Here is a 112,710-nt window from a genome sequence, read left to right on the forward strand (position 1 = left end):
GGCGTGTGGGCGGTCGGCGACTGCGTGCGCGGCCCGATGCTGGCGCACAAGGGCTTCGAGGAAGGCATCGCGGTGGCTGAGCTGATCGCCGGCCTGCCGGGCCACGTCAACTTCGACACCATCCCGTGGGTCATCTACACCGAGCCGGAACTGGCCTGGGTCGGCAAGACCGAAGCCCAGCTGAAGGCCGAAGGCATTCCGTACAAGGCCGGCAGCTTCCCGTTCGCCGCCAACGGCCGTGCAGTGGCGATGATCGAGCCGGCCGGCTTCGTGAAGATCCTGGCCCATGCCGAAACCGATCGCATCCTCGGCATGCACCTGGTTGGCGCCAACGTCTCCGAACTGGTGCACGAAGGCGTGCTGACCATGGAGTTCAGCGGCTCGGCCGATGACCTGGCCCGCATCTGCCACGCCCACCCGTCGCTGTCGGAAGTGATCCACGACGCCGCGATGGCGGTCAGCAAGCGCGCCATCCACAAAGCGAACTGATCTGCATCATGGTAGGTGCCGACCGTTGGTCGGCACTCACCTGCAGAAGAAAAACCCCGCCTCGGCGGGGTTTTTTTTGTTGGCTGCCCTGGTGTAGAGCCGAGCCCACGCTCGGCTGCGCATTTGGTGGTCCGTGATGGCCTAGCCGAGCATGGGCTCGGCGCTACGCCTTTCCAGCCGGCTTCTTCGGTGGATCCTCACAGACCCGATGCTGCACCACCGTCTCGCCGACCTTCCATTCCTTGGTGACCCGGCAGCGCTCCCTGGCCTCGGGTACCGCCAGAGGCTTCGCCCCCGCAGCATTCGCTTCGTCGGCACCGGCTGCCTGCTGGCGCTCCAGCCACACCGAAGGCAGTGCTGGAGGTGCGGCCAGTACCGGGCCGGCCAACAGGGCCAGACCGACCAGCACCACCGCCCTCATGCGGGCACCGCCCGGCCACCAAGCAGGCGCGCGGGCAGCATGAACAGCGCGCGCAGGAACGCGAACAGCGCCGAGAAGGTGATGCCGACCAGTCGGAACGGCAGGCTCAGCAGCCACACGAACGGCCAGGCGATCAGGGCGAGGATCGCCAGCGGCCAGCACAGTACGAACAGCAGGCACCACACGCCGAGCGCGAACAGGGTCTTCATCACGGTCTCCTTGGGGCGGCACCCTGCCGCCTGCGGACACCTTGGCGCCCTGCCCTGGCGCCGGCAAACGGTTTGCGACGAAACCGGGCTGGGGGCGATGAAACCGATCCAGCGCAGTGCAACGCCAAGCCCACGCCCGGCTGCGCTTCGTGGCAACCGCATGGAACCCGCGCTGACAGTGGCTCCTGCCGGTGCCTTGGCTCTCAGCGCCCGGTGGCGGTTGCCGGCCAGCGGCCGGCGTGACTGTTATTCGAACGAACCGACCGAATCGTGGGCCAGGTTGTCGAAGCGGGTGTACTCACCGAAGAACTTCAGCTTGCACGAGCCAGTCGGGCCACCACGGTGCTTGCCGATGATGATTTCGGCCAGGCCCTTGTCCGGCGAGTTTTCCTTGTTGTAGTAGTCGTCGCGGTAGATGAACACGATCATGTCCGCGTCCTGCTCGATTGCGCCCGATTCGCGAAGGTCGGCCATCACCGGGCGCTTGTCGGTACGCGTTTCCAGCGAGCGGTTGAGCTGGGAAAGCGCGATCACCGGCACGTTCAGTTCCTTGGCCAGTCCCTTCAGCGAACGCGAGATTTCCGAGATTTCGGTCGCGCGGTTCTCGCTGTTGCCCGGCACGCTCATCAGCTGCAGGTAGTCGATCACCACCAGGCCCAGGTCATGCTCGCGCTTGAGGCGGCGGCACTTGGAACGCAGCACTTCAGGCGACACGCCCGGCGTGTCGTCGATGAAGATCTTGGTCTCCTTCAGCATCTTGATCGCGCTGGTGACGCGGCTCCAGTCCTCGTCTTCCAGCTGGCCGGTACGCAGGCGCTGCGCGTTGATGCGGCCGTTGGAGGAAATCAGGCGCATCGCCAGCTGCGATGCCGACATTTCCATCGAGAACACCGCCACGCCCTTCTTCGACTTGATGGCCGCGTACTCGGCGATGTTCAGCGCGAAGGTGGTCTTGCCCATTGCCGGGCGCGCCGCGAGGATGATCAGGTCGGTCGGCTGCAGGCCAGCGGTCATCGCATCGAAATCGTTGTAACCGGTCGGCAGGCCGGTGATGTTGCCGCCGTTCTCGAAGCGGTTGCGCAGCTCCTCGAAGGCATCCTTCAGTGCACCGGGCATGGCCACGAAATCGGTACGGCCACGCGCACCCTGTTCGGCGATTGCAAACACGCTCTTTTCCGCCGAGGCCAGCAGCTCGCTGCTGTCACGCCCCTCCGGCTGGAAACCGTCGTTGACGATGTCGGTGCCGACCTGGATCAGCTGCCGCAGCACCGCCTTGTCGCGCACGATCTCGGCGTAGGCCACGATGTTGGCAGCTGACGGCGTGGTACTGGCCAGTTCGATCAGGTAGGCGCCGTCCCCCACCAGTTCCATCTTGCCCTGCGATTCAAACCACTCGCCCAGCGTTACCGCATCGAACGGCCGTTCGCGCTCGGACAGCTCGCGGATCGCACGATAGATCATCTGGTGATCGCGACGATAGAAGTCGCTTTCGGTCAGCTGGTCGTTGACACGGTCATACGCCTCGGGCGCCAGCATCAGGCCACCCAGCACCGCCTGCTCGGCTTCCACCGAATGGGGTGGTACCCGCAACTGGTCGATGCGCGACTCGTCGCGATCGCGATCGAAGCCATCACCGCGCTCTCTGCGGTTGGAACGGAAGCCGGGACGAGCGGACATGCTGCGGTGTTTCCTGCAAAAGTGGACCAGATGAGTGTAGGCATGTGCCGACCCCGGCAGCCATGGACAAACCTGTGGATAAGCCGTGGGAAAACGGGGGATATCCGCCGGTACCTGGCCAGACTGGCGTGAGGGCGTCGCACTGCCTGCGACGGACGCCGTTGCGGCGCCCGAGCGGGACATTATCGCAGATCAACGCTCGGGGTCGGATCCCCTTCGACGCAGGGGACTCTGACCCCGCAGGCGTCAATCGCCCTTGACGTGCACTGCGATCAACGCCAGGAACCGGTCCACGTAACCCTGCAGGAACTTCTGCGTGCCTTCGTTGTGGATCTTGCCGTCGGCATCGATCAGGCCGTCCTTGAAGTGGATGAATGCCTCGGGCTGGCCCAGCACATGCATGTCCAGGAAGGCCAGGCAGTTGCGCAGGTGCTGCTGGGCCACGGCGGTACCGATCTGGCCGATGGAGGCGCCGATCACCGCCGCCGGCTTGCCGGCAAACGCACTGTCACCGTACGGGCGCGATCCGATATCGATGGCGTTCTTGAGCACGCCAGGCACCGACCGGTTGTACTCGGGTGTCACGAACAGCACCGCGTCGGCGGCGCGCACCTGGTTCTTCAGCCGGGTGCCCTGCGGCGGATAATCGGCGTCGAAATCCTGGTCGTACAACGGCAGATCGCCGATCTGCACGTACTGGAAGCGCGCGCGATCACCGGCGAGCTTCTCCAGCGCATGGGCCAGCTTGCGGTTGCAGGAATCCCTGCGCAGGCTGCCAACGAACACGGCGATGGTGGGGACGGACATCGGGACATACTCCTCACGGTGCGGGAGGCCCAGCCTAGTCGCCAGGCCCGTGCCATCCGGTGAAGATCAGCCGCCGGTCACGCCGGTCACGCCGGTCACGCCGGTCCGCGCCTGCCGCCAATGCGCCTGCCAGGCCTGGAACATCAGCACGTTCCACAGGTGGGTATGCCACTTGCGCTGCCCCCCCAGGAACTGCTGCCACAGCGGCTGCACCGCCGCCGCCGACAGCACGCCCTCACGCTCCAGCCGCGCCGGCTGCAGCAGGTCCTCTGCCCAGGGTCGCAGGTCGCCCTTCAACCAGTCACTGACCGGTGCGCCGAAGCCGCGCTTGGGACGGTGCACCATTGAATGCGGCACGTAACGGCCCAGCACGCGCTTGAGCAGCACCTTGCTGGTCGTCTCACTGCGCTTGAAGCCCAGCGGCAGCGACCAGGCGAACTCGGCCACGCGCCAGTCCAGCAATGGCGCGCGCGCCTCCAGACTGACCGCCATCGAGGTCCGGTCGACCTTGCACAACAGGTCATCGGGCAGGTAGGTCACGAAATCGGCCAGCATCATCGCATCGGCCGGTGTCCCCGCGCCGTGCAGCGGATCGGCCAGGTCGTAGAAGCTGCCGGCGGCCTGCGCGCCGGGCACCGCCGCGGCCGGGTCGCGCCAGCGCGAGATGCGGTTGCGGTAGACGTCGCCGATGCCACGTGCGCCGGTCTCGGCCAGCAGCGCCGCCAGGCCACCTGTCCGCGAGGCCTCGCCCTGCTGCTGCGAGCGTGCGCCCATCCAGCGCCGCAGCGGCCCCGGCACGCGTCCGAGCATCTGCCAGTTGCGCAGCGCGCGTACATACCGGGTGTAGCCGAAGAACAGCTCGTCGCCACCGTCGCCGGACAGCGCGACGGTCACGCCCTGCCGCGCCAGCCGTGCGACCAGCGCGGTCGGCACCTGCGACGCATCGGCAAAAGGCTCATCGAACATCGCCGGCAACTGCGGCACCACGGCCAGCGCGTCGGCGCCACTGACGTACAACTCGGTGTGATCACAGCCGAGGTGAGCCGCCAGCTCCCTGGCCAGCGGTGCTTCGTCATGTCCCGAGTCGGTGAAGCCGATACTGAAACTATGCACCGGCTGTCCGCTCTGCGCCTGCATCAGCGCCGCCACCAGCGATGAGTCCGTGCCGCCGGACAGGAATACGCCGACCGGCACGTCGGCCACCATGCGCAGCGCCACCGCATCACGCAGCAGCGTGTCCAGCTGTTCCTCGGCCTCTTCGATGCGGCCCTGGAACGGGGCGGCCAACGCCGCCTGCATGCGTGCGCGCGCATCCCAGTACGGGCGCTGTGCCTGCTCCGGGCGGTGTGCCGCGGCGCCTGCGGCCACAGCCGCTGCATCCAGCCGCAGCACCCGGCCCGGCATCAGCTTGTAGCAGCGCTGGTGGATGCTGTGCGGCGCCGGGATGTAATCCAGCCGCAGCAGCAAGGTGAGCGCATCGCGGTCGATGTCGTTGTCGAACGCCGGGTGTTGCCAGAGCGCCTTCAGTTCCGAACCGAACACCAGCGTGTCGCCGGCCCAGCCGTAGTACAGCGGCTTCTTGCCGACGCGGTCGCGGGCCAGCCACAGGCAACGCTCCTGGCGGTCCCACAGCGCGATGGCGAACATGCCGTTGCAGCGCTGCAGGGTATCTTCCACGCCCCACTGCAGGATCGCCGCCAGCAGTACTTCGGTGTCGGAATGGCCGCGGAAGGTGTGCCCCAGCGGCTCCAGCTGTTCACGCAGAGCCGCGAAATTGTAGACCTCGCCGTTGTAGGCCATCACGTAGCGGCCGTCCGCCGAGGCCATCGGCTGGTGGCCCAGCGGGGACAGATCAAGGATGCTCAGGCGCCGATGCGCCAGCGCGATGCCCGCCTCGGCATCGACCCAGCTGCCGCCATCATCCGGCCCGCGATGGTGCAGCGCCTGGCCCATGGCCAGCGCCTGCGCCTGCAGCGCCTCGGCCGACGCCAGCGGCGCCGGCAACAACATTCCCGCCAATCCACACATGCATCAGGGTTCCTGCGCCAGGTCGAGGGCGGCGCCAATCACCGCATTGTCGCTTGGAAGCCCGAACATTGCTGCCCCTGCCAGTGGCGTGTAGGTGTCGGCGCCACAGACGCGGCGCAGCGGCAGGTGACCAAAGCCGGCCTCGACCAGCGCCGTGACCACGCCCTCACCCACTCCGCCGCTGTGGCGGCCTTCGTCCAGCACCAGCACCCGCCGCGCGCTCGCGGCCTGGGCCGCGATGAAGCCGGCGTCCAACGGTACCAGCCAGCACAGGTCGACCACCCGCACCTGCCAGCCCAGCTGCTGCTCGATCGCCCGCGCCGCGCGCAACGCCATCGGCACGCCATTGCCATAGGTGTAGATCACCAGGTCTCCGGCCTCCGGTGCATAGACCCGGCCCTCGCCCAGCACCAGCGCCCGGCCCTGTGCCGGGTAGTCGAACAGCCACTGGCCATCCCCCGCTTCGTGCAGGTCCTTGCTCATGTACAGCGCGATCGGCTCCAGGAACACCGCCACGCGCCCATCCACCCGCGCCAGTGCAGCCAGCGTGCGCAGCATCATCACCGCATCGTCGCCGCGCGAGGGGCAGCCGACCACCAGCCCGGGGATGTCGCGCAACGCGGTGATCGAGTTGTCGTTGTGGAAGTGCCCGCCGAAACCCTTCTGGTAGCCCAGCCCGGCCACCCGCACCAGCATCGGGTTGCGGTACTGGTCGTTGGAGAAGAACTGCAGCGAACAGGCTTCACCACGCAGCTGGTCGATGGCGTTGTGCAGGTAGGCCAGGTACTGGATCTCCGGAACCGGCAGCATGCCCAGGTTGGCCAGGCCCTGCGCCATGCCCAGGATCATGGTTTCATCCAGCAGCGTGTTGAACACCCGGCGTGGGCCGAAGCGGCGCAGCAGATCCTTGGTGACGGTGTACACACCGCCCTTCTGAGCCACGTCCTCGCCGAACAGCAGGCTCTGCGGATACTTCGCAAGCAGTTCCTGCAGGCCGTGGTTGATCTGGATCGCGAGATGCCGTGGCGCCTGTCGTTCCGGCAAGGCCTCGGCACCGCCATAGAGTGCCTCGCGCGCTTCGTCGGCGACCTCGCGCCGGGCTTCGGCCTGCACCGCCGCGGGCGTATAGGGTGCCAATGGCGCCATGACCTCCTGCAGCGACTGCAGCTTCGCACTGCCTTCGGCATCGGCAGCGGCGGCCATGCAGCGCGCGCGCATCGTCTCGTAGGCCACTTCGATGGCGGCTGCATCCATCCAGCCCGATTCCAGCGCGATCTGCGCCGAGCGCAACAGCGGATCCTGCGCCTCGGCCGCGCACAATTCCGGCAATGCACGCCATTCCACCTCGAAGTCGGTGCCGGCGTGGCCCATCAGGCGCGTGGTGCGCAGATGCAGGAAGGTCGGTCGCCGCGTCCGCCGGCAGTGGTCCACTGCGGCCTGCACCTGGGCGTGCCCGGTGGCCAGGTCGAGGCCATCGGCAAGGAAATAGTCCAGCCCCGGCTGGTGGCTGAAACGCTCGGCAATCCAGCCGTCCGGCGTCTTCACCGAGATGCCCAGCCCGTTGTCCTCGCAGACGAACAGGATTGGCGCCGGCAGTTTCTGGTAGGCCGCCCACATCGCGGTGTTGAATGCGGTCTGCGCAGTGGCATGGTTGGCCGAGGCGTCGCCGAACGAGCACAGCACGATGCTGTCGGCCGGAATGGGAAGCGCATGGCCCAGCCGCTTGCCGCTCTCGATGGCCAGCGCGGTGCCCAGCGCTTTCGGCAGGTGCGAGGCGATGGTCGAGGTCTGCGGCAATACCCACAATGGCTTGCTGCCCCACACCTTGTGCCGGCCGCCACTGGCCGGGTCATCGGCGCTGGCCGCGAATGAAAGCGCCGCATCGCGCAACGGGTCGATGCCCGGCACCTGGCGCGAGCGCTCGAGCATGAAGGCGCCGGAGCGATAGTGCAGGAATGCGGGGTCGGTATGCCGGCAGGCCCGCGCCAGCAGCGCGTTGCCTTCATGGCCGGACGACCCGATGGTATAGAAGACCTTGTTCTGCACGCGCAATACGCGCGCCATCAGGTCCAGCTGGCGGCTGGCCAGCTGCGAATCGAACAGCTCACCGAAGGCCGCAGCGCTGAGCGTGCTGCCCGGCAGGATCGGCGCGTCCGGCGCAGGACATGCGCGCGGTGTGCCTCGCCAGCCACGCACCGCGTCGAGGAAATTGGCGTCGCACACTTCGGCGCGGTTGAGCACGCGCATGCGCGCAGGAATCGGATCTGGAACCACAGCAAACATCGAACACCCTCCGTGTCGTTGTTGCGTTCCACCCGGCAGCGCCGGGCGCTATCCTGTGGGATCAGGCGGCCTCGAAGCGCGCGCGCACCTCGGCGGTCACCGCTGGCATCGCCACGAAGCGCGGCTGCGCACGCACGCGCTGCAGCCAGGCGCGCACTTCCGGGAAGGGCGCCAGGCTGATGCCGCCCTCGCCTGCCACGTCGGTATAGGCGAACAGCGCAATGTCGGCGATGCCGTATGCGCTGCCGGTGAACCACTGCGCTTCGCGCAGGTGCTGCTCCATCACGGCCAGCGCGGTGGCGGCACGCTCGTGCAGGCGTGGCAGTTCAGAACGGCGCGGTGAATCGGGCGGTGTCCAGCCGCGGATGAAGCGCGCTACCGCCACGCATGGCTCGTGCGTGTACTGCTCGAAGAACATCCAGCTCAATGCCTGCGCGCGTTCCCAACCGTCGGTAGGCAGGTAGGGCGTCCCTTCGGCCAACCAGAACAGGATCGCATTGGATTCAGTCAACACGCGGCCATCGTCGCGGACGATCAACGGCACCTTGGCGTTGGGATTGAGCGCAAGGAACTCGGCGGTGTGGGTCTGGCCATGGGCACTGTCCACTTCCACCCAGCGGTAGCGGCTGCCGAGCTGCTCCAGCAGCAGGCGGACCTTGTGGCAATTGCCGGACACCGACATGCCATGCACCGTCAACGGGACGCGCTCTTCCACCATTGCCTGATTCCTCGGATCCGGCCGGCGGCCAGCTGCACGCAGTCTGGCAAGCCCGCCGGTGAATGCCAAGCGCGGATGCAGCATGCGGACAATCTGTAGAGCCGAGCCCATGCTCGGCTGCTGTGCGCCAAATGCAGCCGAGCATGGGCTCGGCTCTACAACGGCGAACGGCGCTGGCGCCATTGTTCGCGCGACTGGCCCCAGATCTGCATCGGCTTGTCGTTGTACGGCGGCGGCAATTCACCCATGCGCAGCAGCGTGCTGCCGAGCTTGCGCGCGACCGCCCTCGAGTTGTCGTTGTTCTCGGCGATGGTGTGGATCACCTCGTCCCAGCCCAGCGTGTCGAATGCCCAGTCGATGGCGGCAACCGCCGCTTCCGGTGCATAGCCCCGGCCCCAGCTCGCATGCCGAATACCCCAGCCGACCTCGGTTCCAGGCCAGTCCTGCGGCTGCCACGGTCCCATCCGGCCGATCCAGTCACCGCTGGATTTCTCGATCACGCTGAACATCGAGAAGCCGAACAGCTGCCAGGCGCCGGCCAGGCTGCAGAAGCCGCGCCATGCCACCGAGGGCGGTTGAACACCCCCCAGGGTGCGCATCGTTTCCTCGTCGGCACAGAATGCCAGGTACGGTTCGTAGTCCTCGCGCAGCAGCGGGCGCAGGATCAGCCGCTCGGTTTCCAGGCGCAGGTCGAAGATGCTCATGCCGACTCCTTGTCGAAGGGGGGCATCCATCATGGTCGATTCCCTTTCCCCACGGATGAATGCCCGTGCGCACAACGAAACGGGCCGGCATGAGCCGGCCCGTCGGGTGCAGCAGGGTGTTCTGGATTACTGGCGCGTGGCCGCAGTGGCGCCGGCAGCAGCGGTCTGCGTGACCAGCTGGCCATCGACCACCGGCAGGCGATCGCTGGCCGGCTTGTTGTCCATGCGCACGGTCTTCTCGGCGCCATCATAGCGATAGGTCACGTTGTAGCCCTTCACCACATCATTGGTACCCATGGCGATGCGGCTGCCCGGCTTGCTGGCCATGCGCATGGTGCCGGTGGTGCCGTCTTCGTTGCGATAGGTCACGTTGTAACCGGTGACGCGGCTCGACTCGGACGTTGCGGTTTCGGTGTGGCACTGGCGCTCGGTACGATTGACCACGCGACCGCCCACATGGCGCTTGTCGATCTGGTTGCCGATGAAGCCACCGGCCACCGCACCGGCTGCGGTCGCGGCCTTCTTGCCGTTGCCGCCACCGACCTGGTTGCCGAGCAGGCCACCCACCACCGCGCCGACCACGGTACCGCCGACGTTGCCATCACGCTCCGGCAGGCGTTCCTGCACCGTCACGTCCTGGCAGACCTCGTGCGGGGTCTGGGTGGTGGAGGTCTCGCGCACCGGATCGGTGCCGATCACGGTGGCATAGGCCTTCTGCTTCTCGGTGATCGGGTCGACCTTGAGCACATCGGCATATTCCAGCCCGCGCGGCGCCGACGGGTCGAGCTTGTCACCACGTACGCCATCGTCGGTGGCGTTGCCATCGACCAGGCGCGACTCGCCATTGGGGGTTGCGGCGCTGATGGAGTCGGGCGATTTGTCGCCACTCTTCATGAAGGCGGCGGTGGCGATGCCACCCACCAGCAGCGCGCCCGCTGCGACCAGGACAGTTGTAGTTGTGCTTTTCATGACCTGCTCCTTGCGGACCATCCGCAACGTTCTCGGGACAGATTGCAGCATGCGCTGCCTGAACGGAATCTCCACATTTCCTGCTCATTCCTGTAACCCATTCAGCATCGGGAAATGCAGGGCCCGTGGTAGCGTTTGCATATTCCCCACGAGGATCCCCGCCATGGCCAACCCGATGCTGCTGCCAGTACTGCAGTGGGCGCGCCGGCTGCGCTACCCCACCCTGTTCAAGCTCACCGCCGGCCTGTTCGTGCTGACGCTGTTCATCCCGGACCCGATCCCGTTCATCGATGAGCTGGTGCTGGGCTTCGGCACGCTGCTGCTGGCCAACTGGAAGAGCCGCAACGCCACCACGCCACCGCCGCTGGAACAGCGTTGAGCGTGCTGGTCGACAGCCACTGTCATCTCGACGCGAGCGCGTTCGACCCTGACCGTGCCGCGGTGATCGAGCGGGCGCAGGCCGTGGGTGTGCGCCAACAGGTGGTGCCAGCGGTCACCGCTGCCAGCTGGCCGAAACTGCGCGAGGTCTGCCAGCAGGCGCCCGGGCTGTACCCGGCCTTCGGCCTGCACCCGATGTTCCTGGCCGATCACCAGCCTGGGCACCTGCCACTGCTGCGCCAGTGGATCGAGCGCGAACGCCCCTGCGCGATCGGCGAATGCGGCCTCGACTTCTTCGTCGAAGGACTGGATGCCGAGGCTCAACAGGCGTATTTCATCGGCCAGCTGGAACTGGCCCGAGAATTCAATCTGCCGGTGATCGTGCACGCGCGACGCGCGGTGGATGCGGTGATCGCCGCGATCCGTCGCGTCGGCGGCCTGCGCGGCGTGGTGCACAGTTTTTCCGGCAGCCCCGAACAGGCCGCGCAACTGCACAGGCACGGCTTCCTGCTGGGTCTTGGCGGTCCGCTGACCTACGAGCGGGCGCAGCGCCTGCAACGGCTGGTACGCGGGATGCCGCTGGAGCAGCTGCTGCTGGAAACCGACGCGCCCGACCAGCCCGACGCAGGGGTCCGCGGCCAGCGCAACGAACCGGCACGGTTGGCAACCATTGCCCGGCACGTGGCCGCGCTGCGCGGAATAGAGCTGGAGGCCCTGGCACAGGCCACGACAGAGAATGCACGGCGGCTGTTCGCGCTGCCGGCAACGTAAAGGCGGGGGCCAACCTTGGCCGGCACGCTGTAACGACCGCGACGAACCCGATGCCGGCCAGCGGCCGGCACTACCGTCACGCGTCGGCGTAGGCCTCTGTCACCTCGGTTTTCGCCTTCTTCGGCTCCAGCAGCATCTCCAGCGCCTTGCCCACCGCCGCAAAGGCGAACGCGCCGGTGATGTGGGTCGCCGCGCCCAGACCGGCGCCGCAGTCCAGCTTCAACGCCGCATCGGCACCCAGGTTCGGACGAATGCCGCAGACGCTGCCATCGGCCTGCGGGTACTTCACATTCTCCAGCGAATACACCGCCGGCACGCCGAAATAGCGCTTGGCGTTCTTCGGGAAGTTGAACTCGCTGCGCAGCTTCTTGCGGATCAGCGCCAGCATGGCGTCGTGCTCGGTGCGCGAGACATCGCGGATACGTACCAGGGTCGGGTCGGTGCGGCCACCGGCAGCGCCGACGGTCAGCAGCGGCAGCTTGCGGCGACGGCACCAGGCGATCGTCTCGACCTTGACCCGGAAGCTGTCGCAGGCGTCGATCACCAGATCGAACCCGCGGTCCAGCAGCTCAGCCATGTTGGACATCGTCAGGAATGCCTGCACGGCGTCGACGTCGATCCCCGGGTTGATCGCACGGCAGCGCTCGGCCATCGCCTCGGCCTTGTTGCGCCCGTAATTGCCTTCCATCGCCGGCAGCTGCCGGTTGGTGTTGGACACGCAGATGTCGTCGGCATCGATCAGGGTCAGATGACCGACCGCCGAACGGGCCAGCGCCTCCACCACCCACGAGCCGACGCCGCCCATGCCGACCACCGCCACGCGACTGCCCTGCAGGCGCTCGAGCGCACCCACGCCATACAGCCGTTCGATGCCGGCGAAGCGTTGTTTGACCTGTTCGTTCATCGGGCTATTTTAACGTGCAGGTGCCAGCGCCCAAAGCACGTCGGCGTCGAACCCACCGTTGCACGCCTGGAGAGCCCGCATGAACGCCAGCCCGCCCCGCCGCCTGTCCCCTGCCCATCGCTACCTGTTCGTACTGTGCCTGGGCCTGCTGATCGGCTTGGTCGCCACGGTAATGGTGGGCCGCGCCCTGCAGGCGCGTCGCGACCCGTTCCCGGACAGCCTGATGCAGGTGATGCAGCGGCAGTCGCAGCTGCTGCAGCCTGGCCGACAGCGTGCCGCGGCTGCAGGCACTACGCCTGTTGTCCAATGACCTGGACCTGGCGTTCCCCGGGCTGAAGGACAGCACGCAGTTCCAGCAGCACGCCAGCCGACTTCGCGGCAACCTCAACACGGCGCTGGCTGCACCGCCAGGCGACTGCAGGGCCTTGGCCCAGCTCGTGGAAACGCTGCAGGCCGATTGCCGGGCCTGCCACCAGGATTTCCGCTGAGGCGCGTTCATCCTGCAGCCGGGCATCGGGTGCGTGGTTGGCGCGTTGTTCACGTTCAAAGGGAGAGGATTCGTCCACCCTGCTGCATGACGCAGTACCACCCAACATACCCGCCTTCACGGCCAGGAGACGCCCCATGAAGATCCAGCTCATCGCCGCCAGCGCCATCGCTACCCTCGCGCTGGCCGGTTGTGCCACTTCGCCCGGTTACAGTGGCGGTGGTTACAACAACGGCTACAACAACGGCGGCTACGGCAACAACGGCGGCTACAACCAGGGCCGCTGCGCGGACTGTGGCATCGTCACCCGCATCAACACCGTGCCCTCGGGCCGCACCGCGCCCAGTGCGACCGGCGCGATCCTCGGCGGCATCGTCGGCGCCGTGGCCGGCCATGAAATCTCCGACCACACCGGTGGCAGCCGTGGCAACAAGAACATTGCCGCCGCTGCAGGCGCGGTCGGTGGCGCCCTGGCCGGCAATCAGATCCAGAAGAATGTGACCAGCGATACCTACGACATCAGCGTGCGCATGGATGATGGCCGCACCATCGTGGTCAACCAGCGCGACCTGGGTGGCATCCGTGAGAACACCTATGTGCGCGTGGTCAACGGCAAGGTCATCCTGCGCTGACCTGCAGCGGGCCAAAGGCCAAGAAAAAGGCCCGCTTGCGCGGGCCTTTTTCGTGCCGGAGGACGGCAGGTGTTACATCGGCTGGACCTTGTCAGCCTGCAGGCCCTTCTGGCCCTGCACGACTTCAAAGCTCACACTCTGGCCTTCCTTGAGGCTCTTGAAGCCTTGGGTCTCGATGGCGCGGAAGTGCACGAACACGTCCTCGCCATTCTGGCGGCTGATGAAGCCGAAGCCCTTCGCATCATTGAACCACTTTACGGTACCGGTCTCGCGATCAGCCATCTCACTAACTCCCTTTGACTCTCTCTTGTTGTTGGAAACGCCTGGTGGGCGGCTGACAAGCAAGGGGGAAGCGAGGTGCATCGATGCAGCGGATCGGGAAGATCTTGCTTCATCAGGCCACGATCCACGGTGACCTTGCCAAGCTCAGCGACTGCAACTTAACCCGGCCAAAACGAAAAAGCAACTGGCAAAATCTTTCACTGTCAACCCCAAAACGGACTCCATACGGGACAGCATGGGACTCTCATTCATCTTGTATCTGCTAGCGGTCATTTTTGTCCTGATAGGCATCGCCGGCATCATCCTGCCGGCCCTCCCGGGCATCCCGCTGGTGTTCATTGGACTGCTGCTGGCCGCCTGGGCCGACGGCTTCGCCCACGTCGGCTGGCCCACCCTGGTCGCGCTCGGGGTACTGACCCTGCTTTCGCTGCTGGTGGACGTGCTGGCCACGGTTGTCGGCGCGCAGCGTGTCGGCGCCAGCCGCAAGGCGCTGTGGGGAACCTTCGTCGGCAGCATCGTCGGCCTGTTCTTCATGCCCATCGGCCTGTTCGCGGGACCGCTGGTCGGTGCCCTGCTCGGCGAGTACTGGCACACCCGTGAACTCGGCCGCTCAACCAAGGTCGGCCTGGCCACCTGGCTCGGCATCCTGCTTGGCCTGGCACTGAAACTGGCGGTTGTGATCGCGATGCTGGGCCTGTTCGCGTTCGCCTGGTTCTTCTGAGCCACTTGGCCTTCACGCCACGCGCACGCTGTGACCGTGCATAAACCGTGGGGCTGGCCGCGATCCGGCACAGCCGCCACACTGTGTGATTCCCGAATTCATCGAAGGGCCTGCTGCAATGACCCTCCCCACGCTGTTTCCCCGTCTGGCGCCGCTGGCGCTTGCCCTGGCCAGTGCACCGCTGGCTGCGCAGGAGTTCGCGCCTACCGCCGATGCCTCACCGGCCGCCTGCGCGGCAATTACCACCGACGCGGCCCGGCTGGCCTGCTATGACCGCCTGTTCGGGCATACCCCGGAGGCTACCGCCGCCGCTGATGCTGCCGCCGAAGCGGCTGCGCAGGCCCGCCGCGAAGAACGGCAGACCGCGCGCGTGAGCCAGGGCGAGGAAAAGCTGCGCGAGCGGGTGAGCGACCTGTTCCGCCCGGCAACGCCGGACAGCGCGCTGGCCAACGCCGGCCGCGGTTCGCTGCTGGACAGCCGCTGGGAACTGGCCGAGGACTCCAAGCTGGGGCCGTTCCAACTGCGCGCCTACAAGCCGGTGTACCTGCTGCCCGCCTTCTGGACCAGCGATCGCAACACCATGCCGCACTCGCCGAACCCGGCCAACAGCGTGACCACCCCGCAGGTACTCGACAGTGCCGAGCTGAAGTTCCAGATCAGCTTCAAGACCAAGATCGTCGAGAACCTGTTCGGCGACAACGGCGACATCTGGGCCGGCTACACCCAGAGTTCGCGCTGGCAGGCCTACAACAGCGAGGATTCGCGCCCGTTCCGCGAAACCAATTACGAGCCGGAAGTGATGATGGTGTTCCGCAACGGCTACTCGATCGGTGGCTGGCGCGGGCGCATGACCGGTATCGCGCTGAACCACCAGTCCAATGGCCGCGCCGACCCGCTGTCACGCAGCTGGAACCGGGTCATGCTCAACATCGGCCTGGACCGCGAGAACTGGGCGCTGGTGCTGCGTCCCTGGTACCGCATTCCCGAAAGCCGCAGCGAAGACAACAATCCGGACATCGAGGATTACATGGGCCGCGGCGACGCCACCCTGACCTGGAACCGCAATGGGCATGAGGTCTCGCTGATGGCGCGCCATTCACTGCGCACCGGAAGCCGTTCGCACGGTGCGCTGCAGCTGGACTACGGCTTCCCCATCAGCAACCTGCTGCGTGGCCATGTGCAGGTCTTCGACGGCTACGGCGAAAGCCTGATCGACTACAACCACAAGGCCACCTATGTGGGTGTGGGCGTGTCTCTGCTGGAGTGGTTCTGATGGACGTGACGATCTGGCACAACCCGGCCTGCAGCAACTCGCGCGGCGCACTGAAGCTGATCCGCGATGCGGGCTTCGAGCCGGTGGTGATCGACTACCTGGGCAACCCGCCGGACGCAGCCACGCTGCGCCAGGTACTGGCCGAATCCCGGCTGCACGCACAGGAACTGGTACGCAGCAAGGAGGCGCTGTTCGCCGAACTGGGCCTGGACGGCGCCGACGACGCCACGCTGCTGGCGGCGATGAGCGAACACCCCCGTTTGATCAATCGCCCCGTGGTGCGCACGGCCAAGGGCACGCGGCTGTGCCGCCCACCGGAAACAGTGCTGGAGATCCTGTAACCCGAAAAAGGGGACGGAGGGAATTAAGTCGTATGTGCACAAACGACTTAATTCCCTCCGTCCCCTTTTTTGGTTACCGCCAGTCGGTGATGCCTTCGCGGCGGTAGACCTCGGCGAACGCCGGGCGCGCCTTCATCGAGGTGGCATGCGCCTTCAGCACTGGCCAGGTGTCGCTGGGCCTGGGCATGTTGCGCGACCAGCGCATCAGCATCACCAGCATGTAGTCGACCACGCAGGGCGTGGCGCCCAGCAGGTACGGGCCGTGCGCCTGCAGGTGAGCGGCAACGTGCTGCCAGGCCGCTTCGAGCCGCTGACGCGCCCTCTCGCGGCTGGCCTCGACGTTCGCCTCGCCGGCCATTTCATGCGGATAGAACCAGGCCCGATAGGCCGGCTGCAGCGTATTGGCACACCAGAACATCCAGCGGTAGGCATCGCCACGCTGCGGCGTGCCCGGCACCGGGAGCAGGCCGGCCTCCGGGTGGCGATCGGCCAGGTACAGGGCGATGGCCGCCGCTTCGGTCAGAACCAGGCCATCGATCAACAGTGTCGGCACCACACCGGCCGGATTGAGCGCCAGGTACTGCGCCGACTTGTGCTCGCGCGCGTCGAAATCCAGCAGCACCAGTTCATGCTCGATGCCGAGCTCGATCAGCAGCCAGTGCACGACCAGCGCGGCGGTACTGGTCGAACCATACAGCGTGGTGCTCATGCGGAAGATCCTGTGCGGGTGGATCAGCCGATTATGCGCCCACGCGCGCGATCATTGCTCAGCCGCAGCTGCTCATGCAGGAATCCCGGCGCTCGCCACAGGACATCATCGGCGCGCGCATCGCGCAGTCGTGCGTCTTCAGTTCGCAGGCACGGCGCAGGTCCGGATTGTCCACGTCCTTGCAGCGCTTGTCCGGCGCCGGCACCACCTGCTGCTCGCAGTTGCTCTGGCGGCTGCCGAGGGAGTCATTCTGCGCCATGCAGCTGCGATAGCCGGCCTGGCACTGCACGCGGCATTGCGCCGATGCGGGGAAATCCGCGCCTTCGTACGACGCCGGGGTGCTGCAACCGGCCAGGGCCAGCAGCACGCCTACCACGATGAACCGATGCAGGGCCATGGACACGTCCTGTGCGAGGGTGTTCCGACCGTAGCAGAACAACCGCTACCGGAACATCAATATTTTTGCCCATACAACAACGGCGCCACAGGAGCGCCGTTGTCTGGTCCGGGATGGAAGGCTTACTCCACAACCACCGGAATCTTGCCGATGCGGGCCTGCCATTCGCGCGGGCCGGTCTTGTGCACCGATTCGCCGGTGGAATCCACCGCCACGGTCACGGGCATGTCCTGCACGGTGAACTCGTAGATCGCCTCCATGCCCAGGTCGGCGAAACCAACCACCTTGGCGGCCTTGATGGCCTTGGACACCAGGTAGGCCGATCCACCAACGGCCATCAGGTAGGCCGACTTGTGCTTCCTGATCGCCTCGATGGCGGCCGGGCCGCGCTCAGCCTTGCCGACCATGCCCAGCAGGCCGGTCTGTGCCAGTACCTGCTCGGTGAACTTGTCCATGCGGGTCGCCGTGGTCGGGCCGGCCGGGCCCACCACTTCGTCGCGCACCGGATCGACCGGGCCGACGTAATAGATGAAGCGGCCCTTCAGGTCGACCGGCAGTTCCTCGCCCTTGTTGAGCATGTCGACCATGCGCTTGTGCGCGGCATCGCGGCCGGTCAGCAGCTTGCCGTTGAGCAGCAGGGTCTGGCCCGGCTTCCAGCTGGCCACATCTTCCGGGGTGATCGTGTCCAGGTCCACGCGGGTGCCCTTGGACGCGTCATAGGTCAGCTTCGGCCAGTCTTCCAGCGACGGCGGGTCCAGCATCACCGGGCCACTACCATCCAGGGTGAAGTGCGCATGGCGGGTGGCGGCGCAGTTCGGGATCATCGCCACCGGCAGGTTGGCCGCATGGGTCGGATAGTCGTTGATCTTGATGTCCAGCACAGTGGTCAGGCCGCCCAGGCCCTGCGCGCCGATGCCCAGCGCATTGACCTTCTCATACAGCTCCAGGCGCAGCTCCTCGATGCGGTTGGAGGCACCACGGGCCTGCAGCTCGGTGATGTCGATCGGTTCCATCAGCGCCTCCTTGGCCAGCAGCATCGCCTTCTCGGCGGTGCCACCGATGCCGATGCCGAGCATGCCCGGCGGGCACCAGCCGGCGCCCATGGTCGGCACGGTCTTCAGCACCCAGTCGACGATGGAGTCGGACGGGTTGAGCATGGCGAACTTGGTCTTCGCTTCCGAACCACCGCCCTTGGCGGCAACGATGACGTCGACCTTGTTGCCCGGCACCACCTTGACGTTGACCACGCCCGGGGTGTTGTCCTTGGTATTGATCCGCTTGCCGGCCGGATCAGCCAGCACCGAGGCGCGCAGCTTGTTGTCCGGATGCATGTAGGCGCGGCGAACGCCCTCATTGGCCATGTCTTCCACGCCCATGGTGGCGTCATCCCAACGCACGTCCATGCCGATTTCCAGGAACACGGTGACGATGCCGGTGTCCTGGCAGATCGGGCGGTGGCCTTCGGCGCACATCCGCGAATTGATCAGGATCTGGGCCATCGCTTCCTTCGCGGCCGGCGACTCCTCGCGCTCGTACGCGGCGGCGAGGTTCTTGATGTAGTCGACCGGGTGGTAGTACGAGATGTACTGCAGCGCGTCGGCGATGGACTGGATGAGGTCTTCCTGCTTGATCGATGTCACGGCTTGCTCGCTTGCTCGAGGCTGGCGGGGGTAATCCGCCCATTTTACCCCCTCCCCCGGCCCCGGGGTGGTCGTGCTGGCCGCTGGCCGGCAAGATTCCCCCGACGCTCTGTCACGCCACGCGCCACTGCGGCGTCCTTGCCCACATGAACGCCGAAACCGTTTTCCAGACCCACCGCCCGCGCCTGATGGCGCTGGCCTATCGCCTGCTCGGCAGCCGCGCCGACGCCGAAGACGTGGTCCAGGACGCCTGGCTGCGCTGGTCCGGCGCCGGTCCGGCCAGCGTCCGCGACCCCGAGGCGTGGCTGGTCACCACCACCACCCGGCTCGGCCTGGACCGCCTGCGAGCGGCCAAGCGCGAGCGCGCGCACTACGTCGGCCCATGGCTGGCCGAACCGCTGGCGGTCACCCTGGAGCCGGATCCGGCGCCCGGTCCGGCCCAGCTGCACGCGCTGGCCGACGATGTGTCGGTCGCCTTCCTGACCCTGCTCGAACAGCTCGGCCCCGAAGAACGCGCCGCCTTCCTGCTGAAGGAGGCCTTTGACCACGACTACCGCGAAATCGCCGACCTGATCGGCCACAGCGAAGCCAACTGCCGGCAGCTGGTGCATCGCGCCCGGCAGCGGTTGCAGGCCGGGCGGCCGCGCTTCAACGCCGACGCCATCCAGCACCGGCAGTTGCTGACGCGCTTCATGGATGCCTCGCAGCGCGGCGACAGCGAGGCGATCCAGGCCCTGCTGCACGCCAACGCGCTGCTGGTCTCCGACGGCGGCGGCGTGGTTACCGCCGCGATCCGCCCGCTGCTGGGCGCCGAGCGCATCGGCCGCCTGTTCTGGGCCATCGCCCGCCGCGGCGCGGTGCATCCGGCGCAGCTGGGCTACGTCAACGGCGAACCGGCGATCCTGCGCTTCCACGGCGAGCGCCTGCACTCGGTCACCACCATCGAAGTGGTCGATGGCCGCATCGCCAACGTGTACAGCGTGCTGAATCCAGAAAAATTGCCGAAGGTTGTCACGCACCACAACGCTGCGGCGTCCTTGTGATGAAGGCGGCCATCGTGGCCGCCGCGGAGCCCACGATGTCCGATCACACTTCTCCCCGCGTCCCCTACACCCGCCTGGCTGCCGATGCCTTCAAGGGCCTGCTGGCCACCAGCCAGGCGGTGCATGACAGCTCGATCGATCCGACCCTGATGGAACTGGTGTTCCTGCGCGTGTCGCAGCTCAACGGCTGCGGCTACTGCATGGACATGCACGGCACGGCGCTGCGCAAGGGTGGCATCGAGCCGCGCAAGCTGGATACCCTGCCCGCCTGGCACGAAAGCCGCTTCTTCGATGCGCGCGAACGCGCAGCACTGGGCTGGGCCGAGGCGCTGACCCGCTTGACCGACGGAGCGCCGTCGCAAGCGGCGTTCGATGCACTGGAACCGCACTTCGATGCGAAGGGCATCAGTGACCTGAGCATGGGCATCGCGGTGATCAACGCCTGGAACCGCCTCGGTGCGGGGTTGCTGCCGCCACTGCCGTAACGGGGGGCTGGCCGGGATGCCGCCCGGCACCCCAGAGGCAACAACCAGAGCAACATCAAAAGCCGGCGCTACTGTGGGTTGGCGGGGTGGGTCCACGCCACGCGTGGATGCGGGAGGGTCGGATCCCTTCGCTTCGCGAAGGGCTCTGACCCGATCCAGGCTGGTGGGGTCAGATCCCTTTGCGTGGCAAAGGGATCTGACGCCGGTGCCGGCCACACGGCTGCACTGACCCCCTCTGCACGTAGCAGGCGCGCACAATACGCGCATGCCTGCTCCCCCCACCGCTGGCGCTGCCGCCGCGAAGAAACCCAGCCTGCGCCAGCGCTTCAGGGCGATGCGCAATCTGCCCCCTTTCCTGCGCATGGTCTGGAAGACCAGTCCGGCGCTCACCCTGGCCAGCCTGGGGCTGCGCCTGATCCGTGCCCTGCTGCCGGTGGCGATGCTGTACGTCGGCAAGTTGATCATCGACAGCGCCCTGCACCTGAGCCAGCACGATGCCGGCTTCCCGCCGCTGGGCGAGGCGCTGTCCAGCGGCCTGCTCAATCCACTGCTGGGCCTGCTGGCACTGGAATTCGGCCTGGCCATCGCCTCGGACCTGCTCGGCCGGCTGGTCAGCTACGCCGACGCTCTGCTTTCCGAACTGTTCGCCAACGCCACCAGCATCCGCCTGATGGAACACGCCGCGACGTTGGACCTGGAGGATTTCGAAGACCCGGACCTGCAGGACAAGCTGGACCGTGCGCGGCGCCAGACCATGGGCCGGATGAACCTGATGAGCCAGCTGTTCGGCCAGGTGCAGGACGCGATCACCGTGGCCAGCCTCGCCGTCGGCCTGCTGGTCTACGCGCCGTGGCTGATCCTGCTGCTGGCGCTGGCACTGGTGCCGGCCTTCATCGGCGAATCGCACTTCAACGCGGCCGGCTACAGCCTCAACTTCCAGTGGACGCCCGAGCGCCGCCAGCTCGACTACCTGCGCCAGCTGGGCGCCAGCGTGGAAACGGCCAAGGAAGTGAAGATCTACAACCTGCACCGCTTCCTGGTGGAGCGCTACCGGCGCCTGTCGGTGGCATTGTTCCAGGCCAACCGCGCCCTGGCACGGCGCCGCGCGTTCTGGGGCACGCTGCTGGCTGCGCTGGGCACGCTGGGGTATTACACCGCCTACGCCTACATCGCATGGCGCACGGTGCGCGGGGACTTCTCGATCGGCGACCTGACCTTCCTCGCCGGCAGCTTCCTGCGCCTGCGCCAGCTGCTGGAAGGCCTGCTGATCGGCTTCTCGCAGGTGGCCAGCCAGGCGCTGTACCTGGATGACCTGTTCTCGTTCTTCCAGATCCAGCCGGAAATCCACTCGCGCGATGGGGCCGTGCGCGTGCCGCAACCGATCCGCCAGGGCTTCGTATTCGAGAACGTCGGCTTCCGCTACCCCGATGCCGAACAGTGGGCGGTGCGCCATCTGGATTTCCAGCTGCACGCCGGCGAAGTGCTGGCCCTGGTCGGCGAGAACGGCGCCGGCAAGACTACCCTGGTGAAGCTGCTGGCGCGGCTGTACGAACCGGACGAAGGCCGCATCCTGCTCGATGGCCGCGACCTGCGCGATTACGACCTGGATGACCTGCGCGCCAACCTCGGGGTGATCTTCCAGGACTTCGTGCGCTACAACCTCAGCGCCGGCGAGAACATCGGCGTCGGCCAGGTCGAGGCGATGGACGACCAGGCACGCATCGCTGACGCGGCGCGACGCGGCATGGCCGAGGAAGTCATCGACGACCTGCCCGGCGGCTACGACCAGCAGATCGGCCGCCGCTTCAAACAGGGCGTGGACCTGTCCGGTGGCCAATGGCAGAAGATCGCCATTGCCCGCGCATGGATGCGCAATGCGCAGGTGATGATCCTGGATGAGCCAACGGCAGCGCTGGATGCCCGCAGTGAGTTCGAGGTGTTCCAGCGGTTCAGGGAACTGGCGGATAATCGCACCGCAGTACTGATTTCCCACCGCTTTTCCTCGGTACGCATGGCCGATCGCATCCTGGTGCTGGCCGATGGCCGGATCGAGGCCAGCGGCACCCATGCGCAGCTGATGGCGCAGGGCGGCCGCTATGCAGAGCTGTTCGAGCTGCAGGCGGCGGGTTACCGCTGAGAACGCCTCTCGTTCCGCCCAATGAGAACTTGTCTCATTTGAGATAGAATCACCCCCGACGACTTTCGATAGATACGCCCATGTCCTCCGCTTTCGGCGCCGAAACGGTGCTTGAGGTCCGCCACTGGACCGATGCCTACTTCAGCTTCACCACCACCCGCGACAGCGGTTTCCGCTTCGAGAACGGCCAGTTCGTGATGATCGGCCTGGAAACCGAGGCGCGACCGCTGCTGCGCGCCTATTCCATTGCCAGTGCCAACTGGGAAGAACAGCTGGAGTTCTTCAGCATCAAGGTGCAGGACGGACCGCTGACCTCGCGCCTGCAGCACATCAAGCCGGGCGACAAGGTACTGGTCGGCAAGAAGCCCACCGGCACCCTGCTGATCAGCGACCTGCATCCCGGCAGGAACCTGTACCTGCTGGGCACCGGCACCGGCCTGGCGCCGTGGCTGTCGGTCATCAAGGACCCGGAAACCTACGAGCGCTTCGAGAAGGTGATCCTGTGCCACGGCGTGCGCTACGAGAAGGACCTGGCCTATCGCGATTACTTCGAGAAGGAACTGCGTGAGCACGAGTTCCTCGGCGAGATGATCGGCGACAAGCTGCTGTACTACCCGGCCGTCACCCGCGAGCCGTTCGCCAACCAGGGCCGCCTGACCTCGCTGATGGAAAGCGGCGAGATGCAGCGCACCCTCGGCCTGCCGGAACTGAGCCCGGAAAACGACCGCGCGATGATCTGCGGCAGCCCGCAGATGCTGGCCGACCTTCGCACCGTGCTCGATGCCCGGGGTTTCCAGGTTTCGCCGCGCATCGGCCAACCGGGCCACTACGTGTTCGAACGCGCGTTCGTCGAGAAATAACCCATCGCATCTGTAGAGCCGAGCCCGCGCTCGGCTGCTTTTCCGGCTGACTTCGAGGGCGCGCGCTGCGCGCAAGCCGAGCGTGGGCTCGGCTCTACAGCAGCGCTTCGATCGCGCTGCGCAACTGCTCCGGCCGGGTGGTGGGCGCATGCCGCGACACCACCTGCCCCTGGCGATCGACCAGGAACTTGCTGAAATTCCACTTGATGCGGGCACTGCCGAGCAGGCCACGCTTTTCGTGCGTCATCCAGGCCCACAACGGATCAGCGCCCTCGCCGTTGACCTCGATCTTCTCCGACAGCGGAAAGCTGACCGGATAGTCCAGCGAACAGAACTGGCGGATCTGCGCCGCGTCCCCCGGCTCCTGCGCGCCGAACTGGTTGCACGGGAAGCCGATCACCACCAGGCCGCGTTCGCGGTAGTCCTGCCACAGCTGTTCCAGCCCGGTGTACTGCGGGGTGAACCCACAGCGGCTGGCGACGTTCACCAGCAGCAACGGGTGGCCCTGATAACGGGCCAGCGCCTGTGGATGGCCGTCGAGGTCACGGAAGCTGAAATCGTAGGCGGTGGTCATGGTGGCGGGCCGAGGGCGGTGAATGCATGGTACCCGCGCCCGGAGCCGGCAACATGCCTTTTGACACAAGTGCGGGCGCCGCCGGCCGGGTTACCCTCGGGCCCTTGTTTGCCTTACCGGAGTTCCTGCCTTGACCACCCGCCTTGCCCTTGCCGTGGCCATGTCCCTCGGCCTTGCCCTGCCCGCCTTCTCGGCCAGCGCCGTCACCCCGGCTGCCAGCACCCATGCCCAGCAGGCCAATCCGTTCTTCGCCGAAAGCCCGCTGCCCCTGCATTATCCGCAGTTCGACAGGATCAAGGACAGCGACTTCGCCCCGGCCTTCGACGCCGGCATGGCGCAGCAGCTGAAGGAAGTGGAGGCCATCGCCAACAACAAGGCCAAGCCGACCTTCGACAACACCATCATCGCCCTGGAAAAGAGCGGTGACATCCTCGACCGTGCGACCACCGTGTTCTTCAGCCTGGTCGGTGCCGATACCAATGACACCCGCAAGAAGTTGCAGGCCGACTACTCGGCGAAGTTCGCCGCGCACAGCGATGCGATCGCGCTGAACGGCAAGCTGTTCGCCCGCATCCAGGCGCTGTACGACACCCGCGGCCAGCTGGGCCTGGACGCCGAAGGCGTACGCCTGGTCGAGAAGTACTACGACAACTACGTGCGCGCCGGTGCCAAGCTGTCCGAGGCCGACAAGGCCAAGCTGAAGGAGATGAACGCCGAGCTGGCCAACCTGGGCACCAGGTTCAGCCAGAACGTGCAGTCGGAAGTGAACGCTTCGGCGATCACCGTCGACGACGTCAAGGAGCTGGACGGCCTGTCCAAGGAGCAGATCGCCGCCGCCGCCGAAGCTGCCAAGGCCCGCGGCCAGGACGGCAAGTACGTGATCACCCTGCTCAACACCACCGGCCAGCCGCCGCTGACCAACCTGGCCAACCGCGCCCTGCGCCAGAAGATCTACGAAGCGTCGGTCAGCCGTGGCAGCCGTGGCGGTGAGTTCGACAACACCGCGCTGGTCTCGCGCATCATGCAGCTGCGTGCCGACAAGGCCAAGCTGATGGGCTTCCCGAACTTCGCGGCCTACAACCTGACCAACCAGACCGCCAAGACCCCCGAAGCGGTCAACGCGATGCTGGGCAAGCTGGCTCCGGCCGCCGTGGCCAACGCCAAGCGCGAAGCTGCCGACCTGCAGGCGATGATCGACCAGGAACAGAAGGCGGCCGGCAAGCCGACGTTCAAGCTGGAACCGTGGGACTGGGCCTTCTACAGCGAGAAGGTGCGCCAGGCCAAGTACAACTTCGACGAGTCGCAGCTGAAGCCGTACTTCGAAATGAAGAACGTGCTGGAGAACGGCGTGTTCCATGCCGCCAACCTGGAATTCGGCCTGACCTTCAAGCAGCGCACCGACCTGCCGGTCTATCACGATGACGTCACCGTCTACGACGTGTTCGATGCCGACGGCAGCCAGCTGGCGATCTTCATCTTCGACCCGTATGCACGCGCCTCCAAGCGCGGTGGTGCGTGGATGAACTCCTACGTCTCGCAGTCCAAGCTGACCGGCTTCAAGCCGGTGGTCGCCAACCACCTGAACATCCCGAAGCCGCCGGCCGGCCAGCCGACCCTGCTGACCTGGGATGAGGTGAACACCACCTTCCACGAGTTCGGCCACGCCCTGCACGGCATGTTCTCCAACGTGAAGTACCCGTACTTCTCGGGCACCTCGGTGCCGCGTGACTTCGTCGAGTTCCCCTCGCAGGTCAACGAGATGTGGGCTGACAACCCGGTCATCCTGAAGAACTACGCCAAGCACTACCAGAACGGTTCGGCGATGCCGCAGGCGCTGCTGGACAAGGTGCTGGCGGCGGCCAAGTTCAACCAGGGCTTTGCCACCACCGAGTACCTGGGTGCAGCCATGCTTGATCAGCGCTGGCACCAGATCGGCGCCGACCAGGTGCCGGCGGCCAAGGACGTGATGGCCTTCGAGCGCGCCGCGCTGGAGAAGGACGGCATCTACTACGCGCCGGTTCCGCCGCGCTACAAGACCCCGTACTTCAGCCACATCATGGGTGGCTACTCGGCCGGCTACTACGCCTACATCTGGTCGGAAGTGCTCGACGCCAACACCCAGAAGTGGTTCAAGGACAACGGCGGCCTGAGCCGCAAGAACGGCGACCACTTCCGCGCCACCCTGCTGTCCAAGGGCGGCAGCGTCGACGCGATGCAGCTGTTCCGCGATTTCGCCGGCCACGAGCCGCAGATCGAACCGCTGCTGGAAAAGCGTGGCCTGACCGGCGCCGGCAACTGATCGCCTGCGCGCTAGCGTGAAACGAAAGCCGCCCGGGAGACCGGGCGGTTTTTTTGTTGTGGTTGGGGTCAGAGCCCTTTTCTGTGAAAAGGGATCTGACCCCGGGGTCTCCGACCCCGCGCTGGCTTCATCGTGGCGCCACGTATCCGCCCGGCACGCCTTCCGGCGATAGCACCAGCTGCCACAGCTGCGCGTGCCGGCAGCGGAAGGTGGCCATCGACCCGGCCAGGTAGAAGCGCCACATGCGGCGGAAGTGCTCGTCATAGCGCGCATCCAGCCGTGGCCACGCTGCTTCCACGTTGCGCCGCCATGCCTGCAGGGTCAGGTCGTAGTCGGTGCCGAAGTTGTGCCAGTCTTCCAGCACGAAACGGCCTTCGAACGCCCGGGTGATCTGCGCCGCCGACGGCAGCATCGAGTTGGGAAAGATGTAGCGCGCGATCCACGGATCGGTGCGATGCCGGGAGATGTTGGTGCCGATGGTGTGCAACAGCAGCAGGCCGCGCGGCGACAGGCAACGCTTGGCCACCTCGAAGAAGCCCGCGTAGTTCTTGTCACCGACGTGCTCGAACATGCCGATCGAGAAAATCGCATCGAACGGTTCGTCCAGCTCGCGGTAGTCCTGCAATCGGATCTCGATCGGCAGACCCGCGCACAGGTTCCGCGCGAACTCGGCCTGCTCCTGCGAAATCGTCACGCCGACGCCACTCACACCGTAGCGCTCAGCGGCGAACTTCAGGGCTTCGCCCCAGCCACAGCCGATGTCCAGCACACGCTGACCCGGGCGCAGCCCCAGCTTTCGGCAGACCAGGTCGAGCTTGGCTTCCTGTGCGGCGTCGAGATCATCGGCGTTGCGCCAATAGCCACAGCTGTAGACCAGGCGCTGGCCGAGCATGGCCTGGTAAAGATCGTTGCCCAGGTCGTAATGACGGCGCCCGACCTCGTAGCTGCCCTGCCCCGCCTGCAGGTTGAACAGGCGCGCCTTCAGCGCATCGGCCACTTCGCGCCAGCCGTGCACCCGTTCATCCAGGTGCGCCTGCATCAGGTGGACGAGGAATTCATCCAGGACGTTCGCATCCCACCACCCTTCCATGTAGCTCTCGCCCAGGCCGAGCGAGCCTTGGCCCATGACCCGCGCGAAGAAGCGCGGGTCATGCACCTGGATGTCCTGTGGCTGGGTACCGCCGATGCGGACCCCGGCTTCGTGGAGCAGGCCGGCGACCCGCTCCTGCAACCCTGTATCCACGTCACCTCCTCGACTGCGGTCAACCGCGTGCGAACAGCTCCACGTAGTCCTTGGCCACGTGCGGCAACAGCACCGCCGCCGGTACATCGGCGGTCTGGGTGCCGTCCGAGTATGGACCCACCTGGTACGGAGGGAAAACAAAGCGCAGCGCGGTGATCTGCCCCTTGTCGTCGGTCAGTGGCTGGAACTGGCTGAAATTGTCGGCCTGCGGGCCAGTACCGTCGGCGATCATGCGCGATGCGTTGCGCAGCGATTCCTGCAGCTGGGCCGGGTCCATGTCCTCGCCGCTGAGCCGCGTGGCCACGCGTTCGCGCAGCTGGTCGGCGACGAACTCACTGATCACCTTCCAGCCCTTGGCATCGGCCACCAGCTTGTCGGCGCTGAGCATCTGCTGCTGCGCCGGCAGCCACACGAAGCGCGCCACCAGCGGTTCGCCATGGGCGCCACCGGTATAGCGGCTGCCATCGGCACTGACCACCACCAGCTGCGGCGTTTCCAGCAGCTTCTCGAAGCTCAGCGACAGCTCGTAGGGCATGGTCGGCTTGTCGTTGCCAAGCCCGTCCAGCGCCTGCTGCAGGTCGCTGCGTGCGCTGGTGGCATAGTCCTGCAGCGCGCGCGCCAGGCCGGGGTAGCGGTCGATACCCGCCGGGTAGCTGATGCCCACCACCTCACGCTCGTTGTTCTCGATCACGTCGCGCAGGTCCAGCGGCGCTTCCGTGGCCGGCGTCTCGCCGGCGGCGGTGGCTTCGGCGGCGGGCGCCGCGGCGGGCGCCGGTGCCGGCTCGCTTTCACGCTGGCAACCGGCCAGCAACAGCACGCCCACCACGCCGGCCAGCACGCTGCCGTGCAATGGCCGGTTGTTTCCAATCTTCATCGGGATCCCCTGTTCATGTTTGTACATCATCGCCTGCCATGGCTGAAGCGTGGCCCGCTGGCACTCAGCCAACGAGCAGGTCGTGGTACTCCTCGTGCCGCTGCAGGAAAGCCTCGGCGTAGGAACATGCCGGCACCACCTTGTACTTCTGCTCGCGGGCGAAACGCAGTGCCACGCGGGTCAGCTCACCGGCGATGCCACGGCCGGCGATCGGCTCGGGCACCTCGGTGTGGGTGATCACCATGCGCTTGCGCTTGATCTGGTAGTCCAGCACCGCCAGCTGTCCTCGCACACGGGCGGTGAAGCGGTGGTTGGCCAGGTCGTGTTCGACCTCGTAGGCCAGACCGGGGGGCGTGACCGAAGCCATGGAACTGTCTCCTGCGGCGACTGCGTGGATGGTGCGCAGCCGGGCGCCATGATCGCGTGAAGCCTGAACAGGGGCAAGTCCAGTCCATTCACGTCAGTTTTCGCCCTCAAGCTGGAGGCGGGCCGGCCGCTATCGCCTATGGAGGGGTACGGCCAGGCTGGCACGACCCTTGCGACCGTTGACCATGCGCACCACCGTGGAGGCTCCCATGCACGCCAGCAATTCCCATTCCGATACCGACCGCGCCCTGCTGGAGGGCCTGCTGCAACTGGCGGTGGAAGGGCAGACCGAGGATCAGGATTTCCAGCGCATCGGCGAGGAAGTGTTCGCCCGCCTGCTGGATACCTACGGCCACACGACCCAGGCCTGAAACCGGATACGCCGGGGCCGGATCCACAGGATCCGACCCCGGCACGCTTCAGCCGCCCAGGCGGAAGGTCGGGTTGGAGAGTTCGCGCAGGAAGTGGTTGAAGATGCTCGGCTGCATGGCCAGCATGAAGATCACGCCAAACGCCGCACCTGCCAGGTGCGCGCTGTGGTTGATGCGGTCGCCGCCGCGCTTGTCCATCCAGATGCTGTAGCCGACGTAGAACGCGGCATAGATGATCGCCGGTGCCGGGATGAAGAACACCAGGATGATCGACCACGGCTTGATCAGGATGAAGGCGAACAGCACCGCCGACACCGCACCGGATGCCCCGAGGCTGAGGTAGTTCGGATTCTTCTGGTTCTTCAGGTAGCTGGGCAGGATCGAGACCAGCAGCGCGCCGATGTAGAACGCCGGGTAGGTCAGGTAGCTGCCGGTCAGCTGCACCATCACACTCTCGATGAATCCCCCGAAGAAGAACAGGGTGATCATGTTGAAGATCAGGTGCGACCAGTCGGCGTGGATGAAGCCATAGGTCACCAGCCGGTCGTACTGGCGATGGCGGTCGACGGCCGGCGGCCACAGGATCAGGCGATCGGCCAGCTTGCGATTGTTGAACGCCATCCACGACAGGATGGCGGTGATGGCGATCAACAGCAGATTGACAGGGGTCATGTCAGGCTCAGGCGCTACGGTAGTTGTCGACCATACGATAGCGTTTCGCGTACCAACCGAAGGCCAACGCCGCGACGAAGGCGAAACCGGCGAAGAAGAACATCAGGAACGCCGCTTCGCTCAGGCCCGTACTGGCAATCCTGTGGGTCACGGCATCGTTGCGCACGGCAGCGTTCGACAGCAGCACCCACAGGTTGCCGATGGTGGTGGTCAGGTTCCAGAAGCTCATCACCACGCCCTTCATCGCCTGCGGCGCCTGGCTGTAGGCGAACTCCAGGCCGGTGGCCGAGACCAGCACCTCACCGAAGGTCAGCAGCGCATACGGCAGCATCTGCCAGAAGATCGACATGGCATTGCCGCCGTCCATCACCACCTGGATGCCGCCGACCACGATCCAGGCCAGGCCGCTGAAGGCGATGCCGGCGGTCATGCGGCGCAGCGCGGTCGGCTCAAAGCCGAAGCGGCGCAGGGCCGGGTACAGCACCAGGTTGTTGAACGGAATCAGGATCATCACCAGCAGCGGGTTCAGCGCCTGCATCTGCGAGGCGGTGAACCAGCTCGGCATCTGCATCTGCTGGCCCTGCAGGACCCAGGTCGAGGCCTTCTGGTCGAACAGCGAGAAGAACGGCGTGGTCAGCGCGAAGATCACCAGCACGCGCAGCACCGAGCGCACGCCTTCCACGGCTTCGGCCGGATGCTGGCCGCGGGCGCGATCGAGCTGCAGCCAGGTGCCACCGCCGATGCCCGCCAGGATCGACACCAGCGCCAGGCACAGGCAGATCACGATGCCCAGCGAGCCGACCAGGCCGAACGAGGCCGCCGCCAGCGCCAGGCCGAGCGCGGCGATCACCAGGCCCGGACGGCCCTGGCCGGCCACGCGCGTGGTCAGCGCGGTACGCACCACGTTGGCGAACGAATGCGGATCCTTCGGCGGCAGCGGCACCAGCACGTAGCGCTTGCGGCCCAGCCAGAACACGAAGGTAGCAATGAACATCAGGATGCCCGGGATACCGAACGCCCACTGCGGACCCCAGTTCTTCAGTGCCAGCGGGATCAGCAGCGAGGCGAACAGCGAGCCGAAGTTGATGATCCAGTAGAAGGCGTCGAAGACGATCTTGGCCAGGTGCTTGTTGCTCTGGTCGAACTGGTCGCCCATGAACGAGGCCACCAGCGGCTTGATGCCACCGGCACCCAGCGCGATCAGGCCCAGGCCGAGGAAGAAGCCCTCGCGGCTGTTCTCGAACAGCGCCAGGCACAGGTGGCCGGCGCAGTAGACCAGGCTGAACCAGAGGATGGTGTGGTATTTGCCGAAGAACCTGTCGGCCAGCCAGCCACCGAGCAGCGGGAAGAAATACACGCCGATCATGAAGCTGTGCATGATGTCCTTGGCTTCACCGGCACGGCCTTCCGCAGTGATTTCCTGCAGCAGCAGCGAGGTGATCAGGAACTGCACCAGGATGTTGCGCATCCCGTAGAAACTGAACCGTTCGCAGGCCTCATTGCCGATGATGTACGGAATCTGGCGCGGCATCTTTCCTTGGCCGGCGATGGGGGCGACTGCGTCGTGGCTCATCCTGTAAGGCATTCCTGCAAAGCGAAAGGCGCAAGGTTACCGGAACCGGGGCTTGCGAAGCACGCTGCAGGGCTGCATGACAACGGTGCCAATCCATGGCAGGCAGTGCAGGCCCTGCCGGAAGTCACGGCACCTGCACGACAAAAGCGTAAACTTATCGTTATGTGCCCCCTCGCCCCCGCCCGCCTCCTGCTCAGCTGCCTTGCGCTGTTGCTGGCATTGCAGGCGCAGGCACGACCACAGGCGCCGGCCGCCGTTGCCAGTGAGAGCGAACCTCGGCAGCTGACGGTCGCCGCGCTGGAGCTGCCCAGCCGCGATGACGCGCAATGGAAGCAGCGCCGCGAGCAGGTCGCACAACTGCTGACTGACCTGCAGCCGGACGTGATCTCGGTGCAGCAGGTGCTGCAGCAGCAAGGCCGCAACCCGGCCTGCTGGCTGGCCAGCCGGCTGCGCTACAGCTGCGACTTCGTCACCGCCGACCCACCCAGCCAGCCACTGCGCCATGGCAATGCCATGCTTACCCGGCTGCCGGTGAGCGAGGACGGCGTGACCCTGCTGCATCCTCCCGGCACCTTCAGTGCGGCCGGCATGATGCGGCTGAAGCTGGGCGAGGCGCTGGTCAACATCTATGTGGCGCGGCTGCGCCCGGACCCGGACGAGGCCACTGCCCGCCAACACCAGACCAGCGACCTGATGACCTGGATCGGCGCCACCGCCGAAGGCATGCCCAGCCTGATCGCGGGCGACTTTTCGGCCAGCACGGTGGAGCTGGTGCGGAGCACGCCCGGCTTCCAGCCGGCACGGCGCAATCCCGGCGGCCGCCCCGAGCCGCCTGCGGCCAGTGGCGGCGGCGCCAGTGGCCACGGCTTGGACGTGCTGTTCCAGGTCAAGCACTTCGGCGGCATCCGCCAGCAGCCGATCCTGCTGCCCGCCGACGGCGACCTGCCCGGACTGCGCCTGGGCGTGTTGGCAACCCTGCGCCTGCAGGACGCTACGGCCACGGCGGAATAGGTCGTGCCGGGATCCTGCAACAGAAAAGGCCGGGGTCTCCCCCGGCCTTTCCACTCATCCCGTCACCGCGATCAGGCGATCGCTTCCTGGTAACGGCGCTCGACTTCATTCCAGTCGATGACGTTGAAGAACGCGCCGATGTATTCCGGGCGGCGGTTCTGGTACTTCAGGTAGTACGCGTGTTCCCACACGTCCAGGCCGAGGATGGGGGTGTTGCCTTCCATCAGCGGGCTGTCCTGGTTGCCGGTGCTCTCGACCACCACCTTCTTGTCCGGGGTCACGCTCAGCCACGCCCAGCCGCTGCCGAAACGGGTCAGCGCCGCCTTGGTGAAGGCATCCTTGAACTTGTCGAAACCGCCCAGGTCCTTGTCGATGGCCTTGGCCACGTCACCCACCGGGTTGCCACCTGCGTTCGGGGCCATCACGGTCCAGAACAGCGAGTGGTTGGCATGGCCACCACCGTTGTTGCGAACCGGACCCTGCAGGTTCTCCGGCAACGACTTGAGCTTCTTCACCAGCTCTTCGACCGGCAGGTCAGCGTATTCGGTGCCTTCCAGCGCCGCGTTGACGTTGTTGATGTAGGTCTGGTGATGCTTGGTGTGATGGATTTCCATCGTCGCCGCATCGATATGCGGCTCCAGCGCGTCGTAGGCGTAGGACAGCTTGGGCAGGGTGTAGGCCATGATGCATCTCCTGATTGCGAGGGCACCCGACGATGTCGGGCGGTGCGCCGTGAATGATGGGGACAGACCCGCAGATTACCAAGGGGGATGTAAAGGAAATTGCGTCCTGCCAGTGAGCACGACGGCAATTGTTACGCAGCAGTGACGCGGCGCCCTCCTCATGCGCCATGCAGCGCGCAGGCGCTACAGTGCGTGTACCACCCTCGCCCGCCCCTGCCCATGCGCAACCCCCGGCTGCTGATCACCGCCATCGCCCTGCTGCTGCTCGGCCTGGTCGCCAACCATTTCCTGCAGCGGCCGCCGGCGCCACAGTTCGCACCGGACCTGCAGGGAACACCGACCGCACGGGCCCCTGCCACGGCCACGCCCGGACGGGACAACGGCCTGCCCGCGTTCCTGCCCACCGAAGCACGCCAGACCATTGCCCTGATCCAGCGAGGCGGTCCATTCCCGCACCGCCAGGACGGCACCACCTTCGGCAACCGCGAGCAGCAGCTGCCGCAACGTCCGCGTGGCTACTACCGCGAGTACACCGTCGACACCCCCGGTGCACGCACGCGTGGCACGCGCCGCATCGTCACCGGCGGCGATCCGCCGGAGGCGTGGTACTACACCGACGACCACTACGAATCGTTCCGCAGCTTCACCGTACCGGCCCAGGGAGCGCAGTGATGAGCCACGATGATTTCGGCCTCGGCCTGCATGACATCAACAATGCCGGCGTCTATGCCATCGACAGCGATGACATCGGCGCACTGGCCGCAGCGATGCGCGATGCCAGCCTCAAGGTGATCCGCATCGATCTGGAGGGCGTGACGGACAAGCGCACCCTCCTCGCCCGGCTCGCCGCGCAACTGGATTTCCCGGCCGGTTTCGGCGGCAACTGGGATGCACTGTCGGACAACCTGCGTGATCTGCAATGGCTGCCGGCCAACGGCTACGCGCTGTTCCTGTGCGATGTGGACGCGCTGCGCGCCGCCGCACAGAGGGACTTCGACACCCTGCTGGACGTGATGGATGAAGCCAGCCGCGATTGGGTCGGCCGCGACGTCCCGTTCTGGGTGTTCCTGTCGCAGAGCGCGTAAGGGCAACGCCCTGATAGAGGCTGACCTTGGTCGGCATGGGCGTGCCCCCCATGGATCATCCACGCATGGCGTGGATCTACCCGGCGCAGCTGGATGCACAGTAGATCCACGCCATGCGTGGATGCGCCGTCCTAGCGGCTCCCGTTGTCTTCCTGCAGTTCCTTCTTGAACGGGATGTCCGGCGGTGGTCGTGCCACGGCCGGCTGGTCCTGCATGTTGGGGTTGGTCAGGCCGCAGCCGCCACCGGCCTGCAGGATCGAAATGACGCAGGAGATCTTCGAGTTGGTGCCCGGCAACGGAATCTCCATCGCCTTGACGCCCTTGCGCACCCATTCGGCCAGCAGCGATTCCTGTGGCACCCAGTACTTGTCGAACGACGTCGGCGTGTAGTCGTACGGCGGACGTTTCAGCCATGTGCCCGATTGCGCGATGCGCTCCTTGCTCCAGCCGTCGTTGGCGCCACCGGGCGCACCGCGCTCGGCATGGCCATCGCCGTCCTGGCCTGGCACGCGCACGCTGCCATCGGCATTGAACAGGCCATTGCCCTTGCCGGCACTGCTGGCCTGGCGGGCGCCACTGCTGGCACCGTCACGGTTACGGCTGGAGGAACCCCAGTCGTCGCCCTTGGCAGGCGTGGCCCAGTTGCCTGGATTGGGCGCCGGGCGCGCTCCGGCGTTTGCCGGTGTGCTGCCGGAGGCCGACGGACGCGTGCTGCTGCTCGTCTGCGCCGCGCTGCCTTGCGCCGCAGCCGCAGGCGTCACGGAGGCACTGCCACTGGAGGATGCCGGTGCCGCCGCCGGTGCCGGGGCCACTTCACGCTCCCGCACCTGTACATCACGACCGGTGGGCGCGCGTACGGCGGGCTCACGCCCGGCCACCGCCGCCATCCGCACCTGCGGATCGGCCACGGCCTGCACTTCACGTTCACGCACCTGCACGTCCTGCTGTGGCACGCGCACCTGCATTTCAGGGCTGCGCAGCGGTTTGGGCGCGACGGGCGCTTCGACGATGCTGACTTCGCGTTCGCGCACCTGGATGTCACGCACCTGCGGCGTGCGCACGGCCAGTTCCGGGCTGCGCATCTGGCTTGGCGTCGGCGGCGCCTGCACCGGCTGCACGCTGCGCTCGCGCACAGCGGGCGTGCTGTCACGTGGTACGACGCTGACTTCGGTTCGCGGCACGCTGACCGGCGGCACCACGAAATCCGTGCTGGCCTGCGCCACCTCGGTGGCCTGGACCGGTGAAGGCGGCGGCGCGGCAACCGGCGCCGGCTCGGCTTCGGCTGGCGGAGGAGGAACACTGGCGGTCGGCGCGGATGCAGGGGAAGATGCGGCGGCTTCGGCAGCCGCCGGACGCGGGGCAGGAGCTGTGGCGGCGTCCGCCTGCTGCCCCGTCGCAACCCGACCTGCCGCAGCGGCCGCAGCGACTTCGGCGCCGGGCTGATCACCCCCGCCTTCCTGGGTCGCGCGGCCGACGAACTCCACCTGCACGCGCTCGCCCTCGGCGCCCTCTTCGTCTGGCGCAGTGGTGCGGATCACCGCCACCCACAGCAGCAGCATGAAGAACAGCAGGTGCAGCAGTGCGCTGATCAGCGCCGAGGTCCAGCGCATCCAGCGCTGGTCGCGCGGCGCAGCGTCCCAGTCCTGCCAGAACAGACGGCGCAACGCCTGCCACGGTGACAACTGCGGCGATTGGCCTGGCCGGCCGGGCAGCGGACGCGGCAGCAATACCGCAATCACTTCGCTGGCATGCAACGGCCGCGGCAGCGGCCCCAGCGAGCGCAGCCACAACGCCCAGCCATAAGGCAGGCGCGTGGTCTTCTCAAGGACGGCGCGGGGCTGCTGGCGCGCCAGCAGCAGATCGATGAGTTGCTCGGCCCGGGTCAGAGGCACGCGTCAGCGATCAGGCGACGTTGTCGCGCGGGATGTACGGCGCGTGGCCGCTGTCGTGGTCGGTCGCGTCGCGCACGGCGGTCACGCCCGGCACGCGGCCCATCAGGGTCTTTTCGATGCCCTGCTTGAGCGTCACGTCGGCCATGCCGCAGCCCTGGCAGCCACCACCGAAGCGCAGCAGCACCACGCCGTCGGCCGAGACTTCCTGCACGGCCACCTTGCCGCCATGCGAGGCCAGCTGCGGATTGACTTCGTTCTCCACCACCCAGTGCACGCGCTCGACCAGCGAGGCCGCATCACCGGGCGCTTCACCCTTGATGCGCGGCGCCTTGATGGTCAGCTGCTGGGCACCGGCGGTGCCGGCGACGATGTCGATCTCGGCACCGTCGAGCCAGCCAACGCTGCCGGCATCGACATAGAGGGTGAAGCCATCGCAGTCCACCGCCCACTCGTCGCCCAGCAGGTCGGCGGGTTCGGCGAATTCCAGCCGGGCGTCGGCGCGCGGGGTACCGGGGTCGACCGCGCTCAGGCGCACGCCCATGCCAGGCACGCCCTCGCGTTCGATCAGCTTGCGGAAATGGGTCTGGGCAGTGTCGGAGATCTGGATCATCAGGCTATTCTAGCCAAGTAAGCGTCAGCCGCTCATTCGGTTTATACACCGTCCGGCGCATTGTTCAGTCAACACGAGGTGGAGATTCCCATGGCCGACCTGATTCCACTGGCCCAGGCCCGTTGCGTGCCACGCAAAGGCAGCGACCACAAGCTCGGCGAAGCCCGCCTGGCCGAACTGCTGCCGCAGGTTCCCGGCTGGGAACTGAGCGAGGGCGGGCAGGCCCTGACGCGCACCTTCCGCTTCAAGGATTACTACGCCACCATGGCCTTCGTGAACGCGCTGGCCTGGATTGCCCATCGCGAGGACCACCATCCGGACCTGGGCGTGCACTACGACCGCGCGGTCGTGCGCTTTTCTACCCACGACGTGGGCGGTCTGAGCGAGAACGACTTCATCTGCGCGGCAAAGACTTCGGCCCTGACGGAGCAACTGCCATGAACGTACGCTTGCTGAGCCTGTCCCTGATCGCTGCGACCGGCCTGGCCGGCTGCGGCTCGTCCGAACCGCCGGCACCACCGCCGCCACCGCCGACCGAAGTCGCAGCGGTGAAGACGCCGCCGCCGCAGTACCCGCTTGAACTGGCCTGCATGGGCGTGGGCGGCACCAGTACGTTCAAGGTGACCATCGGCACCGACGGCAAGCCGAGCGAGGTCGCCCTGCTGACTGGCGCGGGCAACCCGCAGCTGGACGAACTGGCCAAAACCGCCGTGCAGGGCTGGCAGTTCAAGGCCGCGACACGCAATGGCCAGCCGGTGCCGGCCACCATCCAGGTGCCGGTCAGCTTCAACCCGCCGCAGCCGAAGCCGGACCAGTGCTTCGCCATTGAAGAGCGCCTGCGTCGCGGCGGCTGATCGCACGCACCCGACGAGGCCAGCCGGCGCCCGCCTCGCCCTCGCCGCCCCGGCCCTGTCCGGGGCGGTTGTCTGTTGACCAGGACTGCGTCGGTAGATGCTGCAGATTCCCCCCGAAAACATCTGGATTGCGCTGGCGGTCACCCTCGCGGCCGGCCTCGCCACTGCGATCGGCAGCCTGCTGGTGCTGTTCTCGCGCCGCCCCAACCCGCGCCTGCTGGCCTTCGGCCTGGCCTTCGCCGGCGGCGCGATGGTCTATGTGTCGCTGTCGGAAATCCTCAACAAGTCCATTGCTTCGTTCGCACTGGCCCATGGCGAGCGCACCGGTTTCACCTACGGCACCCTGGCGTTCCTGCTGGGCGTGATCGTGATCGTGCTGATCGACCACTTCATTCCCAACCCGCATGACAGCCTGGACAAGCAGGATCCTGCGTTCCGCGAGAACAGCCGCGAGTACCTGAAGCGGGTGGCGCTGCTGACTTCCGTCGCGATCACCGCGCACAATTTCCCGGAAGGGCTGGCGACCTTCTTCGCCACGCTGGAAAGCCCGTCGGTGGGCATGCCACTGGCCTTTGCGATTGCCATCCACAACATCCCCGAGGGCATCGCGATCGCGGTGCCGGTGTACTTCGCCACCCAGAACAAGGCCTATGCGTTCAGCGCCAGCCTGCTGTCGGGCCTGGCCGAGCCGGTGGGCGCCGCGCTCGGCTACTGGTTGCTGTCCGGGTCGCTGTCGCACGCCACCTTCGGCTGGGTGTTCGGGCTGATTGCCGGCGTGATGGTGTTCCTGGCGCTGGATGAGCTGCTGCCGGCCGCCAAGCGCTATGCGAAGGGCCACGAGACCGTTTATGGGCTGGTGGCGGGCATGGGCACGCTGGCGATCAGCCTGGTGCTGTTCAAATGGTGAGGGGTTTGCGGCCGACGGGCTGAGCCCCCTCGCGGCTGGTACGTCCCACAGTATCGACAGGTCACGGGCGGGTATGGGCCTACGCTGCGGATGTCCGGGTCCGCCTTGTAGCGAGCCGAGCACCGCAGGTCCGGCGAGGGCGAAGAGGCGCGGGTGTCTGAGCGCAGCGAGTTCCGCGCCGTCCCTCGGCGGACCGAGGAGCGCAGGGCACCGGCGCGCGGCGCCGGCTCGCGGATGGCGGCGTGTTTCTTTGGTTACTTTCTTTGCACGAGCAAAGAAAGTGACAAGCCCACTCTCCGCAGGGAAGCGACGGCGCCGACCGAGCACCCGGCGCCGCCGAACCGCCGTCAGCGCAGGCGGTCCAGCGCCTCGACCAGCTCATCCGCCAGCGGCGCGTTCAGCACGTACGGGCTCTTCCCGTCGTCCAGTGCAAACTCCAGCGAGGCCGCGTGCAGGAACAGGCGCTTCAGCCCGATCTGCTCACGAAGCCGCTTGTTGACCGCAGGATCGCCGTATTTGTCGTCACCGGCCACCGGATGGCCCAGATGCTGGGCATGCACGCGGATCTGATGGGTGCGGCCGGTTTCGATGCGCACCTCGCAGTACGACTGGCCGCCGCGGCGCTCCAGCACCCGGAAGTGACTGATCGATTCCTTGCCGATGGCATTGACCTGTACATGGCGCTCGCCGCCCTGGCGCAGGCCCACGTGCAGCGGCGCGTCGACGGTCATCACGCCGTCCGGCATGCGGCCGGCCAGCAGGGTCAGGTAGCGCTTGCGGATGCCGGCGCCGTGGTCTTCACGCAACAGCGCCTGCAGTTCGCTCAGCGCCGAACGCTTCTTGGCCACGATCAGCAGGCCCGAGGTGTCGCGATCCAGCCGGTGGACCAACTCCAGTGTCTGTCCCGGGCGCAACGCGCGCAGGGTCTCGATGGCACCGAAGCTGATGCCGCTGCCGCCATGGCTGGCCACGCCGGAGGGCTTGTTCAGGGCCAGCAGCCGGGCGTCCTCGAAGACGATGGCCTGCTCCAGGCGCCGCATGAACGCCTCTGGCGGGCCGGCCTTGTCTCCTTCCTCACTGAGACGGACCGGCGGCACACGCACCTCATCGCCCGCCTCCAGCTTGCGCTCGGCCTTGGCGCGGCCGCCGTTCACCCGAACCTGCCCGCTGCGCACCAGCTTGTACACCAGGCTGCGCGGGGCTCCCTTCAGCTGGCCGAGCAGGAAGTTGTCCAGGCGCTGGCCGGCGCGGTCGGCGGGAACGGTGATCATGCGCACGGAAGGCTTGTCGCCAGCGGGTTTGGTCGGGTCTTGGGCGGTCATCAGGCTGTTTATTCTGTTACACTCGGGGGGGCGAGATAAGGGATTGATTTCGTTGGAAGTTACTCAGGGCCAGAAGCCCAGCTTCCGACGAATCCGGCACAGTGCGCGACCACCGCCCGCGGGGCGGCCATGTTAGCGGCTCACCGGCCTTCCCGGCCATCGCCGGATGCCTGACACGCAACCGTGCTGAACATGTCCCGCGTGGCGCTCCAGCCTGGCTGACAGCTGCCTGCGGCCCTGCAACACCCAAAACCCATAAGAGTGAAGCGCTCCCGCGGCCTGCCGTGGTGTCGTAGCGCTGGAAACCCAAGCCGCCCTCCCCGCGCTTGCGCGAATGGGCGGCGAGCCGTGTCCAGAGGCGAAACCCCATGGCGTTCCGCGCGGTAGCCGCTTGCGAGGAACGCAACAATGAAGCGAATGCTGATCAACGCCACGCAGGCTGAAGAGCTGCGTGTTGCCATCGTGGATGGCCAGTCGTTGTATGACATCGACATCGAACAGCCGTCGAAGGAACAGAAGAAGTCCAACATCTACAAGGGCCGGATCTTCCGCATCGAGCCCTCGCTGGAAGCCGCCTTCGTCGAGTACGGCGGTGGCCGCCATGGCTTCCTGCCGCTGAAGGAAATCTCCCGCGACTACTTCCAGGCCGGTGTCGACCACAACAAGGCCGGCATCCGCGAGCTGCTGAAGGAAGGCCAGGAGATCGTTGTCCAGGTCGACAAGGAAGAGCGTGGCAACAAGGGCGCCGCCCTGACCACGTTCATCTCGCTGGCTGGCCGCTACATGGTGCTGATGCCGAACTCGCCCAGCGCCGGCGGCGTGTCCCGCCGCATCGAGGGCGAAGACCGTGCCGCGCTGAAGGAGGCCCTGGACAAGCTGAACATTCCCGACGACATGGGGGTGATCATCCGTACCGCCGGCGTCGGTCGCGATGCGGAAGAGCTGCAGTGGGACCTGGACTACCTGCTCAACGTCTGGCGCGCCATCGCCGAAGCCGCGCTGAGCAAGCCGGCCCCGTTCCTGATCTACCAGGAATCGCGCCTGATCGTGCGCGCCCTCCGTGACTACCTGCGCGCCGACATCGGCGAGATCCTGGTGGACACCGAGGAGATGTACGAGCACGCCCGCGAGTTCATGCAGCAGGTGATGCCGCAGACCCTGCGCAAGCTCAAGCACTACAAGGACGACATCCCGCTGTTCAACCGCTTCCAGATCGAGTCGCAGATCGAAGGTGCCTACGAGCGCAACGTGCGCCTGCCGTCGGGTGGCTCGATCGTGGTCGACCAGACCGAAGCACTGACCGCAGTCGACGTGAACTCCTCGCGCGCCACCAAGGGCAGCGACATCGAGGACACCGCGTTCCAGACCAACCTGGAAGCGGCCGAGGAAGTGGCCCGCCAGCTGCGCCTGCGCGACCTGGGCGGCCTGGTGGTGATCGACTTCATCGACATGGCCTCCAACAAGCACCAGCGCGAGGTCGAGAATCGCCTGGCCAACGCGCTGAAGTACGACCGTGCCCGCGTGCAGGTCGGCCGCATCTCGCGCTTCGGCCTGCTGGAAATGAGCCGCCAGCGCCTGCGCCCGAGCCTGGGCGAATCCAGCCAGATCGTCTGCCCGCGTTGCGACGGCCACGGCCGCATGCGCAGCGTCGAGTCGCTGTCGCTGTCGATCATCCGCGTCGCCGAAGAGCACGCGATGAAGGAGAACACCGGGCAGGTGCTGGTCCAGGCGCCGGTGGAGATCGCCAACTACCTGTTGAACGAGAAGCGCAGCGCCCTGCGCGAGATCGAGCAACGCCACGAAGCGCCGATCGTGATCGTCGCCGACGAGCAGCTGCACACCCCGCACTACGCGGTCACCCGCCTGCGTGAGAACGAGCTGGGTGAAGAGAGCAGCAAGCCCAGCTACCAGCGCGGCACCCCGCGCAAGCTGCCGGTGCACGCCCTGACCAAGGGCCAGCTGAACATCCCGCCGCCGGCAGTGACCCAGGTCAAGCACACCTCTCCCGCCCCGGTGCGCGAGGAAGCGGCTCCGGCTGCAGCCGCTCCGGCTGCGGTCGTGGCAGCGCCCGTGGCGCCGGCTCCGAGTGGCGGCGTGATCGGTTGGCTCAAGCGCGTGTTCGGTGGCGAGCCGGCACCGGCGCCGGCTCCGGCCGCCCCGGCTCCGCGCCAGCAGCAGGACGGTGGTCGCAAGGACCGCAACAAGGATCGCAACAAGGATCGCAAGGACCGTCGCGACGAAAACCGTGGCAACGGTGGCAACGGCAACGCGCAGCAGCAGAAGGATGGCGGCAACCGCAAGGACCGTGGTGAGCAGCGCAACAAGGACGGCCGCAACGGCAACAACGGCAATGCCCAGCAGCAGCCGCAGCAGGGCAGGCAGAAAGAGCCGCAGCAGAAGGATGGCCAGACGCAGCCGCAGCAGCAGAACAAGACGCGCAACGAGCAGCAGGGCCAGAACCAGAACCAGCCGAAGCTGAAGCAGCCCAAGCAGCCGCGCCAGCAGCAGGACGGTGACAAGCCGGCCGAGAAGCCGCAGCGCAACGTCGCCGAAGCCCCGGTTGAAGGTGTGACCGCGGCAGCAGCCGTGGCCGCCACTGCCGTCGCCGCCAATGTGGTGACCGCGCAGGAAGCCACTGCACCGGTCGCCCCGGTTGCCCCGGTGGCCGCCGCTCCGGTGGACGCAGTACCGGTCGAGAACGCTGCCGGCGAGGCCGAGGTGGTTGCGGTTGCCGGTGAAGAGACTGCAGCCGACGCCCATGGCGAGCAGGCTGGCGAAGGTGCAACCCGCCGCCGTCGCGGCCGTCGTGGCGGCCGTCGTCGTCGTCGCGGTGGCGCCGAGAACGCTGCCGGTGGTGACGGCCTGGGCGATGACCAGGACGAGGGTGACGAGGGTGATGACGCCGAGGGCGTCGAGCCGAACGTCGACAGTGCCGCCCCGGCCACTCCGGTCGCCGCCGCACAGCCGACCCGTGCGCAGCCGGAATTCGATTTCGATGACGAAGCCGAACCGGTTGCTGTCGAAGCCGAGAAGCCGGTCCGTACTGCCGCCGCTGCTGTCGCCGCACCGGTGGCGGTGGTGAGCAGCGCCGTGGTCGAGACTGCCGCACCGATCACCGCCGAAGTGCCGGCGGCGGTTGAAGCCGCAGCCAAGGCAGAGCCGGTGTCCTCGCCGGTGCAGACCAGCATGCTCGATGCCATCGACGCAGCAACCCCGGCGCAACCGGTGGCTGTTGCCGCACCGGCGGTCGAAGCAAAGCCGGTCGCGGTGGAAGCAGCCCCGGTGGCTGAAGTCACTCAGGCGATCGAAGCGAAGCCGGCGGCAGTCGAGGCTGCACCGGTGGCTGAAGCCAAGCCGACCGCTACCGAAACCGCTCCGGTGGTAGAAGCCAAGCCGGAGAGCGTTGACGCTGCTCCGGTGGTTGAAGCCAAGCCGGTCGTCGAGACCGCGCCGGTGGCCGAACAGCCGGTCGCTCCGGTGGCAGTTGAAGCTGCACCGGTGGAAGCTGCGGCCCCGGTCGCCGATGCAGTGGTGACACCGTCGATCGATCCGGTCGCCGATGGCCACGCCGATGCGGCAGCCCAGGCGGCCGAAGCCAAGGCCGACGAAGAAGACGAAGAAGGCGCCAAGCGCACGCCGCCGGCGAACTGATCGCGCTTTGATCGCGTGAAAAAACGGCGGGGATCGATGATCCCCGCCGTTTCTGTTTTTGCGCCGGGCGCGTGCAGTGCTCTGGTAGAGGCCAACCCTGGTCGGCGCCGTTGTTGGAGCGAACGCGGACACGTCCGTGCCAACCAAGGGTGGCACCTACCAGGACATCAGTGCGCCGGAGCGAATTGCAGGCGGGTCCACACGCCATAATGGTCCGAGGCCCAGCGACCGCTGTCATCGGGCTGGTCGAACAGGAGCTTGGCCTCACGTGCGACCATCGCGTCCTGCTGGAAGAAGATGTGGTCGATCCGCGAGGCCACCGGGTAGTAGTGCCTGTTCAGCGTACTGGCCCTGGCCAGGTCGGTGTTGACGTGCACGCTGCCGTAGCTGTCACCGTAATGGCTGCGCAGCTCGCTCAGGTCACTGGCATCGACCAGCGCGTTGAAGTCGCCCGCGATCACCACCGGTGCGCCGGCCGAGGTGCTGGCGATGAAGCGCTGCAGGTCCTCGACCTGGGTGCGACGGATGCGCTGGCCATTTTCGTCGCTGCGCTCGTTGAAGTGGGTGGCATAGACGTTGACCGCCTTGCCGTCCACATCGATGCGCAGATGGGCGACCGTCCGGTAGTCGTCCAGCGGCTGTAGCAGGTGCTCACCCTGGGCGAGGATCGGCCGCCGGGTCAGCAGCGCATTGCCGTAACGTTTCGGCGCACCCACCGGATCGGTGGACACGAATACGTACTTGTAGCCGAGTTGGCTGGCCAGCCACTGCGCCTGGTTGCGCACGTTGCGGCGCTGGATCACCTCCTGCAGGGCAACCGCATCCGGCTGCAGGCGCTTGAGCTCGGCCAGGATGGTGCGGCGGCGGCTCGGCCAGTCCTCGCGGTCGTGATGCAGGTTGAAGGTCACCATGCTCATGCCTGGTGCGCTGGCGATGTCAGCCGCTGCCGCGGCGGTTGGCACGGCTGCCATCACGGCACCCGGCAATGCCAATGCAATGGCCAGTCCCAAGGCACGCACGGCCGTGCGTACCCTTCCCCCCTGCTGCTTCATCGTTACTGCCCCTTGCGTTCGGCGCGGCGCACCGCGCCCGGTACATCGATCTCGACCCGCGCCGGCAGCTGGCGCACGTGCAGTTCCCTGTCGGTCCATTCGGCCGCTTCGCCGTTGATGGTCGCCTCGCCCGGATCACCGGCGTACGGCCACGGCAAGACCACGCCACCGACAGGTGGCACCAGACCCGGCTGCACCTCCAGCACCAGCTGCTTGTCGCTGCGCTGCAGGCGGTAGTTGAGCTGGCCCTGCGGCGTGCGCAGGCCCTGCACAGCGATGCCCTCGCCCTGCAGCCAGGCGGTCGGAATGCCGGCGGCCAACACCAGCGCATCGTCCATGTCACGGCTGTAGGCGAACATGTCCAGGGCCGAGCGCACGAAGTCCGAGGCGACCCAGGCATGCGGCAGGTCACCGACGAAGAACGGCTTGCGCGGCGTGCGCGAGACCACTTCGGCCCACTGGTTCCAGGCCTGCGGCGCACGGTCCTTGAAGAAGAACTCAGTCGCCTGCCAGGCGCGATCGCGCCAGCCAAGGCGGACGAAGGCGGCCACGTTGCGCCACTCGTAGGGCGTGTAGTCCTTCCACTCGCGCTTGCCGTCCCGACGGGCCACGAATTCCTTCCAGTAGCGCTCGAAAGTGGCACCGAGCGCCTGCTGCGGAAGGCGCCCCTGTTCACCGCCCGGAGCCAGCGCAATGGTTGTCGAGGTCGCATCGAAATCGCCCAGCTCGGCCGAGCCCGGCAGGTAATCGATGTTGTGCTGCTGCATCGCCGACAGCAGCGAGGCCTGCAGGTCATCACGGAACTGGTCACGCGATTCGGCAATCTGCATGGCTTCGACCTTGCCCAGCTGGGCCGCCAGCGATGCCGCATCCTTGTAGCCGCGCAACGCCCAGAAATTGTCCCAGTACGAATGCATCGGCTTGGCCGAATAGCCTTCGTGGCTGATCGAGGCCGGCATCATGCCGTAGAAGGCCGGGTTGCGCGCACGGTTCTCTTCGGTACGCTCGCTGGCGCGCAGCTGCTCCATGTAGTTGTAGGCGCCCTGCACATGCGGCCACATCAGTTCGGCGAAGGTGCTGTCACCGGTATAGCGCCCATACTCGGCAATGCTGTAGATCAGCTCGCCATGGCTGTCGTTCTCCGGCACCGGATCGCTGCCACGTGCATCGACACAGCACGGCACCTTGCCGTTCTCGAACTGGAACGGCGCATACCAGTTGATGTAGTCACGTACCGCGTCGCTGCGGCCCATGCGCAGCAGGCCTTCGGAAATCATCGCGCCATCGCGGATCCAGCTGCGTGCGTACGAGCGCGTGCCCGGCTGCAGGCGCGGGCCGACCCGCGAGATCAGCATGTGCGCCACGGCGGTGCGCAGGGTATCGACCAGTGCCTGGCCCGCAGCCGGTACCTGCAACGAGACCACCCCCAGCTTCTGCCGCCACTGCTCTGCGACCTGTGCCTGCGCCTTGGCCACATCCAGCGCCTGCGGCGCCCAGCCTCCGGTCTGTGGCAACACCACCGCCACTTCTCGGCTCTGGCCAGGCTCCAGCTTGATCGTATACAGCAGCGCACCGGACGCCATGCCGGTGCTGTCCTTCACCGCCGTGCTGGCCGGGTATTTCCCGGAGGCCAGATGCATCGCGTCGAGCTTGCCATCGAACGTGCTGGCAAAGCGCGCATCCGGCACCTGCAACGGATAGATGCGCGGCTCACCGTTGATGCGCACCAGCTGTTCGCCCACATCCAGCGCATCGATGCGACTGAAGCCGCCGACGGTATTGAGGAACTGGGTCGGCGGGTTCACCTGCCACGGCCGGATCGCCAGCGCCAGGGTGTACTCGTGCGCCACCTTGTCCGGATTGCTCAACCGGTAGCGGCCGATCAGCTGCGCGCGCTCCGGCGTGCCCTGCACGAAGCTGGTTACCGCCAGGCCGGCCTTCTCATGCACCCAGTCGACATTGGCGATGGGCAGGTAGCGATCCTGCAGCGACTGGGTGATGGCCACCGTCGACCAGTCCAGCAACTTGCCGTCCACGCGGATGAACGGCTCGATGCTGAAACTGCCCTTGGCCGGTTCCAGCGCACCGTCCTCGCTGATCAGTGCCTGCTCCTGGCCGCCATCGAGGCCGAGCAGGGTCCAGTACGGCTGTTCGCCCACATATGCACGCGGCAGCAAGCCGCGCGGCAGGTCGGCCGCCACCGAGGACAGGAATGCGTTCGGCGTGGCCGCGAACGCCAGCGGCTTGAGCGTGATGTCACGGATGCCATAGCGCCAGTTCGGGCCATCGTGCAGATCGAAGCGCACGTAGCGCGCGTCGGTATCCGGCAGCGCCAGCCAGTCGCGGCCGCCCGCACCGCCGGTCACCTCGCGCACGGTGCGCCAGTCCCGGCCATCCTCGGACGTCCGCACGGTGTAGCGATTGGCTTCCAGGTTCGGCAGCCAGTCAATCACCGCACCGCCGATCTCGCGGCTCTTGTGCAGGTCCAGGCTGATGGTCTGCTGCTTGACCCCGCCACTGATCCAGAACGTATCGCTCTTTCCGTCAATCATCCGGTCCTGCAGCGCGGTGGCGGTGTCGGCGATCACCGATGGCACCAGCGCCGAATCATCCTGCGGCGGCAGGCCCTGCAGGGTCAGCTTGTCGAAGCACACCGTGCCGCGGCCGCCGACCTTGCTGTAGATCGTGAACTCGACCGCAGCGCTGCGCGCCATCTCCTTCTCCGGCGATGGCCCCCATGCCTTGTCGATCTGGCGACGGCGGTATTCGGCCGGCGTCCACGCCTTGGGGAAGCTGTAGCCCGGACGGTTGACCCACCAGACATTATCGCCGCTGGCATCGATCAGCTTGAACTGCAGGTCGTTGCCCGGCGAATCTCCCCGCAGCTGGAAGCCGAAGCGGTAGTTGGCCGGGTACTCGATACCGAGCGCGCGGCGGATGCCGACGTAGCCCGACACCTTGTGGAAATCGTAGTCCAGGCACAGCGCGCGGCCGCCACCGGCACCGCTCACCGGCCGCAGCGAACCGCTGACCTGGTCTGACAGCACCAGCTTCCAGGCGCCGATGTCGTCGAAATCGTCCAGTACCTTCGGCGCCGGCAGTGCCGGTGGTGCGGCGATCGCCAGGGAAGTCCACAACAGGCCCAGTCCAACGGCGATCGCTCGCTTCATCCCTTGACGCTCCCCAGCAAAAGACCTTGGATGTAGTACCGCTGCAGCACCAGGAACAGTGCCAGCACCGGAACCACGGTGACCACCGCGCCAGCCATCATCATTTCCACGTCCATGATGTGCTCGCGCGAGAGGGTGGCCAGCGCCACCGGCAAAGTGTAGTGCTCCTGGTCGGTCAACACGATCAGCGGCCACATGAAATCGTTCCACGCACCCATGAAGGTGAAGATCGCCAGGGTCACCAGTACCGGCTTGAGCATCGGCAGCACGATCTGGAAGAAGATGCGCAGCTCCCCCGCGCCGTCTATGCGGGCCGCTTCAAGCAGCTCGTCCGGGATCGAACGCGCGTACTGGCGCACCAGGAAGATGCCGAACACGCTGGCCAGCGCTGGCACGATCACGCCGCCAAAGCTGTTGACCAGGCCCAGCTGCTTCATCAGCAGGAACAGCGGCAGCATCGCCACCTGCGCCGGGATAACCAGCGCTGCCATCAGCACCTGGAACAGGCGTTCGCGGCCAACGAAGTTGAGCTTGGCGAAGGCGTAGCCGGCCATGGTGTTGAGCAGCAGCGAACCCAGCGTGATAGCCAGCGACACCAGCAGGCTGTTGGCGAAGTTGCCGCCCATGCCGGTGCGCGCGAACAGCTCGTGGTAGTTGTGCGTGGTGATGCTCGAAGGCAGCAGTGGCGGCGGGAAATGACTGGCCTCGCCCTGCGGCATGAACGAGACCGAGAGCATCCACAGCAGCGGTGCAAGGCTGACCAGGGCCAGCACCAGCAACGCACCATTGATCATCCACGGATACCAGCGCGACTGGCCGATTTCACGACTCATACCAACTGCCTCTTGCGGCCGAAACGCAGCATCACGGTGGTCACCGCCAGGATGATCAGGAACAGCAGGAACGCCACCGCGGAGGCGCGCCCCAGGTTCCACCACTTGAAGCCTTCCTCGAACATGAAATACAGCACGCTGACGGTGCTCTGCAGCGGATCGCCACGGGTCATGACATACGGCTCGGCGAACAGCTGGAAATAGCCGGACACGGTGATCACGCCGACCACCAGCAGTACCGGGCCGAGCATCGGCAGGGTGATGTGCAGGAACTGCTTCCAGCGCGAAGCGCCGTCGATGCGCGCGGCTTCGTACAGGTCATGCGGGATCGCCTGCAGGCCGGCGAGGAAGATCACCATGTTGTAGCCGAAGTTCTTCCACACCGCGAACAGCATGATGGTCGGCATCGCCCAGTTGGGATCACCCAGCCAGTCGATCGGACTGATGCCCAGATGGCCCAGCCCGTAGTTCACCAGCCCATAGCTGGTATGGAACAGGTAGCGCCAGATCACCGCCACCGCCACCAGCGTGGTCACCACCGGCGCGAACAGTGCCGTACGGAACAGGGCCTTGAAGCGTGCGGCCGGTGCGTTGAGCAGCATGGCCGCGCCCAGCGACACACCGATCGACAACGGTACGCCGATCAGCACGAAGTAGGTGGTATTCCACAGCGACTTCCAGAACATCGGCGTCTGCAGCAGGTCGATGTAGTTGCCCAGGCCGACGAAGCGCAGGTTGCTGCTGTCGGCCAGTGCATAGAGGTCGAAGTCGGTCACGCTCAGCGCCAGCGCCGAGGCGACCGGCAGGCCGAAGAACACGCCCAGCACGATCAGCGAGGGGCCGGCGAAGATCCAGCCGGCCAGCGAAGTACGTTTCATTGCGCGCTCCCGGCGGCCACTGCGCTGCTCGATTGCGGCGACGGCGCGCGCTCCTGCAGGCGTTGTTGTTCATGCATCCAGCGGCGCTTGGCCAGCACCTTGTCCACGCGCTGGTCCAGTTCGGCCACGGCCTTGTCCTGCGGCAGGCCACCGCGCACCACCTTCTCGGTGACAATGCGCATTTCCTGCACGATGCGCTCCCATTCGAGCACCTTCGGCGTCGGCTTGACCCGCTCCAGCTGATCGCGGAACGCGGCGGCCAGCGGGTCGTTGGCCAGCGACGGCGCGTTCCAGGCGCTGCGGCGTGGCGGCAGGTCGCCGATGATCGAATGGAAGCGCGCCTGGATCTGCGGGCGCGACAGGAATTCGATCAGCTTCCAGGACGCCTCCTTCTGCTGCGACTTGCGGAAGATCACCAGGCTGGTGCCACCGGCGATGCCCGCGCCCGGACCGTCGGGCCCCGGCAGCGCAGCGGTGCCCCACTGTCCTTCCAGTTCCTTCGGCTGCAGTTTCTTGAACTCGCGGATGTTCCAGGGGCCGGAGATGTAGAACACGTTGAAGCCGCGGAAGAATTCATCCCAGACGTTGGAGATCTGCGTCTCGGACATCTTCGGCGCCCAGCCCTGCTCGAACATGTTGGCGTAGAAGGACAGCGTGCGGCGGAATCCCGGGCTGGCGAAATTGCCACGGGTATCGTCGTCGCGCAGCAGCGGGTCGGGCTGCTGCAGGGCCAGCGACAGCTGCTGCTCGAACTCGTTGATCGGCATCAGCACCGCGTAGCGGTTCGGACCCTGCATGCGTTTGATCGCCGCCATCTGCTCGTCCCACTCGGCCCAGGTACGCGGCGGGTGGTCGTAGCCGGCCTTGGCCAGCAGGTCCTTGCGGTAGTAGATCAGGCGCGTATCGACGTACCACGGCACGCCGACCAGCTCGCCGTGGATCACGTTGGTATCCCAGATGCCCTGGAAGTAATCTTTCGGATCGACCACAGTGGAGCGCTGCACGAACGGCTGCAGCGGGGTCAATGCATCGAGTTCGGCGAACTCCGGCACCCAGGTGTTGCCGAGCTGGCACACGTCCGGCAGGCCGTCGGCGGCGAACGCGGTCAGCAGCTTTTCGTGCGCGGCGGTCCACGGGATGTTCTGCACATCCACCTTGATGCCGGGATTCTCGGCCTCGAACTCGTGGATCAGCTCGCTGACCACCTCGGCTTCGCGGCCCATCGCCCAGAAGCGCACGGTGGTGGTGCCCGGTTCGGTGCGGGCGCAGCCGGCCACGGCCAGGGCGGCCAGGGCAGGCAGCGCCCAGCGGCGCAGGCGGTCGATCCAGTTCGGCATCGGGTTACTTGCCCTGGCCTGTGGTGCGGTTGGCATTGTTCTTCTGTTCCTGCGCGGCAGCCGCGCGTGATTCGGCGATACCCACCGCGCGTGCTGCCGCGGCCTTTTCGTCCTTCTGCAGTTCCAGCGGCTGGAACGACCCTTCCGGCGCCAGCCAGCCACCGCTGAATCCGGCCCGCTCCAGGCCCTTGCGGATGTACGGATTCTTCTTCATCACTTCCCAGACGAAGTCGTTGCGGTAGTTGGCGATCATGGTCAGGATCGGCCCCTGGTCGATGGCGATGTAGTCGCTGGCGACCCAGCCGCGATCCGGCACCAGGCGACCGGTCTTGATCGGGATGTCGTAGTTGAAGCTGGGATTGAACGAATCCAGGAAGCCGTAGCTGGAATAGATGTAGTCGCCGTAGCGTTTGTGCATTTCCAGCGTGGCCGGGATCACCTGCTCGGGCGCGAACACCACCGAGGCGATCGCCGCAGTCGGGGCAATGGTGCCGTCATCGAAGTTCTCACGCAGGCCGGCGCCGCGCGAGGAGTAGTGGCGGAACTGGCGCTGTTCGCCGCGGTACTCCTGCGTGGTGTTCTGCGGGCCATCGCTGGCGGTCAGGCCCCACACGTTCTCGCCATAGTCCTTCCACTGCATCGGGTTGGCGATGGCGTACTCGCGCTGGGCCAGCGCGGCCGAGCGGCTGTTGAGGAAATAGGTGCTGCCGCGCTCGCGCATGTACGCGTCCTGGATATCGCGGAAATCGATCCAGACGTGGCTGTACTGGTGGCCGAACAGCGGGCCGAAGGACAGGTATTCCTGGCCCTGGTAGACACCCCAGTCGTTGTCATAGGTGCGCGTCCACACCGTCCACGCGTCCGGGCTGACCGGGTGCGTGGGCGAGCCCAGGGCGAGGATGTAGACCATCATCGCCTCGTTGTAGCCCATCCAGTCGTGGTCGATGAAGCCGCTCTCCGGGAACCAGCCCATCGAGATCAGCGGTGCACGCTGCTGCAACCACGGCCAGTCGACCTTCTTGTACAAGGTATCGGCGATCTGGCGGATTTCCTTTTCGCGCGGATCGTCACCGTCGTAGTACGACTGCGCGAACAGCACGCCCATCATCAGCAGTGCGGTATCCACCGAGGACAGTTCGACCCAGCTGTCGTAGCGACGGCCTTCCTGCATGTCCAGGAAGTGATAGTAGAAACCCTTGTAGCCCGCCTTGCCGGTGCGCTGCGGGCCCATCGGCACGTCGCGGAAGAACTTCAGCGTGGTCAGGGTCCGGTCGATCGCCTGGTTGCGGCTGACCCAACCGTTCTCGATGCCGATCGGATACGCGGTCAGCGCGAAACCCACCGACGCGATGCTGGCGAATGGCCGCGACGGATAGCGATCCGGGGTCAGACCATTGATCTCGTTGGTGGTGTCCCAGAAGAACTGGAAGGTGCGGCGCTCGATGTCATCGAACAGCGGCGGCAACTCCGGCTTCATCGGCCGCGGCGGTGCATCGGCCTCGATCAGGATCACCGGCGGGCGCGGCTTGGCAGGTTCCTGCTGGGCCGGCTGGCAGGCGGCCACCGCCAAGCACAGCATTGCGGCGGACAACAGATGGCGTGCCTGCATGGCGCGGTTCCTCCGGTGGTCTGATCGATGGGAAAGCATACCGTCCAATGATCTGAAATCGTTTACAAGATGCGCTCTTAAAAAACCACGAAAAACGTGGTTTGACACCGCGATCATTGCCCACGCCGCTGCCCCCCCCCTGCCCGGCAGCGGCGTGGGCAATGGACCGGCACGGGGCCGGCCATTGCCGTTCTCACACAATCGATGCCGCCGGCGGACCGGCGGCATCGGATACAGCAGCAGGCGGCGCCGCTTAGAAGCGGAAGCCCACCTCGGCCTTCACCTGGCGCGGAGTGCCGATGATGTCGCCGGTCTCGTTGTAGCTGGCCTGCAGCTTGCCGTTGGTCTTGACGTAGTTGTAGGTGGAGAAGTTGTCGAAGTTGAACACGTTGATGATGTCCAGACGGGCGTACAGCTCGGTGTTGCCCGCCAGCTTGAACGTCTTCGTCGCCTGCAGGTCGACCGAACGGTAGCCGAAGATCTTGCCACCCACCAGGAACTTGCCGGTTGCGTTGGGCACGGCCGCCTGCGGGGTCGGCAGGGTGTAGCCGCTGGCCTGCATCACCGGGTACCAGTCGTTGACGGCGGTCGGGGTGGCCAGGGTGATCTTGCCGCCGAAGGTGATGCCCCAGAAGCCCGCGTACGAACCGGTCACCACCAGGCGGTGGCGCGGTGCGCCGTTGGAGCGGATGGTCGGGTAGTCACCGATCAGGCCGCGATCGAACGCATACTTCTCGTTGATGTCGCGGTTATGGCGCGCGGTGGTCCAGGTGTAGGCGATCGAGGTACCCCAGCCGCTTTCCTTGGTGAACGGCTTCTGTGCCGACAACAGGACCTGGGTGGCACGGGTCTTGATGCCCTGCTGGCCGATGATCAGGCTGCCGAAGCCCGGCACGTTGCAGCTCCAGGCCTGGCTCAGGCCCGGGGAGGTGCCACCACACAGGCGCGGATCATCGAAGAACTGGCCGGTCGGGTAGCGGTTGCCCAGGGTGAAGGCGAAGCCGTCGTAGCTCAGGGTGCGAGCAATGGTGGCGTCGGTCAGCCAGTCGCCGATCTGGTTGCTCATGCCCAGGCTGAACTGATCCGAGTACGGCGCCTTCAGCTTGTTGTTCAGCAGGTCCACTTCCAGGCCGGCATTGCTGGTCGCGCCGACCAGTGCCTGCAGGTTGCCGATCCCGTTGAGCAGGTTCGGGTTCCAGTCATAGCAGGCGGCCTGGCCGTTGATGCAGGCGCCGGTGGCCGGATTGCGGAAGTAGATGGTCGGCTGCGGCAGGGCCAGCTTGGTGGTTTCCAGCTGCAGGTTGTCGAACAGGTCACGGTCGTAGGAACGGCCGGCACCACCGTGGATCACGTGCTGCTCGTCGGCGTTGATGTCATACGAGAAGCCCAGGCGCGGCTGCCAGGCGTCCTTGAACGCCTTGCGGTTGTGGCCGTTGCTGATGTAGTCGCTGATGTCCAGGCCGCCCAGTGCCAGCGAATCGGCATAGGTCTGGCCAGCGGGGGCGCGCGGATCCTGCGAATAGATGGCGTCGACCACCTGCTGCGGGGTCACGAAGTCCAGGTAGGACGGGGTCTTTTCGTAGTCCCAGCGCAGGCCGATGTTCAGCTGCAGGTGATCGTTGACCTGCCAGTCGTCCTGGATGAACACGCCGTACTGTTTGGACTTCGAACGCACTTCACCGGACACGCCGGTCACGCCGGTCACCGGCTTGACGAACTGCGCCTTGTACGGAATGGAATCGGGGAAGTCCGGATCGCCCAGCGAGTAGGTGAAGGTCGGATTGATCTGCGCCGCATCGGACGCGTACAGATCGATCGCCTTGTACTTCACGCCCATCTTGATGGTGTGGTCACCGGCCCACTGGATGCCATCCAGGGTCAGGTTGTCTTCGATCGACCAGCCCTTCTGGCCCTTCACCTGCGAATCCAGTGCCGAGGCGCCACCGATCTTCACGATCGTGCGGTCTTCGGGGCCGTCCGGTGCGGTGTAGGTGATGCCGTTGGCCAGCGTAAGCGGGGTCGGGTTGTTGAACGAGTCTTCGTGGGTGACCATCAACTCGTTGTAGTAGCGCTCACCACTGTGGTTCCAGCGCAGGGCATAACGACGGTCGGTGTTGACCACTTCACGGCCGGCTTCCGGCGAGGTCTGGCCACTGAACTGCGACTGGGTTTCGTCGCGGTCCTGGAAGGTCAGCTCGATGCGGTCGTTGTCGGTCGGCTCGAAGTCGATCTTGCCGAAGATCAGATCCTGCTGGAACGGCTGGCTGGCCGGGCCGAGGCCGGCGGCACCGGCCGGCGGCAGCAGGCCGGCAGCGCCGGTGACCGCGCCATCCGGCGCGATGGTGACCGGCAGGTCGAAGCGCTTGGCTTCGTAGGTCACAAAGAAGTGCGCCTTGTCCTGGATGATCGGGCCGCCCAGGGCGAAGCCGTATTCCTTCTCGGCCGAGACCATCTTCTCCTTGCCGCCCTGGCGCTCGGCCGGGGTCTTGGCACGCATGTCTTCATCGGTGTAGCGGTAGAACGCCTCACCCTTGAACTCATTGGTACCGGACTTGGTCGCAGCCGTCACTGCGGCGCTCGACACCTGGCCATACTCTGCCTTGTAGTTGCCGCTGATGACCTTGTATTCGCCGATGGCCAGCTGCGGGAACGGGTTACCGGCGCTGCCGGACTGGCCGGCCACGCCGCCGCCCTTGACGTAGCTCTTCTGGCCGACGCCGTCGATGTAGACGTTGGTGCCATCTGCATTGGTGGCGCCGCCGCGCAGCGAGGTGTTGCCCTTGGCATCGCGGGTGAAGATCAGGCCCGGCACCGCGTCAGCGAACTCCAGGAAGTTGCGCGACACCTGCGGGGTGGTCTGGATCTGCTGCAGGCTGACGGTCTTGCCAACTTCGGAGGTGCGCACTTCCTGCAGCAGGGTCGGCGCAACAACGTTGACGGTGTCCAGGTTGGTGGCCGCGGTCGAGCCCGGGGTGCTGCTGGCTGCGCCAGCGAAGTTCAGCGTCGCGGTCGAAGCCACGGTGACGGTGACCTTCTGGGTCTGGCCGTTGGCGACCACGTTGTACGTGCCCGGATCAAGGCCCATCAGCGAGTAGCTGCCGTCGGCGCGGATGGTGCCACGGCGGACGGTACCGGTGGCCACGTTGGTGGCGGTCACTTCGGTGCCGGCCTGGGCACCGGCAACCTGGCCGCGCAGGCTGGCGTTGGCCGACTGCGCCATGACGTTCGGGGCGGCAGCCAGCATCAGGCAGCTGACCAGAGCGGTGCTCAGCAGCCGGCGCGCCGGCATGCGGAAGGTGGTATGCATCATCAACTCAATCTCCGGGTGGCGGTAACCGCTTGCGCGGTCCCTGCGATCAGTCAAAAAAAAGAAGAAACGCCTCTGGCTTCAACGGCCGGATGGCGGAGTGGTGGAATCGCGAACAATCAAGCGGGGAACCAGGGTCTGCTTGTCCCCTGCCCCATCCGTGGAGGTGCCGTCCATCAACTGCATCAGGCGCGTCATGGCCCGGTCGCCGAGCTCGGCGATGCTGACCTGCATGGTGGTCAGCGACGGGTGGACGAAACGCGCCAGTGGAATGTCATCGAAACCCGCCAGGGCCACATCGGCCGGCACACGGACCCCTGCCTGCGTGAACGCATACAGGCAGCCCAGGGCCATCATGTCGTTGGCGGCGAATACGGCATCGGGCAGCGCTCCGGCTGCCAGCAACTCCTGACCGGCACGATGGCCGGAAGCTTCGTCGAAATCACCGGGCAACTCGATGCCTTCGGCGCCACCGCCAGAAGCCGCCAGCGCGTCACGGAAGCCGCGCAGGCGCTCGCGCGCGTCGAAGTTGAGGTCCGGACCAGAAATGAAGGCAATGCGGCGGTGGCCGGCATCCAGCAGGTGGCGGGTCATCGCCATTGCGCCGGCGTGGTCGTCGATGCTCAGCACCGGGTGGTCCTGCCCGGGCAGATAGGTGTTGATCAACACCGTCGGCAACGACTGCGGCAGGTTGTCGGTCAGGAAGCCCGGACTCTCGGCATAGGGCGAAAGCACCAGCAGGCCGTCGACGCGGCCGCGCATGGCACGCAGGGCGGCGCCCTGCTGTTCCTGGTCACCGTGGTAGCTGGACACCAGCAGGTGCTGGCGGCGATTGCGGGCCACCCCGTCAATGCCGCGCATCAGCTCGGAGAAGAACTCGCCGTAAAGGTCAGGCAGCACCACGCCCACCGTATTGGTGCGGCGGCTGCTCAGGCTGCGGGCGGCGGCGTGCGGGGTGTAACGCAGCCGTGCGGCCACCTCCAGCACAAGCTGGCGGACCGGTTCGGCGACATTTTCATGCCCGTTGAGCGCGCGGGAAACCGTGGCCACGGAGACCCGGGCTTCGCGTGCGACGTCTTTGATTGTGATAGCTGCCTTGTTCACGAAGCCGCCCTCCACGGCTTGGACCTACCAGCATTGGCGCGGAATGTAAGCGTTTCCATCCAGGCTTGTAAACAGTCCGTTAGGCGAATGTCCCGAAATGGACATGAAAACCTGTCCGTGGCGAGGCCATGAAGGACCCGCCAGGACGGCGTGGGACAAGGGCTCAGCCCTGTTCTGACGGGGTCTGCGCGCGGATGGACAACGCGTGGATATCGGTCTCCATCATCGACCCCAGCGCGGCATAGACCGCGCGGTGCCGGGCAAGCGGCCCCAGCCCGGCGAAGCGCTCACTGACCACATGCACGTTGAAATGGCCGCGCCCGTCGCGCGCACCGGCATGGCCGGCGTGACGATGGCTGTCGTCCTCGATCTCCAGCACGCTCGGCGCCAGCGCCTGCTGCAGCGCATCACGGATCCGCTCGATCCGTTCCGCGTTCACGGCAGCACCTTGCGGAACGGCCGGACCTGCACGCGGGTGTAGACGCCTGCAGCCACGTACGGGTCGGCATCGGCCCAGGCCTGGGCCTGCGGCAGCGACTCGAACTGCGCGATCACCACCGAACCGCTGAAACCGGCCGGGCCCGGGTCTTCACTGTCCACCGCCGGGCATGGCCCGGCCAGCAGCAGGCGTCCCGCGTCGCGCAGCGCATGCAGCCGCGCCAGATGCTCCGGCCGCGCCTGCAGCCGCTGCGCCAGCACATCCCGGCCGTCATACCCTTCGATCACATACCACACCGGCATTTCCTCGCTTGCGTTGTCGGGTCCGCCGATTCTAGCCAATGCAGCCCCTGCCCCGGTCCGGCTGGACACTGGCGCAGCAAAGGCTTACCCTAGACTCCATTGCACGTGGCTGGATGCAGCAACCCGTCGGATTCTGCGGCCACGCAGCCCCCGACGACAGATCCGCTGCTTCAAACCGGACCACCTGGCCGGGCCACGTAGACGACCTCCCCGTAGTTCTGTCGCTGCCGTTTACTGCGGCGCGTCCTGCTGTTTGATATGTGTGGAATCGCGCCGATCCCGGCGTGTCTGGTGCCCTGGGGCTCCGTGGCGTTGGCCCGGCGAACCCGGTGCCGCGACTGGTCCGTTGCAATCCTGATGTCCATTAGATGACTTCCGAACTCGCGCTCGACGCGAACCCGCCAACCCGGCCGCCCGCCCCCCAGCAGCAGGAAATGCCGCTGGCCGTGGTGCATGGGCAACCGGTCCTGCAGATCCCGCAGGACCTGTACATCCCGCCGGACGCGCTGGAAGTCATCCTGGACGCCTTCGAAGGCCCGCTGGACCTGCTGCTGTACCTGATCCGCCGCCAGAACCTGGATGTGCTGGACATTCCCGTGGCCGAAATCACCCGGCAGTACGTGGAATACATCACCGTGATGCGCGAGCTGCGCTTCGAGCTGGCGGCCGAGTACCTGGTGATGGCCGCGATCCTGGCCGAGGTGAAGTCGCGGATGCTGCTGCCGCGCCCGGTCAGCGAGGAAGGCGATGAGGCCGACCCGCGCGCCGAGCTGGTGCGCCGGCTGCAGGAGTACGAACGTTTCAAGCAGGCCGCCGAGGACATCGACGCCCTGCCCCGCCAGGACCGCGACACCACGGTGGCGCATGCCTTCATGCCCGAGCGCGCCACGGTGAAGCTGCCGCCGCCGGTGGACCTGAAGGAAATGCTGCTGGCCCTGCACGACGTGCTCAAGCGCGCCGAGCTGTTCAGCGGCCACGCCATCAAGCGTGAGGCACTGAGCGTGCGGCAACGCATGGGCGAAGTACTGGGTCGCCTGGAAGACGGAAAGTTCTATCGTTTTGAAGGGCTGTTCACCGCCGAAGAAGGCAAGCTGGGCGTGCTGGTCACGTTCCTGGCGGTGCTGGAACTGGCCAAGGAACAGTTGCTGGACATCGTCCAGGAAGAACCGCTGGCGCCGATCTACGTGAAGTCGCTGGCCGCTGGAAACACCAACGCGCCGCTGCAGTTCAGCAGCGAGTTCGACGACAACGACGTCGCCAATGCCAACGAGTGAGCGCTGACTGCCGATGGATCAATCGCTGATCGACCGCATTGTCGAGGGTGCCCTGCTGGCCTCCAGCCAGCCACTCACCCTGGCCCAGCTGAAGGACCTGTTCCCGGAAGAGGAACCGGCACCGCCGGGCAGCATCGAACGTGCGCTGGAGCGCCTGCGCGAGGCCTGCGAAGGTCGTGGCGTGGAACTGGTCGAGGTCGCCTCCGGCTTCCGCTACCAGGTCACCAGCGAAGTACATGGCTGGATCAGCCGGCTGTGGACCGAACGCAAGACCCGCTACACCCGCGCCACCCTGGAAACCCTGGCGCTGATCGCCTACCGGCAGCCGATCACCCGCGGCGAGATCGAGCAGGTGCGCGGCGTGGCGGTCAGCAGCAACATCATCCAGGCACTGGAAGAACGCGAATGGATCCGCGTGGTCGGCCACCGCGACGTGCCCGGCAAGCCGGCGCTGTTCGGCACCACCAAGGGCTTCCTGGACTACTTCGGGCTGAAGCGGCTGGACGAACTGCCGCCGCTGTCGGAACTGAAGGACCTGGGTGAGCTGGAACCGCAGCTGGCCCTGGACCGTGATGCACCGGCCGTGGCCGGTGCCGAGGGTCCGGACATCTCGGCCGGCGCCGATGGCGTTGCCGCGAACGATGACGCCGACCTGGCCGGCAGTGACACCCCCGATTCCGCCAATGCAGCCCCTGCATCGGCCTCCGATGAGCAAGCACCTTCGCCCCTCGATGATGGGCACCCCGATTCCGCGCCGGGCGAGCGCGCGGTGCCAGTGAACGAACGCGAAGACAACGCCGTCGCGATGACGACCGTGGCTGTTGACCAAGCCGATTCCGAACCAGAGGCCGACCTCGAAACCGTCGGCCGGAGCAAAACTGATGAGTGACACCCCCCGTAACAAGCTCTCGCTGAAGCGCGAAGCCACCTCCGAACAGTTCAAGCTGGAAGAGCGCCTGCACAAGGTGCTGGCCCAGGCCGGCCTCGGCTCGCGCCGCGCGCTGGAACAGCGCATCGCCGAAGGCCTGGTCAAGGTCAACGGTGAAGTCGCGCAGACCGGCATGTCGGTCAAGAGCGGCGACAGGATCGAACTGGATGGCCGTGGCTTCGTCGCCACTGCCCTGGCCGAGCCGTCGCGCGTGCTGGTCTACAACAAGCCGGAAGGCCAGGTGACCACCCGCGAAGATCCCGAAGGCCGCCCGACCGTGTTCGAGTCGCTGCCGCCGCTGAAGGGCGCGCGCTGGATCGCGATCGGCCGCCTGGACATCAACACCACCGGCCTGCTGCTGGCCACCACCGACGGTGAGCTGGCCAACGCCATGATGCACCCGTCGTTCGAGGTCGAGCGCGAGTACGTGGTGCGCGTGCGTGCACCGGAAGGCGAGGAAAAGGTCTCCGACGCCATCGTCGACCGCCTCAGCCGTGGCGTCGCACTGGAAGACGGTCCGGCCAAGTTTGATGAGATCGAACGCATCGGCGGCACCGATTCCCACGACTGGTTCCGCGTCGTGGTGAAGGAAGGCCGCAACCGCGAAGTGCGCCGCCTGTGGGAATCGCAGGGCTGCCAGGTCAGCCGCCTGAAGCGCACCCGCTATGGCAAGGTGAGCCTGCCGCGCGAACTGGCCCGTGGCCATTCGGTGGAACTGGGCACCGCTCAGGTGGAAGCGCTGCGTGCGCAGCTGAAGCTGGAAGAAGGCGCTCCGTCGGCATTGACGCTGCAGCCGGTGATCGGCCAGCGCCGCGCCGCAAAGACCACCGTGCGCGTGCGCGAAGGTGGCCGCGGCAATGCCTATGTCAATGGCCACAACACCGCTGACGAAGGTCGCGAGCTGCGCCGTTTCGACAACGTCCGCGAAGACCGCGGCCGTGGTCGCGGCGGCAAGGGTGGCGGCTTCAAGGGCGGCCTGACGGTCAGCGGTGAAGCAGCAGCCAAGCAGTCGCAGAAGCCGTTCAAGCAGCGCGCGCCGAAGAATGACCGTTCGCTGCCGGAAGGCAATCCGGCCGCGTTCCGCACCTGGTACGTGCCCGATGGCGTGAGCACTGGCCCGAGCGGGCACCGCAATGCCGGCCCGGGCGCACGTGGCCCGGGTGCCCGTGGTCCGGGCGCGGGCGGCCAGGGCCGTCCGTACGGCAAGCCGAAGGGCCCGGGCGCCGCCGGCGGCCAGGGCCGTGGCGGTTTCGGTGGTGAAGGCCGTGGCGGCGCAGGCGGCCAGGGTCGTCCGGCCGGTGCCGGCAACCGCTCGCAGGGCCAGGGCAACAAGCACCCGTACGGTCATCCGGGCAACGCTCCGAGCTTCCCGTCCGACCATGCAACCCCGGGTTTCAACCCGTATGGCAGCCCGAAGCCGGCACAGGGCGCCCGTCCGGGCGGTCGTGGTCCGGGTGGTGGCAACCGTGGCCCCGGAGGTAACCGCGGCCCCGGCGGTCCGGGTGGCAACCGTGGTCCCGGCGGCAACCGCGGCCCGGGCGGCCCGCGCCGTAGCGGCCCACGCGGCGGCTGATCACAGGCCACGCTGAAATGAGAAACCCCGGCCCAGGCCGGGGTTTTTCTTTAAAAAGGGGACGGAGGGGATTAAGTCGTTTTCGCCACGCCATGTGTCGAAGGGGCGAAAACGACTTAATCCCCTCCGTCCCCTTTTGCGTGGCGCTGGAAAGCGGCGGGCGTGATGCCGGCCATGCTGCGGAAGAAGGCGATGAACGGGCTCTCGGCGGAGAAGCCAGTGTCCTGCGCCACATGCGCGACGCGATGCCCGAGCAGCAGCAGCTCCATGGCCCGCATCAGGCGCCATTGCTGGCGCCAGGCCTGATAGCCCATGCCGGTATCACGTTGCATCAGCCGGCCAATGGTGCGCACGCTCAGACCCGCGCGCTCGGCCAGCTCGCCCAGTTCGGGCGGCAGCTGTTCGGCCAGCGGCAGGCAACGTGCAATGCGTGGATCACGCGGCAAAGGCAGGTCCATCGGCGCCACCGGTGCAGCGGCGATTTCCAGCACGCACAACGCCAGTTGATGGTGTGCGCGCGGCAATTGCCAGTCATGGTCGAATGGTGCCTGCGCGATCGGCTCCAGCAAGGCCTGCAACAGCGGACCTACGCCGATGATCGCCGGTTGCCGGGGCAGCTGGGCCGACAGGGTGGCGTCGAAGTACAACGAACGGTAGTCGACCGCCTGGCGCATCTGCGCGCGATGGCGCAGCCCGCCCGGAATCCACGCCGCGCGCGCAGGCGGCAGCAGGCTGATGCGATCACCGTAGGTCAGGCGCGTACAGCCCTGCCGGGTGTAGAGCAGCTGCGCACGTGCATGCTGGTGCCAACCCGAATCGTGATCCGCCAGTGACGCCGCGATCCCCAGCACCGGAGCGCTCCAGGCATCAGCGTCGAAGGGCGCGTCCGGCTGCAACCAGGCCATGTCCGATTTCATATATCCAATGACAGGATGGAGAGAGTGCGCCATTGCAGGCACGACCACAATGCGCGGCCCTGTTCGTGGAGCGCCCGCATGTCGCGTCGCCTGTTGTTGCTCACCATCGCGCTGCTGATGTTTCCCCAGCTGGCGCAGACCCTGTACAGCCCGGCCCTGGCCGATCTGGCCAAACGCTTCGCCCTGCCGCCGGGTACCGCAAGCCAGGCCATGAGCCTGTATCTGTTCGGCTTCGCTGCAGGCGTGCTGCTGTGGGGGCGCCTGGCTGATCGTATCGGTCGTCGCCCAGCCCTTCTCTGTGGCCTCGGCGTCTTTGCCGCGGCTGCACTGGGCGGCCTGCTGGCTGGCAGCTTCGGCCCGGTGTTGCTGGCCCAAGCGCTGGCTGCGGTCGGCGCCGCCGCCGCTTCGGTGGTCACCCAGACCGTGCTGCGCGACCATCTGCAGGGGCCGGCGTTGCCGCAGGCATTCTCCTGGATCGGCATGGCCCTGGCCCTGAGCCCGGCCATCGGCCTTGCACTGGGCACGCTGCTGGTCGCCGCCCATGGCTACGTCGGCGTACAGTCCGGCCTGCTGCTGATCGCTGCCCTGCTGGCAGTCGCATGCCTGGCGGGCCTGCGTGAAAGCCGCCCTGCACATATCCCGCACACACCCATGCTGCCGCTGTTGCGGCAACTGCTGCGCGATCGCTGGATCTGGTCACACGCGTTGCTGGTGATGGCCTTCAACGTGGCGATGTACAGCTGGTATGTACTCGGCCCCTTCGTGTTTGCGCGTCTGCACTGGCCAGCCGTCTGGTTCGGCACCAGCGGCGCGGTGCTGGCACTGGGCTCGGCACTCGGCGCGTGGAGCAATGGCCGCCTGCTGCGTGCAGGCGTTGCCACAACCACGCGCATCCGCATCGCCGCAGGCCCGGTCCTGACGGGAGGCTTGCTGGCGGCGCTGCTGCATGATCACCCTGCCCTGGTCGCGGCGATGGTGCCGGTAGTGACGGGTTTTGGCCTGGCCATTCCCAATGTGCTCGGCCAGGCCCTGCGCAGCTATCCACACTGTCTCGGCAGCGCAGGCGCGCTGTTCGGCCTGCTCTACTACCTGTTGATCGGTGCGGCAATGGCGCTGGTCGGTGCAGTGCAGATGCTGGCACCGACCGTTATCGTGTGTGGCCTGCTGGCCTTGTGGCTGCAACGGCGGCGTCCCGCTGCGACCTAGGAATTGCTGCAAATGGAGCGCACTGTGCGCGGCTTCCAGGAACGGCTTTGATTCGCTGGCTATCGTGCGCGCTGTCCTACCCAAGGCAGATGCCCATGATCACCATCACCGCCGAGCAGGCCCGCGCCAATGCTGGCGCCGCCAAGCGCCCGATCGAACTGTTCTACCGCGACCTCGACAACGCCATCCAGGCCGGCTCGGAAAATGGCCGCCGCTACATCGTGTTCGGCTTCAGCCAGGTAATGGCCAGCGAGCAGCTCGTCGAAGACGCGGTCGCACAATTGCTGAAAAATGGTTTCGATGTCGAACGGCTGTTGAGCGACTCCGAACAGCACTACATCCGCATCAGCTGGGGAACTGCCGAGCCGACGCGCCTCAGCGCCGGCTGATGGTGAAGGCGGCGCCGTCCACGCCCAGGTCCCAGCCCTTGCCGGTACCGGACAGGGCCAGCGAGATGTCACCCTTGGTCATCACCTGCGCGTTGCTGGACTTCACGGCACCCGCATGCGCACCAACCGAGGCGTAGGTGCCCAGCAGTTCGTTGACGCTGACGGCGCCAGTGAAGCTGCCACGGCCATTGGTGATCTTCGACTTGCCCACGGTCAGGCCGCCGCCCTTCACTTCGATACGTACCGGCATGCTGGCGCCATTGCTGCAGGTGACGGTGCCGTTGCCGGAGGCGGTCTTGTAGATCAGCGACCAGCCGGACAGGTTGTAGCGCAGCTGGCAATCGAGATTGCCGGCAGCGTGCGCAGCCGGGGCCAGCGTTGCAGCAGACAGGGCCAGCAGCACGGCGAAAGGCTTGTTCATGGCAGGACTTCCAGTTCGGTCGGACTGACGGCGAATCTAGCAGCGCGCGCGTGCACGTTGGATGCAGGCGCGCGCGCTGGTGCGGCGTTGTTCAGGCCGTGGCTCAGGCCTGTTCGTCCAGGTGGAAGGCATCGGCATCGAGCATCGCCGGGAAGCGCGCGCGATGCGCGGCCAGGGCATCGGCCGAGATGGTGGTGGTCACCACCTGTTCGCGTTCGCGGATCTCCACCTGCGGCTGGCCGAGGAAGTCGATCACCGCGCTGTCGCCGGCGTAGTGCAGCTGGTTGCCGTCCACGCCGACGCGGTTTACCGCCGCCACGAAGCACAGGTTCTCGATCGCGCGCGCGCGCATCAGGGTCTTCCACGCATAGGCGCGCGCCGACGGCCAGTTGGCCACGAAGATCTGCAGATCGAAGTCCAGCTGCTGCGGACGCTCGACGTTGTAGCGGTTGCGGCAGAACACCGGGAAGCGCAGGTCGTAGCAGACCTGCGGATTGATCCGCCAGCCCTTCCATTCCACGCTCAGGCGCTCACGGCCGGCGGCATAACGCTCGTGCTCGCCGCCGTAACGGAACAGGTGGCGCTTGTCGTAGTACTCCAGCGTGCCATCGGGCGTGGCGAACAGCAGGCGGTTGTAGACGCCTTCGCCATCACGCAGCTGCACGCTGCCGATCACCGCCGCGTTCAAGGCCCTGGCCTGCTCGCGCACCCAGGCCACGGTCGGGCCGTCCATGCCTTCGGCCTGGGCAATGGCCTCGTTGGAGAAACCACTGGTGAAGGTCTCCGGCAGGATCACCAGGTCAGTGGTGCCGGCCAGCGGTGCCAGCAGCGCGCCGTAGTAGGCGCGGTTGCCGGCCGGGTCGTGCCAGCGGGTGTCGCCCTGGACGAGGGAAATGCGCAGGTCCTGCATGTCCACGCCTCCGCTCACAGCAGGCGCAGGCGTTCGATCGCCGCGTCCATGGTCGCTTCGTTCTTGGCGAAGCACAGGCGCACCAGGCGCTGGCCGGCCGGAGAAGTCTCGTAGAACGGCGACAGCGGGATGGCGGTCACGCCCTTCTCGATGGTCAGCCACTTCACGAACTCATGGTCCGGCAGGTCGCTGATGGCCGAGTAGTCGACCAGCTGGAAGTAGCCGCCCGGTACCGGCAGCGCCTTCAGGCGGGTGCTGGCCAGCTGCTCGCGGAAGCGGTCGCGCTTGGCCTGGTAGAACGCGCCCAGTTCCAGGTGGTGTTCCGGCTCATCGCGGATCATCGCGGCGAAACCGTACTGCGCCGGGCCGAAGCTGGTGAAGGTGTTGTACTGGTGCACCTTGCGGAACTCGGCGGTCAGCGCCGGCGGGGCGATCGCATAGCCGATCTTCCAGCCGGTGCAGTGGTAGGTCTTGCCGAAGCTGGAGATCACGAACGCGCGCTCGCGCAGTTCCGGGTAGCGCAGCGCTGACTCATGGCGACGGCCGTCGTAGATGATGTGCTCATACACTTCATCGGAAATCAGGTAGATCTGCGTGCCGCGCAGCAGTTCGGCCAGCGCCTGCATGTCCTGCGCCGACAGCATCGCGCCGGACGGATTGTGCGGGGTGTTGACGATCAACATGCGGGTGCGCGGGGAGATCGCTGCACGCACGCGATCCCAATCGACGGCGAAAGTCTGCGGATCGAGCGACACATGCACCGCCTTGGCGCCGGCCAGGTCGATCGCCGGCTCGTAGCAGTCGTAGGCCGGGTCGAGCACGATCACTTCCTCGCCCGCACGCACCACGGCGTGGATGGCGTTGAAGATGGCCTCGGTGCCGCCGCTGGTGACGGTGATCTCGCTGTCCGCATCCACCTGCGCGCCGTAGCAGTCCAGCGCCTTCTGGGCGATGGCCTGGCGCAGCGGGGCCACGCCGGTCATCGGCGGGTACTGGTTCAGCCCGGCGGCCATCGCCTTGGCCGTCTCATCGATCAGGCGCTGCGGCGCGGAAAAGTCCGGGAAACCCTGGCCCAGGTTGACCGCGCCGTGTTCGGCGGCGAGCTGGGACATCACGGTGAAGATCGTGGTACCGACCTTGGGCAGCTTGGTGGTGGGTTGCATCGGCCTGGACTGTGGGGAACAAGGCCTCCGAGTTTACGCAATCCGCGCGTCGGTAGTGCCGGCCGCTGGCCGGCAACCTCGGCTGGCAGATGGCGAAATTGCCGGCCAGCGGCCGGCACTACCCTGTGAATTCACCGCTACAATTGCCACCGCACTCCGGCATGAAGACCCCTGCCCCTTGAACACCCCTGCATTGCTGGCCGCCAGCGGCCTGAGCTTCTCCCGCAATGACGAGCCGGTGTTCGGCCCGCTGGACTTCCATGTGGACGCGGGTGAAGCCCTGCTGGTGCAGGGTGGCAACGGCGCCGGCAAGACCACCCTGCTGCGCGTGCTGGCCGGCCTGGCCCGGCCCGGGGCCGGCCAGGTGCGGATCGACGGCAAGCCGGCCAGCAACGCCGAGCGTGCGCGCTATGTCGCCTATCTCAGCCACCTGCCGGCGCTGAAGCCGGACCTCGGCACGCTGGAGAACCTGCACTTCCTGTGCGGCCTGCACGGCCGTCGTGCGCGGCAGATGCCCGGCAACGCGCTGGCCATCGTCGGCCTGGCCGGTTACGAGGACACTCTGGTACGCCACCTGTCGGCCGGGCAGAAGCGGCGGCTGGCACTGGCGCGCATCTGGCTGTCGCCGGCGCCACTGTGGCTGCTCGACGAACCCTACGCCAACCTCGACCTGGAGGGCATCACTCTGGTCAACCGGATGATTTCGGCGCACCTGCGCGCCGGTGGCGCTGCGCTGGTCACCACCCACGGCGCCTATGCCGCACCGCCGGTGCGCACCCGCCAGCTCGACCTCGGCGGTGCCGCATGATCGCGCCGGGCACCGAACCAGGCCTGTGGCAGACCGCAGGCGCCCTGCTCAAGCGCGACCTGCGCCTGCTCTGGCGCCGCCGCGGCGACGCGCTGCAACCGCTGCTGTTCGCGGTGCTGGTGGTGGTGCTGTTCGCGCTGGCCCAGGGTCGTGAGCCACAACTGCTGGCCGCTACCGCCGGCGCGGTGCTGTGGCTGGCCGTGCTGCTGGCGGGACAGCTGTCGCTGGATTCGCTGTTCCGTTCCGACGCCGAAGATGGCTCGCTGGAACAGTGGCTGCTGGCGCCGGTGCCGCTGGCCTGGCTGGTACTGGTGCGCGTACTGCTGCACTGGGCCACCACGGCACTGCCGTTGATCGTGGTCAGCCCGCTGCTGGCCGAAATGCTGCATCTGCCGCATGACCAGCTGCCGATGTTGCTGGCATCGTTGCTGCTGGGAACGCCGTTGCTGAGCCTGATCGGTGGCGTGGTCGCTGCACTGACCGTCGGCATCCGGCGCTCTGGTATTCTCGTGGCGTTGCTGTCGTTGCCGCTGTACGTGCCGGTGCTGGTGTTCGGTGCAGGCAGCCTGGCGGCAGCCGGACGCGGGCAGGATCCGGTCGGTGCGCTGCTGATGCTGGGCGCCGCCCTGCTGGTCGCGCTGGTGCTGGCGCCGCTGGCCACCGCCGCTGCAATACGTATTTCTCTGAGTTGACCGAGCTGAGAGCCAATCCACCCCTGCTGGATAGCCGCCACGCATGAATCCGATTGTCCGCTGGTTCCACCAACTCGGTTCGCCTCCCACGTTCGACCGTTTCGCTGCCCGCTGGTCGCGGGTGTTCTACCTTGCGGCAGTGCCGGTGCTGCTGGTCGGCATGTGGCAGGCGCTGCTGGTGGTGCCGCCGGAAGCCAAGCAGCTGGACAGCTTCCGCATCCTCTACATCCACGTGCCCAGTGCCTGGATGAGCCTGTTCGTGTTCGCGCTGATGGCGCTGTATGCCGCGATCGCGCTGATCTGGCGGATCAAGGTCTGCGAGATCCTGGCCATGGCCTGCGCGCCGATGGGCGCCGGCTTCACCCTCATCACCCTGCTGACCGGCAGCATCTGGGGCAAGGGCACCTGGGGCACCTGGTGGGACTGGGACCCGCGCATGACCAGCGAACTGGTACTGCTGTTCCTGTACCTGGGCGTGATCGGCCTGTACCACGCCATCGAGGACCGCCGCAGCGCTGCGCGCGCCGCCGGCCTGCTGGCCATTGTAGGTGTCAGCCTGCTGCCGGTGATCCGCTATTCGGTGGACTGGTGGGGTGGCCTGCACCAGCGCCAGTCGATCAACGTGTTCGGTGAATCGGCGATCAGCAGCGCGATGATCGCGCCGCTGTGGTGGATGGTGATCGGCACCAAGTTCTGGTTCGCCGGTTCGGTGCTGGCCAAGGCCCGCGCCGACAATCTCGACCGCGAGGCCGGCAAGGCCTGGGTCGGCGGCCGTGTCGATGCCGCGCGCGCCTCACGGGAAGCCCAGCCATGACCCACCTGCCCTATGTGATCGGCGCCTACGCCGTATTCGTGCTGGTGCTCGGCGCCGATGCCCTAGGTTCGTGGCTGCGCCTGCGCGTGGCGCGCCGGCTGGCACTGGCCCGGCAGCAACGGCAGCAGACCCGCGCTGGCAGGCAGGACGCTGCGACGCCGCTGTCGACGGAGCTGGAACGATGACCCCGGTGCAGCGTCGCCGCCTGGTATGGGTGCTGCTCGCCCTGCTCGCCTCCGGCCTGGCCACCGCGCTGGTGGCGATGGCGCTGGAGCGCAACATCGCCTACCTGTACACCCCTTCGGAAGTGCTGCGCGGCGATGTCGGTGCACAGTCGCGTTTCCGCTTGGGCGGCATGGTGGTGAAGGGCTCCTTCAACCGCCCGGTCGGCTCGCTGGAGGCGCGCTTCGACGTGACCGACGGCGATGCACAGCTGGCGGTGACCACCTCGCGGATCCTGCCGGACATGTTCGCCGAAGGCACCGCGGTGGTCGCCAGTGGCCGCCTGCAGGACGGTGTCTTCGTCGCCGACGAAGTGCTGGCCAAGCACGATGAGAAGTACGTGCCGAAGGAAGTGGCCGACAAGATGGGCGATGCCCATCGCAAGCACGACGTGCCGGTGACGGCCCCCGAGGTGCGCTGAGTGCTGCCCGAACTGGGTCAGATCCTGCTGTTGTGTGCGTTGCTGGCCTCGCTGCTGCAGGCCGGCCTGCCGCTGGTCGGTGCGCATCGCAACAACGCGGCATGGATGGCAGTGGCGCGGCCTGCCGCCTTCGCGCAGCTGCTGCTGTTGGCCGGCGCCTTCGCGGTGCTGACCGCCGCGTTCGTGCAGCAGGATTTCTCGGTGCGCTACGTGGCCGAGAACTCCAATTCGCTGCTGCCGCTGATCTACCGCTATTCGGCGGTGTGGGGCGCGCATGAGGGCTCGCTGCTGATGTGGGCGCTGGTGCTGGCATTGTGGACCGGCGCGGTGGCGCTGTTCTCGCGGCACCTGCCGGCACCGGTGCAGGCCCGCGTGCTGGCAGTGATGGGCGTGGTCAGCGTCGGCTTTCTCGCCTTCCTGATCTTCACCTCCAATCCGTTCCTGCGCCTGAACCCGGCGCCGCTGGAAGGCCGCGACCTCAACCCGCTGCTGCAGGACCCGGGGCTGATCATCCACCCGCCGATGCTGTACATCGGTTACGTGGGCTTTGCGGTGCCGTTTGCGTTCGCGGTGGCGGCATTGCTGGAAGGTCGCCTGGATGCACGCTGGCTGCGCTGGACGCGGCCGTGGACCAACGTTGCCTGGGGCTTTTTGACCCTGGGCATCGCACTGGGCAGCTGGTGGGCCTACTACGAGCTGGGCTGGGGCGGCTGGTGGTTCTGGGACCCGGTGGAAAATGCCAGCTTCATGCCGTGGCTGGTCGGTGCGGCACTGATCCATTCACAGGCCGTCACCGAAAAGCGCGGCACCTTCGGCAGCTGGACCCTGCTGCTGGCGATCGCCGCCTTCGCGCTGTCGCTGCTGGGCACCTTCCTGGTGCGCTCGGGCGTGCTGACCAGCGTGCATTCATTCGCCGCCGATCCTTCGCGCGGCCTGTTCATCCTGGTGTTCCTGTCAGTGCTGGTCGGTGGCAGCCTGCTGCTGTACGCGCTGCGCGCCAGCCAGCTGAGCGTGGATGCCGATGATCCGCGCCGTGGCTTCACCGCCACCTCGCGCGAGACCCTGCTGCTGGCCAACAACCTGCTGCTGGCCACCGCCTGCGCGATGGTGCTGCTCGGCACGCTGTACCCGCTGCTGGCCGATGCGCTGTCGCTGGGCAAGATCTCGGTCGGTCCGCCCTACTTCGGCAGCCTGTTCCTGCTGCTGATGGCACCGATGATCCTGTTGCTGCCGTTCGGCCCACTGGTGAAATGGCAGCGTGACCAGCCCTCGCGCGCCTTCGCGCTGCTGGCACCCTGGCTGGGCCTGGCAGTATTGCTGGGCGCGCTGGCCTGGTGGCAGGCACCGCAGAATGGCTGGAAGGCCGGTATCGGCGTCGCCGCTGCGGCCTGGGTCGCACTCGGCACCGCACGCTTCGTCTGGCAGCGCCTGCGCGGCAATGGCCGCTTCACCGCCGAGATGCTCGGCATGATCGTCGCCCACGCCGGCATCGCCGTGTTCCTGGCCGGCGCGCTGCTGGTGGAGGCGCTGAACGTGCAGCGCGAAGTGGCGCTGGCGCCGGGCCAGCAGCTGGTGGTCGGTCGCTACGAAGTCCGCTTCGAAGGCGTGGACCATCGCGAAGGGCCGAATTTCATCGCTGATCGAGGCCACCTGCGGGTGTTCCGCAACGGCCGCGAGCAGGCCCTGCTGCATCCCGAGAAGCGCCAGTACGCCAGTGGCGGCCAGGTGATGACCGAGGCCGGCATCGATGCACGCTTCGACGGTGATGTCTACGTGGCATTGGGCGAGCCGCTGGGCAACAATGCATGGGCGGTCCGGGTGCACATCAAGCCGTTCGTGCGCTGGATCTGGCTCGGCGCGCTGCTGATGGCCCTGGGCGGATTCATCACCGCCGCCGACCGCCGTTTCCGTCGTCCGTAGGAGTTCCCATGTCCGAGTCCCCCGCCCCGCGCCCCTCCCGCCCGCTGCCGCCGGTAGCCATCGTGATCGGCGTGCTGTTCTTCTTCGGCCTGCTCGGGCTGATGATCTATGGGGTGATGAAATCGGGCGACCCGCAGCGCGACGTACTGCCGTCGGCACTGATCGACAAGCCGGCGCCGGCGTTCGCGCTGCCAGTGCTGCATGACCCGGAAATGATCGTACACAGCGACGAGCTGCGCGGCGCGCCCTATCTGCTGAACGTCTGGGGCAGCTGGTGCGCGGCCTGCCGTGAGGAACACCCGGTGTTGACCCGCTTTGCCGAGAGCAAGCGCGTGCGCGTGATCGGCTACAACTGGAAGGATGATCCGACCGACGCGCTGCACTGGCTGGAACAGCTGGGCAACCCGTTCATGGTGGTGCTCAGTGACGTCGAGGGCCGCACCGCGATCGACTGGGGCGTGACCGCCGCACCGGAGACGTTCCTGGTCGATGGCAGTGGCATCGTGCGCTGGAAGTACAGTGGCGCGATGACCCAGCGCGTGGTCGACGAGAAGCTGATCCCGGCACTGGAGAAGATCGAGAAGGCCCAGGGCAGTGCCGGCAACACCCTGCAAACGGCGCCCTGAACCCATGCGCTGGCTGCTGGCGTTGCTGCTTCTGATTCTGATGCTGCCGCTGGCGGCGCTGGCCCAGCAGCCGCTGCACGATCCGCAGCCGCTGCAGTTCCGCGATGATGCCGAGGAACGCCGCTTCCATGACCTGGCCGCGCAGCTGCGCTGCGTGCAGTGCCAGAACCAGTCGCTGGCCGATTCGAACGCGCAGATCGCCCAGGACCTGCGCCGCGAGGTGCTGCAGCTGATGCAGCAGGGCCACGACGACGCGCAGATCAAGCAGTTCCTGGTCGCCCGCTACGGTGAGTTCGTGCTCTATCAACCACCGTTGCAGCCGGGCACCTGGCTGCTGTGGGGTGGCCCCCTGCTGGTGCTCGGCGCCGGTGCACTGGTGGTGCTGGGCATCGTCCGCCGGCGTGGACGCACCGTCGGCGCGGCGCCGGCCGGCAAGGCCGATGAAGGAGACGGATGGTGAACCATTGGCTGCCGGTGCTGGCTGGCCTGGTTGCTGCGCTGATGGCAGCACTGGTGCTGTGGCCGTTGCGCCACCACGGTCGTCGCGGTTTCGTGGTCGGCGTGTTCGCACTGGGCGTGGCCGGTGCCTGCCTGTACCTGCTGGTCGGTGATCCGCGTGCAGCACAGGTACAGCCGACGCCGTCGGTAGCCACCCTGCGCGATGGCGTGCAGGCCCTGCAGGATGCACTGGAGCGTGACCCACAGCGGGCCGATGGCTGGGCGCTGCTGGGCCGGTCGCAGGCCGAACTGGGCAACGCCGCAGCCGCGGCGGACGCCTTCGCACGTGCCGCCGCTCTCGCCCCGGAAGACCCCGGCGTGCTGGTGGAAGCGGCGCAGGCACGTGCGCAGGCCGATGCCGGCAAGCAGTTCGATGACACCGCGATGGCCTGGTTGCAACAAGCGCGTGCACAGGCACCCGATGCCGAGCGCGCCAGCTGGCTGCTGGGCATCGCCCTGCGCCAGCGCGGAAGGAATGCCGAGGCCGCGGATGTGTGGAGCGGCCTGCTGCCACGGCTTGAGCCCGGCGCCGCGCAGGCGCTGCAGGCGCAGATCGCCATTGCCCGCGAGGCCGCCGGCCAGGCGCCCGATGCTGGCGCTGCGGCGCCACCGGCGCAGCTGCAGGTGCGCGTGCAGCTGCCGGCACTGAACAACGCCGAGTGGCCCGCCAGCACCCAGGTGTTCGTGCTGGCCCGTGCCGTCGGTGGCCCGCCGATGCCGGTGGCCGCTCGCAAGCTGCCGCTGAGCGGATTCCCGGACACGGTCGGGCTGGGCGACGGTGACAGTCCGATGCCAACCGCACCGCTGTCAGCCCATCGCGAAGTGGAAGTACTGGCACGCATCTCACCCACCGGCAGCGCCAACCGCAGCGAGGGCGACCTGCAGAGCGTTCCGGTGAAGGTAAGCCTGCCGCATGAAGGCGTGGTGGAACTGCGGTTTCCCTGACTTGTAGAGCCGAGCCCACGCTCGGCTGCGATTGGGTTGCCGGCGCCCGCCAGCCGAGCATCGGTTCGGCTCTACAGCAGATCCACGCCATGCGTGGATACGACGGTCCGGTCCGCGTGCACCCGCTGCTGGAAACCAGCGTGTCGCCAGCTCCACATGCCGCCCCGCTAGAATGCGTGCATGACCGAATTCATCCCGCCCGGCACCCGCTTCCACGCCCTGCCTTCGCCGTTCCCGTTCAAGCGCGGTGGCGCCCTGCACGGCGCGCGCGTGGCCTACGAGACCTGGGGAACGCTGGCGGCCGATGCCAGCAATGCGATCCTGATCGTGACCGGCCTGTCCCCAGACGCGCATGCAGCGGCCAACGAGGCCAACCCGGCACCGGGCTGGTGGGAAGCGATGGTTGGCCCCGGCAAACCCATCGATACCAACCGCTGGTTCGTGGTGTGCGTGAATTCGCTGGGCAGCTGCAAGGGCTCGACCGGCCCCGCTTCGCTCAACCCGGCCAACGGTCAGCCCTACCGCCTGGACTTCCCCGAGCTGTCGATCGAAGACGGTGCCCGCGCCGCCGTCGACGTCGTGCGTGCACTAGGTATCGAGCGGCTGGCCTGCGTGGTCGGCAACTCGATGGGCGGCATGACGGCCCTTGCCATCCTGATGCTGCATCCGGGCATCGCGCGCAGCCACGTCAACATTTCCGGCAGCGCGCAGGCGTTGCCGTTCTCGATCGCGATCCGCTCGCTGCAGCGCGAGGCGATCCGCCTTGACCCGCGCTGGAATGGCGGCCACTACGACGATGCCGAGTACCCCGAGTCCGGCATGCGCATGGCGCGCAAACTGGGCGTGATCACCTACCGCTCCGCGCTGGAGTGGGATGGCCGCTTCGGCCGCGTGCGGCTGGATTCGGACCAGACCGACGACGATCCGTTCGGCCTGGAATTCCAGGTGGAAAGCTATCTGGAAGGCCACGCACGGCGCTTCGTGCGTTTCTTCGATCCCAACTGCTACCTGTACCTGAGCCGCTCGATGGACTGGTTCGACCTGGCCGAGTATGCCGACGGCGACGTGCTGGCCGGGCTCGCAAAGATCCGCGTGGAGAAGGCGCTGGCGATCGGCGCCAACACCGATATCCTGTTCCCCGTGCAGCAGCAGCAACAGGTTGCCGATGGCCTGCGCGCCGGCGGTGCCGATGCGCACTTCATCGGCCTGGAATCGCCGCAGGGCCACGACGCCTTCCTCGTCGATTTCGAGCGTTTCGGCCCGGCCGTGCGCGGCTTCCTCGACGCGCTGTAAGTGGCGTGGCGGCGTAATCTCGCGCTGGCTGCCTTCGGCGCGTTGATCGCGCTGATGATCAGCGGCGTGCTGCCGCTGTGGCTGGGCGGCTGGTGCGTGCTGGCCAGCGCAGTGTCGTTCGGCCTCTATGGCCATGACAAGCGCGCGGCGCAGCGAAAGCAGTGGCGGATTCCCGAGCGCACCCTGCAGCTGCTGGCCTTTGCCGGTGGTTGGCCCGGCGCGCTGCTGGGCCAGGCGATGTTCCGCCACAAGCACCGCAAGGCCGCGTTCCAATGGGTGTTCTGGCTGTGCGTGCTGGCCAACGTGGCCTCGATCGCGGTACTGCTGCGCGAGTTCTCGCGATAGCCAACCTGTAGAGCCGAGCCCATGCTCGGCTGCCTCTGCTCTACAGTAGATCCACGCCACGCGTGGACATGCCTCGATCAGAGTTCGCGGATCAACACCCCATCACGCAACCGGTACTGCGCATCGACCACGCCTTCGGGCAGGTCGTCGTGGGTGATCATCAACAGGCTGCGCCCGTCCACCAACCCGGAGAGATCGTGCAGCAGCGCACGTGCGGTATCCACGTCCAACCCTTCGGTTGGTTCGTCCAGCAGCAGGATCGGCGCGTTGCGCAGCAGCGCCCGCGCCAGCGCCAGCCGTCGCGCCTGGCCGGCCGACATCGTCGCGCCGTTCTCGCCCACCCAAGCCTGCAGGCCCCCGTTGCGCTCGGCCCAGTCGCCCAGGCGCACGCGACGGAGGACCGCCCACAAGGCGGCGTCGCTGGCATCGGGATCGCCCAACCGCAGGTTTTCTGCCACGCTGCCGGCAAACACCGGTGCGTTCTGTGGCAGCCACGCCAGTTGCTGGTGCCACTCAGCCTGGGCGACGTCGCGCAGATCGCGGCCACCATAGGTGATTCGCCCCTGCTGCGGATCCCACAGCCGCAGCAGCAGGCTGGACAGCGTGGTCTTGCCACTGCCGCTGTCGCCGCGGATGGCAATGCGTTCGCCTGGCGCCAGGGTCAGCTGGAGACCGGACAGCACCGGCCGCGCCGCGCCCGGCCACTGGAAATGCACATCGTCCCAATGCACGCGCGCGGCTTGCGGCACCGGCTGTGGCACTTGCGGATCGTCCACCGTCGGCGGTTGCTCGACGATCGCCTGCAGGCGATCTGCGGCAATGCGCCCGGACTGCAGCGACTGCCAGGCCAGGCCCATGCCGGCCCACAGTTCAATCAACGCCACGGTCAGGAACACGAGGCCCGCCGCCATCTCCGGCGCGATGCGCTGCCGTTCGGCGGCGTGCAGGGCCAACGCCAGCATCGCCACCAGGCCCAGCCCGGCCACCAGGCCGTGCAGGGTCGAGGCCGCGATCAGGCGCCAGCGACGGCGGCGGTCGCGCGAGACCAGCTGCTTGGCTGCCACGCGTACCTTCAGCTGCCACGCGGCATCGGCATGCAGCGCGGCCAGATCTCCCGCCCCTTCCAACCCTTCAAAGGCCGCGGTGCGCAATGCGGCGCGATGCGCGGCGCGGTCGGCTTCTTCATCATCGTGGCCACGCACGCCCAGCCACGGCACACCGAAGGCGATCAGCAGCGCCAGCACCGCCAGCAGCACTGCCGCCGACGGCAGGATCAGCGCCGCCGATGCAACCGCCACCACCGACAGCGCACCCAGCGCCACCAGCGGCCCGATCGCCCGTACCAGCAGGCCATCCACTTCGCCGATGTCGCCCAGCAGTCGCGCCAGCAACTCGCCGGTACGCGTAGCCCCCAGCCGTGCCGGCGCCAGTGGCAGCGCGCGGCGGAAGAACCAGACGCGCAGATCGCGGGCGATGCGCAGGGTGGCATCGTGGCCCACCAGCTTTTCGAAGTAGCGCGACACGATGCGCGCCATGGTCAAGCCACGGATACCCGCAGACGGCGAGAAGAAATTGAATCCCTGCCCCAGGCCTGCGGCACCGGCCAGCGCGGCCGCAGTGAGGAAACCACCGGACAGGCCCAGCAATGCAGTGCCGGCCAGCATCGTGGTCCACAACAACAGGATCGTCAGCAACAGGCGTGGACGATGACGCAGGAACACCGCGCGCAGCGAATCAGGCGAACGGCTCATGCGCGCACCGCCTGTGCCGGTTCCACCAGGCGGCCTTCCGGCAACAGCAGGCAACGATCGGCCCAGGCGATCACCGCCGGGCTGTGGGTGGCGACCACCACGCTGCGGCCACGTGCATATGCGGCCAGGCTGCGCAGCAATGCCGCTTCGGTATCGGCATCCAGGAACGCGGTGGGTTCGTCCAGCAGCAGCACCTGCGGATCACGCAGCAGAAGGCGGGCCAGGCCGATGCGACGCGCCTCACCACCGGACAGGCCGAAGCCACGTTCGCCGATCACCGTATCCAGCCCCTGCGGCAGGCGCTGCGCAAACTGCAGTACCTGCGAAGCCTCGGCCACCGCGCGCAGGCGCGCATCGCTGGCGCCGGGATCGGCCAGGCGCAGGTTGTCGGCGATGCTGCCGTGGAACAGGTACGGACGCTGGCTGGCATAGGCTACCTGCACGCCGGGACGCACCTGCAGCTTGCCGGCACGCGGCGGCAGCCAACCGGCCAGCGCCTCCAGCAACGTACTCTTGCCGGACCCGCTGGGACCGACCAGGGCCAGGCGCTGGCCCGGCTCCAGCAGCACGTCCAGATCCTGCAGCACATCGTGCGGCGCGCCCAGCGGACGCAGCACCAGACCCTGTGCCCGCAGCGGCGGCAGCGCGGCCTCGGCCGGCTCCACCGCCAGCGGCGCAGCTTCGTTCTCGATCAGGCCCTGCTCATCGGGCAGCGACTGCAGCAGGCGCTCCACCTCGGCAGCGGCAGCCAGCGCATTGGCACGGTCGTGGTAGTGGGCGGCCAGCCGTCGCAGCGGCGCATAGAATTCCGGCGCCAGCAGCAGGCAGAACAGGCCCGCCCCCAGCGTCGGTACCGTTGCATGCAGCGACATCATGCCCAGATAGCTCAGCCCGAGGTACAGGGCGACCATCGCCACGCTGACCGAGGCGAAGAACTCCAGCACCGTGGACGAGAGGAAAGCGATGCGCAGAACCTTCAGGGTACGCACGCGCACGCCTTCGGCAGCCGCTTCGATCCCCTCCAGCTCAGCCTCGCCGCGGCCATACAGGCGCAGCAGGCCCAGGCCCTTGATGCGGTCGGCGAAATGGCCGCTCATCCGCGCCAGCTCACCCAGCTGCGCGCGGCCGGCCGCTTCGGCCCCCCAGCCCACCAGCATCATGAAGAACGGTACCAACGGTGCAGTGAACAGCAGGATCAGCGCCACCACCCAGTCGACCCAGGCTACGGCGGCCAGGATCAGCAGCGGCACCACCACCACTTCGGTGCGTACCGGCAGGAAACCGCTGTAATAGCTCTCGATCGCATCAGCGTGATGCAGCATCAGTTCGCCCAGTTCGCCGGTGCGGCGCTGGCGCAGCCACAGCGGCCCATGGCCAAGCAGGCGTCCGAACACGCGTTCACGCAGGGCCAACCGCGCGGCATCGGCCACATCACCGGCGGCGGCCTGGGTGGCGCTGCCCAGCAGCGTGCGCGCCACCAGGATCGCCGCCAGACCGCCCAGCACCGGCAACCCCGAGGCCAGCGGCGCGCGATCCACCAGCACCTGCTGCACCAGCCAGGCGATGGCGGCCGCCTGGCCGATCAACAGGGCACCGGACAGGCTGATGCACAGTGCCGCCAGCTGCTGGCGGCCTCGGGCGGAATGGGCCAGATCGGCCAGCCACGCCGCGCGGACACGACGCTGGCGGGCAGTTTCGGCCTCCGGGGACAGGGCGTCGGGGGTGGTTTCGGCGGCGCTCAAGGGGTCTTCACGGGCAACGGGGGAGACACGGCATTGTAGGCGCAGGCAATGGCCGACCTCTGCGGCCAGCGGTCGCAGTCTTCATCAGGTTGGCATACGATCAACCGGGGCATCTGTTCATACATTGATCTGGATCAAGGCTGTTTGAAGTAGTCGGTCACATCATTCACGTCGTAGACCACCCTTCCCGCCACCTGCAACGGCACTATCCCACGAGGTAGCCAGGCCATGATTGATCAGACAGTCGTAGAACTGTCGCGGCTGCAATTCGCGCTGACCGCGATGTACCACTTCCTATTCGTACCGCTCACCCTCGGCCTGTCCTTCATGGTGGCCATCATGGAGAGCGTGTACGTGATGACCGGCAAGGAGATCTGGCGCAGGATGACCCTGTTCTGGGGCGTCCTGTTCGGCATCAACTTCGCCATGGGCGTCGCCACTGGCATTGTCATGGAGTTCCAGTTCGGCATGAACTGGTCCTACTACAGCCACTACGTGGGTGACATCTTCGGTGCGCCGCTGGCGATCGAAGGCCTGATGGCCTTCTTCCTGGAAGCCACCTTCGTCGGCCTGTTCTTCTTCGGCTGGAATCGCCTGACCAAGGTCAAGCACCTGATGGTGACCTGGCTGATGGCGTTGGGCACCAACCTGTCGGCGATCTGGATCCTGGTGGCCAATGGCTGGATGCAGAACCCGACCGGTGCGGTGTTCAACCCGGAAACCATGCGCATGGAAGTGGTCGACTTCATGGCGGTGGTGTTCAACCCGGTGGCGCAGGCCAAGTTCGTACACACCGTCAGCGCCGGCTACGTGACCGGTGCGGTGTTCGTGATGGCGATCAGTGCCCTGTTCCTGCTGCGCAACAAGCACAAGGACCTGGCCCGTCGTTCGTTCGCGGTGGCCGCAGCGTTCGGCCTGCTGTCATCGCTGTCGGTGGTGGTGCTGGGTGACGAGAGCGGTTACGCCGCCAGTGAACACCAGAAGATGAAGCTGGCCGCGATCGAAGCGATGTGGGAGACCGAGCGTGCGCCGGCCGACTTCACCGCCTTCGGCATCCCGAACCAGGACACCCACCAGAACGACTATGCGGTGAAGATCCCGTACCTGATGGGCCTGATCGCCACCCGTTCGTTGAACCAGCCGATTCCAGGCATCCTGGAACTGGTCGAGCGCGCCGAACACCGCGTGCGCGGCGGCCAGCTCGCCTACGGCGCGCTGGAACGCCTGCGTGCCAACAAGAACGACGTGGAAGCGCGCGAGATGTTCGACCGCCACTGGCAGGACCTGGGCCACGGCCTGCTGCTCAAGCGCTACCGCGATGACATCCTCAACGCCACCCCGCAGGAAATCTCGCAGGCGGCGATGGACACGGTGCCGCGCGTGATGCCGCTGTTCTGGACCTTCCGCGTGATGGCCGGCCTGGGCTTCTACCTGATCGCCTTCTTCGCGCTGGCCTTCTACTACTCGTGCCGCAACAACTTCCAGGACAAGCGCTGGTTCCTCAAGCTGGCCCTGTGGACGCTGCCGGCACCGTGGATCGCGATCGAGTGCGGCTGGTTCGTGGCCGAGTATGGTCGCCAGCCGTGGGCGGTCGATGGCGTGCTGCCGACCTTCTATGCGGCATCGGGCCTGGCCCTGCATGAAATCGTGCTGACCCTGGCCGGCTTCACCGCGATCTACACCGCGCTGATCGTGGTCGAGATCAAGCTGATGCTCAAGGCGATCCGCAAGGGTCCGGACGAGTTGCTGCCTTCGCTGCAGTCGCCCCAGCCGCATGCTTCCCACAATGCCTCGGCGCCGGCCGCCGGCCAGGCCTGAGGCAGGAGAACCAAGATGGACTTCATTCTTCTGGACTACACCACGCTGCGCGTGATCTGGTGGCTGCTGCTCGGCATCCTGCTGATCGGTTTCGCCGTGATGGATGGTTTCGACCTGGGCGTGGGCACCCTGCTGCCCTTCGTCGCCCGCACTGATGCCGAACGCCGCCGGGTGATCAACACCATCGGCCCGGTCTGGGAAGGCAACCAGGTGTGGCTGATTCTGGGCGGTGGCGCGATCTTCGCCGCCTGGCCGCCACTGTATGCGGTCAGCTTCTCTGGCTTCTACCTGGCGATGTTCGTGATCCTGTTCGCCCTGATCCTGCGTCCGGTCGGCTTCAAGTTCCGCAGCAAGATGCCCAGCGAACGCTGGCGCAACACCTGGGACTGGGCGCTGTTCATCGGTGGCTTCATTCCCGCACTGATCATGGGCGTGGCCGTGGGCAACGTGCTGTTGGGCGTTCCGTTCCATTTCGATGACAGCATGCGCATCTTCTACACCGGCTCGTTCTTCGGCTTGCTGATGCCCTTCGCGCTGCTGGCCGGCCTGCTCAGCGTGTCGATGCTGGTCGCCCACGGTGCGGCCATGCTGGTGATCAAGACCGACGGCCCGGTGGCCGATCGTGCGGCCCGCTTCGGCAGCATCGCGGCAATCATCGCCTTCGTGCTGTTCGCAGTGGGTGGCGCCTGGGTGGCCTTCGGCCTGCCGGGTTACCAGATCACCTCGCAGGTGGTTACCGATGGCGCCACCAATCCGCTGCTGAAGACCGCCGAACTCGGCGCCGCCGGTGGCTGGATGCGCAACTACAGCGCGATGCCGGCCACGATCCTGGCCCCGCTGCTCGGCCTGGCGGGCCTGCTGGCCAGTGCGGTGCTGCTGCGTGCCCGTCGTGGTGGACTGGCCTTCATCGCCTCCGGCGCGGCCATCGCCGGCATCATCCTGACCGTCGGCTTCGCCATCTTCCCGTTCCTGCTGCCGTCCTCGAGCCAGCCCACCTCCAGCCTGACCGTGTGGGATGCCTCGTCCAGCCACCTGACCCTGTGGATCATGCTGCTGGCCACGGCGGTGTTCCTGCCGATCATCCTCGCCTACACCACCTGGGTGTACCGCGTGCTGAAGGGCAAGACCACCACCGAAGAGATGGGCAACAACCCGAACGCCTACTGATTGCCGGTGTGCCGGCCGACGGTCGGCACACCCTTGAACAAAGGAGATTGACCATGTGGTACTTCGCCTGGATTCTCGGTGCCGGCCTCGCCTCGACGGTGGCCATCCTCAACGGCATGTGGTTCGAAGCCCGTGAGCAGAACCGCATCGAGAACGAAAATCGTCGCTGAGCTGTAAAAAAACCTTGCCGCCTTGGCCTTCACACGGTATCTTAGGCGGCTCCTTCGGGGTGTAGCTCAGTCTGGTAGAGCGCTACGTTCGGGACGTAGAGGTCGCAGGTTCGAATCCTGTCTCCCCGACCACTCACGTGGTCGCATTGAAGCCTGGTGAAGTCATCCAGGCTTTTTTGTTCCCTGAGGTGGCACTGCTTCGGCGGTGTGAAGAAAACAGCATTCACCCCTTGCCGCCATCGGGGTGAATCGCTAGAATAGGCGGCTCCCTTCGGGGTGTAGCTCAGTCTGGTAGAGCGCTACGTTCGGGACGTAGAGGTCGCAGGTTCGAATCCTGTCTCCCCGACCACTTCGGTGGTCACCAAGAAGCCTGGAAGACATCACTGTCCTCCGGGTTTTTTTGTACCCCGCGCCAGGCCGCCCGCATGACGGGACCTTGCCGGAGCGCACACGTACAATGGCCGCGCTGCCGGCCCACCTGCAGCCCCCTCCCCCACCTGCCGCTTCGGCGTAGACCGATGCCGGCGCTGCATGCCATTGCCGCGGCGTGCGACACCTGCAAGGACCACCGATGAGTTCCTCCACTTCCGATTCGCCGTCGCTGCTGCACGGTCGCGTCCTCGCGTTTGCCGCGATCCTGCTGGCAGCAGTCAACCTGCGCACTGCGGTCACCTCGATCACCCCGCTGCTGGACGTGCTCGGCCAGCAGTTCGGCTTCGGTACCACCATGACCGGCGTGCTGGGCATGCTGCCGACCGCCTCGTTCGCGCTGTTCGGCGTGGCCACGCCGGCACTGGCGCGGCGCCTGGGCCTGGAACGCACTACGCTGCTGGCGATGCTGATGGCGATGGCCGGCCTGCTGCTGCGCTCCAGCGCCGGCAACGTCGGCACGCTGCTGCTGGGCTCGGTAATCGCGCTGGCCGGCATGGGCATCGGCAACGTGGTGGTGCCGCCGCTGGTGAAGCGTTACTTCGCCAACAAGGTCGGCACCATGAGCACGCTCTACATCAGCGTGCTGCAGCTGGGCACGATGCTGCCGGCGCTACTGGCAGTACCGATGGCCAACGCTGCAGGCTGGCGCGTGTCGCTGGGCATGTGGGCGCTGCTTGCACTGGCCGCCGCGCTGCCGTGGCTGCTGCTGGCCAGGCGCGCACCGAAGCCGCTGGCCGACGCCGCCGATCCCACCGCGCAGCCGCACGGCAAGGTCTGGCGTACGTCGCTGGGCTGGAGCATGACGCTGATGTTCGGCATGACCTCGCTGATGACCTATTCGATGTTCACCTGGCTGCCGCGCATCGTGGTCGAGGCCGGTGGCACGCCCGCGTTCGGCGGCGTGATGGTGGCCGTCTTCTCGGCACTGGGCCTGCTGCCGTCACTGGTCATTCCGTCGATGGCGGTACGCATGCAGAACCCGTTCCCGCTGGTGCTGATCGGCTTCTTCTCGTTCGTGATCGCCTTCACCGGGCTGCTGCTGGCGCCGATGAAGGCGCCCCTGCTGTGGGCCTGCCTGCTCGGCGTCGGCCCGTCCACCTTCCCGCTGGCGCTGACCCTGATCAACCTGCGCACCCGCACCCCGGCCGGCTCGGCCGCGCTGTCGGGCTTCATGCAGGGCGTGGGCTACAGCTTCAGCTGCCTGGGCCCGTTCCTGGTCGGCTGGCTGCATACCGTCAGCAATGGCTGGACTCTCCCGTTCAGCTTCCTGTTCGGCTGCGCCACCTTGATGCTGTGCGCCTCGTGGGTCGCCTGCAAGCCCCGCAAGCTGGAAGATCTCTGGTAGCCCGGCCGGGGCCGCCAGACGGCCCCGCCTACCGCTCGTCAGACACCGGGCAATCTTGACGCCGAACTGACAATTCCGGGCGGATAGTGCCCACGAATGCCCTTCCTTGCCGCGTGCCGGCATCGGGCATGGGGGCGGCAGCGCCGCCCAGGCCACCACTCGGTGTGCGGGGGACTCTCGTTTCAGACAAGACATTGCAGGTCGCTGTCCGGGTTGTATCCGTCTTCAATGGGCGGGAACGCACGAAGGGAGTGACGCGGGCCACGGCCACGCCAAATACTGGCATGCGACTTGCGTCACATTTTCACAGGTTGTCTGGTTCGGAAGCCAAGGGGGTCCCCAATGGTCGTCCACCGCCGGCTGGCGCTCTGCGTCGGCCTCGCATGCACCGCTCTGGCCTGGGCCAGCGGCGCGGCTCCGACCGACCGCGACGCGGCCCTGGCCGAGATCGGCCGCTACCGCGACCAGGCCCGCTGGCTGGATGCGCTCGGCGCAATCGAGCGCGCCAGCCAGCAGCAGCCCAACGACGATCTGCTGTTCAAGCTGCGCGTGCTGACCCTGGGCGACATCGGCAATGCCTGGCGCGCCTGGGAGCTGTACCAGCAGCGGCCGCAGCTGTTCGACGACGCCCAGAAGCAGCGCCTGGAAGGCGACTACCTGGCCAAACTCGTGGTCTGGAGCCTGGCCTACAGCAGCAGCGAGGACAGCCGCCTGGAAGAAGCCGAGTCGACCCTGGCGCGCATGCAGCGCTACGTCGGCGGCGAAGGCACCCCACCCTCGCAGGCCCCACTGCGCATCCGCATGGACCGGCTGATCCTGCTCAACCGGCTGGGCCGCCATGTACAGGTGCGTGAGGAAGCACGAGCCCTGCAGGCCGAAGGCCACACCCTGCCCGACTACGTGCTGCCTGCCGTGGGCGATTCGTTGATGGGCACCCTGCACCCGGAAGAAGCCATTCCGGTACTGCAGGCGGCCGTCGCTGGCGATCCGGCGCGCGACGCCTCGCATTCGGAACTGGCCTACGCCTACCTGGAAAGCGAGCAGCAGGAAAAGGCGATCGACCTGCTGCAGGCATGGCGCGACAAGGAGCCGGCGTGGCGCTGGAGCAATGGCAAATCACCGTACGCGAACTGGTCACGCTACGAGGCCGATCTCAACCTGGCAATGGTGCGCGCTTACAGCGGCGACCTGGTCACTGCGCAGCACGATCTGGAGTCGATGGTGGACATCGCACCCGGCAACGGAGGCCTGCAGAGTGCGCTGGGCAGCGTCTACATGATGCGCGGCTGGCCACGAAGGGCACTGCAGCGACAGCAGATGGCACACGCGCTGGACCCGCGTGACATCGAACCGCGGCTGGGCATGGAAGAGGCCTACGTCGCCCTGCAGCGCGACGACCTGGCGCGGCCGCTGCACGATGACCTGGTCGCACGCTATCCCACCCAACCGGCTGTCGAACGCATGGACCAGGCCTGGCGTGCGCATCGCGGCTGGCAGCTGAAGGCATGGACCGACATCGGCCGCAGCTCCGGTGGCGGTGGCACCTCGCCACTGGGCAACAACGATCGCCACTACGGTGTGGAAGTGGAGACACCGATCCTTGATGACCGCTGGCGGTTGTTCGCCCTGGCCGACCGGCGCTCGACCGATTTCCAGGACCAGCGCATCGATCCCCTGTGGCTGGGTGCGGGCGTGCGCTACCGCTTCGGGCAGCTGGATGCGGAAGCGGCCGTTCTGCGCGCCAACGACCACATCGGCGATACCGGCCTGCGGGCCGGCGTCGGCTGGCAGTTCAACGATTACTGGCACGCCGGCCTGGTGGCCGCGCGCAATGATCCAGAAGCCTCGATGCAGGCGCGCGCGGCCGGCATCACCGCCGACAGCGTGAGCGCACAGGTGGACTACCGGCGCAGCGAGCTCACCCACTGGACGTTCGGCGCCAGCCGCTTCCGCTATGACGATGGCAACCACCGCGAACTGTTCAGCACCCGCCTTGAACAGCGCCTGCTGACCCGCCCGCGCTGGCTGATCGATGGCCTCGCCAGTGCCTACACCAGTCGCGGCAGCCGCGACGATGCGCCCTACTTCAACCCGAAGCGCGACCGCATGGTCGAGATCGGGCTGCGCATCGACCAGCAGCTGTGGCGGCACTACGAACGCCACTTCCGCCACCGGCTGACAGTCTCGCTGGGCGACTACTGGCAGGACGGCTTCGGCAGTGCGCTGGTGCCGTCGGTGTCGTACATGCACGAATGGCAGCTGGGTCCGGGCCGCGTGTTCGAGTACGGCGTGCGCTGGTCGCGGCCGGTCTACGACGGCCACCGCGAGCGTCATATCGGCTTCGAAGCCGCACTGCGCTGGGGAGACTGACATGGCCCGCATCCTGCGACTGATCGTGCTCCTGCTGCTGGCCATCACGCCACCGGCCTTGGCGCAGCAGGCCGCGCATCTCGATGCGATCGACAATGGCCTGCTGATCCTCAGCTACCACGACATCCGCGACCAGGTCGCGGCCAAGGGCGATGCCGATACCTATGCGGTGAGCACGCAGAACTTTGCCGCACACCTGGACTGGCTCGGCGCGCATGGCTATCACCCGGTCTCGCTGTCGCAGGTGATCGATGCCTCGCAGGGGCGGGCCACGCTGCCGCCCAAGCCTGTGCTGCTGACCTTCGATGACGGCCTGCGCAGCGTCTACGACAAGGCCTTCCCATTGCTGCAGGCCTACCGCTACCCGGCGCTGGTGGCGGTGATCACCGACTACGTGGAGATGGCTCCGGGCCGCACCATCGACTACGGCTACCGGCCGTTCGGCCGCGATGACTTCGTCACCTGGGCGCAGCTGAAGCAGATGCACGACAGCGGCCTGATCGAAGTGGCCAGCCACACCGATGACCTGCACCACGGCGTGCTCGCCAATCCACAGGGCAATTCAACGCCCGCCGTGGTCACCCGCATCTACAGCCCAGCCACGCACAGGTACGAGACTGAAACGCAGTATGAGCAGCGCCTGCGCGCCGATCTCTCGCGCAGCGTGCAGCGCATCAAGCAGCACCTGGGCGTGCGGCCGCGCGCCATCGTCTGGCCATACGCCGCCTACAACCAGTTGAGCAACGACATCGCCGAACAGCTGGGCATGCCGGTGTCCTTCGATCTGGAGGGCCGCAGCACGCCGGTGGCCAGCGACCTGCATGGCCTGGCGCGCTTCCTGGTCAGCGACAACCCGACCGTGGAGGGGCTGGCCTACGAGCTGCGCCGCGATGTCGCGCTCGATGGCATCCGTGCCCTGCAGATCGACCTGGATGATGTCTACGACGCAGACCCGACGCAGCAGGCACGCAACCTCGATGCGCTGGTCGAACGGGTCAAGCGCATCGCGCCGACGCACGTCTACCTGCAGGCATTCGCCGATCCGGATGGCAACAATACTGCCGATGCGCTGTACTTCCCCAACCGGCACATGCCGATGCGTGCGGACCTGTTCAGCCGCGTTGCCTGGCAGCTGAAATCCCGCGCCGGCGTGAAGGTCTACGCATGGCTGCCGGTGCTTGGCTTCGAGCTGCCCGACCCGGTGCAGCGCAAGGCGCTGGCGATCCGCAACGGCGATCCCGATGGCATGTACCGGTTGGACTTCACCAACCCGAAGGCCCGCCAGATCATGCTCGACATCTACGAGGACCTGGCGGTCAATTCCTACTTTGAAGGCCTGCTGTTCCATGACGACGGCTACCTGCGCGACACCGAGCTGCCGGCACTGGCAGCCGGCGGCGATGGCAGCGCGCGCACGCAGGCGCTGATCAGCTTCACCCTGGCGCTGCGCGACAGCGCGCAACGCTGGCGCCCGAAACTGGCCACCGTGCGCAACCTGTACGCTGAGCCGGTGCTGCGCCCGCAGAGCGAGGCCTGGTTCGCGCAGCGCCTGGACCTGTTCAACAAGGCCTATGACCAGACCGCGCTGATGGCGATGCCGTGGATGGAAGGCAGCCAGCACCCCGAGCGCTGGCTGGACCAGCTGCTGGCCGCAGTACGCGCACACGACCCGCAGCTGCAGCACACCCTGTTCGAGCTGCAGACCGTCGATTGGCGCAACGGGCAACCGATTCCCGCCGAGCGCCTGCGCGCACAGATCCGCCAGTTGCAGGCGCAGGGCGTGCACCACTTCGCCTGGTACCCGGACGATTTCATCGCCGACCAGCCCTCCACCCGCGATGCCCGCGCGGCGATGTCCGCCGGCACCTTCCCGTACCCGGAGAAGTGACATGGACATGCATCCGCTGCTGCAGGTCCTGTTCCAGTTCGCCTTCTACTACCCGATGGTGATGGCCTTCTTCTGGATGTCCGGCGGCCTCTACTACTACTACCGGCGCGAACGCCACTCGCGGCCGCGCAACGACCCTCCATTGATGGTCGATCCCCCCTTCGCGAGCCTGCTGGTGCCCTGCCACAACGAGGCAGAGAACCTGGATGACACGCTCACTGCGGCGCTGGCCCAGCGTTACCCCGCCGACTACGAAGTGATCGCCATCGATGATGGCAGCAGCGATGACACCGGCGCGCGGCTGGATGTGCTGGCGGCAAGGCACCCGCGGCTGCGCGTATTGCACCTGGACCGTAACCTGGGCAAGGCCAATGCGCTGCGCATGGGTGCACTGGCCGCTCGCTCGGAGTACCTAGTGTGCATCGACGGCGATGCAATGCTGGAGGAACATGCGCTGCACTGGATGGTCTGGCACCTGGTCAGCGGCAACCGGGTCGGTGCGGTCACCGGCAACCCGCGCATCCGCAACCGCTCCACCCTGCTCGGACGCCTGCAGGTGGCCGAGTTTTCCTCGATCATCGGCATGATCAAGCGCGCGCAGCGCGTATACGGGCGCATCTTCACCATCTCCGGGGTGATCGCCGGCTTCCGCCGTACCGCCCTGCACCAGGTGGGCTGGTGGTCGGATGACATGGTGACCGAGGACATCGACATCAGCTGGCGCCTGCAGCGCGCGCACTGGGACATCCGCTACGAGCCCAATGCGCTGTGCTTCATCCTGATGCCGGAGACCCTCAAGGGCCTGTGGCGGCAGCGCCTGCGCTGGGCCCAAGGCGGCGTGGAGGTGATGCTGCGTCACGCGCGCTCGCTGCTGCACTGGAAAGAGCGGCGCATGTGGGGCGTGCTGCTGGAGTACGTGCTGAGCGTGATCTGGGCCTACACCATGTTGTTCATCGTGCTGCTGTGGGCACTGGGCAAGTTCATCGAGCTGCCGCCGCAGCTGCATATCGCCAGCCTGCTGCCGCAGTGGCATGGCGTGATCCTGGCGCTGGTCTGCCTGCTGCAGTTCGCCAGCAGCCTGATCATCGACCGGCGTTACGAAACACAGATTGGACGCAACTATTTCTGGGTCATCTGGTACCCGATGGCGTACTGGCTGATCAGCCTTTCCACCACCCTGGTGGCGCTGCCGAAGACACTGCTGCGCCGTCGCAGCAAGCGCGCCACCTGGACCAGCCCTGACCGGGGGATCCGATGAACGCGCAACGCCCGTCCAACCGCTTCGACTCACGGATGATCCGCAAGCCACACCGCCAGCCGCGCTTCCAGCGCACCGCCTGGGGATTCGTCACTTTGGCGTTCTGGGGCTTCTACTTCTACCTGTGGGCGCCCCTGGTGACCCTGTTCTCGTGGTTGGTTGGCGGCCAGCTGGCCTGGCAGCAGTTGTACGAACGGCAAAGCCAGTTCGATCCCTACGTGCTGGTGGCATTGCCGCTGATGCTGTTGTGCGCCAGCGTGCTGCTGATCGGTTGGGCCGAGTACAACCGTGCCCGCTTCCGTGGCCGCGAGCGCCGCCTGCCGCGGCCACTGGCCAGCCTCAACGAAGTAGCCGCCGATCTGGGTGCCAGCACCGGGCTGGCCGAACGCCTGATGAGCTGCAAGGCCGCCACGCTGCACATGGATGATCACGCACGCCCGGTCGGCATCCGCCGCGAGGTGGTGTAGCCCGACAACCCAGTGGGGTCTCGCCCCTGGTCGGCGCTTGTGCCTGATGGGTGCCGGCCTTGGTCGGCACCGGGGTCTGCCGCGAAGAACATCCACGCATGGCGTGGATCCACTTATGTGCGCGTCTGCCCTTCGCCACGCACCACGAAACGTTCGACAGTGAGCGCTTCCAGACCCATCGGGCCATAGGCATGCAGGCGCGTGGTGGAAATGCCGATTTCGCTGCCCAGGCCCAGCTGGCCACCATCGGAGAAGCGCGATGAGGCATTGACCATCACCACCGCCGAGCGCAGCGCAGTAACGAAACGCTCGGCATGGCCGGCGTCTGCGGTCGCGATCACTTCGGTGTGATCGGAGGTATAGCGGCGGATGTGCGCGATGGCCGCATCGAGGTCGTCCACCACGCGCACGGCCAGCACAAGGTCGAGGAACTCGGCAGCGTAGTCCTCCTCGGTCGCCGCCGTGCTGCCCGGCAGCAGCGGCTGCGCCTGCGCATCGGCGCGCAGCTGCACGCCGCGCTCGCCGAGCGCCTGCGCCACGCGCGGCAGGAACGAATCGGCTACGTCACGGTGTACCAGCAGTGTCTCCAGCGAATTGCAGGCGGCTGGCCGGCTGCACTTGCCATCCACCAGCAGGTCGATGGCCTTGCCCAGGTCGGCGCTGGCATCCACGAACAGATGACAGACGCCCTTGTAGTGCTTGATCACCGGTACCCGCGCATGCTCGGCAACGAAACGGATCAGGCCTTCGCCACCGCGCGGAATCGCCAGGTCGATCAGCTCATGCAGCTGCAGCAGTTCCAGCATTGCCTCGCGGCGCAGGTCGGTGAGCACGGTCACGGCGGCCGGCGGTACGCCGTTGGCCTTCAACGCACCGGCGAGTGCCTGCGCGATCGCGGTGTTGGAGTGAATTGCCTCGGAACCACCACGCAGGATCACGCCGTTACCCGCCTTCAGGCACAGCGCCGCGGCTTCGGCGGTCACGTTCGGGCGCGCCTCGTAGATCATCGCGATCACGCCCAGCGGCACGCGCACCTTCTGCACGCGGATGCCGTTCGGGCGCACGTCATCGCGGGTGACCTCGCCGACAGGATCTGGCAATCCGGCCACTTCGCGCACGGCTTCGGCCATCGCGAACAGGCGCGGCGGGTCCAGTGCCAGACGATCGAGCATGGCGCTGCCCACGCCCTTCCCGCGCGCGGCGGCGAGGTCACGTGCATTGCCGGCCAGGATCAGTCCGGCATTCACCTCCAGTGCCTGCGCCATCGCCAGCAGCAGCGTGCGTCGTGCCGCACTGTCCAGGCCGGCAACGATCTGCGCCGCATCACGGCAGGCACGCGCCTGCGCTTCGATCTCGCTCATCGGTGTGTCCTTCAATCCGGTCATGGCAGCACCAGGTCGTCGCGATGGACGACGCTGCCGCCGTAGTTGTAGCCGAGCACGGCCTGGATGTCGCGCGAATGGTGGCCGGCAATCCGGCGTACGTCGTCGGCAGCATACTGGCTGACGCCACGGGCCACGCAGACACGGCCCTGCGGCGCGTTCCAGCACACCTGTACCATATCGCCGCGGCGGAACACGCCCTCTGCACCGGTAATGCCACCGGGCAGCAGCGAGGCGCCCTTCTCGCGCATCGCCTGTGCCGCACCGGCATCGATGACGATCACGCCCTCGGCCAGCGGTGCATGCCGCAGCCAGTGCTTGCGGGCGGCCTCGCGGCTGCGTGCGGCATGGATGCGGGTGCCGAACAGGCGATCCTGCGCCAGCGCGCGCACCACGTCACCGCTGCGGCCATTGAACAGATAGGTTTCGATGCCCAGGCGCCCGGCCTTCGCCGCCGCCTCCAGCTTGGTGCGCATGCCGCCGGTACCGGCGCGCGAGCCGGCGCCGCCCGCCATCGCCAGCACCTCGTCACCCAGCTCCGGCACGTCGTGCAACGGCCGCGCATCGGCCACGGTGCGCGGGTCGGCGCTGTACAGGCCATCGATATCGGTAGCGATGAACAGCGCATCGGCGTCGACCAGCGCCGCCACGGTGGCAGCCAGGTTGTCGTTGTCGCCGAGCTTGAGCTCATCCACCGACACGGTGTCGTTCTCGTTGACCACCGGCAACGCGCCCAGGCGCAACAGTTCACTCAACGTGGCGCGTGCATTGAGGTAGCGGCGGCGGTTGCGCAGGTCGTCGTGGGTCAGCAGCACCTGCGCCACCGGGCGCTCGAAGAAGCGCTGCCAGAGCCCGATCAGCTGGGCCTGGCCGAGCGCGGCCAGGGCCTGCCGCGCCGCCATCGCCGCGCCAGGCTCATCGGCCCGAGGCAGGATTGCGCGCCCGGCAGCGACCGCGCCGGAAGACACGATCACCACCTCGCGCCCGGCCAGGACATTGGCCGAGACGAACTGCGCCAGGCCCAGCGCGTGGCGTGGCGACAGGCCGCCGCCATCAGCTGCCAGCAGGCTGCTGCCAACCTTGAGCACCGCACGCCGCCACGGCGGCAGCGCTTGTTCGGGGAACGGCGAGGCGACGTGGGCAGCGTGCTGGATCATCGGTCAGGCTCTCAGCGGGTGTTCCATTCGTGCACGGTCAGGTCGGAGGCCTGCATCGTCACCAGTGGATCGGTGGCGACGATGGCCTGCGCCTGCGCCAGGCTGTCCACGTTGCACAGCACGTAGGCGCCACCGCTGCCATCGGCGAAGCCACCGGTCAGCTGCAGCTTGCCCTGCGCCTGCAACGCATCGAGGAAATCACGATGCGGCTGCACCGCTGCATCGTTGAAGTCCGGCCGGCGCATCGCCAGCACCAGATACACCGTGGCCGCCATCAGGACAACGCCTGCCAGCGCGCGCGAAGTTCGTCCAGGCGCAGGTCAGCGGCCGAGCCCGGCGATACACGCGCAGCCAGGCTGCCTTCCGGCGTGCGTCCCTGCCCTGCACTGTCGGCACCGGCCGCAGCCGCCTTGTAGGCCTCGCGGAACGGCACACCGGCCACGGCCGCTTCCACCGCCACGTCGGTGGCATACATGCCCGAATCGATCGCCGCACGCAGCCTGTCATCGCGCCATTCCAGGTTGGCCAGCAGCGCCGGCAGCAGCTCCAGCGCGGCCAGGCCACGGCCGAAGCCGTGGAAGATGGCACCCTTGGACGACTGCAGGTCGCGATGGTAGCCGGACGGCAGCGACAGCAGCTGCTCGATCTCGGTGCGCGCAGCGGCGACGCTGGCGTGGGTGGCGCGCATCAGCTCGATCACATCCGGATTGCGCTTGTTGGGCATGATCGAACTGCCGGTGGTGTACTGCGCCGGCAGCGCGACGAAGCCGAACTCGGCGCTGGTGAACAGTGACAGGTCCCACGCAATGCGGCGCAGGTCCAGCGTGGCGCCACCGAGCGCTTCCAGCGCGGCCAGCTCGAACTTGCCACGCGACAGCTGCGCGTAGATCGGCGAGACCTGCATGCGCGCGAAACCGAGCGCGGCGGTGGTGTGCTCGCGGTCCAGCGGCAGGTTCACGCCGTAGCCGGCGGCGGTGCCGAGCGGATTGGCATCAACCAGCGCATGGGTGTCACGGGCACGGATGGCATTGTCGATGAAGGCCTCGGCCCAGCCCGCCCACCACATGCCGGCCGAGGACACCACGGCCCGCTGGATGTGGGTATAACCGGGAATCGGCAGGTCCTTCTCGGCCTGCGCGCGGTCCAGCGCGACCTTTGCCACTTCGGTGCTGAGCTGGGCAACGCGCTGCAGCTTTTCCTTCAGCCACAGGCGCGTGGCGACCAGGATCTGGTCGTTGCGGCTGCGGCCGGTGTGGATCTTGCGACCCGCATCACCAAGGCGTTCGGTCAGGCGCGCTTCGATCGCCGAGTGGCCATCCTCGTACTGCGTATCCAGCACGAAGCGGCCTTCGCGGAAGTCCTGCGTCAGGATCTCCAGTTCGCGCAGAAGTCCGGCAAGCTCATCGGCACTGAGGATGCCGATGTGCTGCAGGCCCTGCGCATGCGCGGCGCTGGCAGCGATGTCATGCAGGAAGAACTCGCGGTCGAGGATCACGTCGTCGCCGGCGAGGAAGGTCTGGATCTGGGCGTCGACGGCGACGCCGGGCTTCTGCCAAAGAAGGTCTGCCATGGGGGCTCCGGAATGCGTGTTCAGTGCGGGATCGACGTCAGTTCGTCGATGCCCAGCGCGAGGTTGAGGTTCTGCATGGCCTGGGTGGCCGCGCCCTTCAGCAGGTTGTCCAGCGTCGCCACCACCACCACGCGCTTGCCGCCCGGCGCGAGCGTGAAGCCACCGACCTGGGCACCGTGGCGGCCGGCGATGCGGCTGACCCACGGCGCTTCGTCCACCACCTCGATCAGCGGTTCGCCCGCATAGGCCTGCTGGAAGCGCTCGACGATCTGCTCACGGGTCTGCACGCGGTTCAGCCACAGGTTGGCGGTCAGCGTGATGCCCCGGAAGTGCGGCGCGACGTGCGGCATGAATTCCACGGCCACGCCCAGCTGCACCGACACCTCGCGCTCGTGCACGTGGTTGGTCAGCGCGTACGGCATCAGGTTGTCGGCCAGCAGTTCGACGTTGTTCTTGTCCGACGGCGTGGTACCGGCACCGGAGTAGCCGGAGACACCGAAGCACTGCGGCGGACCGGCCAGCAGGTCCAACAGCGGATGCACCGCCAGCTGCATCGCGGTGGCATAGCAGCCCGGGTTGCTGATGTGCTTCTGGCCGTTGTAGCGGTCGCGGGTCAGCTCCGGCAGGCCGTAGTACCAGCTGTTGTCGAAACGGTAGTCGGCCGAGAGGTCGACGATGACGGTGTCCGCCTTCGCCGCTTCCAATGCGGCCACGAACGGCGCGGCCAGGCCATTGGGCAGGGCCAGGATCACCGCGTCCACGCCCTTGGCCGCCACCGCATCGGCGTCCAGGTTCTCGTACTGCAGCTCGCCCTGGAATTCCGGGTGGTGGTCGGACAGGCGCTGCCCGGCGCGCTCGCGCGAAGAGACGAAGGCCAGTTTCAGGCGCGGATGCGCGGCCACCAGCTTGATCAGCTCGGCGCCGGTATGGCCGCGGGCACCGACGATGCCCAGGGTAAAAGTCGAATCGTTCATGCGTGACTGTCCAGGCGGTACTGCAGGTGGCGCTTCACGCCCTGCCATTCCGCATCGATGATGGAGAAGATGACGGTGTCGCGCGGCGTGCCGTCGGCGTGCCGCTTGTGGTTGCGCAGCACGCCATCCTGCTTGGCGCCGAGGCGGGCGATGGCGGTGCGCGAGGTGACGTTGAACCAGCTGGTTTCCAGCACCACGCTGATGCAGCCCATGGACTCGAAGGCGTGCTGCAGCAGCAACAGCTTGGCCTCGGTGTTGGCGCCGGTGCGCTGCACGCCCGGCGTGTACCAGGTGTAGCCGAGGCTGAGCCTGGGCACGCTGGCATCCATGTCGTAGAAGCGCGTGCTGCCGATGATGTCACCGGCGGCGTCGCGGATCACGAACGGCAGCACCTTGCCTTCGGCGTGCGCCTGCAGCGCGGCCTGCACATAGTGCTCGACCTGCTGCGGTGACGGCACCTGGGTGTACCAGAGCTGGTCCAGGCCGCTGCCTTCGAGGGCAGCGCGCAGGCCGGGGACATGCTCAAGCTGAAGCGGCTGCAGCGCCACGTGCTGGCCGCGCAGGGTAGGCACCGTGTTCCACACGTCAGGAGGACTCATCGCTCACCCCAGCAGGCTCGGCGCGCGCTGGGCGCAGTGGTCGACATAGGTCTTGATGCGGTCGATGCCATCGGCACCGAACCAGAACACCTTCCAGTGATCCTGCTTGTAGCAGCCATCGGACTCGGCGTAGTAGAAGTGGTTGATCGGGTTGCCGTGGCGCGAGCGCCAGAACAGCTGCGGGGTCTCCTCCAGCATCACGTTCCAGACCGCGCGGCCCAGGCCTTCGCCCTGCGCGTCGTCGAGCACGGCGAACTTGTCCAGGTACACGCCTTCGGCCTCGTCGGTGAGGATCACCGCAGTGCGGTAGTTCTCGCTGACATAGGCACGCAGCAGCCTGGTCTTTTCGAAGTAGTCCGGCACCAGGGTGCGGCCGAAACTGGATTCGATCAGACCCTTCAGCCGTGGCAGGTCGAGCTCGCTCCAGGCGGTGGCGCGCAGCACTTTCTCACCCTTGCGCACCAGCGTGCCCGAGCCCTTGTGGGTGAACAGTTCCTTGGCCAGGTCGGCCGGGCGAGTGATCGACACCGACGACTCCAGCGGCAGGCGGTCGAGCAGGTCCTTGATCTGTTCGATCTTCACCTTCATGCCGCCGTGGATCCACGGCTGCGCGATCAGGTGATCGTATTCGGTGGACAGGTTGATCGAATCGATCACGTTGCCCGCCTCGTCCAGCAAGCCACCGGTGCCGGTCAGGAAGATGATCTTGTACGGCTGCAGTTCCTGCACCAGCTCGTTGGCGGCAAAGTCGGCGTTGACGTTGAGGATCTGGCCACCGGCAGTTTCACCCAGGCTGGTGATGACCGGGATCGAGCCGGCACGCAGGCTGGCCTCGATCGGTGCCAGGTTGACCTTCTTCACTTCGCCGACCAGGCCGTAGGTGTCCACGTCCAGGTACTCGGCCTCGAACACGCCACCGGTAATCGAGGTGGCACGTGCGCCGTTCTGCTGCAGCGCCTCGACCAGGCGCAGGTTGGACTGCTGGAACACCCGGCGCACGATCGCCAGTGCTTCCGGCGAAGTCACGCGCAGGCCGTTCACGGTCTGCTTCTCGATGCCGGCCGCCGACAGCTCGGCATCCAGCTGCGGGCCGGCGCCGTGCAGCACGATCGGGGTCAGCCCGACTTCCTGCAGGAACGACAGCGAAGAGGTCAGCGCGTCGAGATCGTCGCGCAGCACCGCGCCGCCGACCTTGACCACGGCGAAGCGCTTGGCGTCCAGCTGCGAGAAGCGCTTGAGGTACTGGCTGATCTCCTTCGCGCTGGCCATGCTGGAAAGCAGGCGCACGATGGTCTGGCGGGTCTGGCGGTGGGGCTGGAGGGCAGGAGACATTTCGGTTTCGTCACAGGCGGCGGTCGCCGCGTTGCAGTTCCGCCATGCCCGGGGCATGGCGGCGTTGTAGGGTCGATCAGGCGCCGGCGGCGATGATCCGGTGCACGGCGTCGGCGTAGCGCTGCAGCTGGTCCAGCGTCACGAACTCATCGGCGGTGTGGGCCTGGGCAATATCGCCCGGGCCAAACACCAGGGTGGTGTAACCAGCGGCCGAGAACAGCGACGCCTCGGTCCAGAAATCCACGGCATTGCCGATCGGCAGCTCCAGCGCATCGGCCACGTCGCGCGCCAGCAGGCGGCGGTTCTCGGCCTCGGCGATGTCACCGGCGGGCAGGCTGGGACCACGGAACGTCTCGGTGAACATGGCGGCTTCCGGCTCGGCGAAACCGGCAAAGGTCGCCAGCAACGCATCGATATCCATCGACGGCAGCGGACGGAAACCGAAGCGCACTTCGGCAGCGGGCGCGATCATGTTGGCCTTGATGCCACCTTCGACGCGACCGATGTTGAAGCGCAGACCGGTCAGTCCACCGAAGCGGGCCGAGGCCTGCGATTCCACATGATCCAGCGCGCGATTGCCCCAGCGCATGGCCTGGTGCAATGCGCTGGCAGCCGCATCCTGCTTGCCCGACGCATGGCCGGCACGGCCGGCGAACTGCATCAGCACCGAGCTGATGCCACGATGCGCCAGCACCGCTTCGCTCATGGTCGGTTCGGCCACGAGTACGGCTTCATACGGCAGGCCACGGGCCAGGAACGCGGCGATGCAGCGCGGGTCGTTGGCTTCCTCGTCGCTGGAGAACAGGAAGGCGGCATGGCCATCGCTGGCATTGGCCGCCGCCACCAGCGCAGCGGCCGCGCCCTTGATGTCACACACGCCCAGGCCGACCACACGGTCGTCCAGGCGGCGCATCACATGCGGATCGGCACTCCAGTGCGGCGAGTCCGGTACGGTATCCAGATGCACGTTGAACAGGTACTTCGGCGTCCCACGCACGGCGTACAGGCTGACCGCACCCGCGCCATGGTCGATCACCTCGACGTTGAAGCCGGGCAGGTTCGCGCGCAGGTAATCGAAGATGCCACCGGTGGTGATCGCACGCGGCGGGTTGCGGGTGTCGAAGGACACCAGGGCCTGCAGGTGATCGAGCGTCTGTTCAAGCATGAAACAAAGATCCTGTGGAATTCCGCCAGGCATGGCCCGGCGCTACCGTGATGCGTCTGGTGGAGAGCCCCCTTCTTGTTGAAGGGGGCGCGCCAACGGCGCAGGGTTAAGGTGGAATGCGCGGGAGACGCGCGCGCAATTCAATCGCTCAGCGATTGACTTGCGCGTAAAGCGTCGAACTCATGCCGAACAGCTTGATGAAGCCTTCAGCCTCTTCCACGCCCCAGTCGGCCGACTGTGCGTAGGTGGCGCCCTTGGTGTTGAGCAGGTGCGGCGACTTCACCGCCACCGCATCGACGCGGCCACCGCGGGTTTCCAGCACCACTTCGCCGTTGACCTTGGCCTGCGAGGACTTCAGGAAGGCTTCGATGTCGGTCTTCAGCGGGTCGTGGTAGAAGCCTTCGTACACCAGCTCCACCCACTTGCGTGCCACGTCCGGCTTGAAGCGGTTCTGCTGCTTGGTCAGCACGGCATCTTCCAGCGCGCGGTGCGCGGCCAGCAGCGAGACCAGGCCCGGGGCCTCGAACACGATGCGGCCCTTCAGGCCGATCACGGTGTCGCCGGTGTAGACGCCGCGGCCAACGCCGTACGGGGCGAACAGCTTGTTGAGCTGGGCCAGGATCTGGTCGCCCGGCAGCGCCTTGCCGTTCAGTTCGACGGCTTCGCCTTCAACGAACTTCAGGGTCACGGTCAGCGCCTGTTCCGGCCACTCGCTGCGCGGCGAGCACCAGCCACGCGCACCTTCGCCCGGGGCTTCCCAACGGTCGATCTCGCCGCCGGACATGGTCACGCCCAGCAGATTCTCGTTGATGGTGTAGGCCTGCTGCTTGGCGCGCACGCCGAAGCCGCGCTCTTCCAGGTACTTCTGCTCGTAGGCGCGGGTCTGGGTGTGTTCCTTCTGGATCTCGCGGATCGGCGCGATGATCTGGTAGTCGCCCAGTGCCTTCACGGCCAGGTCGAAGCGGACCTGGTCGTTGCCCATGCCGGTGCAGCCGTGGGCGATGATGTTGGTACCCAGCTCGGCAGCACGCTTCAGCGCGGCATCAACGATCAGGTAGCGGTCCGAGACCAGCAGCGGGTACTGGCCCTGGTAGCCTTCGCCGGCCCACACGAACGGCTTGACGAAGCCTTCCCAGATGGCCGGGCCACCATTGACGGTGACATGGCTGGTCACGCCCAGCTCGGCGGCACGCTTCTCGATGAAATCGCGCTCTTCATCATCCACGCCGCCGGTGTCGGCGAACACGGTGTGCACGTTGTAGCCACGCTCCTGCAGGTAGGGCACGCAGAAGCTGGTATCCAGGCCGCCGGAGAAGGCGAGAACGACGTCTTTGTTGCTCATGGGGAGGGTATGTCCTGGTAGCGCCGGGCCGTGCCCGGCAGAAATGATTGAATCGGAAAAAATCAGCGCCCGGCAACGGCGGCCATGATCGCCTTCTGCACGTGCAGGCGGTTCTCGGCTTCGTTGATGGCGATGCACTGCGGCGAATCCATCACCGCATCGGTGGCTTTCACGTTGCGGCGCAGCGGCAGGCAGTGGCTGAACACCCCGTTATTGGTCAGCGCCATCTTCCGCTCGTCCACGATGAAGTGCTTGAACTGGTCGCGGATCGGCTTTTCCGGTTCCCAGTTGCCGAAGAACGGCAGCGCACCCCAGCTCTTGGCGTAGACCACGTCGGCGCCGGCGTAGGCGCTGTCGATGTCATGGCTGATCTTCAGCGAACCGCCGCTCTCGGCCACGTTCTGCTCGGCCCAGCCCATGTAGCGCTCGTCGAGGATGTAGTCGGCGGTCGGGCACAGCAGGGTCACGTCCATGCCCATGCGGGTGGCGATGGTCAGCGCCGAGTTGGCCACGGCGGTGTTCAGCGGCTTGGGGTGGTAGGTCCAGGTCAGCACGTACTTCTTGCCGCGCAGGTCCTGGGTGCCGAAGTGCTCCTGCAGCGCCATGATGTGGGCCAGCTCCTGGCACGGATGGGTGATGGTCTCCATGTTGATGACCGGCACGGGCGAGTACTTGGCGAAGCTGTTGAGGACGATGTCCTGGCGATCGTAGGCCCAGTCGATGAACTTGGGGAACGCGCGCACGGCGATGATGTCGCAGTAACGGCCCAGCACCTTGGCCACCTCAGCGATGTGCTCTTCGGTATCGCCGTCCATCACCGTGCCGAGGTTGAACTCGATCGGCCACGCATCCTTGCCCGGCTGCAGCACCACCGCGTGGGCACCGAGCTGGAATGCGCCCAGTTCGAAGCTGGTGCGGGTACGCATGGACGGGTTGAAGAACACCAGCGCGATCGACTTGCCCTTGAGCTGGTCGCCGAGCTTGTTGCGCTTGAACAGCGCGGCCTGGGTCAGCAGCGCGTCGAGATCGCTGCGGCTCCAGTCCTGGGTGTTCAGGAAGTGCTTGGGGGACATCATCTTTCCTTGCGTGGCGGCGCCGGGTTCGACGCGGTGGAAGGGAAAACAGGAAGCAAAGGTGAAACGAAAAGGTTGCAGTTGCAGCTTTCAGAACGCGGAAACGAAAAAACCCAGCCGGCGGGCTGGGTTTTTTTCGGACGAACAGCAAAAAGCTCCGGTTACCCAGCGAGAATGTGGGGTTCCGGTCGACGCGCACGCGAGGTCATGCCCGACGCCTGTCGGGCTGCGCTGCTGTCGTGCTGGAAGTCGGTGAGCTTCATGGCCGAATATCTTTGCATGCAGCCGTGACCGGCGCAAGGGGCCGGGGTCGCAGAATCAGGGATTGCCGGCGGCGCCCTGCTCCGGACCCACCCAGGGGGTGATCGACACCCGGATCTTGAGCCGGTTGCCCGGGTCTTCCGGCAGCCGCGACCGATACTTGGTGCCCTTGTAGACGTAATCCACGTCGTAGGCGATGGGCCGGCGGAATTCACGCCCCACCGGAACGATGCGGCAGTCGCGGGTCAGCATCGGACCGGTGTTGGCCGGCGCCGGGGCCGGCGACTCGGTTCCGACCTCCTCAACAACCTCCTCATCGCTGCGCTTGAACATCGAGCGCACCGAATCCCAGAAGCGGCTGATCCGGCCCTTGTCCTCGACCGGCTCCTCGCCGGTCACGTTCACCGGGGCCAGGGTCCGGGTCGACACCGGCTCGCAGTGCTCCTCGGTACGGGTCGCGCGCAGGGTCTGGAACACCGGCTCGACGTTCAGCACCTGGGCGTAGTCGAACTTCACGTTCTCCACGATCACCACCCGGTTGCGGGGCTCGGCCTCCTGGGCCAGCACCACGGCGGGCAGCGCCGACAGGCAGGCCAGGGTCAGCAACGCGGTGGATTTCATTGGCGACGGGAGCAAGGACACGGCAATAGTGTAGGCAGTGGCGAGCGCAAGGGGCTGAACATTACCCGTCCACGCCGCTCCTGCCCACCCCACCCTGGACGGACCCGGCGTCCACCGGTGGCAGCCAGTGCCCCCAAAGGGGGCCGACACGTTCTAAAATCACAGGCTTGTCCCCCAGCCACAGCCCCATGACCCTGCGCCTGCACAACAACCTGACTCGCCAGCTCGAACCGTTCACTCCGCTCGACCCGGCCTGTCCGACCCTGTATGTGTGCGGCCCCACGGTCTACAACTACGTGCACATCGGCAACGCCCGTGGCCCGGTGGTGTTCGGGGTGCTGGCCGACCTGCTGCGGCGCCGTTTCGGCGCGCTGCGCTACGCCCGCAACATCACCGACGTGGACGACAAGATCAACACCGCCGCGCGCGAGCAGGGCGTGCCGATCAGCACCATCACCGGCAAGTTCGCCGCCGCCTACCGTGAAGACATGGCCGCGCTGGGCGTGGTGCCGCCGGACATCGAGCCGGAGGTGACCGCGCACATGCCGCAGATCATCACCATGATCGAGCAGCTGATCGCCAATGGTCATGCCTACGCCGCCGAGGGTCACGTACTGTTCGCGGTGGCCAGCTTCGACGGCTACGGCAAGCTCTCGCGCCGTGACCCGGAAGAAATGCTGGCCGGTGCCCGTGTCGACGTGGCCCCGTACAAGCGCGACCCGGGTGATTTCGTGCTGTGGAAGCCGTCCAGCGACGACCTGCCCGGCTGGGAATCGCCGTGGGGCCGGGGTCGTCCGGGCTGGCATATCGAATGCTCGGCGATGGCCGCAGCCCACCTGGGCGAGACCATCGACATCCACGCCGGCGGCGTCGACCTGCAGTTCCCGCACCACGAGAACGAGATCGCGCAGAGCGAATGCGCCCACGGCGGCAAGATCTTCGCCCGCTTCTGGCTGCACAACGGCATGCTCAACTTCGGCGGCGCCAAGATGAGCAAGTCGCTGGGCAACATCGAGCGCGTACACGACCTGGTCCGCCAGCATCCGCCGGAGGCGCTGCGCCTGGCCCTGCTGTCGGCCCACTACCGGCAGCCGCTGGACTGGTCTGATGCGCTGATCGAACAATCGGTGCGCACCCTGGACCGCCTGTACGGCACCCTGCGCGAGCTGGCGTCGATCGAGGCCACGGCAGTGATCCCCGCCAGCGTCGAAGCGACCCTGGACGACGATCTCAACACACCCCAGGCGCTGGCCGAAGTGGCCCGCATCGCCGCCGACGCGCGTCGTGCCACCGACCCGGCCGAACAGGCGCGCCTGAAGGGCGAACTGCTCGGTGCGGGCCTGGTGCTGGGCCTGCTGCAGGCCGACCCGGCGCAGTGGTTCGGCACCGCAGCGGGCGACGAGGACGACGATGCCCGCGTCCAGGGCCTGATCGACGAGCGCGCCGCGGCCAAGAAGGCACGCGACTTCGCCCGTGCCGACGCCATCCGCGACCAGCTGGCCGCCGAAGGCATCGTGCTGGATGACACCCCGCAGGGCGTTCGCTGGTCGCGCAAGCGCAGCTGACCTGCCCTGCCCCGTGGCCGGTCCGCCGGCCACGCCCCACCGTAGAGACTGTTGTGACCGACTCCCCGTTCCCGCTTGAACCCACCGCCGCCGAGGCCCAGGCCGCCATCGCCGAGGAATTCGGCTTCTTCGGCGACTGGTCCGAGCGCTACCAGTACCTGATCGACCTCGGCCGCAAGCTGCCGCCCTTTCCGGAAGAATGGAAGACCGAAGAGCATCGCCTGCTCGGCTGCCAGTCGATGGTCTGGATCGTGCCCGAGGGCAACGCGCAGTCGCTGCGCTTCCATGCCATCAGCGATTCGGCGATTGTCTCCGGCCTGATCTTCCTGGCGCTGCGCGTGTACTCCGGGCGCTCGGCGCAGGAGATCCTGGACACCGAGCCGAGCTACATCCAGGACATCGGCCTGGCCCGCCACCTCTCGCCCACCCGCAGCAATGGGGTGGCGGCGATGCTGGCGTTCATCCGTGAGACGGCGCAGGCGCAGCTGCAGCGCGACCCGTCGTGAGCGAACCCGCCACAGCCGAAGACAGTGCACTGGGCCTGCTGTCCCGCCCCGGTTTCGCCAGGCTGCTGGCCTACCGCATCTTCGCGATGCTGTCCTACCAGGTGGTCGCGGTCACTGTCGGCTGGCACATCTACGAAGTCACCCGCAATCCGTTCTCGCTGGGCCTGATCGGCCTGGCCGAGGTCGTGCCGTTCTTCTGCGTGGCTCCGTTCGCCGGTTACCTGGTGGATCACCTTCCGCGCCGTCGGCTGGGCATGGTCGCCTGTTGCGGGCTGATCGCCACTGCACTGGTATTGACCAGCGTAGCCATGGGCTGGCTGCCGATTGACGGCGTGTGGCCGATCTATGCGGCCATCGCGCTGACCGGCATGGTCCGCGCCTTCCTGTCGCCGATCTACAACGCCTTGTTCGCCCGCGTGCTGGCCCGTGACCAGTTCGCCCGTGGCGCTGGCCTGGGCGCGGTGGTGTTCCAGGCCGGCATGATCGCCGGCCCGGCACTGGGTGGCGTGCTGGTCGGCTTCGGTGGCAAGGGTCTGTCCTACGCGGTGGCTACGGCCTTTGCGCTGGTGGCGATGGCCTGCCTGGCCACGCTGGAGGTGGAAGAACCGGTGCATACCGGTCCGGCCGCACCGATCTTCAAGAGCATCGCCGAAGGCGCGCGCTTCGTGGTCGGCAACCGGATCATGGTCGGCGCGATGGCGCTGGACATGTTCTCGGTGCTGCTGGGCGGCGTGGTAGCGATGCTGCCGGCGTTCCTGCACGAGATCCTGCACCACGGCCCGGAAGGCCTCGGCATCCTGCGCGCGATGCCGGCGCTGGGCTCGGTGTGCGTGGGCCTGTGGCTGGCGCGCCACCCGCTGCAGCGCAATGCCGGCCGCGTCCTGCTGTTCGCGGTGGCCGGCTTCGGCCTGTGCGTGATCAGCTTCGGGTTGTCGCAGCACTTCTGGCTGTCGGCGCTGATCCTGCTGTTCTACGGCGCGTTCGATGGCGTCTCGGTGGTGATCCGCTCGACCATCCTGCAGTTGGCTACGCCGGAAGAAATGCGCGGTCGCGTATCGTCGATCAACGGCATCTTCATCAGTTCGTCCAATGAGCTGGGCGCGTTCTATGCCGGCACGATGGCGAAGCTGCTCGGCCTGGTGCCGGCGGTGGTGCTGGGCGGATTCGCGGTGCTGAGCGTGGCCGGGATCACCGCGTGGAAGAACCCGACATTGCGGAAATTGAATCTTCGCGACCTGCAGTGAACCTGTAGAGCCGAGCCCATGCTCGGCTGCGTATTTCCGTGCGCCCACGCAGCGGTTGCGCCGGGCCGCGCCCGGCGGGCTTCTTCCGCGACCGCGGCGGGGTGTACCTTTCTTTGCTCGTGCAAAGAAAGTAACCAAAGAAACGCTCCGCCATCCGCGAGCCGGCGCTGCGCGCCGGTGCCCTGTGCTCCTCGGTGAATCAGGGGACGGCGCCGAACTCGCTGCGCTCAAACAGCGGCGCCTCTTCGCCCCTGACTCCCCTGCGGTGCTCGGCTCGCTACAAGGCGGACCCAACAGCCGCGAGCGCACGCATGACCGCTCCTGTCGGCCTGAGCCGAGCGTGGGCTCGGCTCTACATCGGCCGCGCACGCAGGAAACCGTCGAGAGCCTGCGGGTGGGTCCGGGCAGGACCGTCCGCGGCATGGATGCCGCGGCCGAGCTTACAGGGATGTACTTGCAGCGTGTCCTGCCCGGACCCACCCGCAGGCTCACGCCGATACCCGCAAGGCGCCGCTCTACGCAACCAACACGAACCCAACAAAAAACCCGGCCGAAGCCGGGTCTTTCGCATGACCAGACAACGAACTGGAATCAGTCGCCCTGTTGCTTCTGCAGGTGCTCCCAACGCTCCTGGGCGTCGATGGTGCGCTCTGCGGTGAGGCGCGCTTCCAGGCGCTCCAGGCCGATTTCTTCGCCGGTGTCGACGCAGTAGCCGTAGTCGCCTGCTTCCAGGCGCTTCAGGGTGCTGTCGATCTTGCCGATCAGCTTGCGGTAGCGGTCGCGGGTACGCAGTTCCAGCGAGTTCTCGGTCTCGCGGGTCGCACGCTCGGCTTCGTCGCCGATGTCACGCACTTCCTCGCGCAGGTTCTCGATGGTCTGCTTGGACTCTTCCACCAGGTCCGCGCGCCAGTTCTGCAGGCGCTGGCGGAAATACTCCTGCTGCAGCGGGCTCATGTATTCCTCTTCCGAGGACGGCTTGTAGCCAGCCGGCAGGATCGGGCGGCCAGTGGCCTCGTCGGTCTTGTACTCGACCACCTTGTACTTGCTGCGCGGGGCCGGCGCTGCCGAGCGGGCGGCGACGGCCACGGCAACCTTGCCGACAGGGCGCGACGCGGTCTTCGGGGCGGAATCGGATTTCACGGCGGTTTTGGCAGGCGATTTCGAAACGGGCACGGGATTCTTGGATTGCGGGGCCTTCGAAGCGACAGGAGCGGCGGCCGGGGCCGGCGTTGAGGCCGGTTGGGCTGCCGCCACTGCCACGGTCTTGGCCGGGACAGGCTTGGCCGGAGCCGGCTTGGCAGCAGGCTTCGGTGCGGACTTCACTACTGGGGCCGGGGTCGGCTTTACGGCCGGCGCGGCAACGTTCTTGGCAACCTTCTTTACAGCGGCAGGCGTGGCGGCCGGTTTAGCCGCAGCGACCTTCTTTGCTACGGGCTTGGCGACCGGCTTGGCTGCAGCCTTCTTCACCACCGGCTTGGCGGCGGCCTTCTTCACCGGCGCGGCCTTGCTGACGGTCTTCTTCACCGGCGCCTTCTTGCTGGCGGCGGCTGGCTTGGCCTTGGCGGGCGCAGCGGCCTTCTTCGCCACCGGCTTGGTTGCCTTGACCGGCGTTTTCTTTGCGGTGGCCTTCCTGGCCGCCGGTTGCGAGGACGCTGCCTTGGTCGCCGGCTTGCTGGCCGGCTTCTTGGCAACGGGCTTTGCCGCCAACTTCTTCACAACAGGCTTGGCGGTTTTCTTGGCGGCCGTTGCGGCCTTCTTTGCAGTTTTTTTAGCAGCCACGAAACGCTCTTCCTTGGATTTCCCGGGGCCCGGGAAAGCGGGCCTTTATAGCCTACCCGACCCGCAGCAGCAACCTTGGCACCCTGCTCCATTCAGTCCTGGAGCCAAGGCGCCCTGGAGGGCAGTCCGACGAACACGGACCGCCTTGCGCGGTACGGAACCTGGCCAGCACCCGACGGTGCTGGTACCGGTCGCAGGCCATCGGCGACATGCGACCAACGCCCCATCCTGCACAAATGCGTCCTTCATGCCAACTGGCATAAGATGACTGGGTGATCTCGCGCCTGCTCATTGCCCTGCTGCGCTTCTACAAGCGCTTCATCAGCCCCCTGCTGGGGCCGCGCTGCCGTTTCGTGCCGAGCTGTTCTGAATACGCGATGGACGCCATCTCGCGGCACGGCCCGCTGCGCGGCAGCTGGTTGGCTGCGCGCCGGCTGGGCCGCTGCCATCCGTTCCATCCCGGCGGCTTCGATCCCGTGCCCGAGTCCCCCAACGCCCCCTCTTGCCGTTGCACAGGAAAACACTGACATGTCCTCCACCCTCATCACCAACGCCCGCATGGTCAACGAAGGCCGCACCTTCGATGGTGACCTGCGCATCGAGAACGGCCGCATCGCGCAGATCGGCAGTGGGCTGGCGCCGCGCGACGGCGAGCAGGTGGTGGACGCGGCCGGGCGCTGGCTGCTGCCCGGCATGATCGATGACCAGGTGCACTTCCGCGAACCGGGCCTGACCCACAAGGGCGACATCGCCAGCGAATCGGCGGCCGCCGTGGCCGGTGGCCTGACCAGCTTCATGGACATGCCCAACACCAACCCGCCGACGCTGGATTCAACCATCCTGGAAGCCAAGTACGAGCTCGCGCGCGGCCGTGCCTGGGCCAACTACGGTTTCTACCACGGTGCCAGCAATGACAACCTGGACGCGATCCGTGCCCTGGACCCGAAGAAGGCCCCGGGCGTGAAGGTGTTCATGGGTGCTTCGACCGGCAACATGCTGGTCGACAACCCGGAAACGCTGGACGCGATCTTCCGCGAATGCCCGACCCCGATCATCACGCACTGCGAAGACACGCCGATGATCGATGCCAACCTCAAGGCCTTCCAGGAAAAGTACGGCGATGCGCTGACCCCGGACATGCACCCGGACATCCGTTCGCGCGAAGCCTGCATCAAGTCGACCCGCCTGGCGATGTCGCTGGCACGCAAGCACGGCACCCGCCTGCACGTACTGCACATCTCCACCGCCGATGAGCTGGCGCTGTTCGAGAAGGGCCCGCTGATCCGCGCCGATGGCAGCCGCAAACAGATCACCGCCGAAACCTGCGTGCACTTCCTGCACTTCGCGCGCCCGGACTACGCGACCAAGGGCAACCTGATCAAGTGCAACCCGGCGATCAAGGAAGTGTCCGACCGCGAGGCAATCACCGCTGCCTTGGCCGATGACGTGCTGGACGTGCTGGCCACCGACCACGCGCCGCACACCTGGGAAGAGAAGCAGAAGCCCTACGCGCAGGCGCCGTCGGGCCTGCCGCTGGTGCAGTACGCGCTGGTGGCCGCGCTGGAGCGGGTGCACGAAGGCAAGCTGACCCGCGAGCAGGTGGTGCAGAAATTCGCACATGCGCCGGCGCAGCTGTTCGACGTGGAAGAACGCGGCTTCCTGCGCGAAGGCTACTTTGCCGACCTGGTGCTGGTGGAGGACGTGCCGTTCACCGTCAAGCGCGAGGACGTGCTGTCCAAGTGCGGCTGGTCGCCGTTCGAAGGCACCACTTTCCGCTCGCGCATCGCCTCCACCTGGGTCAACGGCCAGCTGGTGTGGGACGGCAGCAAGCTGGTGGGTGAGCCCGCCGGCCAGCGCATGACCTACGACCGCTGATGCGTTCGGCACTGATGATCGGGGCGCTGCTGCTGGCCGCGCCCCTGTTTTCCTCTTCCTCTGCTCAGGCGCAGGATGGCATCGGCAGCCTGATCGACAGCCGCGTGGTGTTCCCGGCCAGTGCCTCGCAGGGCGCGCTGGTGATCGGCAAGGTGCCCGCAGGCAGTCGCGTGCAGTACGCCGGCCGCCAGCTGCGGGTGAGCGGCTACGGCAGCGTGGTGTTCGGCATCGGCCGCGACGAGAAGGGTCCGCTGCGCGTACAGGTGCAGCGCCCCGATGGTGGCAGCGAGACAGCCACCATTGCGGTAACGCCGCGCGACTGGCCCACCGAGCGGGTGAACGGCGTGCCGCCGAAGACGGTCAACCCGCCGCCGGCGATTGCCGAGCGGATCAAGCGCGAACAGGCGCAGGTGACCGCCGCACGTGCCCGGGATGACGACCGCACCGACTTCACCCAGACCTTCATCTGGCCGGTACAGGGCCGCATCAGCGGCCGCTTCGGCAATGCGCGCGTCTACAACGGGCAGCCGGGGGCCGGCCACTCCGGCATGGACATCGCGGTGCCGACCGGCACCCCGGTGAAGGCACCGGCGGCCGGCATCGTGACCTTCGCTGGGCCGGACCTGTACCTGACCGGTGGCACGCTGCTGCTCGACCACGGCTTCGGGGTCAGTTCCAATTTCCTGCACCTTTCGCGCATCGACGTAAAAGTTGGCGACCGTGTGGAGCAGGGCCAGGTGATCGCTGCCGTCGGCGCCACCGGCCGTGCCACCGGCCCGCACCTGCACTGGGGCATGAACTGGTTCGACACCCGCATCGACCCGCTGCTGGTGCTGGAGCGGAAGTAACGCCCATCGCCCGGTGCGGTGGTGAGCCGCTGTTGTAGAGCCGAGCCCACGCTCGGCTGTCGCGCAGAGATGAGCCGAGCATGGGCTCGGCTGTACAGACAGCATTCAATCAACCGCGCGAGGTAGCGCCGGGCCATGCCCGGCGGAGCGCGGGATCAACCGCGGGCAGCCCACCACACGCGCAGCAACGTGCGCACCGGGGTGGCTTCGATTGGCTTGCCTGCGGCCTGCGCGGCAACGCGGGCGCGCGCCAGGCTCGACCACACGCGCCGCGGGCGCGGGCCCGGCACGCGGCTGCCCCATCCTTTCAGCAGGTACTGGGCCCAGCGCTGCGCGGCCGTGCTGGAATCCTCATCCAACAGGCTGCGCGGCACACCGGCTACGCCGGCATCCTGCAGGCGCTGGGCCAGCGTCTGCAGCTGCACCGCACGACCGGCGCCGGTGCGCGGCTTGTCGGCAAACAAGGCCGCTTCCACTGCGGCCACGGCCTCGGCGTAATTGGCCAGCGCACGCTCGGCACCGGCTGCATCCAACGCAACGGTACGCGCTTCAACGAGGTCCGGCAGCGCTTCGGCCAGTTGCACCCACGGCGCACGCACCGGCTCCAGCAGACGGCCCAGTGGATGGCGCGAACGATGCCCTGCCCAGCTGCGCAGTTCCTCGCCCCACCACGCCAGCTTGGCATCGGCCGGCAGCGGATCGCCGCTGGTGTTGAGCATGTCGTCAAACTCCTGCAGCAGCGCAAACCACGCCACTGCGAGCTCGCGTTGCGGTTCGGCCACGAACGGAGCGGCCACCGACCATTCCGGCCAACGGCTGCGCCACTTGTCGAGGAAACTGTCCAGCGCGGTACTGCTCACTACGGGATTCCTTACAGCTGGGCCGGGGCTGCCGGCCGGGTCGGCCAGAGACTGGCCAGTTGCAGAAGTTCAGCGTTCTCGACCAGCACGTCGGCCTGCCAGGCCAGGGGATCGTCGCTGTGCAGGCGGTAGCCCCACAGCGCCGCCACCGACGGCATCGCGGCAGCACGTGCAGCGATGATGTCGCGCTCGTCATCGCCCACGTACACGCAGTCTTCGGCGGCCATGCCAATGGCCTGCGCAGCGTGCAGCAGTGGAAGCGGGTGCGGCTTGCGCTCGGCCAGGCTGTCACCGCCGACCAGCACCGCGCAGCGCTGCTGCCAACCATGCTGCGGCAGGATCAGGCGCGCCAGGTACTCCGGCTTGTTGGTGACGATGCCCCATACCGTACCGGCCTCATCCAGCGCGGCGAGCATGCCGGCCACGCCGTCGAACAGCACCGCGTGCTGGCCGATCAGCGCTTCGTAGCGCTGCAGGAATTCCGGGATCAATGCATCGCGCGCAGCGGCATCCAGGTCCGGGAAAGCGGTCCCGACCATCGCGCGCGAGCCCTTGGAGACCACCGGCCGCAGCTGCGCCGGATCGATCGCTGCCCGGCCCCGCTCGGCCAGCATCGCATTGCAGGTGGCGACGAAGTCCGGCGCGCTGTCCAGCAACGTGCCATCCAGGTCGAACAGCACCGCACGCGGGAAGCGGGCGGAGGTCATGCCGGCTTGACCGCGTAGGCCAGGTAGTTGATGTCGGTGCGGCTGCTCAGGCGGGCATGGTTGCGCCACGGCTCGTAGGCCATGCCGCTGACATCCACCAGCTGCAGGTCGGCCTCGCGCAGCCAGCGCGCCAGCTCGGCCGGCTTGATGAATTCCTGGTAGTGGTGCGTGCCCCTGGGCAGCAGCCGCGCCACATACTCGGCGCCGACAATCGCCACTGCGAACGCGGCAGCGGTGCGGTTGATGGTCGACAGGAACAGGTGGCCGCCCGGCTTCAGCAGGTGCTTGCAGGCGTCGATGATCGCGCCCGGGTCTGGCACGTGCTCCAGCATTTCCATGCAGGTGACCACGTCGAAACTTCCCGGCTGCTCGGCGGCCAGATCCTCGGCGGCCTGCACGCGGTAGTCGACCTTGGCGCCGCTTTCCAGCGCATGCAGGCGCGCGACCTTCACCAGTTCCGGGGCCAGGTCGATGGCGGTGACGTCGGCGCCGGCCTGCGCCAGTGCTTCGCTCAGCAGCCCGCCACCGCAGCCGATGTCGAGCACGCGCGCGCCACGCAACGGCACGCGGTCGGCCACGTACTTCAGGCGCACCGGGTTCAGCGCATGCAGCGGCTTCTGCGGGCCGTCAGCGTCCCACCAGCGGTTGGCCAGCGCGGCGAACTTGTCCAGCTCGGCCTGATCGAAATTGGAGGAAGCGTGAGGGGCAGTCATGACGGGTCCTTGCGGCGCCAGGGATCAGGCGCGGATATGACGGATGCGCTCGCGCCACTGGCGCGCGTTGGCGATGATGCCCGGCAGGTCCATGCCGACCAGCTCGCGCTGCACCAGCTTCGGCTTGCCGGCGATCCAGACGTCGCTGACCTGCTGGCGGCCGGTGGCATACACCAGCTGCGACAGCACGTTGTGCAGCGGCTGGGTTTCCAGCGCCGACAGGTCGACACAGACCAGGTCGGCCTGCTTGCCGACTTCGATCGAACCGATGCGGTCAGCAAAGCCCAGCGCACGGGCGCCGCCCAGCGTCGCTGCGCGCAGCGTGGTCGCCGCGTCCAGCGCGGTGGCATCATCGGCCACGGCCTTGGCCAGGATCGCCGCGGTGCGGTTCTCGCTGAACATGTCCAGGTCGTTGTTGCTGGCGCAGCCATCGGTGCCGATCGCCAGGTTCACGCCGGCGCGCTGCAGGGCGCAGGCCGGGCAGAAGCCGGAGGCCAGCTTCAGGTTCGATTCGGGGCAATGCACGACGCTGACGCCGCGTTCGGCGCACAGGTGGATTTCCGCATCGGTCAGCTGGGTCATGTGCACCGCGATCAGGCGGTCGTTGACCAGGCCGAGCCGATCCAGCCGCGCCAGCGGGCGCTGGCCGTGCAGCTTGATCGAATCGGTGATCTCCTGCGCGGTCTCGTGGGTATGCAGGTGCACCTGCATGTCGAGCTGGTCGGACAGCATCCGCACCCGCTCGAAGTTGGCATCGTTGACCGTGTACGGCGCATGCGGCGCGAACGCGGTGCCGATCAGCGGATCGGTGCGCCACTGGTCATGCAGTTCACCGGCCTTGGCGAAGTATTCGTCGTCGGTCCTGGCCCAGGCGGTGGGGAAATCGATGATGACCGCGCCAACCAGTGCGCGGAAACCGTGCTTCTTGTAGACCGCAGCCTGCACGTCGCCGAAGAAGTAGTTCTCGTTGGCACAGGTGGTGCCGCCGCGCAGCATCTCGGCGATGGCCAGGGTGGTGCCGTCGGCGACGAACTCGGGGCCGATCACCGCCGCTTCCACCGGCCAGATGTGCTGCTGCAGCCAGGTCATCAGCGGCAGGTCGTCGGCGACGCCGCGCAGCAGGGTCATCGGGTTGTGCGTGTGCGCGTTGACCAGGCCCGGCATCAGCGCCGACTCGGGGCGGCTGACCACCTGCGCGGCACGGAAGCGTGCGCGCGCCTCGGCACGCGGCAGGATGGCCACAATCTCGCTGCCACGCACGGCAACGGCATGGTCTTCCAGCACCACCGCATGCGGCTCGATCGGAACGACATGACCGGCTTCGATGAGCAGGTCGCAGGCTTCGGGGAGGTGCGGGCTATCGCTCATGCGGGCTCACTGGCTATTGGAGAAGGGCCTGGCGGGAGGCGGTAGCGCCGGGCCATGCCCGGCGGCTGTCCGCTGCGGCGCCATGGGCGCCAGCAACGGGTCCGGGCGGCGCCCGGAAAGCCGAGCGCGGGCTCGGCTCTACAGTGAGGTCGGCCAACCGCCGGAACCTTATTTGACGCGTGCGGAGTATTCGCCCGAACGGGTGTCGACACGGATCACTTCGTCCTGGTTGACGAACAGCGGCACGCGCACCACGGCACCGGTTTCCAGGGTGGCCGGCTTGCCGCCGCCGCCCGAGGTGTCGCCACGGACGCCCGGATCGGTTTCGGTGATCTTCAGTTCGACGAAGTTCGGCGGCTGAACGAAGATCGGCTCGCCATTCCACAGGGTGACCACGCAGGACTCTTCGCCCTTCAGCCACTTCTCGGCGCCGCCCATGCCGGCCTTGGTGGCCTGGACCTGCTCGAAGGACTCCGGATCCATGAAGTGCCAGTATTCGCCGTCGCTGTACATGAAGTTCATGTCGGTATCGACGACGTCGGCTGCATCCAGCGAGTCGGTCGACTTCATGGTCACTTCCTGGGTACGCCCGTCCTTGATCAGGCGGTACTTC

Annotated in this window: 107 protein-coding genes, 2 tRNA genes and 1 pseudogene (2 of these 110 running past the window's edge); 53 read left to right on the forward strand and 57 right to left on the reverse strand. The window is 66.9% G+C overall.

The genetic code is table 11. The features are described from left to right. Positions 1-489 carry the 3' end of a dihydrolipoyl dehydrogenase gene (gene lpdA, locus ACZ75I_RS12695; protein ID WP_242894101.1) on the forward strand. 948 nt of this gene lie to the left of the window's left edge, so only the last 489 of its 1,437 coding nucleotides appear in the window; its start codon lies off the left edge, out of view; its stop codon occupies positions 487-489. Positions 490-652: 163 nt separating this feature from the next. Here the strand turns inward: lpdA and ACZ75I_RS12700 are convergent, their stop codons facing one another. The 9 genes from ACZ75I_RS12700 to ACZ75I_RS12740 all read right to left on the reverse strand — a co-directional run bounded on the left by ACZ75I_RS12700 (position 653) and on the right by ACZ75I_RS12740 (position 10,305). After that, positions 653-910 (reverse strand): hypothetical protein, encoded by a 258-nt coding sequence (locus ACZ75I_RS12700; protein WP_061477977.1) that lies wholly within the window; start codon positions 908-910, stop codon positions 653-655. After that, positions 907-1,119 carry a hypothetical protein gene (locus ACZ75I_RS12705; RefSeq protein ID WP_014647705.1) on the reverse strand — a complete coding sequence of 71 codons (213 nt, stop codon included), beginning with the start codon at positions 1,117-1,119 and terminating at the stop codon, positions 907-909. Before ACZ75I_RS12705 ends, ACZ75I_RS12700 begins: the two co-directional genes overlap by 4 nt. Before the next feature lie 246 nt (positions 1,120-1,365). Next, positions 1,366-2,796: a replicative DNA helicase gene (locus ACZ75I_RS12710; protein ID WP_005417526.1), complete on the reverse strand. Its 1,431-nt coding sequence runs from the start codon at positions 2,794-2,796 to the stop codon at positions 1,366-1,368. Positions 2,797-3,042: 246 nt separating this feature from the next. Then, a complete protein-coding gene (locus tag ACZ75I_RS12715; RefSeq protein ID WP_346476884.1) occupies positions 3,043-3,603 on the reverse strand; it encodes an NADPH-dependent FMN reductase in 561 nt (186 codons plus the stop codon). A gap of 66 nt (positions 3,604-3,669) precedes the next feature. Continuing rightward, positions 3,670-5,631 carry an asparagine synthase (glutamine-hydrolyzing) gene (gene asnB, locus ACZ75I_RS12720; protein ID WP_472958014.1) on the reverse strand — a complete coding sequence of 654 codons (1,962 nt, stop codon included), beginning with the start codon at positions 5,629-5,631 and terminating at the stop codon, positions 3,670-3,672. Between the two features lie 3 nt (positions 5,632-5,634). Then, entirely contained in the window at positions 5,635-7,914 is a 2,280-nt protein-coding gene (locus tag ACZ75I_RS12725) for a thiamine pyrophosphate-dependent enzyme (protein ID WP_346476886.1), read from the reverse strand. Positions 7,915-7,975: 61 nt separating this feature from the next. Further along, the gene (locus ACZ75I_RS12730; protein ID WP_111177393.1) at positions 7,976-8,632 is read right to left on the reverse strand and encodes a glutathione S-transferase family protein; all 657 of its coding nucleotides are present in this window, start codon (positions 8,630-8,632) and stop codon (positions 7,976-7,978) included. Positions 8,633-8,787: 155 nt separating this feature from the next. Beyond that, entirely contained in the window at positions 8,788-9,336 is a 549-nt protein-coding gene (locus ACZ75I_RS12735; RefSeq protein WP_061477983.1) for a GNAT family N-acetyltransferase, read from the reverse strand. A gap of 126 nt (positions 9,337-9,462) precedes the next feature. After that, the gene (locus tag ACZ75I_RS12740) at positions 9,463-10,305 is read right to left on the reverse strand and encodes a glycine zipper 2TM domain-containing protein (RefSeq protein ID WP_061478099.1); all 843 of its coding nucleotides are present in this window, start codon (positions 10,303-10,305) and stop codon (positions 9,463-9,465) included. Positions 10,306-10,468: 163 nt separating this feature from the next. On the opposite strand from ACZ75I_RS12740, the gene ACZ75I_RS12745 reads away from it, so the two are divergent. Beyond that, positions 10,469-10,684 (forward strand): DUF6116 family protein, encoded by a 216-nt coding sequence (locus ACZ75I_RS12745; RefSeq protein WP_005417541.1) that lies wholly within the window; start codon positions 10,469-10,471, stop codon positions 10,682-10,684. Continuing rightward, entirely contained in the window at positions 10,681-11,454 is a 774-nt protein-coding gene (locus ACZ75I_RS12750) for a TatD family hydrolase (protein WP_346476887.1), read from the forward strand. The genes ACZ75I_RS12745 and ACZ75I_RS12750 overlap by 4 nt, the downstream gene beginning before the upstream one ends. Positions 11,455-11,530: 76 nt before the next feature. Here ACZ75I_RS12750 and ACZ75I_RS12755 read toward each other — a convergent pair whose 3' ends face one another. Further along, entirely contained in the window at positions 11,531-12,358 is an 828-nt protein-coding gene (locus tag ACZ75I_RS12755; RefSeq protein WP_005417543.1) for a tRNA threonylcarbamoyladenosine dehydratase, read from the reverse strand. A gap of 79 nt (positions 12,359-12,437) precedes the next feature. Here ACZ75I_RS12755 and ACZ75I_RS12760 point away from each other — a divergent pair. Both ACZ75I_RS12760 and ACZ75I_RS12765 read left to right on the forward strand, forming a co-directional pair. Then, positions 12,438-12,846 (forward strand): annotated as a pseudogene (locus ACZ75I_RS12760) (hypothetical protein). Positions 12,847-12,982: 136 nt separating this feature from the next. Further along, positions 12,983-13,477 (forward strand): glycine zipper 2TM domain-containing protein, encoded by a 495-nt coding sequence (locus ACZ75I_RS12765; protein ID WP_005417545.1) that lies wholly within the window; start codon positions 12,983-12,985, stop codon positions 13,475-13,477. A 72-nt stretch (positions 13,478-13,549) separates the two neighbouring features. On the opposite strand, the gene ACZ75I_RS12770 is transcribed toward ACZ75I_RS12765, so the two are convergent. Continuing rightward, complete coding sequence (locus ACZ75I_RS12770) at positions 13,550-13,759, reverse strand: cold-shock protein (protein ID WP_005417546.1); 210 nt, start codon at positions 13,757-13,759, stop codon at positions 13,550-13,552. Positions 13,760-13,994: 235 nt separating this feature from the next. On the opposite strand from ACZ75I_RS12770, the gene ACZ75I_RS12775 reads away from it, so the two are divergent. The 3 genes from ACZ75I_RS12775 (at position 13,995) to arsC (ending at position 16,094) form a co-directional block, all read left to right on the forward strand. After that, a complete protein-coding gene (locus tag ACZ75I_RS12775; RefSeq protein WP_032958895.1) occupies positions 13,995-14,480 on the forward strand; it encodes a DUF456 domain-containing protein in 486 nt (161 codons plus the stop codon). A gap of 118 nt (positions 14,481-14,598) precedes the next feature. Then, positions 14,599-15,753 (forward strand): phospholipase A, encoded by a 1,155-nt coding sequence (locus ACZ75I_RS12780; RefSeq protein ID WP_061477987.1) that lies wholly within the window; start codon positions 14,599-14,601, stop codon positions 15,751-15,753. Further along, positions 15,753-16,094, forward strand: coding sequence for an arsenate reductase (glutaredoxin) (gene arsC / locus ACZ75I_RS12785; RefSeq protein ID WP_061477988.1), 342 nt, complete (start codon positions 15,753-15,755; stop codon positions 16,092-16,094). Before ACZ75I_RS12780 ends, arsC begins: the two co-directional genes overlap by 1 nt. Before the next feature lie 73 nt (positions 16,095-16,167). Here the strand turns inward: arsC and ACZ75I_RS12790 are convergent, their stop codons facing one another. The 3 genes from ACZ75I_RS12790 to ACZ75I_RS12800 form a co-directional block, all read right to left on the reverse strand. Further along, complete coding sequence (locus ACZ75I_RS12790) at positions 16,168-16,803, reverse strand: glutathione S-transferase family protein (RefSeq protein WP_061477989.1); 636 nt, start codon at positions 16,801-16,803, stop codon at positions 16,168-16,170. A gap of 58 nt (positions 16,804-16,861) precedes the next feature. After that, a complete protein-coding gene (locus tag ACZ75I_RS12795) occupies positions 16,862-17,200 on the reverse strand; it encodes a hypothetical protein (protein WP_005417563.1) in 339 nt (112 codons plus the stop codon). A gap of 122 nt (positions 17,201-17,322) precedes the next feature. Next, positions 17,323-18,840, reverse strand: coding sequence for a fumarate hydratase (locus ACZ75I_RS12800; protein ID WP_005417564.1), 1,518 nt, complete (start codon positions 18,838-18,840; stop codon positions 17,323-17,325). A 146-nt stretch (positions 18,841-18,986) separates the two neighbouring features. Here ACZ75I_RS12800 and ACZ75I_RS12805 point away from each other — a divergent pair, with 146 nt between their 5' ends. The 4 genes from ACZ75I_RS12805 to ACZ75I_RS12820 all read left to right on the forward strand — a co-directional run bounded on the left by ACZ75I_RS12805 (position 18,987) and on the right by ACZ75I_RS12820 (position 23,365). Beyond that, positions 18,987-19,883, forward strand: a complete 897-nt coding sequence (locus tag ACZ75I_RS12805; protein ID WP_346476888.1) for an RNA polymerase sigma-70 factor — start codon at positions 18,987-18,989, stop codon at positions 19,881-19,883. A 35-nt stretch (positions 19,884-19,918) separates the two neighbouring features. Next, positions 19,919-20,368: a carboxymuconolactone decarboxylase family protein gene (locus tag ACZ75I_RS12810; protein ID WP_180870990.1), complete on the forward strand. Its 450-nt coding sequence runs from the start codon at positions 19,919-19,921 to the stop codon at positions 20,366-20,368. A 265-nt stretch (positions 20,369-20,633) separates the two neighbouring features. Continuing rightward, complete coding sequence (locus tag ACZ75I_RS12815) at positions 20,634-22,505, forward strand: ABC transporter ATP-binding protein (protein WP_180870987.1); 1,872 nt, start codon at positions 20,634-20,636, stop codon at positions 22,503-22,505. 80 nt (positions 22,506-22,585) lie between these two features. Then, entirely contained in the window at positions 22,586-23,365 is a 780-nt protein-coding gene (locus ACZ75I_RS12820; protein ID WP_154351108.1) for a ferredoxin--NADP reductase, read from the forward strand. Between the two features lie 94 nt (positions 23,366-23,459). On the opposite strand, the gene ACZ75I_RS12825 is transcribed toward ACZ75I_RS12820, so the two are convergent. Next, entirely contained in the window at positions 23,460-23,939 is a 480-nt protein-coding gene (locus ACZ75I_RS12825; protein WP_252745093.1) for a glutathione peroxidase, read from the reverse strand. Positions 23,940-24,069: 130 nt separating this feature from the next. Between ACZ75I_RS12825 and ACZ75I_RS12830 the strand changes: the two genes are divergently transcribed. Next, complete coding sequence (locus tag ACZ75I_RS12830; protein ID WP_346476889.1) at positions 24,070-26,238, forward strand: M3 family metallopeptidase; 2,169 nt, start codon at positions 24,070-24,072, stop codon at positions 26,236-26,238. A gap of 127 nt (positions 26,239-26,365) precedes the next feature. On the opposite strand, the gene cfa is transcribed toward ACZ75I_RS12830, so the two are convergent. Genes cfa through ACZ75I_RS12845 form a run of 3 tightly spaced genes read right to left on the reverse strand, consistent with a single transcriptional unit; the run spans position 26,366 to position 28,722 of the window. Then, a complete protein-coding gene (gene cfa, locus ACZ75I_RS12835) occupies positions 26,366-27,481 on the reverse strand; it encodes a cyclopropane fatty acyl phospholipid synthase (protein WP_329866804.1) in 1,116 nt (371 codons plus the stop codon). Between the two features lie 19 nt (positions 27,482-27,500). Then, entirely contained in the window at positions 27,501-28,382 is an 882-nt protein-coding gene (locus ACZ75I_RS12840) for a DUF3298 and DUF4163 domain-containing protein (protein ID WP_154351112.1), read from the reverse strand. Between the two features lie 37 nt (positions 28,383-28,419). Further along, complete coding sequence (locus ACZ75I_RS12845) at positions 28,420-28,722, reverse strand: GNAT family N-acetyltransferase (RefSeq protein WP_005417588.1); 303 nt, start codon at positions 28,720-28,722, stop codon at positions 28,420-28,422. Positions 28,723-28,930: 208 nt separating this feature from the next. On the opposite strand from ACZ75I_RS12845, the gene ACZ75I_RS12850 reads away from it, so the two are divergent. Then, positions 28,931-29,092 carry a hypothetical protein gene (locus tag ACZ75I_RS12850; protein WP_180883853.1) on the forward strand — a complete coding sequence of 54 codons (162 nt, stop codon included), beginning with the start codon at positions 28,931-28,933 and terminating at the stop codon, positions 29,090-29,092. Between the two features lie 48 nt (positions 29,093-29,140). Here ACZ75I_RS12850 and ACZ75I_RS12855 read toward each other — a convergent pair whose 3' ends face one another. Next, the gene (locus ACZ75I_RS12855; RefSeq protein WP_005417591.1) at positions 29,141-29,764 is read right to left on the reverse strand and encodes a rhomboid family intramembrane serine protease; all 624 of its coding nucleotides are present in this window, start codon (positions 29,762-29,764) and stop codon (positions 29,141-29,143) included. 7 nt (positions 29,765-29,771) lie between these two features. Beyond that, positions 29,772-31,337: a POT-type proton-dependent oligopeptide transporter gene (locus ACZ75I_RS12860; protein WP_346476890.1), complete on the reverse strand. Its 1,566-nt coding sequence runs from the start codon at positions 31,335-31,337 to the stop codon at positions 29,772-29,774. A gap of 162 nt (positions 31,338-31,499) precedes the next feature. Here ACZ75I_RS12860 and ACZ75I_RS12865 point away from each other — a divergent pair, with 162 nt between their 5' ends. After that, positions 31,500-32,348, forward strand: coding sequence for an endonuclease/exonuclease/phosphatase family protein (locus ACZ75I_RS12865; protein WP_061477999.1), 849 nt, complete (start codon positions 31,500-31,502; stop codon positions 32,346-32,348). A gap of 71 nt (positions 32,349-32,419) precedes the next feature. On the opposite strand, the gene ACZ75I_RS12870 is transcribed toward ACZ75I_RS12865, so the two are convergent. After that, on the reverse strand, positions 32,420-33,031 hold the full coding sequence (locus ACZ75I_RS12870; RefSeq protein WP_005410310.1) for a superoxide dismutase: 612 nt from the start codon (positions 33,029-33,031) through the stop codon (positions 32,420-32,422). Between the two features lie 219 nt (positions 33,032-33,250). On the opposite strand from ACZ75I_RS12870, the gene ACZ75I_RS12875 reads away from it, so the two are divergent. Then, positions 33,251-33,703: a guanyl-specific ribonuclease gene (locus ACZ75I_RS12875; RefSeq protein ID WP_061478000.1), complete on the forward strand. Its 453-nt coding sequence runs from the start codon at positions 33,251-33,253 to the stop codon at positions 33,701-33,703. After that, entirely contained in the window at positions 33,703-34,116 is a 414-nt protein-coding gene (locus ACZ75I_RS12880) for a barstar family protein (RefSeq protein WP_061478001.1), read from the forward strand. Before ACZ75I_RS12875 ends, ACZ75I_RS12880 begins: the two co-directional genes overlap by 1 nt. A gap of 131 nt (positions 34,117-34,247) precedes the next feature. Here the strand turns inward: ACZ75I_RS12880 and ACZ75I_RS12885 are convergent, their stop codons facing one another. Then, positions 34,248-36,008, reverse strand: coding sequence for a hypothetical protein (locus ACZ75I_RS12885; protein WP_061478002.1), 1,761 nt, complete (start codon positions 36,006-36,008; stop codon positions 34,248-34,250). Between the two features lie 10 nt (positions 36,009-36,018). Further along, the gene (locus tag ACZ75I_RS12890) at positions 36,019-36,618 is read right to left on the reverse strand and encodes an NfuA family Fe-S biogenesis protein (protein ID WP_061478003.1); all 600 of its coding nucleotides are present in this window, start codon (positions 36,616-36,618) and stop codon (positions 36,019-36,021) included. Between the two features lie 90 nt (positions 36,619-36,708). Here ACZ75I_RS12890 and ACZ75I_RS12895 point away from each other — a divergent pair, with 90 nt between their 5' ends. From ACZ75I_RS12895 to zupT, 3 genes are all read left to right on the forward strand, one after another. Continuing rightward, positions 36,709-37,059 carry a 4a-hydroxytetrahydrobiopterin dehydratase gene (locus ACZ75I_RS12895; protein ID WP_021203009.1) on the forward strand — a complete coding sequence of 117 codons (351 nt, stop codon included), beginning with the start codon at positions 36,709-36,711 and terminating at the stop codon, positions 37,057-37,059. Continuing rightward, positions 37,056-37,472 (forward strand): energy transducer TonB, encoded by a 417-nt coding sequence (locus tag ACZ75I_RS12900; RefSeq protein ID WP_005417613.1) that lies wholly within the window; start codon positions 37,056-37,058, stop codon positions 37,470-37,472. The genes ACZ75I_RS12895 and ACZ75I_RS12900 overlap by 4 nt, the downstream gene beginning before the upstream one ends. Before the next feature lie 97 nt (positions 37,473-37,569). After that, on the forward strand, positions 37,570-38,379 hold the full coding sequence (gene zupT / locus ACZ75I_RS12905) for a zinc transporter ZupT (RefSeq protein WP_005417614.1): 810 nt from the start codon (positions 37,570-37,572) through the stop codon (positions 38,377-38,379). 347 nt (positions 38,380-38,726) lie between these two features. Here zupT and ACZ75I_RS12910 read toward each other — a convergent pair whose 3' ends face one another. After that, positions 38,727-39,701, reverse strand: coding sequence for an RluA family pseudouridine synthase (locus ACZ75I_RS12910; RefSeq protein WP_049397926.1), 975 nt, complete (start codon positions 39,699-39,701; stop codon positions 38,727-38,729). A 408-nt stretch (positions 39,702-40,109) separates the two neighbouring features. On the opposite strand from ACZ75I_RS12910, the gene ACZ75I_RS12915 reads away from it, so the two are divergent. Further along, positions 40,110-43,352, forward strand: coding sequence for an Rne/Rng family ribonuclease (locus ACZ75I_RS12915; protein ID WP_472958029.1), 3,243 nt, complete (start codon positions 40,110-40,112; stop codon positions 43,350-43,352). Between the two features lie 167 nt (positions 43,353-43,519). Here ACZ75I_RS12915 and ACZ75I_RS12920 read toward each other — a convergent pair whose 3' ends face one another. The 10 genes from ACZ75I_RS12920 to ACZ75I_RS12965 all read right to left on the reverse strand — a co-directional run bounded on the left by ACZ75I_RS12920 (position 43,520) and on the right by ACZ75I_RS12965 (position 57,377). Next, positions 43,520-44,404, reverse strand: a complete 885-nt coding sequence (locus ACZ75I_RS12920; protein WP_346476892.1) for an endonuclease/exonuclease/phosphatase family protein — start codon at positions 44,402-44,404, stop codon at positions 43,520-43,522. 2 nt (positions 44,405-44,406) lie between these two features. Next, positions 44,407-47,574 carry a discoidin domain-containing protein gene (locus ACZ75I_RS12925; RefSeq protein ID WP_472958030.1) on the reverse strand — a complete coding sequence of 1,056 codons (3,168 nt, stop codon included), beginning with the start codon at positions 47,572-47,574 and terminating at the stop codon, positions 44,407-44,409. Then, the gene (locus tag ACZ75I_RS12930; protein WP_005417620.1) at positions 47,571-48,407 is read right to left on the reverse strand and encodes a carbohydrate ABC transporter permease; all 837 of its coding nucleotides are present in this window, start codon (positions 48,405-48,407) and stop codon (positions 47,571-47,573) included. Before ACZ75I_RS12930 ends, ACZ75I_RS12925 begins: the two co-directional genes overlap by 4 nt. Then, complete coding sequence (locus ACZ75I_RS12935) at positions 48,404-49,285, reverse strand: carbohydrate ABC transporter permease (protein ID WP_005410323.1); 882 nt, start codon at positions 49,283-49,285, stop codon at positions 48,404-48,406. The genes ACZ75I_RS12930 and ACZ75I_RS12935 overlap by 4 nt, the downstream gene beginning before the upstream one ends. Next, entirely contained in the window at positions 49,282-50,622 is a 1,341-nt protein-coding gene (locus tag ACZ75I_RS12940; protein ID WP_061478009.1) for a sugar ABC transporter substrate-binding protein, read from the reverse strand. Before ACZ75I_RS12940 ends, ACZ75I_RS12935 begins: the two co-directional genes overlap by 4 nt. A gap of 4 nt (positions 50,623-50,626) precedes the next feature. Beyond that, positions 50,627-52,231: a glucoamylase family protein gene (locus ACZ75I_RS12945; RefSeq protein ID WP_061478010.1), complete on the reverse strand. Its 1,605-nt coding sequence runs from the start codon at positions 52,229-52,231 to the stop codon at positions 50,627-50,629. 253 nt (positions 52,232-52,484) lie between these two features. Next, the gene (locus ACZ75I_RS12950; RefSeq protein ID WP_061478011.1) at positions 52,485-55,541 is read right to left on the reverse strand and encodes a TonB-dependent receptor; all 3,057 of its coding nucleotides are present in this window, start codon (positions 55,539-55,541) and stop codon (positions 52,485-52,487) included. A 78-nt stretch (positions 55,542-55,619) separates the two neighbouring features. After that, positions 55,620-56,657, reverse strand: coding sequence for a LacI family DNA-binding transcriptional regulator (locus tag ACZ75I_RS12955; protein WP_005417630.1), 1,038 nt, complete (start codon positions 56,655-56,657; stop codon positions 55,620-55,622). A 148-nt stretch (positions 56,658-56,805) separates the two neighbouring features. Then, positions 56,806-57,081, reverse strand: coding sequence for a BolA family protein (locus ACZ75I_RS12960; protein ID WP_005417632.1), 276 nt, complete (start codon positions 57,079-57,081; stop codon positions 56,806-56,808). Beyond that, positions 57,078-57,377: a YciI family protein gene (locus ACZ75I_RS12965; protein ID WP_180871072.1), complete on the reverse strand. Its 300-nt coding sequence runs from the start codon at positions 57,375-57,377 to the stop codon at positions 57,078-57,080. The genes ACZ75I_RS12960 and ACZ75I_RS12965 overlap by 4 nt, the downstream gene beginning before the upstream one ends. A gap of 374 nt (positions 57,378-57,751) precedes the next feature. On the opposite strand from ACZ75I_RS12965, the gene ACZ75I_RS12970 reads away from it, so the two are divergent. The 3 genes from ACZ75I_RS12970 to ACZ75I_RS12980 are packed head-to-tail and all read left to right on the forward strand — an operon-like array spanning position 57,752 to position 61,158. Beyond that, a complete protein-coding gene (locus ACZ75I_RS12970; RefSeq protein ID WP_472958035.1) occupies positions 57,752-58,657 on the forward strand; it encodes a segregation and condensation protein A in 906 nt (301 codons plus the stop codon). 13 nt (positions 58,658-58,670) lie between these two features. Continuing rightward, positions 58,671-59,546 (forward strand): SMC-Scp complex subunit ScpB, encoded by an 876-nt coding sequence (gene scpB / locus ACZ75I_RS12975; RefSeq protein ID WP_472958037.1) that lies wholly within the window; start codon positions 58,671-58,673, stop codon positions 59,544-59,546. Continuing rightward, entirely contained in the window at positions 59,539-61,158 is a 1,620-nt protein-coding gene (locus tag ACZ75I_RS12980) for a pseudouridine synthase (RefSeq protein ID WP_061478013.1), read from the forward strand. Before scpB ends, ACZ75I_RS12980 begins: the two co-directional genes overlap by 8 nt. Positions 61,159-61,274: 116 nt before the next feature. On the opposite strand, the gene ACZ75I_RS12985 is transcribed toward ACZ75I_RS12980, so the two are convergent. Further along, positions 61,275-62,063 carry an AraC family transcriptional regulator gene (locus tag ACZ75I_RS12985; RefSeq protein ID WP_180871056.1) on the reverse strand — a complete coding sequence of 263 codons (789 nt, stop codon included), beginning with the start codon at positions 62,061-62,063 and terminating at the stop codon, positions 61,275-61,277. Positions 62,064-62,153: 90 nt separating this feature from the next. On the opposite strand from ACZ75I_RS12985, the gene ACZ75I_RS12990 reads away from it, so the two are divergent. Together ACZ75I_RS12990 and ACZ75I_RS12995 are read left to right on the forward strand one after the other, a co-directional pair. After that, entirely contained in the window at positions 62,154-63,281 is a 1,128-nt protein-coding gene (locus ACZ75I_RS12990) for an MFS transporter (protein WP_472958038.1), read from the forward strand. Between the two features lie 95 nt (positions 63,282-63,376). Then, positions 63,377-63,670, forward strand: coding sequence for a hypothetical protein (locus ACZ75I_RS12995; RefSeq protein ID WP_346476898.1), 294 nt, complete (start codon positions 63,377-63,379; stop codon positions 63,668-63,670). Here the strand turns inward: ACZ75I_RS12995 and ACZ75I_RS13000 are convergent. From ACZ75I_RS13000 to ACZ75I_RS13010, 3 genes are all read right to left on the reverse strand, one after another. Continuing rightward, entirely contained in the window at positions 63,657-64,091 is a 435-nt protein-coding gene (locus tag ACZ75I_RS13000; protein ID WP_061478014.1) for a hypothetical protein, read from the reverse strand. The two genes, ACZ75I_RS12995 and ACZ75I_RS13000, sit on opposite strands and share 14 nt — an antisense overlap. A 103-nt stretch (positions 64,092-64,194) precedes the next feature. After that, positions 64,195-65,001, reverse strand: coding sequence for an amidohydrolase (locus ACZ75I_RS13005; RefSeq protein WP_472958041.1), 807 nt, complete (start codon positions 64,999-65,001; stop codon positions 64,195-64,197). Positions 65,002-65,015: 14 nt separating this feature from the next. Then, positions 65,016-66,164: a pyridoxal phosphate-dependent aminotransferase gene (locus tag ACZ75I_RS13010; RefSeq protein WP_472958042.1), complete on the reverse strand. Its 1,149-nt coding sequence runs from the start codon at positions 66,162-66,164 to the stop codon at positions 65,016-65,018. Between the two features lie 178 nt (positions 66,165-66,342). Here ACZ75I_RS13010 and ccmA point away from each other — a divergent pair, with 178 nt between their 5' ends. The 11 genes from ccmA to ACZ75I_RS13065 all read left to right on the forward strand — a co-directional run bounded on the left by ccmA (position 66,343) and on the right by ACZ75I_RS13065 (position 74,748). Next, a complete protein-coding gene (gene ccmA / locus ACZ75I_RS13015) occupies positions 66,343-66,972 on the forward strand; it encodes a heme ABC exporter ATP-binding protein CcmA (protein ID WP_014037834.1) in 630 nt (209 codons plus the stop codon). Further along, positions 66,969-67,664, forward strand: coding sequence for a heme exporter protein CcmB (ccmB, locus tag ACZ75I_RS13020; protein WP_346476861.1), 696 nt, complete (start codon positions 66,969-66,971; stop codon positions 67,662-67,664). The genes ccmA and ccmB overlap by 4 nt, the downstream gene beginning before the upstream one ends. A 43-nt stretch (positions 67,665-67,707) precedes the next feature. Then, complete coding sequence (gene ccmC, locus ACZ75I_RS13025) at positions 67,708-68,478, forward strand: heme ABC transporter permease CcmC (protein WP_033832945.1); 771 nt, start codon at positions 67,708-67,710, stop codon at positions 68,476-68,478. After that, positions 68,475-68,663, forward strand: a complete 189-nt coding sequence (locus ACZ75I_RS13030) for a heme exporter protein CcmD (RefSeq protein ID WP_134969232.1) — start codon at positions 68,475-68,477, stop codon at positions 68,661-68,663. Before ccmC ends, ACZ75I_RS13030 begins: the two co-directional genes overlap by 4 nt. Next, the gene (gene ccmE, locus ACZ75I_RS13035) at positions 68,660-69,121 is read left to right on the forward strand and encodes a cytochrome c maturation protein CcmE (protein ID WP_134969231.1); all 462 of its coding nucleotides are present in this window, start codon (positions 68,660-68,662) and stop codon (positions 69,119-69,121) included. Before ACZ75I_RS13030 ends, ccmE begins: the two co-directional genes overlap by 4 nt. After that, complete coding sequence (locus tag ACZ75I_RS13040) at positions 69,122-71,041, forward strand: heme lyase CcmF/NrfE family subunit (RefSeq protein ID WP_472958044.1); 1,920 nt, start codon at positions 69,122-69,124, stop codon at positions 71,039-71,041. Positions 71,042-71,049: 8 nt separating this feature from the next. After that, positions 71,050-71,667, forward strand: a complete 618-nt coding sequence (locus ACZ75I_RS13045; protein WP_061478021.1) for a DsbE family thiol:disulfide interchange protein — start codon at positions 71,050-71,052, stop codon at positions 71,665-71,667. A 4-nt stretch (positions 71,668-71,671) separates the two neighbouring features. After that, positions 71,672-72,127, forward strand: coding sequence for a cytochrome c-type biogenesis protein (locus ACZ75I_RS13050; RefSeq protein WP_472958045.1), 456 nt, complete (start codon positions 71,672-71,674; stop codon positions 72,125-72,127). Next, positions 72,121-73,110: a tetratricopeptide repeat protein gene (locus ACZ75I_RS13055; RefSeq protein WP_472958047.1), complete on the forward strand. Its 990-nt coding sequence runs from the start codon at positions 72,121-72,123 to the stop codon at positions 73,108-73,110. Before ACZ75I_RS13050 ends, ACZ75I_RS13055 begins: the two co-directional genes overlap by 7 nt. 180 nt (positions 73,111-73,290) lie before the next feature. Next, the gene (gene metX / locus ACZ75I_RS13060) at positions 73,291-74,403 is read left to right on the forward strand and encodes a homoserine O-acetyltransferase MetX (RefSeq protein WP_231352209.1); all 1,113 of its coding nucleotides are present in this window, start codon (positions 73,291-73,293) and stop codon (positions 74,401-74,403) included. Next, positions 74,404-74,748 carry a DUF1294 domain-containing protein gene (locus ACZ75I_RS13065; protein ID WP_061478025.1) on the forward strand — a complete coding sequence of 115 codons (345 nt, stop codon included), beginning with the start codon at positions 74,404-74,406 and terminating at the stop codon, positions 74,746-74,748. A gap of 77 nt (positions 74,749-74,825) precedes the next feature. On the opposite strand, the gene cydC is transcribed toward ACZ75I_RS13065, so the two are convergent. Both cydC and cydD read right to left on the reverse strand, forming a co-directional pair. Beyond that, positions 74,826-76,499: a thiol reductant ABC exporter subunit CydC gene (gene cydC, locus ACZ75I_RS13070; RefSeq protein ID WP_472958049.1), complete on the reverse strand. Its 1,674-nt coding sequence runs from the start codon at positions 76,497-76,499 to the stop codon at positions 74,826-74,828. Next, positions 76,496-78,241 (reverse strand): thiol reductant ABC exporter subunit CydD, encoded by a 1,746-nt coding sequence (cydD, locus tag ACZ75I_RS13075; protein WP_180868348.1) that lies wholly within the window; start codon positions 78,239-78,241, stop codon positions 76,496-76,498. The genes cydC and cydD overlap by 4 nt, the downstream gene beginning before the upstream one ends. A gap of 228 nt (positions 78,242-78,469) precedes the next feature. Between cydD and ACZ75I_RS13080 the strand changes: the two genes are divergently transcribed. The 10 genes from ACZ75I_RS13080 to pgaD all read left to right on the forward strand — a co-directional run bounded on the left by ACZ75I_RS13080 (position 78,470) and on the right by pgaD (position 89,156). Continuing rightward, entirely contained in the window at positions 78,470-80,059 is a 1,590-nt protein-coding gene (locus tag ACZ75I_RS13080) for a cytochrome ubiquinol oxidase subunit I (protein WP_053501033.1), read from the forward strand. Between the two features lie 15 nt (positions 80,060-80,074). Beyond that, positions 80,075-81,226, forward strand: coding sequence for a cytochrome d ubiquinol oxidase subunit II (cydB, locus tag ACZ75I_RS13085; protein WP_069139781.1), 1,152 nt, complete (start codon positions 80,075-80,077; stop codon positions 81,224-81,226). A gap of 53 nt (positions 81,227-81,279) precedes the next feature. After that, the gene (gene cydX / locus ACZ75I_RS13090; RefSeq protein WP_021204639.1) at positions 81,280-81,396 is read left to right on the forward strand and encodes a cytochrome bd-I oxidase subunit CydX; all 117 of its coding nucleotides are present in this window, start codon (positions 81,280-81,282) and stop codon (positions 81,394-81,396) included. A gap of 55 nt (positions 81,397-81,451) precedes the next feature. Further along, a tRNA-Pro gene (locus ACZ75I_RS13095) sits at positions 81,452-81,528 on the forward strand. Positions 81,529-81,668: 140 nt separating this feature from the next. Next, a tRNA-Pro gene (locus tag ACZ75I_RS13100) sits at positions 81,669-81,745 on the forward strand. A gap of 222 nt (positions 81,746-81,967) precedes the next feature. Beyond that, on the forward strand, positions 81,968-83,173 hold the full coding sequence (locus tag ACZ75I_RS13105) for a CynX/NimT family MFS transporter (protein ID WP_472958052.1): 1,206 nt from the start codon (positions 81,968-81,970) through the stop codon (positions 83,171-83,173). A 342-nt stretch (positions 83,174-83,515) separates the two neighbouring features. Beyond that, positions 83,516-85,543: a poly-beta-1,6 N-acetyl-D-glucosamine export porin PgaA gene (gene pgaA, locus ACZ75I_RS13110; RefSeq protein WP_180868343.1), complete on the forward strand. Its 2,028-nt coding sequence runs from the start codon at positions 83,516-83,518 to the stop codon at positions 85,541-85,543. Between the two features lies 1 nt (position 85,544). Next, on the forward strand, positions 85,545-87,431 hold the full coding sequence (gene pgaB / locus ACZ75I_RS13115; protein WP_180868341.1) for a poly-beta-1,6-N-acetyl-D-glucosamine N-deacetylase PgaB: 1,887 nt from the start codon (positions 85,545-85,547) through the stop codon (positions 87,429-87,431). Between the two features lies 1 nt (position 87,432). After that, entirely contained in the window at positions 87,433-88,689 is a 1,257-nt protein-coding gene (gene pgaC, locus ACZ75I_RS13120) for a poly-beta-1,6-N-acetyl-D-glucosamine synthase (protein WP_061478032.1), read from the forward strand. Continuing rightward, entirely contained in the window at positions 88,686-89,156 is a 471-nt protein-coding gene (gene pgaD, locus ACZ75I_RS13125; protein ID WP_072168388.1) for a poly-beta-1,6-N-acetyl-D-glucosamine biosynthesis protein PgaD, read from the forward strand. Before pgaC ends, pgaD begins: the two co-directional genes overlap by 4 nt. A gap of 113 nt (positions 89,157-89,269) precedes the next feature. On the opposite strand, the gene ACZ75I_RS13130 is transcribed toward pgaD, so the two are convergent. From ACZ75I_RS13130 to ACZ75I_RS13180, 11 genes are all read right to left on the reverse strand, one after another. After that, on the reverse strand, positions 89,270-90,541 hold the full coding sequence (locus ACZ75I_RS13130) for a glutamate-5-semialdehyde dehydrogenase (RefSeq protein WP_061478033.1): 1,272 nt from the start codon (positions 90,539-90,541) through the stop codon (positions 89,270-89,272). Further along, entirely contained in the window at positions 90,538-91,695 is a 1,158-nt protein-coding gene (gene proB, locus ACZ75I_RS13135) for a glutamate 5-kinase (RefSeq protein ID WP_088497652.1), read from the reverse strand. Before proB ends, ACZ75I_RS13130 begins: the two co-directional genes overlap by 4 nt. Positions 91,696-91,706: 11 nt before the next feature. Next, the gene (locus ACZ75I_RS13140) at positions 91,707-91,970 is read right to left on the reverse strand and encodes a YciI family protein (RefSeq protein WP_154351136.1); all 264 of its coding nucleotides are present in this window, start codon (positions 91,968-91,970) and stop codon (positions 91,707-91,709) included. Next, entirely contained in the window at positions 91,970-93,265 is a 1,296-nt protein-coding gene (gene argH / locus ACZ75I_RS13145) for an argininosuccinate lyase (protein WP_472958056.1), read from the reverse strand. Before argH ends, ACZ75I_RS13140 begins: the two co-directional genes overlap by 1 nt. Positions 93,266-93,285: 20 nt before the next feature. Then, positions 93,286-94,239: an N-acetyl-gamma-glutamyl-phosphate reductase gene (argC, locus tag ACZ75I_RS13150; protein WP_472958057.1), complete on the reverse strand. Its 954-nt coding sequence runs from the start codon at positions 94,237-94,239 to the stop codon at positions 93,286-93,288. Further along, on the reverse strand, positions 94,236-94,838 hold the full coding sequence (locus tag ACZ75I_RS13155) for a GNAT family N-acetyltransferase (protein ID WP_472958059.1): 603 nt from the start codon (positions 94,836-94,838) through the stop codon (positions 94,236-94,238). Before ACZ75I_RS13155 ends, argC begins: the two co-directional genes overlap by 4 nt. 3 nt (positions 94,839-94,841) lie before the next feature. After that, positions 94,842-96,170, reverse strand: coding sequence for an acetylglutamate kinase (locus ACZ75I_RS13160; protein WP_061478039.1), 1,329 nt, complete (start codon positions 96,168-96,170; stop codon positions 94,842-94,844). 76 nt (positions 96,171-96,246) lie between these two features. Continuing rightward, positions 96,247-97,335 (reverse strand): acetylornithine deacetylase, encoded by a 1,089-nt coding sequence (locus tag ACZ75I_RS13165; RefSeq protein ID WP_472958061.1) that lies wholly within the window; start codon positions 97,333-97,335, stop codon positions 96,247-96,249. Between the two features lie 148 nt (positions 97,336-97,483). After that, positions 97,484-98,677, reverse strand: a complete 1,194-nt coding sequence (locus ACZ75I_RS13170; RefSeq protein WP_108750132.1) for an argininosuccinate synthase — start codon at positions 98,675-98,677, stop codon at positions 97,484-97,486. Positions 98,678-98,739: 62 nt separating this feature from the next. After that, positions 98,740-99,750: an N-acetylornithine carbamoyltransferase gene (locus tag ACZ75I_RS13175; protein ID WP_069139794.1), complete on the reverse strand. Its 1,011-nt coding sequence runs from the start codon at positions 99,748-99,750 to the stop codon at positions 98,740-98,742. Between the two features lie 318 nt (positions 99,751-100,068). Beyond that, positions 100,069-100,632, reverse strand: a complete 564-nt coding sequence (locus tag ACZ75I_RS13180; protein WP_061478043.1) for a glycine zipper 2TM domain-containing protein — start codon at positions 100,630-100,632, stop codon at positions 100,069-100,071. A 188-nt stretch (positions 100,633-100,820) separates the two neighbouring features. Between ACZ75I_RS13180 and cysS the strand changes: the two genes are divergently transcribed. Genes cysS through ACZ75I_RS13195 form a run of 3 tightly spaced genes read left to right on the forward strand, consistent with a single transcriptional unit; the run spans position 100,821 to position 103,947 of the window. Continuing rightward, positions 100,821-102,197: a cysteine--tRNA ligase gene (gene cysS, locus ACZ75I_RS13185; protein WP_061478044.1), complete on the forward strand. Its 1,377-nt coding sequence runs from the start codon at positions 100,821-100,823 to the stop codon at positions 102,195-102,197. A 53-nt stretch (positions 102,198-102,250) separates the two neighbouring features. Continuing rightward, positions 102,251-102,703, forward strand: a complete 453-nt coding sequence (locus ACZ75I_RS13190; RefSeq protein ID WP_061478045.1) for a SufE family protein — start codon at positions 102,251-102,253, stop codon at positions 102,701-102,703. Further along, positions 102,700-103,947, forward strand: coding sequence for an MFS transporter (locus ACZ75I_RS13195; RefSeq protein WP_154351138.1), 1,248 nt, complete (start codon positions 102,700-102,702; stop codon positions 103,945-103,947). Before ACZ75I_RS13190 ends, ACZ75I_RS13195 begins: the two co-directional genes overlap by 4 nt. A gap of 591 nt (positions 103,948-104,538) precedes the next feature. On the opposite strand, the gene dksA is transcribed toward ACZ75I_RS13195, so the two are convergent. Beyond that, complete coding sequence (dksA, locus tag ACZ75I_RS13200) at positions 104,539-105,726, reverse strand: RNA polymerase-binding protein DksA (protein ID WP_472958062.1); 1,188 nt, start codon at positions 105,724-105,726, stop codon at positions 104,539-104,541. A 272-nt stretch (positions 105,727-105,998) separates the two neighbouring features. Between dksA and yidD the strand changes: the two genes are divergently transcribed. The 3 genes from yidD to ACZ75I_RS13215 are packed head-to-tail and all read left to right on the forward strand — an operon-like array spanning position 105,999 to position 108,449. Beyond that, positions 105,999-106,253 carry a membrane protein insertion efficiency factor YidD gene (gene yidD / locus ACZ75I_RS13205; protein ID WP_014037867.1) on the forward strand — a complete coding sequence of 85 codons (255 nt, stop codon included), beginning with the start codon at positions 105,999-106,001 and terminating at the stop codon, positions 106,251-106,253. Between the two features lies 1 nt (position 106,254). After that, entirely contained in the window at positions 106,255-107,601 is a 1,347-nt protein-coding gene (locus ACZ75I_RS13210; RefSeq protein ID WP_061478048.1) for a dihydroorotase, read from the forward strand. Next, complete coding sequence (locus tag ACZ75I_RS13215) at positions 107,601-108,449, forward strand: M23 family metallopeptidase (RefSeq protein WP_472958063.1); 849 nt, start codon at positions 107,601-107,603, stop codon at positions 108,447-108,449. Before ACZ75I_RS13210 ends, ACZ75I_RS13215 begins: the two co-directional genes overlap by 1 nt. A 155-nt stretch (positions 108,450-108,604) precedes the next feature. Here ACZ75I_RS13215 and ACZ75I_RS13220 read toward each other — a convergent pair whose 3' ends face one another. From ACZ75I_RS13220 to efp, 5 genes are all read right to left on the reverse strand, one after another. Continuing rightward, the gene (locus ACZ75I_RS13220) at positions 108,605-109,309 is read right to left on the reverse strand and encodes a squalene/phytoene synthase family protein (RefSeq protein WP_061478050.1); all 705 of its coding nucleotides are present in this window, start codon (positions 109,307-109,309) and stop codon (positions 108,605-108,607) included. Between the two features lie 11 nt (positions 109,310-109,320). Continuing rightward, positions 109,321-110,016 (reverse strand): phosphoglycolate phosphatase, encoded by a 696-nt coding sequence (locus tag ACZ75I_RS13225; RefSeq protein ID WP_472958064.1) that lies wholly within the window; start codon positions 110,014-110,016, stop codon positions 109,321-109,323. Further along, a complete protein-coding gene (gene ubiG / locus ACZ75I_RS13230; RefSeq protein WP_472958066.1) occupies positions 110,013-110,729 on the reverse strand; it encodes a bifunctional 2-polyprenyl-6-hydroxyphenol methylase/3-demethylubiquinol 3-O-methyltransferase UbiG in 717 nt (238 codons plus the stop codon). The genes ACZ75I_RS13225 and ubiG overlap by 4 nt, the downstream gene beginning before the upstream one ends. Before the next feature lie 24 nt (positions 110,730-110,753). Next, positions 110,754-112,097, reverse strand: coding sequence for a TRZ/ATZ family hydrolase (locus ACZ75I_RS13235; protein ID WP_472958068.1), 1,344 nt, complete (start codon positions 112,095-112,097; stop codon positions 110,754-110,756). 168 nt (positions 112,098-112,265) lie between these two features. Continuing rightward, positions 112,266-112,710: the 3' portion of an elongation factor P gene (efp, locus tag ACZ75I_RS13240; RefSeq protein WP_005410381.1), read on the reverse strand. The gene runs 122 nt beyond the window's last position; only the last 445 of its 567 coding nucleotides appear in the window; the start codon falls outside the window, past its right edge; it ends in the stop codon at positions 112,266-112,268.

Source organism: Stenotrophomonas sp. X, assembly GCF_055721025.1.

Bases quoted from the DNA above. Each gene is read 5' to 3' on its own strand.
- metX (WP_231352209.1), top strand. From the start codon at position 73,291: ATGACCGAATTCATCCCGCCCGGCACCCGCTTCCACGCCCTGCCTTCG.
- ACZ75I_RS13055 (WP_472958047.1), top strand. From the start codon at position 72,121: ATGGTGAACCATTGGCTGCCGGTGCTGGCTGGCCTGGTTGCTGCGCTG.
- ACZ75I_RS12805 (WP_346476888.1), top strand. From the start codon at position 18,987: ATGAACGCCGAAACCGTTTTCCAGACCCACCGCCCGCGCCTGATGGCG.
- pgaA (WP_180868343.1), top strand. From the start codon at position 83,516: ATGGTCGTCCACCGCCGGCTGGCGCTCTGCGTCGGCCTCGCATGCACC.
- ACZ75I_RS13080 (WP_053501033.1), top strand. From the start codon at position 78,470: ATGATTGATCAGACAGTCGTAGAACTGTCGCGGCTGCAATTCGCGCTG.
- ACZ75I_RS13155 (WP_472958059.1), bottom strand. From the start codon at position 94,838: ATGAGTCCTCCTGACGTGTGGAACACGGTGCCTACCCTGCGCGGCCAG.
- ACZ75I_RS13140 (WP_154351136.1), bottom strand. From the start codon at position 91,970: ATGGCGGCCACGGTGTATCTGGTGCTGGCGATGCGCCGGCCGGACTTC.
- ACZ75I_RS12970 (WP_472958035.1), top strand. From the start codon at position 57,752: ATGACTTCCGAACTCGCGCTCGACGCGAACCCGCCAACCCGGCCGCCC.
- ACZ75I_RS12950 (WP_061478011.1), bottom strand. From the start codon at position 55,541: ATGATGCATACCACCTTCCGCATGCCGGCGCGCCGGCTGCTGAGCACC.
- ACZ75I_RS12980 (WP_061478013.1), top strand. From the start codon at position 59,539: ATGAGTGACACCCCCCGTAACAAGCTCTCGCTGAAGCGCGAAGCCACC.
- ACZ75I_RS13165 (WP_472958061.1), bottom strand. From the start codon at position 97,335: ATGCTTGAACAGACGCTCGATCACCTGCAGGCCCTGGTGTCCTTCGAC.
- ACZ75I_RS12765 (WP_005417545.1), top strand. From the start codon at position 12,983: ATGAAGATCCAGCTCATCGCCGCCAGCGCCATCGCTACCCTCGCGCTG.
- ACZ75I_RS13000 (WP_061478014.1), bottom strand. From the start codon at position 64,091: ATGAACAAGCCTTTCGCCGTGCTGCTGGCCCTGTCTGCTGCAACGCTG.
- ACZ75I_RS12840 (WP_154351112.1), bottom strand. From the start codon at position 28,382: ATGTACAAACATGAACAGGGGATCCCGATGAAGATTGGAAACAACCGG.
- ACZ75I_RS12895 (WP_021203009.1), top strand. From the start codon at position 36,709: ATGGCCGACCTGATTCCACTGGCCCAGGCCCGTTGCGTGCCACGCAAA.
- ACZ75I_RS13215 (WP_472958063.1), top strand. From the start codon at position 107,601: ATGCGTTCGGCACTGATGATCGGGGCGCTGCTGCTGGCCGCGCCCCTG.
- ACZ75I_RS12700 (WP_061477977.1), bottom strand. From the start codon at position 910: ATGAGGGCGGTGGTGCTGGTCGGTCTGGCCCTGTTGGCCGGCCCGGTA.
- ccmE (WP_134969231.1), top strand. From the start codon at position 68,660: ATGACCCCGGTGCAGCGTCGCCGCCTGGTATGGGTGCTGCTCGCCCTG.
- ACZ75I_RS12825 (WP_252745093.1), bottom strand. From the start codon at position 23,939: ATGACCACCGCCTACGATTTCAGCTTCCGTGACCTCGACGGCCATCCA.
- ACZ75I_RS12845 (WP_005417588.1), bottom strand. From the start codon at position 28,722: ATGGCTTCGGTCACGCCCCCCGGTCTGGCCTACGAGGTCGAACACGAC.
- ACZ75I_RS12795 (WP_005417563.1), bottom strand. From the start codon at position 17,200: ATGGCCCTGCATCGGTTCATCGTGGTAGGCGTGCTGCTGGCCCTGGCC.
- ACZ75I_RS12990 (WP_472958038.1), top strand. From the start codon at position 62,154: ATGTCGCGTCGCCTGTTGTTGCTCACCATCGCGCTGCTGATGTTTCCC.
- ccmB (WP_346476861.1), top strand. From the start codon at position 66,969: ATGATCGCGCCGGGCACCGAACCAGGCCTGTGGCAGACCGCAGGCGCC.
- ACZ75I_RS12900 (WP_005417613.1), top strand. From the start codon at position 37,056: ATGAACGTACGCTTGCTGAGCCTGTCCCTGATCGCTGCGACCGGCCTG.
- ACZ75I_RS13130 (WP_061478033.1), bottom strand. From the start codon at position 90,541: ATGACCGGATTGAAGGACACACCGATGAGCGAGATCGAAGCGCAGGCG.
- ACZ75I_RS12870 (WP_005410310.1), bottom strand. From the start codon at position 33,031: ATGGCCTACACCCTGCCCAAGCTGTCCTACGCCTACGACGCGCTGGAG.
- ubiG (WP_472958066.1), bottom strand. From the start codon at position 110,729: ATGACTGCCCCTCACGCTTCCTCCAATTTCGATCAGGCCGAGCTGGAC.
- ACZ75I_RS12925 (WP_472958030.1), bottom strand. From the start codon at position 47,574: ATGAAGCGAGCGATCGCCGTTGGACTGGGCCTGTTGTGGACTTCCCTG.
- ACZ75I_RS12705 (WP_014647705.1), bottom strand. From the start codon at position 1,119: ATGAAGACCCTGTTCGCGCTCGGCGTGTGGTGCCTGCTGTTCGTACTG.
- ACZ75I_RS12710 (WP_005417526.1), bottom strand. From the start codon at position 2,796: ATGTCCGCTCGTCCCGGCTTCCGTTCCAACCGCAGAGAGCGCGGTGAT.
- ACZ75I_RS12745 (WP_005417541.1), top strand. From the start codon at position 10,469: ATGGCCAACCCGATGCTGCTGCCAGTACTGCAGTGGGCGCGCCGGCTG.
- ACZ75I_RS12930 (WP_005417620.1), bottom strand. From the start codon at position 48,407: ATGAGTCGTGAAATCGGCCAGTCGCGCTGGTATCCGTGGATGATCAAT.
- ACZ75I_RS12740 (WP_061478099.1), bottom strand. From the start codon at position 10,305: ATGAAAAGCACAACTACAACTGTCCTGGTCGCAGCGGGCGCGCTGCTG.
- ccmC (WP_033832945.1), top strand. From the start codon at position 67,708: ATGAATCCGATTGTCCGCTGGTTCCACCAACTCGGTTCGCCTCCCACG.
- ACZ75I_RS12910 (WP_049397926.1), bottom strand. From the start codon at position 39,701: ATGACCGCCCAAGACCCGACCAAACCCGCTGGCGACAAGCCTTCCGTG.
- ACZ75I_RS13180 (WP_061478043.1), bottom strand. From the start codon at position 100,632: ATGAAATCCACCGCGTTGCTGACCCTGGCCTGCCTGTCGGCGCTGCCC.
- cydB (WP_069139781.1), top strand. From the start codon at position 80,075: ATGGACTTCATTCTTCTGGACTACACCACGCTGCGCGTGATCTGGTGG.
- cydC (WP_472958049.1), bottom strand. From the start codon at position 76,499: ATGAGCCGTTCGCCTGATTCGCTGCGCGCGGTGTTCCTGCGTCATCGT.
- ACZ75I_RS12985 (WP_180871056.1), bottom strand. From the start codon at position 62,063: ATGGCCTGGTTGCAGCCGGACGCGCCCTTCGACGCTGATGCCTGGAGC.
- scpB (WP_472958037.1), top strand. From the start codon at position 58,671: ATGGATCAATCGCTGATCGACCGCATTGTCGAGGGTGCCCTGCTGGCC.
- ACZ75I_RS12730 (WP_111177393.1), bottom strand. From the start codon at position 8,632: ATGGTGGAAGAGCGCGTCCCGTTGACGGTGCATGGCATGTCGGTGTCC.
- ACZ75I_RS12770 (WP_005417546.1), bottom strand. From the start codon at position 13,759: ATGGCTGATCGCGAGACCGGTACCGTAAAGTGGTTCAATGATGCGAAG.
- ACZ75I_RS12945 (WP_061478010.1), bottom strand. From the start codon at position 52,231: ATGCAGGCACGCCATCTGTTGTCCGCCGCAATGCTGTGCTTGGCGGTG.
- ACZ75I_RS13235 (WP_472958068.1), bottom strand. From the start codon at position 112,097: ATGAGCGATAGCCCGCACCTCCCCGAAGCCTGCGACCTGCTCATCGAA.
- ACZ75I_RS12890 (WP_061478003.1), bottom strand. From the start codon at position 36,618: ATGATCCAGATCTCCGACACTGCCCAGACCCATTTCCGCAAGCTGATC.
- ACZ75I_RS12940 (WP_061478009.1), bottom strand. From the start codon at position 50,622: ATGCCGAACTGGATCGACCGCCTGCGCCGCTGGGCGCTGCCTGCCCTG.
- ACZ75I_RS12880 (WP_061478001.1), top strand. From the start codon at position 33,703: ATGAGCCACGATGATTTCGGCCTCGGCCTGCATGACATCAACAATGCC.
- ACZ75I_RS12815 (WP_180870987.1), top strand. From the start codon at position 20,634: ATGCCTGCTCCCCCCACCGCTGGCGCTGCCGCCGCGAAGAAACCCAGC.
- ACZ75I_RS12735 (WP_061477983.1), bottom strand. From the start codon at position 9,336: ATGAGCATCTTCGACCTGCGCCTGGAAACCGAGCGGCTGATCCTGCGC.
- ACZ75I_RS12915 (WP_472958029.1), top strand. From the start codon at position 40,110: ATGAAGCGAATGCTGATCAACGCCACGCAGGCTGAAGAGCTGCGTGTT.
- ACZ75I_RS13225 (WP_472958064.1), bottom strand. From the start codon at position 110,016: ATGACCTCCGCCCGCTTCCCGCGTGCGGTGCTGTTCGACCTGGATGGC.
- ACZ75I_RS13050 (WP_472958045.1), top strand. From the start codon at position 71,672: ATGCGCTGGCTGCTGGCGTTGCTGCTTCTGATTCTGATGCTGCCGCTG.
- ACZ75I_RS13005 (WP_472958041.1), bottom strand. From the start codon at position 65,001: ATGCAGGACCTGCGCATTTCCCTCGTCCAGGGCGACACCCGCTGGCAC.
- ACZ75I_RS12865 (WP_061477999.1), top strand. From the start codon at position 31,500: ATGTGCCCCCTCGCCCCCGCCCGCCTCCTGCTCAGCTGCCTTGCGCTG.
- ACZ75I_RS13210 (WP_061478048.1), top strand. From the start codon at position 106,255: ATGTCCTCCACCCTCATCACCAACGCCCGCATGGTCAACGAAGGCCGC.
- ACZ75I_RS13030 (WP_134969232.1), top strand. From the start codon at position 68,475: ATGACCCACCTGCCCTATGTGATCGGCGCCTACGCCGTATTCGTGCTG.
- pgaD (WP_072168388.1), top strand. From the start codon at position 88,686: ATGAACGCGCAACGCCCGTCCAACCGCTTCGACTCACGGATGATCCGC.
- cysS (WP_061478044.1), top strand. From the start codon at position 100,821: ATGACCCTGCGCCTGCACAACAACCTGACTCGCCAGCTCGAACCGTTC.
- ACZ75I_RS13175 (WP_069139794.1), bottom strand. From the start codon at position 99,750: ATGTCCCCCAAGCACTTCCTGAACACCCAGGACTGGAGCCGCAGCGAT.
- argC (WP_472958057.1), bottom strand. From the start codon at position 94,239: ATGAACGATTCGACTTTTACCCTGGGCATCGTCGGTGCCCGCGGCCAT.
- ACZ75I_RS13105 (WP_472958052.1), top strand. From the start codon at position 81,968: ATGAGTTCCTCCACTTCCGATTCGCCGTCGCTGCTGCACGGTCGCGTC.
- ACZ75I_RS12790 (WP_061477989.1), bottom strand. From the start codon at position 16,803: ATGAGCACCACGCTGTATGGTTCGACCAGTACCGCCGCGCTGGTCGTG.
- pgaC (WP_061478032.1), top strand. From the start codon at position 87,433: ATGGACATGCATCCGCTGCTGCAGGTCCTGTTCCAGTTCGCCTTCTAC.
- ACZ75I_RS12820 (WP_154351108.1), top strand. From the start codon at position 22,586: ATGTCCTCCGCTTTCGGCGCCGAAACGGTGCTTGAGGTCCGCCACTGG.
- ACZ75I_RS12755 (WP_005417543.1), bottom strand. From the start codon at position 12,358: ATGAACGAACAGGTCAAACAACGCTTCGCCGGCATCGAACGGCTGTAT.
- ACZ75I_RS12860 (WP_346476890.1), bottom strand. From the start codon at position 31,337: ATGAGCCACGACGCAGTCGCCCCCATCGCCGGCCAAGGAAAGATGCCG.
- ACZ75I_RS12780 (WP_061477987.1), top strand. From the start codon at position 14,599: ATGACCCTCCCCACGCTGTTTCCCCGTCTGGCGCCGCTGGCGCTTGCC.
- ACZ75I_RS12935 (WP_005410323.1), bottom strand. From the start codon at position 49,285: ATGAAACGTACTTCGCTGGCCGGCTGGATCTTCGCCGGCCCCTCGCTG.
- ACZ75I_RS12775 (WP_032958895.1), top strand. From the start codon at position 13,995: ATGGGACTCTCATTCATCTTGTATCTGCTAGCGGTCATTTTTGTCCTG.
- proB (WP_088497652.1), bottom strand. From the start codon at position 91,695: ATGATCCAGCACGCTGCCCACGTCGCCTCGCCGTTCCCCGAACAAGCG.
- arsC (WP_061477988.1), top strand. From the start codon at position 15,753: ATGGACGTGACGATCTGGCACAACCCGGCCTGCAGCAACTCGCGCGGC.
- ACZ75I_RS12875 (WP_061478000.1), top strand. From the start codon at position 33,251: ATGCGCAACCCCCGGCTGCTGATCACCGCCATCGCCCTGCTGCTGCTC.
- argH (WP_472958056.1), bottom strand. From the start codon at position 93,265: ATGGCAGACCTTCTTTGGCAGAAGCCCGGCGTCGCCGTCGACGCCCAG.
- ACZ75I_RS13010 (WP_472958042.1), bottom strand. From the start codon at position 66,164: ATGCAACCCACCACCAAGCTGCCCAAGGTCGGTACCACGATCTTCACC.
- ACZ75I_RS12850 (WP_180883853.1), top strand. From the start codon at position 28,931: ATGCACGCCAGCAATTCCCATTCCGATACCGACCGCGCCCTGCTGGAG.
- ACZ75I_RS12995 (WP_346476898.1), top strand. From the start codon at position 63,377: ATGATCACCATCACCGCCGAGCAGGCCCGCGCCAATGCTGGCGCCGCC.
- pgaB (WP_180868341.1), top strand. From the start codon at position 85,545: ATGGCCCGCATCCTGCGACTGATCGTGCTCCTGCTGCTGGCCATCACG.
- cydX (WP_021204639.1), top strand. From the start codon at position 81,280: ATGTGGTACTTCGCCTGGATTCTCGGTGCCGGCCTCGCCTCGACGGTG.
- ACZ75I_RS12725 (WP_346476886.1), bottom strand. From the start codon at position 7,914: ATGTTTGCTGTGGTTCCAGATCCGATTCCTGCGCGCATGCGCGTGCTC.
- ACZ75I_RS12810 (WP_180870990.1), top strand. From the start codon at position 19,919: ATGTCCGATCACACTTCTCCCCGCGTCCCCTACACCCGCCTGGCTGCC.
- ACZ75I_RS13045 (WP_061478021.1), top strand. From the start codon at position 71,050: ATGTCCGAGTCCCCCGCCCCGCGCCCCTCCCGCCCGCTGCCGCCGGTA.
- ACZ75I_RS12920 (WP_346476892.1), bottom strand. From the start codon at position 44,404: ATGAAGCAGCAGGGGGGAAGGGTACGCACGGCCGTGCGTGCCTTGGGA.
- zupT (WP_005417614.1), top strand. From the start codon at position 37,570: ATGCTGCAGATTCCCCCCGAAAACATCTGGATTGCGCTGGCGGTCACC.
- ACZ75I_RS12715 (WP_346476884.1), bottom strand. From the start codon at position 3,603: ATGTCCGTCCCCACCATCGCCGTGTTCGTTGGCAGCCTGCGCAGGGAT.
- ACZ75I_RS12855 (WP_005417591.1), bottom strand. From the start codon at position 29,764: ATGACCCCTGTCAATCTGCTGTTGATCGCCATCACCGCCATCCTGTCG.
- ACZ75I_RS13160 (WP_061478039.1), bottom strand. From the start codon at position 96,170: ATGTCTCCTGCCCTCCAGCCCCACCGCCAGACCCGCCAGACCATCGTG.
- asnB (WP_472958014.1), bottom strand. From the start codon at position 5,631: ATGTGTGGATTGGCGGGAATGTTGTTGCCGGCGCCGCTGGCGTCGGCC.
- ACZ75I_RS13170 (WP_108750132.1), bottom strand. From the start codon at position 98,677: ATGAGCAACAAAGACGTCGTTCTCGCCTTCTCCGGCGGCCTGGATACC.